We start from the raw sequence: 82037 nt of genomic DNA on the forward strand, positions 1-82037 counted from the left end.
AAGGCTGGTTCAGCTCATGCACCAAGCCGGCTGACATCTGGCCGAGAGCCGCCAGCTTGCCGGAGTGAACCAGTTCATCCTGCGCGGCCCGTAGTTCGGCGGTGCGTTCCTGCACGCGGGTCTCGAGCATGTCGTTCGCCGCCTGCAACGCCGCCTGGTTGGCCAGGCGCTGCTTGATCTCTCTGCGACGCTGCATCACCAGACCGAGCGCCAGCAAGGCAACGATGGAGGCAAGACCCGACAGTGCACCGATGATGAGCGCGGTTTCCCGTGTCGGCGCCTCGTCGTCGAGCAAGACAAGCTTCCAGGCACCGCGATTGATTGGAAGCTCGCTGACAGTATAAGCAGTGCCGCTTTCGGTGGTGATGCGTGCAGCGCCGCCTGCGGACTGAGTGACGACCTTCCATCCGAGCGGTGTCAGAGGGTGGTCTGCGTAAGGTTTGGACCGGGCAATGTCTTCGCGCATTTCACGCGACAGCGGCGCCATCGCGCGATAGCGCCACTCGTCGCGGGAGGCGAGTATCGTGACGCGGCGCTCGTCGACGAGCAGGATGTCGCCCGCAACATCGCGCCACCCGCGCTCGAACGGATCAAGATTGACCTTGACCGCCGCAATGCCCTTCGTCACGCCGCCGTCCTTAAGGGCATAGGAGAGATAGTACCCGGCACGCGCACTGGTGATACCAACACCGAAGAACGCCCCCCGGCCGCTGGCGAGAGCCTCGCTCACATAGGGTCGATAAGACAGATTTCGGCCGACCGGTGTGCCCGGGTCCTCGAAATCGGCCGCGGCCAACGCTTCGCCGGAGACGCTGAGGACGTAGAGGTTGTCGGCCCCGGCGAGCAGATTGATCGACTTCAGGTACAGACTGACCGATTGCTGCAGCGCGGCATCGGCAGGATCGTCGAATAACCTGAACACGCTCGGAGACGTCACGAGCAACGACGGCAGATATTCGAACCTGGAGAGATGACCGTCGAGCCTTGCCGCTTCAACAGCAAGCCGCTGCTGGGCAGCACCGTGCAAATGATCCAGTCCGCGCTGGAACGCCACGGCATAACCTAGCCATGAAGCGGCAGCGATCAGGGCAAGGGCAGCCGTTCCACGAACAAGCCAACGCAGGGTTCCCGATACCACCAAAGGAGCTTCGGGCCTCCGCTTCGTGTTCACCAGGGATAGAAGCTCCGTCATCGTGAGAACCAGGACAAACCGGGGAGCGCCGACCACCGCAGACGACCACTCACGCATAATCCAACTCTATGGTCTTGCCCCGGAATACGCGATAGGAAAAGCCGGTATAGGCGACGATGACCGGCAGCGTGACGCAAACCCCGATCAAGATGACTTTGAGCGAATCCGGGCTGCTGGCGGCCTCCCAGACCGTGAGCCTGTCGATCACCACGAAGGGATAGATGCTGTAGCTGAGGCCGAGGAAGCTCAGCAGGAAGACGAGGACAAGCAAGGCAAACGGCAACCAGCACAGCGCGTCGCGCACGGCCGGCGAGTTGAGCAGGAGGCGCACCGTCAGCAGCGCGATGCCCGACGTGATCGGGATCGACGCCACCGCAATGATCGCCGGCAGGGTGAACCATCGCTCGCGAACGGACTCGCTGATCCACGGTGTCGCCGTCGAAATCAGGATGAGACCCAGGACCATCGGCGGCCAGGCGATCTTGCTCCACTCGATCGCCTTGTCCTGAAGCGGGCCGCCCGTCTTCATCACTAGCCATGTGGCGCCGAGCAGCGCGTAGGCCATTGGCAGCGCCAGCGCAATGGCGCCGGCAAAGATCGGAAAATTCCAGCCCTCGCCGAAACCGCTGATATAGCGACCGAGCATCCAGCCCTGACACACGGACGCGAGCATTGAGCCTGCGATGAACAGGCGGTCCCACATCGCCTTCCGGCTGGCCTTGGCCTTGACCCGGAAGTCGAAGGCAGCACCGCGCAGGATCAGACCGACCAGCATCAGCGTCGTCGGCAAGTAAAGTTCCGAGAGCACCAACCCGTGCGCCTTGGGGAAGGCAACCAGGAGAAGACCGACACCCAGCACCAGCCAGGTCTCGTTGGCATCCCAGAACGGGCCGATGGACGCGACCATAGTATCGCGCTCCTCAGGCGTCGCCCGATGCATCAGCATCCCGACCCCGAGATCGTATCCATCGCTGACGACGTAAACGAGCAGCGAGACGCCCATCAAGCCGATGAAGATCAGCGGAAGCAGTTCGTCGAACGACATCGAAGTCATGCGAACTCTCCCCGGCCCTGATATTGCTGGCCCGCTGAAGGACTCACCGTTGTGATTGCGTTCAGCTTCTTGTCGGCGGTCTCCGACATGTATTTGAGCACCCCGACATAGGCCAAGAGCAGTGCCAGATAGACCACAACATAGATCGCGAGCGTCAGGGCGATGCTCGATGACGGGACACGCGAGGCGACGTCGCTGGTCCGAATCAGGCCGGCAACGATAAACGGCTGGCGTCCGATCTCGGTGACATACCATCCGGCAATGGTCGCAACCCAGCCGGCAAAGGTCATCCCCGCAAATAGCCAGAGGACCGGCCGCGGCATTTTCGCGAAATCCCACCCGTCGCGCCAATGCCGCCACAGGCCAAACCAGCTGACCAGCAGCATCAGGACTCCCATTCCCACCATGATCCGGAAGCACCAGAACACCGCAAATACCGGCGGGTGGGCTGAAGGAAACTCGTTCAAGCCCTTGAGCTCGCCTTCCGTGTCATGCCGCAGGATCAGGCTGGCGAGCTTCGGCACCGCCAGCTCGAAACGGTTGGTTCTGGCCGCATCGTCCGGGATCGCGAACAGCAGCAGCGGCGCGCCGCGCGTCGTTTCCCAGATGCCTTCCATCGCCGCGATCTTCTGCGGCTGATGCTTGAGCGTATTGAGCCCGTGAAAGTCACCCGCCACCATCTGTGCCGGCGCCACCAGCGCGGCGAAAACGAGCCCGGCGCGCAGCACGCGTGATGCGCTGGTTGTCGCGACTCCCTTCAGGAGCTGCCAGGCACTGATCCCGATCAGCAGGAACGCGCAGGTCAGCGCAGATGCCAGCACCATATGAACCAGACGATACGGAAAGGATGGATTGAAGATGATCTCCAGCCAGCTCCGCGCATGAAACTGGCCATCGACGATTTCGTATCCCGCCGGCGTCTGCATCCACGAATTGAGCGCAAGGATCCAGAATGCGCTCATCAGCGTGCCGAACGCGACGAGGAAGGTCGCGCCCAGGTGAACCATCTCGCCAACCCTGCGATGGCCGAACAGCATGACGCCAAGAAATCCCGCTTCCAGAAAGAACGCCGTCAGCACTTCATAACTGAGCAGCGGACCGGCGATATTGCCGACGCGCTCCATGTAACCCGGCCAATTCGTGCCAAACTGGAAGCTCATGGTGACGCCGCTCACCACCCCGAGCGCAAATGTCAGGGCAAACACCTTGGTCCACAGGCGGTAGGCGCGAAGCCAGTCGAGCTTCTGCTGCGCGTCCTTCGCCCGCAGATGCTTCATCCTGAAGAACAGCAGCACCCAGCCGAGCGCAATCGAGATCGACGGAAACAGGATATGGAACGTGATGTTGGCGGCGAACTGTATGCGCGCAAGGAACACGGCATCCATGAACATTCCTCCCGCTTCACGCGGACCCCCGCGCCCGAATCAATTGCGCATCAATGAAGCTTCACATGCGGCTCGGTGCGCCGAGTGATCAGCCGCGCCAGCGTGTCGAGCGCAACCTTCACCGAGCCGTGCAGCGCGTGTTCGTGCATCTTGTAGAGCGATAGGTACATCATCCTTGCGAAGATGCCCGCGAAAACGAGATTACCGCCCACCAGCGCGCCCATCATCGAACCGACCGTGCTGAACTCGCCGAGCGACACCAGGGAGCCGAAGTCCCTGTATTTGTAATCCTTGATCGGCTCGCCGCGCAGATAGCGCGGAATCTGGGAATAAAGATGCGAGGCCTGCTGGTGAGCCGCCTGCGCGCGGGGCGGCACGGTGCCGCGCTCGCCCCATGAACAGGCGGAGCAGTCGCCAATGGCAAAGATGGCGTCGTCGTGCGTTGTCTGCAGCGTCGGCCGGACCGCGAGCTGATTGATGCGGTTGGTCTCGAGGCCGGCGATGTCCTTCAAGACATCAGGCGCCTTGACGCCCGCCGCCCAGACGATCAGTTCGGCGGGAATGGTGCGCCCGTCGGTCAGGCTCACATAGTCGCAGCCAACTTCCGAGACCTTGGCGCCAACAAGCACATCGACGCCCAGCCTGCCGAGCAGCTTCTCCGTTTCCTTCGACACCCGTTCGGGCAGTGCGGGAAGCACGCGATCGGCGGCTTCGATCAGCGTGATCCTGATGTCCTTCTGGGGATCGACCTGGTCGAGGCCGTACGCCACCACTTCACGCGTCGTCCGGTGCAGTTCGGCCGCGAGTTCGACGCCGGTCGCGCCCGCGCCGATGATCGCGACTTTCAACTGGTGCGCACCCAGCGGCACCGACTGGGCATGGGCGCGAATGCAGGCATTGACCATGCGTTCGTGGAACCGCCGCGCGTCCGCCTGCGATTCAAGCTTGATCGCGTGGCTGACGACGCCCGGAGTGCCAAAATCGTTGTTCTGGCTTCCGATGGCGATGACAAGGACGTCATAGTCAAAGGTCCGCTTCGGCGTGACTTCGCGGCCTTCGGCGTCGAAATACGCCGCCACCTGCACCTGTCGGCGGTCCCGATCGATCCCGATCATGTCGCCGATGCGGTAGCGAAAGCCATGCCAATAGGACTGCGCGAGGTAGTCGACCTCGTGAGCCGAGATATCCATGCTGCCGGCGGCGATTTCATGCAGCTTCGGCTTCCACACATGCGTGCGGTTGCGCTCGATCAGCGTGATATCGAGCTTGCCCTTGCGCCCATACTTGTCACCAAGGCGCGTCGCAAGCTCCAGCCCGCCGGCTCCGCCTCCGACGATCACGATCCGGGATTTTCCCGATTGCGGCTTACCCATGCTGGCCTCGATCGATCGGGTTCGTCCTCTGGGTCAGGCTCGATCGGAGACCGCGTCTGCGACCGCGACCGCCGCCATGTTCACGATACGCCGCACCGTGGAGGACGGCGTGAGAATGTGGGCAGGCTTGGCCGCTCCGAGCAGGATACCGCCCACCGTCAGTCCCTGGCCCGCCGCCATTCTGAGCAGATTGTAGGAGATGTTGGCGGCGTCGAGATTCGGCATCACCAGGACGTTCGCCGGTCCCTCGAATCCGGAATCGGGAAACTCGTGGTGGAGCACGGATGGCGACAGCGCGGCGTCACCACGCATCTCGCCCTCGACCGCCAGATCGGGAGCCCGCCCGCGAATGATCGCCCGTGCCTCCCGCATCTTGCCGGCTTCCGCATCAGCGGAGCTACCGAAGCTCGAGTGCGACAACAACGCCACCCGGGGCGTGATGCCGAACCGCCGCACCTCCGCCGCCGCCAGCAAGGCGATGTCGGCGACCTGTTCGGCGGTCGGATTGAGGTGGCAATGAGTGTCGCAAATGAACAGCTGATGCTGCGGCAGAATCAACATCTGCATCACCGCGAGCGTCCGCGCATCGTCGCGGGTGCCGATCACGTTGCGAATGGCGGCCAGATGGTCCGATGTCCTGCCGATGACGCCGCACAGCATCGCGTCGCCGACGCCTCTTGCGAGCAGCAGCGAAGCCAGTACGGACGCATTGCTTCGGGTCTCCGAGAGCGCCAGGCCCGCCGATACGCCATCGCGCTTTCTGCGCGAATGGTACACTTCAGCGCATTTGGAATAGATCTCCGCGTCATGGGGATCGATGATGTCGCAGTCCGTGCCCGGCCTCAGCCGGAGGCCAAACGCCTCGATCCGCTGTTCGATCGTCGACGGCCGGCCGATCAGCAGGGGCCTTGCAATCCTCTCGTCAACGACCACCTGCGCAGCGCGCAGCACGCGCTCATCCTCGCCTTCCGCCAGAAGCAGGGATTTTCCGCTTCCCTTCGCCACCGAGAAGACAGGCTGCATCGCGTTGCCGGATTGATAGACGAACCGGCTGAGCTGTTGGCGATAGGCTTCCATGTTCGCGATCGGACGCCTCGCGACGCCGCTGTCGGCCGCGGCCCTGGCTACGGCCGGCGCGACGACCTCGATGAGGCGCGGATCGAGCGGTTTGGGAATGAGATAATCCCGCCCGAAGCGGAGCTTTTCCCCCTTGTACGCGGCGGCCACCACCTCGGGCACTTCCGACATCGCCAGATCAGCCAGGGCCCGGACGGTTGCCAGCTTCATTTCTTCGTTGATCGTGGTCGCTCCGCAATCGAGAGCGCCCCTGAAGATGAACGGAAAGCACAGCACATTGTTGATCTGGTTCGGATAGTCCGAGCGTCCAGTCCCGATGATCGCATCGGGACGGGCCGCCAGCGCGTCTTCCGGCATGATCTCCGGGATCGGGTTGGCCATGGCGAAGATCAGGGGATCCCGCGCCATCTTCTTGACCATGTCGGTCGTCAGCACATTACCGGCCGACAGGCCAAGAAAGATATCTGCGTCCCGAATGATGTCGTCCAGTTTTCGCGCGTCGGTTCTCACTGCATAGCGCGCCTTGTTGTCATCCATGCCCTCGGTGCGGCCCGCATAGACGACGCCTTTTGCGTCGGTCACGATAATGCGGTCATGCCGCAGGCCGAGGCTGACGATAAGATCAAGACATGCCAGCGCCGCTGCGCCGGCGCCGGAGCAGACGAGCTTCACCTCCGCAATGTCCTTCTTGACGAGCTTCAGGCCGTTGAGGATTGCCGCCGCGGCGATGATCGCGGTCCCGTGCTGGTCATCGTGAAAGACCGGAATCTTCATTCGCTCGCGGAGCTTCCGTTCGATGTAGAAGCACTCCGGCGCCTTGATATCTTCCAGATTGATGCCGCCGAAGGTCGGCTCCATCCTGGCAATGGTCTCGATCAGCGCATCGGGGTCTTCTTCGGCCAGCTCGATGTCGAACACGTCAATGCCAGCGAACTTCTTGAACAAGCAGGCCTTGCCTTCCATGACCGGCTTGCCCGCGAGCGCGCCGATATTGCCAAGGCCGAGCACGGCCGTGCCGTTGGTGACGACAGCCACGAGATTGCTGCGCGCGGTCAGTTCATCGGCCTGCAACGGGTCCTTGGCGATAACCAGGCAAGGCTCCGCCACGCCGGGTGAGTACGCCAGCGACAGATCACGTTGCGTCGCCATCGCGGTGGTCGGCACCACGGAAATCTTTCCCGGCCTCGGCAGGCGATGATATTCGAGTGCGGCTTCCCTGAGATCCTGATCCATCGTATTCCCCGATTTGACGCTTCGGCCCGAGGGACAATGCGCCCCTCATTTGCTTTCTTGTGCTCGACAACTTCAGGCGCTTCCGCCGCGGCCGCGCAGCGCCGCCATTCCTGGGCCCCTGTCGGTCTCGTTTACTGTCTTGCTGTCGGACATTTCGTCTCCTTCAATTGGTGACTATTGCCTGCCCTCCGCGGCCACGATTGGCGCGGGTCGGCCGTCGGCATCCAGTGCAACGAACGTAAAGATGCCTTCCGTCACTTTGACGCGCTCGCCCAGCCGCTTGCGCAATGCCCAGGCCTCCAGGCGGATTGCGACCGAGGTCCGCCCAACACGCTCGGGCGCCGCGTAGACACACAGGACGTCACCGACATGAACCGGCTTGATGAAATGCATCGCCTCGATCGCAACCGTTGCGACGCGGCTTTGCGCACGCTGCCCGGCATGAATGCCGCCGGCGATGTCCATCTGTGACAACACCCAGCCGCCGAAGATATCGCCGCTCGGATTCGCATCCGCGGGCATGGCGAGCGTCCGTGTCGTGAGGTCCCCTCGTGGCTGGATAGTCATCACTGTCGATCAGTCCATATGCTGGCCGCCATTGGCCGATATCGTCGATCCCGTTATGAAGCCGGCATCGTCCGATGCCAGGAACACGACGGCTCGCGCGATCTCGTGCGGTTCGCCCAGGCGGCCGACCGGGATCTGAGGCAGAATGTTCTTGGCTACGACCTCCGGGTTGATCGCCTTGACCATCTCGGTGGCGATATAGCCCGGGCAGATCGTATTGACGGTGATGCCAGAGCGGGCGCCCTCCTGGGCCAGCGCCTTGACGAAGCCGATGTCTCCCGCCTTGGCCGCCGAATAATTGACCTGGCCCATCTGGCCTTTCTGGCCGTTGATCGAGGAGATGCAGATCACGCGACCGAACTTGCGCTCGCGCATGCCTTCCCACACCGGCCGCGTCATGTTGAACAGCGAATTCAGGTTGGTGTTGATGACGCCGTACCATTGCTCCGGCGTCATCTTGTGGAACATTCCGTCCTTGGTGATCCCGGCGTTGTTGACCAGCACCTCCACCGACCCCAGTTCGGCCTCGACCTGCTTCAGGCCCGCGACGCAGGCGTCGTAATTCGACACGTCCCATTTGTAGACGTTGATGCCCGTTTCCCTCTTAAACCTCGCCGCCGCTTCGTCATTGCCGGCGTAACTTGCCGCCACCTTGTAGCCCGCCGCCTTGAGCCCAATCGAAATCGCCTCACCTATGCCGCGCGTTCCGCCGGTAACCACTGCAACCCTGGACATGATTCCCCTCCTGATCCTGATCGGTTCATGTTGTATTCGCCGGCTCTTGCGAGCCTCGATCCTTCGCGGACGACTGATGCCGTCCGCGTTCGCATTTTTCGGAGCCGGTAAAGCCGGCTGCTTGTCTAGCGCTCGACCGTCAGGGCGACCCCCATGCCGCCGCCAATGCACAGCGTCGCAAGGCCCCTCCTGGCGTGCCGCTTCTGCATCTCGAACAGCAGCGTTGTCAGAACCCGCGCACCGGATGCCCCGATGGGATGACCGATGGCGATAGCGCCGCCGTTCACGTTGACGATCGACGGGTCCCAACCCATGTCCTTGTTGACGGCTATCGCCTGCGCCGCGAAGGCTTCATTGGCCTCGACGAGATCGAGATCCTCAACCTTCCAGCCGGCTTTCTCGAGCGCCTTGCGCGAAGCCGGGATCGGCCCCGACCCCATCACCGCCGGATCGACGCCCGCGGTCGCCCAGGAGACGATTCTCGCAAGCGGCCTGAGCCCGCGCTTCTTGGCTTCGTCCGCGCTCATCAGCACCAGCGCAGCCGCACCATCGTTCAGGCCGGAAGCGTTGCCGGCGGTCACCGAGCCTTCCTTGTTGAAGGCGGGCTTCAACTTGGCAAGCGCGTCCAGCGTCGTGCCGGCGCGGATGTACTCGTCCTGATCGACCACGACGTCGCCTTTTCGGGTCTTGACGGTGACGGGAACGATCTCGTCCTTGAACCTGCCGCCCTTCTGCGCATCCTCGGCCTTGTTCTGCGAACTGGTGGCGAAAGCGTCCTGCTCTTGCCGGGTGATCTGCCACTTGGTGGCGATGTTCTCCGCCGTCACTCCCATGTGGTAGCCGTGGAACGCATCCAGCAAACCGTCTTTCAGCATGGAATCGACGAACTTGACGTCGCCCATCTTGGTGCCATTGCGCATGTGCGACAAATGCGGCGCCATCGACATCGACTCCATGCCTCCGGCGACGATGACCTTCGCGTCACCGTTGGCAATCTGCTGCAGTCCGAGTGCAACCGATCGCAGGCCCGAACCGCAAAGCTGGTTCATGCCCCACGCCGTCTTCTCCTGCGGAATGCCCGCCGCCATGGCGGCCTGCCGCGCCGGATTCTGCCCCTCTCCGCCGGAGAGCACCTGGCCCAGGATGACCTCGTCGACGTCACCGGGCGGGACCTTGGCGCGCTCGAGCGCCCCCTTGATCGCCACCGCGCCAAGCTCGTGGGCGGTCAGCGATCCGAATGCCCCGTTGAAAGAGCCAACCGGCGTTCGCGCGGCAGACACGATTACCACTTCAGTCATGATCAACTCCTGTTTAACGTTCCGCCTCAACCTCTACCGTTCTCATCATCAAGCGACGACTGGCCGAGGCGCACCTGCCTCGATCTCGTCATCTGCAATCTTCACGGACTCCGGATCGTCGGCTTCGACGTCGCTCTCCTGGTTCAAACGCCGATGGAGCATTCTCTCATCGAGCGCTCCCTCCCATTTGGCCACAACGACTGTGGCAACGCCGTTTCCTATGAGGTTGGTGAGCGCGCGCGCCTCCGACATGAAGCGGTCGATGCCAAGGATCAAGGCGATGCTCGCGACCGGAATCGTTCCGACGGATGCAAGAGTTGCGGCCAGAACGATGAAGCCGGACCCCGTCACACCGGCTGCGCCCTTGGATGTAAGGAGCAGGACGCCAATGATGCCGAGCTCTTGCCAGATCGACAAGGGGGTATTGGTCGCCTGCGCCAGGAAGATCGCGGCCATTGTCAGGTAAATACAGGTGCCGTCGAGATTGAACGAATAGCCGGTCGGAATGACCAAACCGACGACCGACTTTTCGCAGCCAAGATTCTCAGTCTTGGCGATCATGCGCGGCAACACCGATTCGGACGATGAGGTGCCAAGCACGATCAGAAGTTCTTCCTTGATGTAACGGATGAACTTGAAGATCGAGAATCCGCTAAGGGCAGCGACGGATCCGAGCACGACGAAGACGAACAACAAGCATGTTACGTAGAACGCCAACATGAAGTTTGCCAGCGAGACCAGGGTCGCCACGCCATACTTGCCGATCGTGAAAGCCATTGCACCGAACGCTCCGATCGGGGCAACTTTCATGATGTAGCCGACGATTTTGAAGTACACGTGGCTCACGACATCAATCAGCCGCAGCACGCCCTCTCCGTGCTGACCGAGAGCCTGCAACCCGAATGCAAACAGGATCGCGAAGAACAACACCTGCAAGATTTCGCCGTTGGCAAAAGCGCCGACGACCGTCGACGGGATGATGTCCATCAGAAACTGGACCGTGCCCTGCTCCTTCGCCTTTGCGGTAAAGGCCGCGATGGATTTCGTGTCAACGGTCGACGGATCGACGTTCATGCCGACGCCAGGCTTCCACAAATTGATTACTAAGAGTCCGATGATCAGGGCAGCCGTCGTTAGTACTTCGAAATAGATCAATGCCTTCAAACCAACGCGTCCGACCTTCTTCATGTCGCGCATGCTGGCAATGCCGTGCACAACCGTGAAGAAGATGATCGGGGCGATGATCATCTTGATGCACTTGATGAACGCGTCGCCAAGCGGCTTCATCTGCTCGCCGAGCTGAGGATGAAAATGGCCCAGCAATATGCCGGCTGTGATTGCAGCCAAGACCTGCACATAGAGGTGCTGATACCACTTTACGGATCGGTGACCGTCTGTCGTTGCCGTTACTGTTGCCATGTCTTGTGTTCCTTCTAGAAGCTGTTTCTCAGTCCGAATGCGCAACCCCGGGCGTAACCCTGCTGCGATACCAACTGACGGCGCCGCCATGTAAGGGAATGAAGTTGTTGCGCGTGATGTTCGAGGGGATTGTTTCCGCCGCCGCCGGGTGAGATTCGATCAGACGCTCGTTGTTGGCGAACACCGTGTCGACGATTGCTGTGACCAGATCGTCCGGCAGATCCTTGCGCGCAACGGCAAAATTGAACAGGCCGACGGTGTCGTAGCGGCGCCGCAGGGTGGGATACGTACCAGCGGCGACGACGGATGCGGAGAGTTCCGGCATGGCGAGGCGCAGTGTTGCGATCTCCTGCCGCGTGAGCGGGATGTAACGCACCTTCGCCTTTCGCTCGATATCGATGAGGAATGGAGCCGGTACGCCGGCGCCGACGGCGAGAGCATCGATGCTTCGCGCTACCGACTTCTCCGCCAGCACCGCCCAATCGCCGGAAACCAGAGTCGCCTCGATCTTCAGCGCCTTGAGGAATTCGGGAAAGTAGGCGGCGGTGGTACCGCCCTCGGGCCCGACGCCGATACGCTTGCCAGCGAAATCGGCAAGAGATTGAACAGGCGAGTCACCGAGCACCTGAAACTGAAACGGGGTATCATACATCGCAAACATGACGCGCATGTTCCGGTGTGGCCGCCCGCCGGTCCAGGCAGCGCTGGCGTTCCACGCTTGCAACGCCACGCCTTGTGTGACGAAGGCCAGCTGAATTTCACCGCTCTCGAGCAGCTTGATATTGTCAATCGGGCCGCCAGTCGGCCGCGCCACCACCGGAATGCCGAGTTCTCGCGTAAGCAGGCGAGCCAGCCCTTCGCCATAGACGTAGTAAGTGCCGCCTTCGGACGCGGTGCCGAGACTGAGCACCTGGGGCCAATGCGCCTCCGCCGCAGCCGCCAACCTAGACGGCAGCAGAACAAATGCGAGAAGCATCAGAATTCGCCACGTTCCTGAAACCATGACGGTCTCCCTTGTTCTTCAGCGTCACTTCTTCTGCGGCGGAAGATCCGTGCAGTGGCCCTCGAATACCTCGGCCGCCATCCCGATCGACTCGCCAAGCGTCGGATGCGGGTGAATCGTCTTGCCGATATCGGCAGGCTCGCAGCCCATTTCGATCGCAAGGCAGATCTCGCTGATGAGATCGCCGGCATGCGTGCCGACGATGCCGCCGCCGATGACGCGGTGCGTCGTCGTGTCGAACAGGAGCTTGGTGAAACCCTCGTCGCGGCCGTTGGCGATGGCGCGGCCGGAGGCCGCCCAGGGAAATACCGACTTGCCGAACTTGATCCCCTCGGCCTTGCACTGATCCTCGGTCTTGCCGGCCCAGGCAACTTCGGGGTCGGTGTAGGCAACGGATGGAATCTGCCGAGCGTCGAAGTATGACTTTTCGCCATGCGCGGCTTCCGCCGCTACATGGCCTTCATGCACGGCCTTGTGCGCCAGCATCGGCTGGCCGACGATGTCTCCGATCGCGAAGATGTGCGGCACGTTGGTGCGCATCTGCTTGTCGACGTCGATGAAACCTCGCTCGCTCACCGCGATTCCGGCCTTTTCGGCGCCGATCTTCTTGCCATTCGGGCTGCGGCCGACCGACACCAGAACGAGGTCGTAGACCTGCGGCCCGGCAGGCGCCTGCTCGCCCTCGAAGCTCACCTCGATCCCGGCCTCGGTTGCTTTCGCGCCCGCCGTCCTGGTCTTCAGCATGACTTTCTCGAAGCGGCCCGCGTTCGCCTTCGCCCAGACCTTGACCAAATCGCGGTCGGCTCCCTGCATCAGACCGTCGAGCATCTCGACGACATCCATTCGCGCCCCCAGCGTCGAATAGACCGTCGCCATTTCGAGCCCGATGATGCCCCCGCCGATCACCAGCATGCGCTTGGGGATCGACTTCAGCTGCAGCGCGCCGGTTGAATCGACGATGCGCGAGTCCTCGGGCAGAAATGGCAGCTTCACGGCCTGGCTGCCGGCGGCGATAACGGCGTTGGCGAACTTGACTGTTTTCTTGCCGCCCGCCGCGACGACTTCGAGATGGTGCTGATCGAGAAAGGCGCCGACGCCGGTCACGACTTCAACCTTGCGAGCCTTCGCCATGCCGGCAAGGCCGCCCGTCAGTTTCCTGATCACACCGTCCTTGAACGCGCGCAGCTTGCCAAGTTCGATCTGCGGCGCTCCGAAGGAAATGCCATGATCGGGAAGATGCCCGACCTCGTCGATCACTGACGCCGTATGCAGCAGCGCCTTGCTCGGAATACAGCCGACATTGAGACACACGCCGCCGAGCGTATCGTAACGCTCGACCAGCACCGTCTTCATGCCGAGATCGGCCGCGCGGAAGGCCGCCGAGTAACCGCCGGGACCGGCGCCCAGCACCACCATATCGCATTCGATATCAGCCTTGCCGGCATAGGATGCCGCGGCAGGCGCCACTGCCGGCGGCGCGGCCGCAGCCGGCTGCGATGCGGACGCGGACGCGAGCGCAGCAGCCCCCGCTGTGGCTTCCAGCATGAGAATGGTCGATCCTTCGCTTACCTTGTCGTCGACCTTGACCCGGATCTCCTTGACGATTCCGGCATGCGAGGACGGAATCTCCATCGACGCCTTGTCGGACTCGACCATGATAAGACTGGTGTCGACCGCGACGGTCTCGCCAGGCTTCACCATGACCTCGATCACGGCAACGTCCTTGAAATCACCGATGTCAGGAACTTTCACTTCGATCTGCTGAGTCATGCTGCTTCCCCCGATCTCAGAACAGCACGCGCCGCAAATCGGCGAGCACGTTAGCGAAATGGACATTGAAGCGGGCGGCCGCCGCGCCGTCGATGACACGGTGATCCCAAGAGAGCGACAGTGGCAGCGTCAGCCGCCAGTTGCCCGACTTGCCGTCTGACGAGTGCTGCTTCCAGTACCCCTTGCAGACGCCCATGATCGCAACTTCGGGTGCATTGATGATCGGCGTGAAGTAGATGCCGCCGATGCCGCCGAGCGAGGAGATCGAGAAGGTGCCGCCCTGCATCTGGTCGGGCTTGATCTTGCCCTCGCGGGCGAGCTTGGCGAGTGCATTCATCTCCTTGGCGATCTCCGGCACCGATTTCTTGTCGGCATCGCGGATCACCGGCACCATCAAGCCGTTCGGCGTGTCCGCGGCAAAGCCGATGTGCCAGTAGTTCTTGTAGACGAGCGTATCGCCATCGAGGCTGGCATTGAACTCCGGAAATTTCTGCAGCGTCGCGACGGCAGCCTTCACCATGAACGGCAGCAGCGAGAGCTTGACGCCGCTCTTCTCCAGCTCCTTGTTCATCTTGCCCCGGAACTGCTCGAGATCGGTAATGTCAGCCTCGTCGTGGGTCGTTACGTGCGGGATGACGACCCAGTTGCGATGAAGATTGGCGGCGGAAATCTTCTTGATGCGGCCGATCTCCTTGCGCTCGACCGGGCCATACTTGGCGAAATCGACTTTGGGCCAGGGCAGAAGGTCAATGCCGCCGACGCCGCCTCCACTTGCGGCCGCGGCCTGCGGCTTGGCTGGCGCCGCCCCGCCCTTGATGAAAGCCGCTACGTCCTCGCGCAGGATGCGGCCATGCTTGCCGGTGCCCTTGATCTTGCCGAGATCGGCACCCATTTCGCGCGCCAGCTTGCGCACGGCAGGACCGGCATAAGCGAGCGCAAAGGCTGCTTCGTCAGAGGCACCGGCCACCGCCGGTCCAGCGGCGGTGGCCGGCGAGGACACAGGCATCGGCGTGGGAGGCCCGCCGGCCTGCGCAGACGAATCCCCGGTGACAAGCGACAGGATGATCGAACCTTCGCTGACCTTGTCGCCGGTTTTCAGCTTGATTTCGCGCACCGTGCCCGAGAGCGGCGCTGGCACTTCCATCGTCGCCTTGTCCGATTCCAGCGCGATCAGGGGATCCTCCGCCTTCACACTGTCGCCGGGTTTCACAAAGATCTCGATGACCGGGACGTCCTTGAAGTCGCCGATGTCCGGGACGCGAACCTCGGCAACGCCCGCAGGCGCACTGACGGGTGACGGTGGCGCGCTGACAACAGGGCGCGCTTCGGCCTGTTCGGCGCCGGCAGCATCGAACTGCACGATCACAACGCCTTCGCTCACCTTGTCCCCGAGCTTGACGACCACCGACTTCACCACGCCGTCTCGCGGCGACGGCACCTCCATGGTCGCCTTGTCGGACTCCAGCGCGACCAGCGGATCCTCGGCCTTCACCTTGTCGCCCGGCTTGACGAATACCTCGATGACCGGGACGTTCTTGAAGTCACCGATGTCGGGAACCCTGATGTCGATCAGACCACTCATCGCTCTGTCCTCGGCTCCGCTGGCTCACACGGTCCAGGGCGCAGCACGCCCGGCGTCGATTTTGTATTTGGCGATGGCTTCGGCCACGACTGCCGGCCTGATCGCTCCGTCGTCGGCGAGCGCCTTGAGCGCAGCGAGGGTGACGTAGTGCCGGTCGACCTCGAAGAATTTTCGCAGCTTCACGCGATAGTCGCTGCGGCCAAAGCCGTCCGTGCCGAGCACGACGTATCGGCGCCCGGCCGCCTGCACATACTCCCGGATCTGATCGGGGTAGTTGCGCATGTAGTCGGTGGAGGCCACGACCGGCCCGGAGTGTCCCTCGAGCTGCGTTTCCACCCAGCTCTTGCGGCGCGGCTCGGTTGGATGCAGTAGGTTCCAGCGCTCCGACGCCATGCCGTCACGGCGCAGTTCGTTGAAGCTGGTCGCGCTCCAGACGTCGGCGGTGACGCCGAAATCCGCCTTGAGCAAATCGGCGGCCGCGACCACCTCGCGCAGGATCGTTCCCGAGCCGACAAGCTGGACGCGAAGGCCCTTCTTCGGCGTCTCGCCTCCGCTCTTCAGGAGATAGAGCCCCTTGAGGATTCCCTCCTCCGCCCCCTTGCCGGCATCGGCGAGCGAGGGATGCGGGTAGTTCTCGTTCATCAGCGTGATGTAGTAGTAGACATCGTCCTGCGCCTCGTACATGCGGCGCATGCCCTCGCGGACGATCGTCACGACCTCATAGGCAAAGGTCGGATCGTAGGAGATGCAGTTCGGGATCGTGCCGGCGAGGACGTGGCTGTGGCCGTCCTCGTGCTGCAGCCCTTCGCCGTTGAGCGTGGTGCGCCCGGCGGTACCGCCGAGCAGGAACCCGCGGGCACGCATGTCGCCGGCGAGCCAGGCGAGATCGCCGACGCGCTGCAGTCCGAACATCGAATAATAGATATAGAACGGAATCATCGGCACGTTGTTCGTGCTGTAGGACGTCGCGGCGACGATCCAGCTCGACATGGCGCCGCCTTCGTTGATGCCTTCCTGCAGAACCTGCCCGCTCTTGTCCTCGCGGTAGTACATCAGCTGATCGGCGTCCTGCGGCCGGTAGAGCTGGCCGACCGACGAATAGATGCCGAGCTGGCGGAACATGCCTTCCATTCCGAAGGTGCGTGATTCATCGGGAACGATCGGCACGATGTGCTTGCCAATCGCCTTGTCGCGAACGAGGGTGCCGAGCATCTGCACGAACGCCATCGTGGTCGAAATTTCGCGGTCGCCGGTAGCATCGAGCAGCCGCTGGAATGTCGACAAGGGTGGAATTTGCACGGACGCGGACTTGCGTCGGCGCTGCGGCAGGCTGCCGCCGAGCTTCTCGCGCTGTGCGCGGAAATATTTCATCTCGGGGCTGTCCTCCGGCAGACGGAGGAAAGGAACCTTCGCCAATTCCTCGTCGGCGACCGGCACCTGGAAGCGGTCGCGAAATCCGCGTAGCGCGTCCTGCGTCATCTTCTTGGCCTGATGCGCGATCATCTGGCCTTCGCCGGATTCGCCCATGCCGTACCCCTTGACGGTCTTGGGCAGGATCACGGTCGGCTGGCCTTTGTGGTTCACCGCCGCTGCATAGGCCGCAAAGACCTTTTCCGGATCGTGGCCGCCGCGCGCGAGCTTCCAGATCTCATCGTCGCTCATGTCGGCGACGAGTTGCTTCAATTCGTCGTACTTGCCGAAGAAGTGCTCGCGAATATAGGCGCCGCTCTTGCTCTTGAAATCCTGGTACTCGCCGTCAACGCACTCCTCCATGCGCTTTAGCAGCAAGCCGCTCTTGTCCTTTTCGAGCAGGCGATCCCAGCCCGAGCCCCACAGCACTTTGATGACGTTCCAGCCGGCACCGCGGAAAACGCTTTCCAGCTCCTGAACGATCTTGCCGTTGCCGCGGACGGGCCCATCGAGCCGCTGCAGGTTGCAGTTGATGACAAAGATCAGATTGTCGAGGTTTTCCCGACCGGCGAGCGAAATCGCGCCGAGCGACTCTGGCTCGTCCGTCTCGCCATCGCCCATGAAAGCCCAGACCTTGCGATTGGACGTTTCAGCGAGCTTGTGGTTCTCGAGATATTTCAGAAACCGCGCCTGATAGATCGCCAACAGAGGCCCAAGTCCCATCGACACGGTCGGGAATTGCCAGAAGTCTGGCATCAGCCAGGGGTGCGGATAGCTCGACAAGCCCTTGCCGCCGGTCTCCTGCCTGAAGCCGAGAAGCTGCTCCTCGCTGAGGCGACCCTCGAGAAAGGCACGCGCGTAGATGCCGGGCGAACAGTGTCCCTGCACGAAGATCAGATCGCCGCCATGGGTGTCCGTCGGTGCGTGCCAGAAATGGCCGAAGCCGATGTCGTAGAGCGTGGCGGCGGACTGGAAGCTCGCGATGTGGCCGCCGAGTTCCGAACTCTCCTTGTTGGCGCGCAGCACGATTGCCAGCGCATTCCAGCGGATGATTGAGCGCAGTCTGTGTTCGATGGCGCGGTCGCCCGGCAGGGCCGGCTGCTGTTCCACCGGGATCGTGTTGCAATAAGGCGTCGTCAATGTCTGCTGAATGCCAAGGCCGCCGCTGCGCGCGGCGCCGATCACCGCATTGACGACGTACTCGGCCCGCTCGTTGCCGCGGTGGCTGCGGACTGCCCACAAGGCATCGAGCCACTCCCGGGTTTCCTGCGGATCCAGATCATGCGCTTCCGCCACTGTCATTATTCTCTCCCTTGCATGCCAAGCCGAACTCAGGCGTCATTGGTCATCGCGCTCCGCCGTCGGGCGGAGCACGCCATGCCACGCAGGCGATATCGCCTGTCGCTCTAGGTGAAAGATTGAGTGCTGGCTGGCATCTGGACGTCCCCTCGTGTTGCTTGTTTAATCTTTTGCGGATTACTTAAGCAGCATTCGTGCCAGACCTCGGAAGGGTCGGTCGCTCGAGCACATATCGTTCATTTTACTCAGGTTTGTCGGGCACCTCATCGCGGCCGCCGGCATGTTGCGTCCGACTTTGTCCGGAGCTTCAGAAAACTGTCCGGAGGTTCCGCCCGAAAGATCGGATCGGCCAACATGCGGCGCCCCAACCCGAGTCGCGCGTTGTTGACATTCCGCTTCGAAGAGAAAGGTCCAAGGCGCCATGCCGCCGGCGCAAGGATGTAGAGTCGAAGTGACATCCGAGCTGACTAACTTCGCCCGGATAGCGAATGTCCGCGACCGACGCGCTCTTGCATTTTCATCGCGTGCGTCAGCGCGAGCGCGCTTCTGCAGTTTCACGACGATGAATTCTCTGCGCCGTCATGTTCGTCTCTCGCACATCACGAGGTTGACCAAATGACCGTCATGCTCAATCCCTCGACAACGATCCGCGCGCGAAGATGCTGACCGGCGCGCCGCGTCACCCCGAGAAGGTAAACCGCCCCCGACACGCCGACGCGGCTGGGCGCGCGGGAATCATCGTGCGGACTGGTATCGCAACCGATAGTTCAACAAGCGTATTTTTCCGCGATCTTGTCGCCAATCGAAAGCTCTTCAGCCTCCATGATTTTCAAACCGGTCTCGGTTATTTTGAGTTCAAATTTTGTCTTTTGACCTTGGGGCCGGCGAATATCCGCCCGCATGGTCGCCTCCACCGTGCCCGGCGATGAACATGGCGACGGCCGATCGGCAATAGGATTCGATTTCCTTGTCGTCCTCTGCTCTCGCCTGATCGAAGCGCGCGATCATCACGAGATCGGATCCTTTGAAAAGCGCGGCAAACAAACGGGCGGACCGGTGAGGATCCGGCACGTTCAGAAGCGACTTCGCGTGCAACTGACGCAACAGGGCCTCGATCTGGCGGATGACATGGGCGGGACCGGCCTCGAAATGGAGCTTGCTTAGCGTCGTTTGATTGGTCTTGTCGGCCATGACCATGGCTTCGACACCGCGGACGTCCGGTCTGAGCAGCGTGCGAAGCAGCAATGATCCCACCGCCATGAGCTGATCTTCGACCGAACCGTCGTCGCCTTCAAGAAGGACCTGTGGTGCAAACAAAAACTGGCAGCCGGCCGCGATGGCCGCGCCGAACAGCGCCTCCTTGTTCTCGAAGTGCCTGTAGATGCTGAGCTTGGATATCTTCGCGCGCCGGGCGACCTGGTCCAATGTCGTCGCTTGAAAACCCAATTCTACAAAGAGTTCGCGCGCGGCGTCGACGATCGTTTGGCCAAGCGCCTCGTTGGCGGGCCGGCCGCGCCGGCCCTGGCTGTTTTTGGTCACGACAATTCCAGTACTTGACAGTATCCTAATTGTTGAATTACGATACCACGAAGTATCTGAAATGTGCAAGCCAATGGGTAGGTTTCAACCTGTCCTCCAAGCGGAGCCCATCACCATGGATGACGTCATCATCATCGGCGGCAGCTTTGCCGGTCTCGCCGGCGCCCTGCAGCTCGGCCGTGCCCGTCGCAAGGTCACCGTTCTCGATACCGGCCTACCGCGCAACCGCTTCGCTGGCCACTCGCATGGCCTGCTCGGCCACGATCACAAGCCGCCGCTGGACATCCTGACCGAGGCGCGGCAGCAGCTGGCGCGTTATCCCACGATCAAGCTGGTCAGTGCCCGGGCCGAAAGTGTCTCCGGCGCCATCGACGATTTCAACGTCCTCACTTTCGATGGCGAAAGCTTTGGGGCGCGTCGTCTGATCCTGAGCTATGGCATCACCGATCAGATGCCTGATGTTCCGGGCTTTGCCGAAGGCTGGGGCACGTCCATCGTGCCTTGCCCCTATTGCGATGGCTTTGAAGTCGCCGGCCAGCATTGGGGCCTCGTCTGGTCCGGCCCGCAATCGCACAATCAGGTCAGGCTGTTCCGCGATTGGACCGACAAGTTGACGCTCTTCGCCGATGGTCACGATATTCCGCCCGATATCCGGGCCGATCTGGCGCGCCGCAACATACCCGTCGTCGATGGCCGGGTCACTGGGATCGCCCAACGCGGGGCCCATAACGCCACCGTCAGGCTCGATACCGGCCCCGATGTCGCGGTCGACATCCTGTTCGCGCATCCGCGCAACAAGCCGTCCGCAAGCCTGCATGAATCACTGGGCCTCGCCACGGTCAAAACACCCCTCGGCATCATCCTCAAGGTCGACGAGCGCCGCGAAACCAGCATGCCCGGCATCTACGCCGCCGGCGACCTCGCCAATCCCATCACGCCGCCATCGGTCACCCTGGCATCATCGCACGGCGCGATGGCGGGTATCTTCGCCCAGCAGTCGATGGTCGTTTGAGAGCACAGATTGGAGATGAGCATGGCCGTCGAACCGGACAGCGCGGGTGTGCGCTTCCCTCCGCCCTTCGTCTATCTGGGAGCGCTGCTGTTGGGGCTGGCGGCGGAGCGGTTCGTCACCCTGCGCTCTTTCGGCATCGACTGGCGGTTGCTGGTCGCGACGGGCGCGCTGCTGTTCGTTGCCGGCGCGGCGATGATGCTTGCGGCGGCGGGGCTGTTCCGGCGGCTGGGTACCAACGTTCCGCCGTCGCAGCCAACGACCCTCATCGCAACGACCGGCCCTTATCGTTGGACCCGCAATCCCATGTATCTCGGCATGGCGCTTATCTATGCCGGCCTTGCGATCGGCTTCGACGGGCCGATCGCCTTCGCCTTGCTCCCGTTGGTGCTGATCGCGATCCAGACGCAGGTGATCGCCCGCGAGGAGCGCTATCTCGAAACAAAGTTCGGCGACGACTACCGCCGCTACAAGGCCGAGGTTCGCCGCTGGCTCTGACTATTGCGCCGCTGCCGTCTGCGTGGCCGCCCGTCAGCCAGCTTTCCCAACAGATCGCCGTCGTTACCCGGAGCAGCTTTCAGTATCTGGAAAGTATCCATCCGTCTTGCAGAGCCGTCGGCTATCCAACAACGGGGTGCATCAATGGTCTACAGTCTAATTGTCAAAAAAGAGATCCGCAGGAGCTTCGATCATGTCAACAACCAGCGTTGGGATGATGCTGCAAAGGGCCTAACGCCAAACGCGTATCACTGGGTTGCCGGAGATCATGCGTTGGGGGGTGAGCGACATGGAAAGCAATCGGTGAAGCAGTGGTTCGAGCGCATGGGCCGTGTTTTCCCGAAGCTGCACATAGATATTGAGCAGGTCGAGGTGACGGGTTGGCCATGGAGTACCACAGTGTTCGTCAAGTGGCGGGCCAACGCGAGGCTACTTGACGGCCAAAGCTCGTATGTGAACAGGGGCGTCCACGTCTTCAAGTTGCGATGGGGCAAGGTTTATTCGATTGAGGAATACTTCGACTCGCAGGCTGCAGAACGAAGCCTCGCTATCCAAGCTCGTGCCGGTTTGGATGAAGCTGCGGCTGGACCAATCGTGAGCTAACGCGGATCATTCGTGTGATGCCGCCATCAGCTTATCAGGTCGCCGACTGGAATGGCCAAAGCGGGGAGCGCTGGGTTTGCGTCGCTGGCGCGCACCCGTTTCGCACCAGAACGACTTCGCCGAAACACAGCAAACACGATCGAAATCGAACGAAAATGCAGCAAAATCAATAAATCCGAACCGCTGATTTTTGTGCACTATCGCCGTGATCCCTGCCGATCATTTCGCTCGCCACGCTCTCCTGCATCAGGACGAGGCGAGGCGCGCCCAATGTGCTATCCTCCGCGCCGGAACCAGCACCGGAGACAACCCATGCCGACCAGCGTCAAGCAAATGCTCGAAGCCGCCAACGCGGCGGTGCCCAAGATCACGTCGGACGAGGCCGCCGAGATGATCCGAAGCGGTAACACGCTGGTCGTTGACGTTCGCGACGCGCCGGAGGTCGCCGCCAGCGGCAAGATCGCAGGCGCCGTGAATGTCTCGCGCGGGATGCTGGAGTTTCGCGCGGATCCGGAGCTGCCCTCCCACGACAAGGCGTTCGACAAGGGCAAGACCGTCATTCTTTACTGCGCGTCCGGCGGCCGATCGGCGCTGGCAGGCAAGTTGCTGAAGGATCTGGGCTACGACAAGGTCTACAACCTCGGCGGCTTCAAGGACTGGACGGGCGCCGTCGAGAAATAGCGAAGCAAGAGACAGAGTTCCGGATCGTTGGGGCGGCCCGCTTCGGCCTGCCGATCGGCGCTTCATCCCGGCTGCAACAATCAGCCCTCGTTCGTGTTGTCCCAGATGACACAGCGAGGCGCGCCATGACCAAGATGACCGGCAAGGAAACCGAACTGACACCTGACGACTTCCCGCTCGAAGCCGACAAGGACAAGCTCAGGACTCACAAGGGCGAGCCGGTGGCCTCGGCCGAGTCGGACAAGATCGCCGATGAACTGGCCGAACGGCTCAACGAGCAGGCGCACCGGGAGGAGCAGGACCGCTGGTCGGCGTGAAGCGCCGGCGCGGTTGGATCAGGCGGAACGCGGCGTGGAGCCGGGCTGCGCGCCTGGCTCATTCAGCAGCCTGCCGGTGGTGCTGTTGACGAAATGCAACGACATGCAGGCCGGACACCTCACGGGCACATAGCTGTCCGCCGGCCCGGCCCCTTCGGGCCGTTCGTCATCGAACCGATGCTGGACGTTCGTGCCGGTGCGCGGGCACCTGAAGAGGATCTGGCGCTGCATGCTTCTCTCATGCTCCGAAATCCCCGCCGGCGAAATTGCGGACGATCCCTTACGGGCCTTTCCCAGGTTTGCGATGGGTCAAGGCGAACCGCCTGCCCGCCGCTATGCTGTGTCTGGCATCGGGCGCGCTATCCGGTGCCGAACGAAGCGGAGCCCGGACTCCTAGGCACTCCGGGCGCCGCTTCGAAGACAGGGTGCAAGCGACCGCGCTCAGGGAGCCCGGCTCCGCAAGGAGAGGCTTCGCCGGCAGGTTCGATGGAACGAAGGCCGGTACCGCGGGTTGGATGGCCCAGCCGTTGGAGGCCCAGCCCTGGCCAGACCATGCAATCGGCCTCGGTGCCCCCCTGGAAACTCTCCTCGGAAGCCGGGGCTGATTGACTTCGCCCGGCCGGCCAAACCCGCCGCCGGCAACAGGCCACCATCGGGACCGCCTCGACCAGGAGAGCAGCCATGATGTCCGCCAAGCTCGACGATCTCTCTGCGGCCGTGCGCTATGCGCTCGAGACGACGCGCGCGACCATGGTCTGCCCTTTCCACGACGAGGTGATCATCCGCGTCGGCGACGACGCCGCCGAGAGCCATGCTTACGAACGCGCCAAGCGAATCCTGAAGAGCGACGGGACGCCGTTCGAGGCAGACGCCCTCAGGGACGAAATCGGCCAGCAACTCGCGGGCGCCGCGGACGGTCGATGCCCGAAATGCGATCGGGCCGAGCCGGCCGGCTAAAGCGCGCCGCGCTGCCTCCGCCGTTCAGGAAGCCGCTCGCCTGGAGGCGCTCTTGCTTGGCCGGGAGGACACGAGGCTCCGCGGCCGCCCGATCAGATATCCCTGCATCTCGTCGCAGCCTTCCTGCATCAGCAGCGACATCTGTTTCTCCGTCTCGATGCCTTCGGCAAGGACCGGCACCCCGAGCCCGTGGGCGAGGCCGATCACGGCCCGGACGATGGCGAGCGAGCGATCGCTCTGGCCGAGCGAGGCGACAAAGGAGCGGTCGATCTTGATGCGGTCCAGTGGAAACGCTTCGAGATATGACAGCGACGAGTACCCCGTTCCGAAATCGTCGAGGGCGATCAGGATGCCGAGCGCCTTGAGCGACTGCATTGTCCGCTTGGCGCGCGGCATGTCCTCGATCAGGACGCCTTCGGTGATCTCGAGCTCGAGGCGCGCGGCCGGAAGCCCGCTGTCGCGCAGCGACCGGCGGACCTGCCGGTCGAGGTTTTCCCGGCGGAACTGGGCTGCCGAGACGTTGACGGCCACCCGCAGCGGCTGATCCCATGACGCCGCTTCCCTGCACGCCTCCTTCAGGACCCAATCATCGATCTGCGCGATGGAGCCGCTTCGCTCCGCGATCGGAATGAACTCGCCCGGCGGGATGATCCCGCGCACCGGATGCCGCCAGCGCACCAGTGCCTCGTAGGCCATCACCGTGCCATCGCGATACTGCTGCGGCTGGTACTCCAGATAGAGTTCGCCCCGCTCCACCGCGGCCAGCAAATCGTGCTCCAGCTCACGGCGATCGCGCAATTGCTGGTCCATCGCGCTGGTGAACAGACGAATGGCTCCCCTGCCCTCATGCTTGGCGCGATAGAGGGCAGCATCCGCGTTCGCTAGCAGTGCAACGGAATCGCCGGCATCTCTCGGATACAGCGCGACGCCGACGCAGAGATCGATCTTCAGGGCATGGCCGTCGACCTCGATCGGCTGCTCGAACTGGGCCCGCATCCTGGTGGCGAGCAGCTCCGCGGTTGCCGGCAGCGGCGCTTGATCGATGATGCCGATGAATTCGTCGCCGCCGACGCGCGCCACGTAGGATCCTTGCGAAACCTCCTGCAGGCGTCTTGCGGCCTCGCGCAGCACGGCGTCGCCGACGGCGTGACCGAAGCGGTCGTTGATCGCCTTGAAATGGTCGAGATCGATGCAGAGCACGGCGAAGGCGCTACCGGTGATCTCGGCGCGATCGATCGCGGCGGAGAGATGCTGGCCCAAGGCGGCCCTGTTGGGCAGCTCCGTGAGCGCGTCGTGACCGGCGAGATAGCTCACCCTCTGCTGTGCCCTGTTCCGTTCCGTCACGTCGAAGCCGACGCAGACATGGGCGGACCGCCCGTCATAGACCAGCGGCCGGGATTCGATCACGACCTCGATCACCTCGCCGTCGGCCGTCCTGTGCAACTCGCAGTCGCATTCGGCTGCCGCCTGTTGCTCCGCATAGGCGAGCTGATGCTCGGACATGGCGAGGAGATCCTGGCGGGAATAGCCGTAATGCCTGCACATCGCACCATTTACGGCGATGAGCCGACGCGTCTTCGCATCGACCACCCACATCGGAAGCGGGTTCTCTTCAAAGAGGAGGCGGAAGGAGGCTTCGCGGCGCTTGAGGTCGGTGATGTCGATCCGGACCCCGATGCTTCCTCCGTCGCTGGTGTGTCTTTCCTCGACGCGAACCCAGCGGTCACCCGCCAGATGCTGCTCGTGCGAGTGTTGGGGCAGCGCATGGTGGGCGAGGCGCTCGGTGAGCCACTCCTCCTCCCGCCCCGCGGCGTCCGGATATTGTCCCCCGGCCAATCCGGTTCGAAGAATGGTTTCGAACGGCGTGCCGGCGGCAAGTGCGTCCCGGCTGGCCGCGTAGAACTCGGCGTATTGACGATTCCAGAGAACGAGATGGTCGTGCTTGTCGAAGACGGCAAGTCCTTCGGGAACCACATCGAGCGCTTCGGTCAGATGGGTGTGCGCGGCGCGCGCGGCAGCTTCGGCCTGCTCGGCCGCGCTCTTGGCTTCCGCCAGCGCCCTCTCGGTGCGATGGCGCTCCGTGATGTCCTCGTGGGTTGCGACCCAGCCCTTATCCCCCATCGGGCGATGCCGGATCCGCACGATCCGCCCGTTGGTGAGCTCCACGGTCGTATCCGAGTTCTCGGCGCTCACCGGAGCGCTGTTGCGCCAGGCCAGATAATCCTGCTTCGACATCTTCGGGGCGCTGCCGGCCGAATAGCGGAGATCGACGATCTCGTTCAGCTTCATGCCCGGCCGGACCAGTTTCGGGTCGAGATCGTAGACCTCGAGATACTGCCGGTTGCAGACGATCAGGCGCTGATCGGCATCGAAGAAGCAGAGCCCCTGGGACATGTTGTTGAGCGCCCTGTCGAAGCGCTCCGCGAACGCGGTCGCGGTCTGCTCTGCGGCCCGGGCGCGATCGCCTTCCTCGGACAGCCGTCCGTGGGTCTCGACCAGCTTCACGAAGGAGCGGAAATTGGTGTTGATCATCCGGGCGAGCAGGACGAGCAGCGCCAGCAGATTGATCCCGACCGAGACCAGCATCCCATCGCCGGACAGCAGCAGGAGCGTCGCGATCGGTGCGCCGGCAATCAGCATCGTCAGCCGCGACGACGGCGGGAAGCTGCCGAGGCAGTAGGCAGTCCCGACGCAGCCCATGAAGAGCAGCAGGGAGACCGACACACGCAGACCGGGATCGACCACCATGAACAGCGCCAGGATCCAGATCACGAAGCTGGAGCTGAGCAACGCAGTGGCGAGACGCACCCTTACGAGCTCTCGGTAGGCCTCCTCGGCGGTGAAATCGACCTTCTTCAGCCGGAGCCACTGGGCCAGCCGAAACAGACAGGCCGCCAGGAGAGCGGCCGGCAAGGCAAATCGCAGCCATGCCGAGACCGTGCTCGGAAGAAGCAGCCCAACGCTGATACTGTTGACCAGAAGCGCGGCATAGAGAACCGGCACCTGCTTGCGGAGCACGCGGAACTGCTCGACGAGCAACGAGCGGCCGAGCGGATCGGTCGTATCGCCCACGGAGAAAGAAGCACGAAGTCGCGCGAAGAAGCCCATCAATGTCGCCCCAACCATGCGAAGGCTAGGGCAGAGACGCGAAGGACCCGTAAAGGCGCTTGGTGTCTTCGACCTTAACGCCGCTGCTGCAATTATCGGAGGAATGGGAATCGCCGCAGTTCCCAACCGGGAACAGGCCGAGCTTGGTCCTGATCATTGCTCTGGCACTCGCCATCGGCCGGTGTGGGCGGCGATGCAGCGCGGCCGCTGTTCGAAGTTACGTCTCTCTGGGTCGAGCGCTATTCACTTCAATATTGCGTTCCGCGTCGCGCGAAGAATGTCGTCCGACAGCTTGGGATCGTTCACCGCGCGGGCGAGCACGAGAGCGCCGACCAGGGCGGCGGTCGCTACGATCGCCTGGTCGTCGCGCTGCCGCGGCTTCAAACCGGACGGCAGGCGGCTGCTCAGCAGCGCGATCACGCCCCGCAAGCCGGCGGTGAAACGCTCCTTCACGCCGCTGCTTTGGCGTGACACCTCACACGCCAGCGCCGCAAAGGGGCAACCGCTGGCCGGAGCGTCGCGATGCGCCGGCGAGAGGTATTCCGACACGTAGTCGTCAAGGGCGAAGCCCTCGGACAATTCCTTCCCCTTGGCGCTGATCGCATGGGCGACCGCTTCCTCGACCAGCCGCTCCTTGGAGCCGAACTGACTGTACAGGCTGCCGTGAGTCATCCCGGCCGCCTCGGCGAGAGCGTCGACACCGACGCCGGCGATGCCGCGCTCCCGCATCAAGCGGGAGGCGGCATTGAGAATGCGCTCGCGGTTCTGGGCGGCCTGTTCCTTCGAAACGCGCATCAGACTGGTCCTCGGGCACCGGGCCCTTGACAATTATCATTACGGTCGTCATGTATATCATTAGTTACGATCGTAATCAAAACATTTCACAGCCCGTGGCCGCGTCGGAGACCCAGCCCATGAACAAGATGAAACCCCAGGTCGCGCTCGTGACCGGCGCCTCGTCCGGGATCGGCGAAGCCACGGCGGCGCGGCTCGCGCAGGCCGGCTACAAGGTCTACGGCACCAGCAGACGGGGGGCACAGATCCGCAACCAAGCGTTCGAGATGCTGGCCCTCGACGTCACCCGCGACGAGTCGGTGGAAGCCGCCGTCAGCGAGCTGATGCGGCGCGAGGGCGGCATCCACCTGCTGGTGAACAATGCCGGTTTCGGCGTCGCTCCTGCCGGCGCGGAAGAGAGCTCGATCGAGCAGGCCCGTGCGATCTTCGAGACGAACTTCTTCGGACTGGTCCGGATGACGCGCGCCGTCGTGCCGCACATGCGCCAGCAGGGCCATGGCCGAATCGTCAACATCGGCTCGGTGCTTGGTTTTCTGCCGATGCCTTATGGCGCGCTCTATGCCGCGACCAAGCACGCGGTGGCCGGCTATTCGGAATCGCTCGACCATGAGCTGCGCACGAGGGGCATCCGGGTCTCGGTCGTCGAGCCCGCCTACACCAAGACGCCGTTCGATGCGAACTTCATGGAGCCCGACGCCAAGCTCGACGCCTATCACGAGGCGCGCTCCGGCGTGACCAGGCGGGTGAACGAGGTGATGGCGACGGCCGAACAGCCCGGCGTCGTGGCCGAGACCGTGCTGGAGGCGGCGAGCGCCGCGCGGCCAAAACTCCGATACGCAGCCGGCAAGCTGGCGAAGCGCCTGCGATTGCTTCGCCGATTTGCGCCTGCGAGCCTGGTGGATGCCGGGCTTCGAAAAGACCTGCGGCTCGATATGCCGGCAGCAGCGCCCATCCGCACCGCCCGCGCCTTCTGACGGCGACAACCGGCATGGGCAGCCCGCTGCTCCTGCGACCGCGAAGGGCCGAGAGGAAAACATGAAAGCTCTGATCTTCAAGCGTTACGGCAGGCCCGATCAGGTGGAGCTGGCCGACATCGCCCGGCCGAAGCCCGCACCGAACGAAATTCTGGTCGAGGTTCACGCCGCGGGCCTGAACCCGATCGACAACATGATCCCGAAGGGAACGTTCAAGCCCATCCTCAAGTTCGATCTGCCGGCCACGCTCGGCAGTGACCTGGCAGGCGTGGTCGTCGAGGTGGGAAGCCGCGTGACCCGCTTCAAGCCGGGTGACGCCGTCTTCGCCAGCATCTTCGACCTCGGCACCGGCGCACTCGCCGAGTTCGCGCGCGTGCCGGAGAATGCCGCAGCGCTCAAGCCGGCAAACCTCGACTTCGTGCAGGCGGCCTCGATCCCGATGGTCGGCTTGACGTCCTGGCAGGCGCTCAAGGAGAGGATCGGCCTCACGCCGGGGCAGAAGGTGTTCATCCCCGCGGGCGCCGGCGGCATTGGTACTTTTGCGATCCAGCTCGCGAAACATCTCGGAGCGAAAGTCGGGACGACGACCAGCACCGGAAATGTCGACCTGGTGCGCAGCCTCGGAGCTGACGAGGTGATCGACTACAAGACACAGCAATTCGAGGACGTGCTGCGCGGTTACGACGCCGTGCTTGGGACGGTCAGGGGCGATGCGATCGAGAGGTCGCTTCGAATTCTGAAGCCGGGCAGCAGGATTGCCTCGCTCGTTGGTCCGCCGGACGCCGCGTTCGCGCGCGGACGGGGCATGAACATCTTCATGGTGCTGCTGTTCGGCTTGCTGAGCTGGAAGATCATTCGCCGGGCCCGCTTGGCTGGCGCGACATATTCGTTCCTGTTCGTGCATCCCGACGGCGGGCAGCTCGCCGAGATCGGCGCGCTTCTCGCAGCCGAGCGCATCCGGCCGGTGATCGACAAGGTGTTTCCGTTCGACCAGGCAAAACAGGCGCTTGCCTATCTCGAACAGGGACGAGCCAAGGGAAAGGTCGTGGTGCAGATGAGGTGACGGCGGCGGCCCTCACCCCTCGACCCGCCACAGCCTCCACCGTTCCGGCACGCCCTTGAGCCGGTGCACGCCGTGATCCTTCAGGCTGATCGCAGACTGCGTCTTCATCAGCTCCCTGATCGCGCTCGACACCAGCACCTCGCCGGGGCGCGCCTTCGCCGCGACGCGGGTGCAGATGTGAAAGGCAAGGCCGACCATCTCGCCGCCGCTGATGGTGTATTCGCCGGCGTGCAAGCCGATCCGGATCTCGAGGCCCAGCGTGCGCATGGCCTTCTGAATAGCGGTCGCGCACGCGATGCCGGCGTCCGGTTTCCTGAACGTGGCCAGCACGCCGTCGCCCGTCGTCACGACTTCCTTGCCGCCGCACGTCTTCAGCTCCTTGCGGACAGCGGCGTAATAGTGGCCCATGATCTTGGTCCAGCGCGCATCGCCGAGCTTGGCGGCTTTTGCGGTGGAGCCGACGATGTCGACGATCAGGATCGTGGCCAGCGCTTGCTTGAGCTCGGCGCTGCGTTCGGCTGATCGGCGCCGGGGCGCGATCGGCCCAGTCAGCGGTTCGTAGCGATGATTGCGGCGCCGGGCGATCGCGGCCTTTGTGTAGTCCTGGGCGCGCTGCGCCGTGCCGCAGCGTATGGTCTTCTCCTGCGGCACCCGCGCCCAGTAGACCCTTCGCCCATCGCCGGCGCCATGAACCTCCACGGCGCCCCACTTCAGGAAGACCGCCGAACCAACCCGCCGGACACACCACGCCTTCGACGTGTACCCGGATACGTTCGACTGATGGACTCCGATGCGAAGAAATTTGGGCATGTGTGCAGCTGATCACAGGACCATGGGCTGGCCGCGGCGAAGCGTAGTTGCACATTCCCGCGTTTGCAACAGACGGGCCTCGGTTCGGAAGCTCGCCTTCGGCCGCGGCTTCCATCGCCCGGCAATGCCGCCTCAGCCGTGATACGCAAACAGCTCGATCGGATCGCTGAAGCCGCGCACCTCGTGCTTGCCGACGTGCTCCAGCTCGAACTTCGGCTGCACCAGCTCGGCAAAGTCGCGCGACAGCAGCACCTTCCGTCCCAATTGCTTGGTCAGCGCTTCGAGGCGCGAGGCCATGTTGACGGCGGGGCCGATCACCGTGAAGTCGAGCCGGCTGGCCGATCCGATATTGCCGTACATGACGTCGCCGACATGGACGCCGATGCCGTAGTTCAGCGGCGCGCGGCCGGTCGCGTTGTTCCGCTCGTTCAGGGCGGCCATGGCCAGACGGGCTTCGGTGACGGCATGGAGCAGGTTTGCGCAGGCGTTGGGATCTTGAAGCGGAAAGATGGCGAGCAGGCCGTCGCCGATGAATTTCAGGATCTCGCCGCCGTGCCGCGCGATCGGCTCCGACATTGCGTCGAAATAATCGTTGAGCAGATCAATAACGTCGTCGCGCGGCCAGTTGTCGGAAATCTTGGTGAAATCCCTGAGGTCGCAGATCATGATCGCGGCGCGCACCGTCGTGCCGGTGCCGCGCCGGGTGGCGCCGGCCAGGATGAGTTCGCCGGCATGGGAGCCGACATAGGTCTCCAGCAGGGTGCGCGCCAGGCGGTTCTTGATACGGATCTCGCTGACCAGCGCCAGCACCGGCAGGAGCTTCTTGAGGGCGGCGATATGCGCCGGGTCGAAACCGCCGGGCCGGTCGGTCGCGAAGGTGACGATGTGGCGCTTGCCGAGCGTGTGGTACAGCGGCCAGGCGATGTAGTCGGTGAGTCCCTTGGCGCGCATCTCGTCATAGAGGGCGTGCTTGCGGCCGAGAGAGGGATCCTGCTCGAGCCTCTCGCGCAGCTCGGTGGCGCCGTCATGGATCTCGTGGGCGGCGCTGCCGATATATTCGGACCGCTCGCGAACTTCATAGTCGACCAGCGCAATCTCAGCCTCGCGGCTCCCGTCGGACCACATCATGCGGGCCCCGAGCCACTGCGGATGATTGATCAACACGTGGAGCGTCGCCCGCTTGACGGGAATGCCGGCCTGCTGGAGGCGGATGCACATCTGCGCGAAAATGTCGTCGATGAAGCGCTCGTCGCGCGTGCCGTTGGTCAGCCAGTCGACGACACCGTCGGCTTGCGTGGGGGCATTGTCGGTCGGTGCGTTCATATCCTGCCCCTACAGCTGTGGCCTGCATCAGGGCAGATATCGTGCCCCGGCTTCGCCGCGTCAACCTGGCCAGTTGCATGGATTGTGCGCACCGGGCTGTCGGGCCGATGCCGCCTAGCCGAGAAGCCGGACCGAGCCCAGCACCGCCAGCCCCGACACCAGCGCGAGCTGCGAGACCGCGGCGAGCTCCACCTTCAGCGTGTCTTCGTGCGAAAGTGAAAATTCCTCACCATCGAGGCGAATGCGGCAATCGCCGCGCGCGGCGTAAAGCAGATGCGTGCCGGCGGCGAGCTGCCGCGTGCCGGGCTCCATGAGAGCCACGAGCTCGATCTCCGCCGCACCGCGCCGGGCCATAAGGTTCACGACCTCGACCGGGCCTTCTTCGAGCGCGGTCACGATCGCCATCTCGCCGGTGAAGCGCACCGTCGTAAAAGGTACACGCTCGTCGAACTCCTGCGTCGGCGACTTCAGCACCAGCCCGCGCCCATTGACGACCATCTGCAGCCGATCGATGCCGGGCATATGCGAGAACGGGCCGGGTGCCACGATCGGCGTGCTGGCAAAGCGCCACAGCAGGCTGCTCCAATCCCTCGCCGCCGCGTCGGCGCGCCAGGCGCCCGCAATGTCGGTAAAGATGCCGCCGCCGTTCTTCCAGGGCGAGCGGGTGTAGTCTTCGGGTCTAAGCAATGTCGTCTTCATGGGAGAGTCTCGGTGCGATGAAGGGACGGAGCGTGTTCGGGCGCGTCGAGCAGCGGCTCGGCCTCCTTGCGCACCAAGTCCAGATGCGTGAAGAGCGAGACGTGGCTGCCGTCGGGGAGTGCCAGCAGCTTCGCCTGCGGAATGGCCCGGCAGACGTTCTCGGCATGCGCGAACGGTACGACATTGTCGGCGCGTCCGTGCACGACCAGAGTGGGCGCCGAGATCGATCCCGCGGGCAAGCGTTCCAGCGCGGCAAACTGCGCGATGTCGTTGACGGTTCCCGGCAGCCGGGCGGACAGATGCTCGAACACACTCGACTGCAAGGCACGCAACAGCGGACCGGCCTCGGGATGGCGAAGGGCGCGTTCGCGCATGGCCTCATCGGGAATGGCGCGGCGGGCACCGGCCTGCGGATTCCGTTCAGCCCGCCACTTCAGCAAGCGAGGCAGTCCGGGAAGGCGCGCAAGGTGGCGCATCAGGCGCAGGCGCGCTTCTACCTCCGGCGGCGTTTGCAATTGTCCGGTGCAGGCCGAGACCAGCACGAGCGAGCGGCAGCGCGAGGGGTGCCGTGCGGCGAATTGCAGCGCCGAGGGACCGCCGGCGGAAACCGCGACCACCGCCGCGTTCGCAATCCCGAGCGCGTCGAGCAGCGCTTCATAGACATCAGCCTGTTCGTCGGGCGAGGCGCCTAGCGCAAGGCGCGAGCCGAGATAGCCCGGGCGGGATACGGCCACCACCCGCTTGTCTCTGAGCGTCATGGCGAGGGCGCGCGCCAGCAGCCACGACTGGTCGTGGCCGCCCATGCCGCCATGGATGGCCAGGACGGCCGTGCCCTCGCCCGCGATTGCGCATTGGACTGTCCCGCGGGAGGTCTGCACCCAAACCGGAGCAGGCCCGGCGAGAGGCAATACGTCAGGACTTGCGGTCATGGCGCAGCCTCCGGCCGGCCGGATGCGTTGGCTTTGAGATGTCGCAGGAGCGCGGCCGCCTCCATCGGAGGCCGACGCTCGATCCTGCGATAGGCTCGCCCATCGGCGGTGCGGGAAACCAGGCCGTGATCGCATAGCGCGCGACGGAGCAAGGCATCGTCGGCAAAAGCGTGCTGACGATTCAACAGCGTCTTCACGTCCGCCTCAGCCAGACTGCACCGCGGCGGGAAGCCGGCCCACAACACCCAGAGGCTCAGCTGCTGCAAATTGTGACGGGCCGGCCAACGCAGCAGCCTGCCGTGATCGTCGAAATGGCGCGCCGCGCGCTGCACGCGTTTCAGATCGACTGCATCGGCTCGGGGCGCGGGACTGCCGCGGTCGTCCACGGGTTTGCCGACCGCACCTGCCCGGAAGTGCTGGTAGTTCTTATGTCCCGTCGCACGCGCAAGAATGTTGAGCAGCTCGACGTGCCCGGGTGGCGACGTCCGCTCCAGAAGCTGGGCGCGCACGGATTTCGCGAGCGCGGAGATGTCGCCCGCAACAAAGGCAATGGGAGTTCTGGCCATGACCAATCCTCAAAGTGCCGATCCGGATAGGATTGTCGGAGGTCACCGGCTTACGACGCGGCACGAGGTTTGGTGTCGGTGCGATTGAGCCTTGCAGGTTTAGCTTCCCTCGCGGGACGGTGACGCCTGGGTGAACTGCAGACCCACGCAATCCTTACTATAGACACCCGGCGGGCTCAAGAGCCTGATGTGAGGTGCGGATGGTGTGATTGAAGCGCCAGCGTCATGGATTCCGACGCCGCTATTTCGTCGCCAATGTCGCCACGGCCCGCCAGGCGGCACCGGGCGCGGCCGATGCGAGCTGCCGGCAGCGGTCGCGCATCAGCTCGGCGGGACGATCGTGGCGGCGCCGTTTCAACACGGCCTCGAAATCGGCCAGCGCATCGGTGAACCGCCGCGCGCGATAGGCGGCAAGGCCGCGCTCGTAATCCGCGATCCAGCCGATCGCCCCGCCGTCGACGGCCTCTTCGTCCACCATCCCGATCAATTCGTGGACCAACAGTCCCTCCTCCCGGCCGTAGACCGCGATGCTGTCGATCTCGCGCGTGATGACGGCGCCGCGCGCCAGACGCGCGGTCGTCTCGCCGATCAGGATCTGCGTGCCATAGGATTTGTTGGCGCCTTCGAGCCGGCTGGCGACGTTCACGGCATCGCCGATCACGGTGTAGTTCAGCCGCAGCTCCGAGCCGATATTGCCGACCAGCATGCGACCCGAATTGATGCCGATCCGGATCTCGAGCGGCTGGCCGAGATCATCGACCAGACCGGACTCTTCCACCGCCTTGCGGCAGGCGAGCGCCGCACGGCAGCATCGCGCGGCGTGATCGCCTTGCGGCTGCGGCGCACCCCAGAACGCCATCACCGCGTCGCCGATGAACTTGTCGATCGTCCCGCCGTTGGCGACGATGATCTCCGAGGTGACGTCGAGATAGCGCGACAGCAGCGGCACCACACGGTCGCCCAGCCGCTCCGACAGCCCGGTGAAGCCGGCAATGTCGATGAACATCACGCTGAGCTCCTGGACATTGCCGCCGGGCCTCGCCTCGACGCCCTGACGCAGCAGGCCGCGGACCAGATCGGCCGGGATGAACTTGCGGAAGGCGGACAAACCGGCCGCCATCTCCGCGATCGCGCTGGACAGGCTCGCGATCTCCTTGAGCCGCGACGGATGGCGGCGGACCTGCTCCAGCGCAAAAGCTTCGACATGGCGGAGCTCGCCGGCGACGCGTGACAGCGGCGCAGCGATGACTGAGCGCGCCAGCATCGCGGAGGCCAGCGCCGCGAGCACGGCGCCGATGGCAAGGCCGAGGATCAGGCGGTGCAACGTCGTCTCCACCGGGCCGAGGAATTCCGCCTCCGGAATCACGGTGGCGAGCGACCAGCCGGGAAACGGCAGCGGCGTCAGCGCAACCTCATAGGCCGCGCCGGCCGACATGAGCCGGCTCCGCCACGCCTCCTTGCGGCCGGCCTCCCCCGCCTTGTCGAGCGCTGCGCGCGCCAGCGGCAGCAGCGTCGTGTCGCCGCGCGCCGGATGGAGCTCGTCGGCCTCCTTGTCCGGTGCCGCGACCAGTTCGCCGCTGCCATCGACGATGAAGGCAGTCCCCGTGCGCCCGACCTCGAGCTGCGACAGGAAGCGCGCGAGCCTCGTGTATTCGATGATGACGGACAGAACGCCTTGCCGCTCCTGATAGACGTCGATCGGCCCCGCGAATGCGATCGACGGCCGCTCGCCGGTCGCGTGGTCCATCACCCTGAACCATTGCGGTTCGTCCGCGTCGAGCCCGGCCCTGAACCAGGCCTGATCGGCGACGCGGAATGAGGTCGGCTCGAAGCGGCGATTGGCGAATTCGATGTCGCCGGGAACCACGTCATATTCATCGACGCGGCGCTGGCCCGGATGATCGGTCAGCGAGATCTCCATCATCTCCAGGCGACGATCGCCGAGCTTGTGCGCGGCGAAGAAGGAGCCGTCGGGCCAGCCGAAGGCGACCCAGGAGATCGTCGCCTGCGACTGCAATTGCGAGAGAAACACGAACTCGCGCTTGTCGGCCTCGCGGGTGTCGAGCACGTTCTGCAGGAACAGGGTGCGGATCGCGGTGTGCGCGGCGCGCGCCTCGTCGACGATGGCCGAGACCTCCTTGCGCACCGCCGCCACAATCTGCTCGTTGATGGTCGAGGCGAGCTGCCGGCTGGTCGCCTCCGCCGTGCGCCACCAGAGCAGGCTGGAGAGCGCGGCCGTCAGCAGGATCGCCGTCAGGACCAGCGCGGACACCGCGAGGCGAATGCTGACCGTCAGCCCTGCGATCGCACGAAGCCGTCGTTCGTGATCAACCTTCATCGCGTCTTCCTGCCGGTCCATTCGAGCCACTGACATTGCTCTACGCCGCCAGCGCGCGTCCGTTACGTCTGGCAGGAACGAGCCCCCGCCGCCAATGCGCGGCGGCTACCGTGTCGATAGACCCTAGGCATTGGCTTTGAGCCGAGGCTTGCCCGCAAATACCGGCCCAAGCGCACCGCGCGGTGCGCCCGATCCAATCGGTCTCACGGGTTTGTGAGCAGCCGGCAAGTAACCCCGGCTGCGCGCGCAGCGAAGGAGACCATGCGCGCATTGCCTGCCAGGCGATGCCATCTCGAACAGGAGAATCTCGATGTCTGCCAAGCATGCCGTCACCTCGCTCGTCCTCGCCGGCGCCATATCCACCGCGCTCGCGACCCTCGCCGCCGCCGGCCCGCTGACCAAGGCCGAGGGCGATGCGGCCGTCGCCGCCAAGAAGGAGAAGTGCTTCGGCGTCGCGCTGAAGGGCCAGAACGATTGTGCGGCGGGACCGGGCACGACCTGCCAGGGCACCTCGACCGTCGACTACCAGGGCAACGCCTGGAAATTCGTGCAGGGCGGCACCTGCACCAGCATCGAGCTGCCGGGCGGCAAGAAGGGCTCGCTGAAGCCGGTGTAACGGCCGGCGCGATATCGCCAGCAGGCTCGAACGGAGCAGCACGATGAGCACGGTGACCAAGTCGACCGGACCTGCGGCCGTGCCGCTCCGTTTCGCGACGCCCATCGGCGGCGTTGCCGGGACGAGCTTCAAGCCGGAGCATCTTTCGGCCATCCTCGCGGCCGGGCCTCGGCGTGGCTTCTTCGAGGTCCACGCCGAGAACTACATGGGCGACGGCGGTCCGCCGCATCGCGCGCTGGAGGCAATCCGCCGCGACCATTCCCTATCCCTGCATGGGGTCTGCATGTCGATCGGCGGGCCGCGGCCGCTCGACAAGGCGCATCTTGCGCGCTTCCGCGGCCTGGTCGCGCGCTATCAGCCGGCACTGGTGTCCGAGCATCTGGCATGGTCGACCCATGAGACCAGCTTCTTCAACGATCTCTTGCCGCTGCCCTATACCGAAGCGGCGCTTGCTTGCGTCTGCGACCACATCGACCAGGTGCAGGAGGCAATCCGCCGTCCGCTGCTGCTGGAAAACCCCTCGACCTACGTCGCCTTCCGCGAATCCTCGATGCGCGAGACCGAGTTCATTCGCGCAATTGCAGAGCGCACCGGCTGCGGGCTGCTGCTCGACGTCAACAATGTGTTCGTCTCCGCCGCCAATCACGGCTTTTCGGCGCTCGACTATCTCGCGGACTTCCCGCTGTCACGCGTTCAGGAAATTCATCTTGCCGGCCATGCCGAGCAGGCCGACGACGAAGGCGATCTGCTGTTGATCGACAGCCACGACGGCCCGGTGGCGGATGCCGTCTGGAAGCTCTACGAGATCGTCATCCAGCGCCGCGGCGCGGTGCCGACGCTGATCGAATGGGACAGCAGGATTCCGGACTGGCCGGTGCTGCAGGCGGAAGCCGCTGCCGCACAGGTGATCCTCGACCGTCATCAGTCCGCAGAGATGGCAGGAGAGCGTCATGCGGCCTGAGCCCGGCTTGTCCTTTGCCACTTCGTTCGCGCAGGCGCTGCTGGATCCCGCGCGCGAAACGCCTGAGATCGTGACCGGCCCGAACGGAAAGGCCGCCAGCCGGCGCTACGATGTCTACCGCAACAATGTCACCGTCAGCCTGATCGAGGCGCTGGCCGCGGTCTATCCGGCGGTGCAGCGCATCACCGGCGCCGAGTTCTTCCGCGCCATGGCGCGCTTCCATGTGCGCAGCCATCCGCCGACCTCGCCGCTGCTGTTCGAGTATGGCCGCGAGCTTCCCGGGTTCATCGAAACCTATGAGCATGCGCAGGCGATGCCCTGGCTTGCCGATGTCGCCCGCATCGAACGGGCCTGGCTCGATGCCTATCATGCGGGCGACGCCGCGCCGCTGTCCCCGGCCCGGCTGTCCGCGATTGCCCCGGAGCGTCTGGCGGACGCCGTCTTCATCCCACATCCGGCGATGCGGATCGTTCGTTCGCGGTACGCTGCGGTGACGATCTTCGCCGCCAATCGCGACGGCGCACCGGTCGAGCGCATCGATGCGTCCAGGCCGGAGGACGCGCTGATCACACGGCCCGAATTCGACGTCGCGGTGCGGCATCTTCCCGCCGGCGGCGCCGTCTTTGCTGCATGCCTCGCATCCGGCCAGCCGCTCGGCGAAGCTGCCACGACAGCCCTGGATGCTTCGCCCGGCTTCGACATCGCCTCGAACATTGCCGGCCTGATCGAGGCCGGTGCATTCACCTCGCTTGCTGCTGGAGACGCATGATGATCACGGACCAACGCATGGCGACCGACGGCGGCCTGCCGTCGCCCTGGCTGCTCGTCGACAAGGCCAATCAGCTGGTGCAGGCGATCGCCGTCCCCTCGCTGGTCCTGCTCGTGCTGCGCCTCGCGCTCGCGGTGCCGTTCTGGCGCTCAGGTCTGCTCAAATGGGACGGCTTCCTCAGGCTCAACGACACCGCCGTGACGCTGTTCAGCGACGAGTTCATGCTGCACCTGCCGGGCGGGCCTTACCACTTTCCTGCGCCGACTGTGATGGCATTCCTGTCGGGCTCCGGCGAGATCATGTTTCCGATCCTCCTCGTGCTCGGACTGGGCACGCGGTTCGCAGGGCTTGGGCTGCTGTTCATGACTGTCATCGTCGAGCTCACGGTGCCCGACGGCTGGCCCATCCACCTCACCTGGGCCGCCATGGCGCTCGCCCTCATGGCCTATGGACCCGGACACATCTCGCTCGATCACCTCATCTGTCGCGCGCGATCGCACGTGCGGTAGGCCCCCTTCTTTTGCGTCCGCAAGCACGCCGTCATCCTGAGGTGCGCGCCCTTGCGCGCCTCGAAGGATGGGCCGCGGGCGCCTGTAGCCCATCCTTCGAGGCTCACCTCGCGATGCTCTCGCATCGCAAGGTAAGCACCTCAGGATGACGGTTGTGGGTGTGGTCAGCAGTAGTCCGGATGGAGCGCTTCACATCCCGCTCAGGCCGCTATCCACCGCGAGCGTTTGCGCGGTGACATAGACGCTTTCGTCGGACAGGAAGAACAGCACGGCGTAGGCAACCTCCCACGCCGTGGCCTGGCGGCCGAACGGGATGTGGCCCTTGCCGCGATTGGGGCGGCCGGCGCCGGCTTCGCGGCCGTTCGGGGTGTCGACGAGGCCGGGATAGACCAGGTTGGCGCGGATGCCGCGGCGCGCGCCGAGATGGGCGATGTTGCGCATCAGGCCGCCGAGTGCGGCTTTCGACGAATCATACACCGCCATTTGCGATCCGGCCTTCAGCGCGGCGATCGAGGAGATGAAGACGATGGCGCCGCCGTCGTCGAGTTTCGGCAACGCGGCGCGGCAGCACAGCATGGGGCCGCGAACATTGACGTCGTAGATCCTGTTCCACTCTTCCGGGCTGACGTTATCGAGGCCGGTCTTGCCGAAGGTGCCGATGTTCAGCACCATGCCGTCGAGGCCGCCCATGGCGCGATGCGCCTCCTCGATCATGCTGACAACATCGGTCTCGCGCGTGACGTCGGCGACAATGGCGAAGGCCTCGCCGCCTTCGTCGGTGATGCGCTTGACGGTCTGCTGCGCGGAGGCGTGGTTGAGATCGGCGACCGCGACCTTCGCGCCCTCGCGCGCACACAGAATGCTCATGGCGCGTCCGTTGCCGATCGGATCGGTCACGGCATCGAACACGCGCTGGCCGCCGCCGACGATGAGGATATGGCGGCCTTTCAGTCGCGCCCTGCCCGGCGCTTCACCCAGCGATTCCGCGCTCGGCGGACGGACGTAGCGCTCCGGTTTGCTCTCGGTCTCCGCCATCGCCAGCCGCCTTATGTCTTGCCGCCGTCATAGACCTTCATGCCGGCGGCGGGATCGAGATCGGTTTCGGTCGCTTCCGTGAGGCGCGCCATCATCATGTAGAAGCCGAGCGCGACGATGGACTCCACGATCTCCTGATCGCTGAAATGGCGACGCATGGCAGCGAAAGTCGCCGCGGCAACGCGAACGTTTTCGACCACCTCGCGGCCGAAGTTCAGCAGCGCGCGCTCGGCCTCGCTCAAGGCCTCAGCATCGTAGTCGCCGCGCTCGACCGCATCGACCTGGGCCTGCGTGCAGCCGACGCCGAGCGCGATCGGCACGTGCTGGCGCCACTCATAGGCGCCGCCCTCTAGCTGCGCGGCCTGGAGGATCAGAAGCTCGCGGTTGACGGAAGATAGCTTCTGCTTGTGCAGGATCGAGTTGCCGAGCCGCATCGCCGGAATCATGTTGGCCTCGGCGTGGGCCATCATGCGGAAGATGTTGAGCTTGACCGGCATGCGGTCGAACGAGGCGCGGATGTCGCCGCTGGTCGTCTCCGGATCAATCAGAGGCAGCCTTGCCACGGTTCTCTCCCTTTGGCTTTCTTTTCTTGTTGTCGGTCTCGCCGCCCGCCGCGATCAGCGACAGGAAGAAGGCGAGATAGCGGTCGATCGCTTCAAGCACCTTCGCCCGCGGCGAAGGTGCTGCGCCCATCACGTAATGCTCGAGACGGATGTAGATCAGGCCCGCCGCGAACAGCCGGGCGGTCTCGCGCGGATCCGGCGTCGACACCAGGCCGGCCAGCGCGAAGCCGCGGAAATAATCCGTCATCAGGCTCTGCTCGCGCGCGTAGAAATGGTCGGCGAATTTGGCGCGGATGCCGGGGACGCGGTTGCGCTCGGCGGTGATGACCTTCTGGAACTGGTGCTCGCGCGGATCGGACCATTGCTCGACGAGGTCGAGCGCAAACTGGCGGCAGAACGCGGCAGGCTGGCGCGCGAGCTGCTTGTAGCGCGGCTCTTCCAGCCGGCTCGCCGAACTCGCCGGACCGTGCTCGGCCACGATCGCCTCCAGGATCGCTGCCTTGCCGGGAAAATGGTTGTAGAGGCTGCTCTCGCGGATGCCGACGCGGCGCGCCAGCTCGCGCATCGAGGCTCCGCCATAGCCGCTCTGCGCGAACAGGTTGAGCGCTTCGGTGAGGATGCGCTCGCGCGTCGTGGGTGCGGCCGCAGCGGTGGAGGTATGGACAACCATGGCGGCTTGACTAACGAACGATCGTTCGTTAGTCAACCGTACGAACGATCGTTCGTCTTCATGTCATAGGCGGCGATCGTCGACCGCGATGCAGCAACAATGCACGCGGGTGGCATTCAACTCCGTTCGATAAGCGGAGAGCAATCGGGAGACAACGCCATGGCACGCCTCGCCCGCCTCTTGCCCGCGCGGCAAGCCATCATGACGCTTCGCCTCGTCACATCGTCACTGCTGATCCTGTCTGCGGCAGCGCCCGCATCTGCCGAGGATCCGGCCGCCTACCCCACCCACAAGATCAAGATGCTGCTGCCCTATGCGGCCGGCGGCGGCGGTGACGTGGTCGGCCGGCTGCTTGCGGACAGGATGGGCAAGACGCTCGGACAGAGCATCTATATCGAGAACCACACCGGTGCGGCCGGCACGCTCGGCACGCAGATGGTCGCGACATCTCCGAACGACGGCTACACCATCACCGTCGGCGGCATGACCACGCATGTGCTGGCCCCCGCGATCTATCCAAAGCTGCCCTACGATCCGATCAAGGATTTCACCACCATCGGCCGCGTCGGCACCTCCTCGATCATGCTGGTCGCGACCAGGAATTTCGCCGCCAATGACATCAAGGGCCTGGTCGCGCTGGCCAAGAAGGGCGAGCCGGTCCAGTACGGCAGTTGGGGTGTCGGCTCGACCGGGCAGTTCTGTGCCGAAATTCTGATGCAGCAGACCGGCATCAAGATGGATCACGTGCCGTTCAACGGCATCGAGAAACTGGCCGGCGACCTGCTCGGCGGCCACATCTCGCTGGCGACGCTCGATGTCGCGACCGCGACGCCGCTGGTGAAGGACGGCTCGATCAAGGCGCTGGCCGCGTGCGGCGAGCGTTCGCCGAGCCTGCCTGACGTCGCCAGCTACAAGGAGCAGGGCGTGCCGTTCGACCGCAACCTGTCCTGGGCGATGTATGCGCCGGCCGGCCTTGCCGAACCGATCGCGAAGAAGCTGTCGGCGGCGCTGAAGGAGGCGCTTGGCGATGATCTGGTGAAGGGGAAGCTGCTCGCACTGGGCATCACGCCGCAATTCGTGCCCGGCGAGGAGCAGCGCGACATCAACGCCCGCGACATCGCAGCCTGGAAGCAGGTTGCCAAGGACGCCGGCATCGAGGTCAAGTGAACAGGAACGTCGCAGGCAGCTCGCATGCGGCCATCCTTCGAGACGCCCGCCTGCGGCGGGCCCTCAGGATGAGGTCCCCTCGTGACAAGCAGAGAACAGGAGCGCGGGCATGAGCCACATCTTCGGCGCGGTGCGCCAGAACGGATATGTGGTGCGGGACATCCACGCCGCGATGAGGCACTGGATCGAGGTGATGGGTGTCGGCCCCTGGTACTACATGGACCGCGTCAGAACCGACTGGTTTCGCCATCGCGGCCGGGACTCTGCCGTCGAGATGAGCATTGCGCTGGCCAATTCGGGCGACCTCCAGATCGAGCTGATCCAGCAGCGCAACGAGGCGCCGTCGCTGTACAAGGAGTTTCTGGACGCCGGCCACGAGGGCCTGCAGCACATGTCCTACTGGAGCCACGACTACCAGGCGCTCTACGACAAGGCGCTCGGGCTCGGTTACAGGATCGGCCATGAAGGCCAGATCGGCGGCGAACGGGGACGCTTTGCCTATTTCGACACGCAGGCCCATCCCGGCACGGTGATCGAGATCTCCGACATCAGCGGCACCAAGGGCCCGTTCTTCGAGAAGGTTCGGCAGGCCGCACTGAATTGGGACGGCGCGCGGCCGATCCGCGAGGTCGGCGGCGGAAGATCGTAAGGCGCGATGACCGACCTTGCCGATGTTCGCTGAGAGCGCAACGCCGTGCTGAACCGGTCTATTTCACATCCTTACCGGCGCATCCGTGGTAAGGGTGGGCCTCACGTCCGAACCTTCAGCGAGGCAGGCATGTCCGACACTGACAAGGTTTTCGCCGGCTCCATCCCAAAACTCTACGATGAGCATCTCGTCCCGATGATCTTCGCCGGTTACGCCGACGACATCGCAAGACGCATCGCCGCGCTCTCGCCATCCGCGCTGCTCGAGATCGCGGCCGGCACCGGCGCCGTGACGCGCGCCGTGGCGGCGGCGTTGCCGGGCCGCGTCCGCTACGTTGCGACCGACCTCAACGAGCCGATGCTCGCGGTCGCGGCGCAGCGTCAGGCGGGCGATGACCGCATCACCTGGCGCCAGGCGGATGCGTTGGCGCTTCCGTTCGGCAACGCCGAGTTCGACGTGGTCTGCTGCCAGTTCGGCGCCATGTTCTTTCCGGACCGCGTCAAGGGTTACTCAGAGGCAAAGCGCGTCCTGAAGCCCGGCGGCACGTTTCTCTTCAATGTCTGGGACCGCATCGAGGAGAACGTGTTCGCCGATGACGCAACGACCGCCCTGAGCAAGCTGTTTCCCGACGATCCGCCCCGCTTCATGGCGCGGACACCGCACGGCTATTTCGACCAGGCGATCATACGGGCCGATCTCGCACGCGCAGGTTTCGACAACGTCTCGATCGAAACACTGGCAGCCACCAGCCGCGCACCGTCGCCCGACCTCGTGGCGTTCGCCTATTGCCAGGGTACGCCGCTGCGCGGCGAAATCGAGGCGAGAAGCGGCGGCAATCTTCAGGCCGCGACGGACGCTGTCGCCGCTGCGATCCGCGCGCGCCATGGGTCCGGACCGGTCGAAGCCAAGATCCAGGCCCTGGTGATCACGGCGCGGCCATAAGCCTGCGCCGCAGGCAAGCCCGGCTTCCTTACCAAAAGCCGCGCTGCATCGGCTGCGCCGGCTGATAATACTGATATTGGCTGCGCCGGCGCGGATTGGCCTGCTGGACGTACGGATCGCGCTGCTGGAAGAAGAAGCCGAAGCCGTTGTCCCAGCCGTCGTCGCTCGCGATCATGGCAGGCGCGGTCGGCTTGCGGGTGATGAAGCCGCCCTGCGGCTCATTGCTGAGCACCGCGACGAACTCGGTGCGGTAATTGGTCTCGCTGCTCAGCGGCTCGTCCGAGACGACGATCGAGGAGCGCGGCAATGCCGTCGGCCCGATGCGATCCCACACGTCCTGCGGGATGGTGATGCGATCGAGAGCATTGCGGGCCTCGTCGCCGTTCTCGATCGTGACCACGCTCCAGCGCAGGCCCGCATCGGTTTTCGCCATCGCCGTGAAGATATGCGTGCCGAGCGGCTGCTCGGGATTGCGGATCGTGACGGGGGCCTCGATGCTGGTGTCGAACACCTCACCGCCGCCGTCTGGCGCCGGCTTGTGGGTGTTTCGCCGCACGTAGAGCTTCTGCGTGGCGCGGCTGATATAGACCGAGACCGGTTCGCCCGCGAGCTTCGCGTCGGTCGCGGCCTTGACGGCCTCGGCCTTTCTGGCCGCCGCGACCTTCGCGGCTTCCTTCGTCACCGCCACGGCATCGCGCTTCGGCTGCGCGGCGGCCTTGGCGGTATCGAGCTGCGTCGCCGCGTCGGCAGCCTTCGCTACCGCCTTCTGCTTCAGCTCCTCGGCCTTGGCGCGGGCCTGATCGGTCTTGGCGTTCGCGAGCGTCTTGTCGGCGAAGGCGAGTTCGGCATCCGCGCGGGCCTTCTGCTGTTCCAGCTTGCGCAGCGCGGCGGGGAGCGAGGCAGCTTCCTTCGCGGCGACGGAAGCAGCCTTCTTGGCCTCGTCGGCAGCCCTTGTCGCCTCCTCCGCCTCGACGGAGAGCTTGTCGGCCCGGCGGGGCGCTGCCGCGATGGCCTCCGGCTTCGGCACGAACAGCGAGGGATGAGAGATCTCAGTCGGGACCGTGTCGTGCGGCGAGATGATCACCCGCATCCCGATATAGGTCTTGTCGAACAGGTTCTCGGCGAAGCCGAACGGCATGCGAACGCAGCCGTGCGAGGCGGCATAGCCGGGCAGCGGTCCGCCATGCAGCGCGATGCCGTTCCAGGTGATGCGCTGCATGTTGGGCATCCAGGCATCGTCGTACATGGTCGAGCGGTGGTCCTTGTCCTTCTCGAGGATGGCGAAGACGCCGGCGGGCGTCTCGCGTCCCGTGGTGCCTGTCGAGACCGGCGCGCGCAGGATCCAGCCGTCCGCGTCGTAGAAGGTGACCTGCTGGCTCTTGATCGAGACGATCGCCATGATCGGGTCGCCGGCCTGCCGCGGCGCCACCGCCTCGGCCGCCTGGCGCGCCTGCTTAGCGGCTCCGGCCGGGCTCAGAGCAGCAAATGCCATCATCGCCGCCAGGGTCGCAATGCCGGGGCCCCAACGCCGCATTGCCGAGGTGGATTGCGCCGTCGTCAGTCGGTCTCTCATGCCACTCCCCGGTCGAAATGCCAGTCCGCGCTCATGTCGATTACGTGTCAGATTGCGATCTTTGGATTAAGAAATCACAGCCGCCATACGTTCCGTCTGTGGCGATATTCGGCCCGCTTCGGCAACCAATCTCTCATATACGACGGCTTGCGCAGGCGGAAGGGTGGCTCGCGCCCGAGGCTGGCGGTCTGTCACTGCGGCGAAATGTCCGCCCTGGAGGGTCGGATCCGCGGGTTCTTGTCCTCGCTGCGGAAATGGACGCGATGCGGCAAGAACGGCCCATATCCTTTGAACCGACAGGCTTTTGATCGAGAAAGGTGGCTAAACGCCCAGCATCTTTCGGCCGAACCCCGGCCATAAACGCAACCGCGGTGCGCGGAGATTCACGCCTTCAACGGCGTCGGCGAGGCGGTTGAGGTCAAGGCAGCTTCGCCAAAGGAAACGAGTTGCAGCCGCTCCTCGTCCCACAAGTTCAGCCGCACGGTCCGCAAGCTCTGGAGCAGCGTAATCCGTCCGACGCCGGCGAGCTGTGGATGGTCCCGCAACACCTCCGGCAGGCGATAGCAGGGAATTCGACTGCACAAATGATGGATGTGGTGGACGCCGATATTTGCCGTAAACCATCGCAAGACAGCCGGCAATTGGTAGTGCGAGCTGCCGTGCAGCGCGGCATCGTGAAAATTCCAATTCTCGTCATGGGACCAGTAGGCGTGCTCGAACTGGTGCTGGACGTAGAACAGCCAGACACCGATCGACGCCGCCAGAACGACGATCGGCAGGTGTACCAGCAGGAATGGCCCATAGCCGACCAGCTGAATCATCGCGGCGACGAGAATCGCGATCGCGGCGTTCGTGCCCATCGTACTCAGCCAGGGGGTCCAGCCGCCGCGCATCAGCCCGATCGGCAATCGATGCTTCAGGATGAACAAATAGGCGGGACCGACGCCAAACATCACGATGGGATGCCGATACAATCGGTATAGCACCCGACGCCATCGCGGCTGGTCGCGAAACTCGCGCACGGTCAACGTATCGATGTCGCCCAAGCCTCGGTGATCGAGATTGCCGGAGTTCGCATGATGGCCGGCATGGTTATGCCGCCAATAATCGTATGGTGTCAGCGTCACCACCCCGATGGCTCGGCCGACCCAATCGTTCGCAGCCCGGCCGCGGAAGAATGAGCCATGTCCGCAATCATGCTGGATCATGAACAGACGGACCAGCAAGCCCGCCGCGGGCACCTCGAGCAGCACAGCGAACCAATAGCCTTGGTCAAGAGCGGCCCAGATCAGAGCCCAGATGACGCAGAGCGGAATTGCCGTGATCGCCAGTTCGAGAACACCGCGCGCACTGTCCGGCTCGCGATAGCGGGCGAGCAACTGCGCCGTTGCGCGAATCTCCGGCATTCCCTGGGTCATTTCCGGTCTGCTCCCGACGTCCGCCGAAGAAATGCTGCGATCGCCCCGGACGCCTTCGGCAGCAATTCTGAGGTCGTGCCCCCGACGCGCGCATACTGATCCGTGCCTTAATCTTCTGCTGAGCAATATTGCTCACACCGGCACTGCTTCCCGCCGAATTTGCGCGCCGGCAAGGCGCACCCGACCGAGATCGGAAACGTGAGATCGGACCCATTCGCCGTCCGGTAATTCCGACAATGTGAGCAATATTGAACAGAGGCTGACAGACGAGCGCGGCATGCTCACCGCTCGCGGCCGGCGAATCGGCTGTCATCGGCGGCGGCTTCAGGCCCAGCGTACCCCGCGATATGAGGAGTAACTTCATATGTCCGAGGTCTATGGTCGCCCAGAACCGACGTTGATTCCGATACCAAGACCACTCTGCCCGACCTGCCGGAGCCGCATGATGCTGACTCACGTCGGGGCAAGTCGCGACGGCCCCAATCTGCGCATCTTCGAGTGCTCCAAGTGCGGGAATGTCCAAAGATCCATGGACGATCCGATGAGATCAGCCGAATAGCAGCTGAAGGAGCGCACGCAAGGAAGCGGCCCCAGCACGGGGGTGCGAACCAGGGCCGCCATTCATCAGATATGATGAGTGGGCATCACATCCGGTCGCCATCACCAAGTCACCCCGACGACGTTCGTTCCAGGCATATTCGCACGGCAGGCGCCTGCCAGCGCTTGCGCCAAACGCCGCCCCCGCAAGATTGGCCTAACGTGTCCGGCGAGGGCCTGCTAGACTGAAGCTCTCTCCATCAGGTTATCGAAACAGCCGCATCGAAGAAGACCTGATCGACCAGTTGTTCAATTCGAGCGAGAAGCGGCTTGCGCGTCTTCTGCTGGTGCTGGCGAATTTCGGCACGGATGGCGCCACTCAGCCCATGTCCGTGCAGATGAGCCAGGAGACACTCGCAGAGATGATCGGGACGACCCGATCCCGCGTCAGCTTTTTCATGAACAAATTTCGCAAGCTCGGCTTTATCACTTACAACGGCAAGATCGAGGTCCACAGTTCCCTCCTCAACGCGGTCTTGTACGACAAGCCTGAGATCGCGAGGGACAACTGAGACAGTTGGAGGCAAGCGCGCCTCGAGCCCGTCTCCTGCAACGATCGAAGGTACCCCATGAAAAAGCCGACCATGCAAGTCGAAGAGATCGAGCCGAGAACGATTCAAAGGGCTGACGTAGCACCGACCGATGGCTTCTCACTTATCGTCGATGGCCACTTCAAGACCCGTTATGAAAGCGAAACGGCAGCCCGAGCAGCCGGCGCCGAGCTGCTCGACAGGTTCCCGATGCTGCAGATCCTGATCTACGATGCTGCGACCAGGGTGCGGTCGCCGCTGCAATAGATTTTTGGGTTGACTGGCTCCGCATCGGGCATCGCCTGCCGCTGCGCGAAGTATTCGTAAAAACCGCGGGACTGCACGATCACCCTTTCTTGGGACGATCGGACGGGGTGTCGGAGATGATCCGGCGCAGGCGTATTGCTTCCACAAAAGTTGCGGATGGCTGCCTTTGCGGTGCAGGACGATTATCGGGCTCCTCGGGTTCCGGCGATTCCTGGACGGAGAGCAGCGCTTCGCTGTCGCGGTCCAGGCGCTTGTCAGAGCCCGACGCGTCGAGCGTATGGCCGACCAGCTCGCCCGAGAGGCGGTAGATATTGTTGCCCCGAAGGTCGTAAACTTTCTTGCCGGTGAGGTCGAAAATCGATGCGCCGTCCAGAACGCCGGCGCGGATTCCCCTGTTATTGAATATGTATCCGCTCGCCACACATCTCTCCTATTGACGCGCCTTTGGAGGACCGCGACCGACGATGCGGCGCAGCCCGGCGAGAGCGTTACAGCACTCCCAGTCACCGATCGATTGCCGATAAGGGGCGATGATAAAGCCAGCATGGACCGCCGGGTTCAGAGTTGCTGGTCAATATTGCTCGCTCGCGCAAAGTTCCCATCCACCTGGAACTCGGCCGCCTGGGGCACGAATCCGGGCTAGACTCCCAGGGCCCTCCGGTTGAACGTCCGCAGGAAACGCAGCGAGAGCGTCCGGACATTGGCGACGTTGAGGAGCCAGCCAGTCGCGACATAAGCAAGGCCGCCGGCGAGGCTGACAATGACGAGCGCCACGAGACCCGTGCCACCCGCTTGCGATCGCGCCAGCAGGATCGCCGCCGCCATCAAGGCTGCGGAGACCGCAATGCCGGCGAGACGGCCGAGGTCGAACGGGACCGGGTGGGCGCGGTGCATCAGGACGATTGCAACGAGCAAACCGATCGCCTCGGTCGCGAGCGTCGCCAGCGCAGCGCCGTAGATGCCGTAGCCGGCGACCAGCACGACCATCAACACCACGCTGACGACCAAGGTGAGGAAGGACTGCGCCGCCAGCATGAAGGGACGCTCGGCGAGCTGGAAGCTGATCTGCACGTAGAACTGATTGGCGATCCCGAAGAAGCGGGCGAGCACCAGGGTCGGCAGCAGTGCCGACACGCCGGCACGGAAGTCGACGCCGACGAGGGTGCCGGCAACCTGGTCCGCCGCAAGCGCGAGCCAGACCGCAACGGGCGTGACCACGACGAGCAGGAGCTCGAGGCTTTCGGTCAAGCGCTCCCGCGTCGTCTCCTTGTTGTTCTCGGACAAAGACCGGAACACCAGCGGCACGGTGGCAGCGGCAACGCTGGATGCGATCATGACCATGAACTGGCGCGGCAGGTCGGCCGCGACGCCGAAGATGCCGGCGGCATCCTTGCCGAGCAGGTAAGCGACGATGAGCCGGTCGCAGGCCGAATAGACCGCAACGGACAATCCGGCCAGCGTCAGCGGCAGGCCGTAGCGGGCCAGCTGCATGAACTGGCTGCGCTGGAAGCGTGCGATCCTGGTGCGGTCGCCGACCAGGTTCAATATGATCCCGGTCAGCGAGCCCAGGCCGAACGCGGCCAGCAGCCCCAATCCGCCCCAGCCGAGCCAGATGGCAAGCAGACCGAATCCGACGCTCGCCACGCTGCGCACGATCGAGATCGCGGCGAAGCGGTAGGGACGCAATTTGGCGCGCTCGAACTCCTGACCGACATCGACGGCATTGGCCATGATCGCGACGAACATGCTGGCGAGCAGCAGCTCGACACCGACGTCGTTGCGGACCAAGAAGACCAAGGGGGTCGTGGCGCAGAGTACGGCAGCGGTGAGGGCGAAGGCGACCATCGCCGTGCCGCGAAAATCCACCTCTGCCGACATCGCCTGATAGCGCGACACCGACAGCTTGATCCAGGCGAAGAAGATCGCGCCCAGAATGCCGGCGAGGCTGATGCCGACGACATAGACGCCGTACTGCGCCGGGCTGAGGAGCCGCGTATAGGCCGTGACGGCGAAGAAGCCCACCGCCGCGGGCAGGATGTAGGCGATCAGATAAATCGAGAAATGGCGGTTCAGCATGTGAGCACGGGACCGGCAGCTTTCTTGCGAATGTGACGGCCGTTAATCAATGGGACCTTGGCGAGGCGAACTAACTGCGCCGCAGCATCGCTGAAGATTGTCACATAAGTCTGCAGATCGGGCGGCAAATGAAGCCTTGAAGCCGCTTTCGCGCGTTAGCGTTAAATTTGGCCTTCCTTGAACGGCAAGGCGCGATCATGCGAGGAAACCATGACCGGCAGACGGCAGGAGTTAACCCAACAAGGCAAAACCCCGGCGTCGCAAGTCCCCGCTTGATACGATGGCTGTGTTGGCTCGAAAAGGACTGCCGTGACCCGGCTCGACAGACGCGAATTTCTCCTCGGCAGCGCCGCAACCCTTGCGGCGGGCGCAACGGCATCCGCGGCCCCGGCGTCGAAGCTTGCGCAGCGCCGCCCCGGCTTTGGCGCGGCCGCCACGCTCTGGGATTTGCAGGCCGATCCCAGGCTCGGCGAAGCCATCAGCACCTATTGCACGCAGGTGGTGCCGGTGCTCGAGCTGAAATGGCCGATGTTGCGGCCGAACGCCCACACGTTCAATTTCGAGCGCGCCGACGCGATCCTGGATTTCGCTAGGGATAACGACCTGACGATGCGCGGCCACGCGCTCGCCTGGTATCACGACATTCCGGACTGGACCAAGCAGATCAAGGATACCCGCGGCGTCGAGCGCGCCTATGTCGACCACATCGGCACCGTCGTCTCCTACTACAAGGACAAGCTGACGTCGTGGGACGTCGTCAACGAGCCGATCCCGGACAACCCCCGCAGTCCGAAGGACCGGCGCGACACGTTCTGGACGCAGCATCTGGGTCAAGGCTGGATTCCGCTGGCCTTCCGCACCGCCGCCGCGGCCGATCCCTTGGTCAAGCTCGCGATCAACGAATATGACATCGAATCGGCCAAGGATTCGTTCATTGCCAAGCGCGCCGCCTATCGCAACCTGATCATGGACCTGCTTGACCGGGGCGTGCCGCTGCACGCCGTGGGCTTGCAATCGCATCTGCATGCCGAGCTCGAGATCGACACCCATGGGCTCGCCGAATTCGTCACCGAGCTGCGCTCGTGGGGGCTGGATGTGCTCGTCACCGAGCTCGACGTCGACGACCAGAAGCTGGCGGGAAGTCCTGCGCAGCGCGACGCCATCGTCGCCAAGCGCGTCGACGATCTCCTCACCGCGATCTCGACCAGCGGCCCGGTGCGCTCAATCCTGACCTGGGGACTTTCGGATCGCTACAGCTGGATCAACGGCACCTTCGCCCGCGCCGACAAGCAGCCGAACCGCCCGCTGCCGCTCGACGGGGAGTTCAAGCCGAAGCCGTTCCTGGACGTGATCAGCAAGTTTACGAAGGACGCCTGAGGATTACCTCTCCCCGTCGGGGAGAGGTTGAACCGAGACCAACAGCTTGGCGGCCGTGATCTCAGCGCGTCTTCGGCACGACGAAAGCGGCCGCATCGTCGATGTGGTCCGGCGCAAGGCTCGGAGCCCGGCGATCGCGCGACGAGAGGCGGAACACGTCGCGGATGTCCTCGACCGAGGTCGAGGAATAGGATTGGATGCAGAGCGCGACCTGCTCGGGCGAAGCGGCGCGCATCATCGCTTCGATGGCGGGACGGTCGAGCGGCGTGTCGTCCCAATGCGAGACCGCGATGCTGGCTTCGGTGACCCGGTGCGTGGCCAGATGCGCGGGCGAGTTCGCGACGAAATGGCCGTACATGAGATATTCCGAGAACTTCTTCTTCCGGCACAGCGCCAGCACCCAGTTCAGCCCCGTCGCCGACTTGATGGCGGCAGTCATGGCGCGCGCGGTGTCCTTGTCCCAGACCAGCGCGTTGCCGACATAATCGTCGGCGGGGAAGGAGCGGCCCTTGATGCCGAGGAGCTGATCGACGGTACGCAGCCACAGCCCATGCAGCGGGTGGTCGGCGCCGATGTCCTTCGGCGTGACGAACAGCGGCGTCTTCTCGGCGCCGGCATATTGGCCAACGTCGAATTCGCGGAAGAACAGATTGTCGGAGTCCAGGATGCAGACGCGCTGCTCGGGCGCGTTGAGAACGCCGGCGATCTTCAGGATCTGCTGGATGTGCCAGCCGTGCACCGGCGACGACAGCAGCGACAGCCAGACGCGCCGCTTGCTGATGAACTGAAGCGCTGGCGGCAGTGCGAACAGCCATTTCGGCAAGTAGCGCGAGGCCGGAACGATGACCCGCTTGTCGGACGCGAAGCGCGCGAAAAGCGGCACGTCCTCATCGTTAACGAGAACATAATGCCGCTTGTATCCCGTCAGCCAGGTGTCGATGCTCTCGCTGAGCAGCGAAAATCGTTCGATATCCTTGGCGTAGCTGGCAGTCAGCAGGGCAACGGAATGCATGGAGCGCGCTCAAATGGCATCAGGCCGCACTCATAGCCGCACCGGGAGACGGGGGAAACTCACAAACGGAATCAAGGTAAAATGAAACGACTCGTTAGCCATCGACGGCAGCCCTCGCTGGCAGGGCGGCCCGAGCCGCACAACACGGATGACCACGGGTTCACCCGCCAAAGCTGTGAATGGCCAAGTTGCGGCTTGATTATTTGACGTCGCCGCGCAAGATGTCCCTGCGTTTTGATTTGGACGATTTATTTCGACGGGGGATTGTTATGGGCTTCAGCAGATTTGCCGGGGGTACCTCTTGAGCGACAGGTACCGCAAAGGTCGCCCGAAGTTGCCGGGCACCGAGAAGAAGTAGAATTCGTCGGCCGGGACGCCCTGAGATCTTCAGGCTTCACTTTTCGGAGGGGCTGCTCGCGTGTCGAGTTGGGGTCTCGCACAAGCTTGCGCCTGTAAACCGGCCTGCAAATCGACAAGAATTCGCCCGGGTGGACCGCTACAGGCGGCTGCGTGGTTGATTCTTGCTCAGTTGTTTCTTCCGTCGGGACGGGGAATTTGCCCGCTGCCTGACGCAAAAGGCCCAATTGATGGCGGACGACAGAATTGAACTCTTTGTCGGACTGATCGAGTCCATTGACGCGCCGGGCGCGGTCGAGACGTGCCGACGGCTGCTCTCGGTCGACGAGCGGATCCGGGCCGATCGCTTCATGTTCGAGCGGCATCGACGGCAGTATATTTTCGCGCACGCCATGCTGCGCCTGGCGCTGTCGCAGGTCGCCACAAACGTCGCGCCGTCCGACTGGTCGTTCGGGGCCGGCCGTTACGGGCGGCCGTTTGTCGCAGCACCCGCGACCTCGACCGCGCTGCATTTCAGCCTGTCTCATGCCGACGGCTGCGTCGCCTGCGTTGTGTCGCGGCATGAGACCGTCGGCGTCGACGTCGAAACCGTGTCGCGACGCGTGGCGCCGCTGTCCACCGCGCTTCGCTTCTTTGCGCCGGAGGAGGTCGAAACGCTGCGCGGATTGCCCGAGCCCGCAGCGATCGAGCGCTTCTTCGACTATTGGACGCTCAAGGAGGCCTATCTGAAGGCCAGGGGCTTTGGGCTCAATCTGCCGCTCGACGCCTTCGCGATGCAGGTGTCGCGCGAGGCCATCGAGATCAGCTTCAAGCCCGATATCGCCGACGATCCCGACGGCTGGCACTTCTCGCTGAGCTCGCCGTCGCCTTCGCATCGCCTCGCGATCGCCGACGGCTCCGGCGCGTACGGCGGACTCCCCATCAGCCGCAATGCCTGGCCGCTGAAGCAAGCGGCTGAATGACGCCTTCCGCGGTTGGCCCGTCGTCCCAGCGAACGGTGCCGGTCGAGCCCGCGGAGACTCTCCTCACCCGGAATCTGCCGACGCAAATTCCGGCCTCTCCCCGCAAGCGGCAGGCAATCGCATATGACCCTTTGCGAGACCTGAGCACGCGCCTCGCCCTTCGAGACGACCGCTTCGCGGTCTCCTCAGGATGAGGCTAAGCAGCATTGGTGCTTGCTGAAACTTGTGCCGCGCACTCGGTCCTCATCCTGAGGGCCCGCCAACGGCGGGCGTCTCGAAGGATGGCCACAGGCGAGATCGGTCCCATATGCTATAGCCCCTGCCGCAAGCGGGGAGAGGCAAGGAGACCTCACCTTGCCTCCTCGAAACCGGCCAGCACCGAGGTCAGGTTCGCGCCCAGAATATCCGAGAGATAACCGCCTTCCTGGACGAACACGGTCGGCAGGCCCATCCTGGCGATGGCCTGGCCGATGCGGCGGAAGCCGGGCGTGGTGACGGACAGTCCCTTCAGCGGATCGTGTTCGGAGGCATCGAGACCGAGCGCGATGACGAGCGCGCCGGGGGCAAAGGATTCGATCGCCTTGCGTGCGAGCTCCATCGCCTGCATGTAGCCGTCATCGCCGGTGCCGATCGGAAGCGGGATGTTGAGATTGGTGCCGAGGCCCGGACCTTCGCCCCGCTCGTGCGCATAGCCCCACACATAGGGATAATACGCGATGGGGTCGGCGTGGATCGACACCGTGTAGACGTCCGGCCGTGCGTAAAAAATGCCCTGCGTGCCGTTGCCGTGATGGACGTCGACGTCGAGGATGACGACGCGTTCGTGCTTCTGCCGCAGATGGCCTGCTGCAATCGCGCTGTTGTTGAGGAAGCAGAAGCCGCCGGCCATGTCGCGATAGGCGTGGTGTCCGGGCGGACGGCACAGCGCATAGACCGCATCCTCGCCGTCCATCACCATCTGCGCGGCCGTGACCGCAACGTCGGTTGCGGCACAGGCCGCGGCCCAGGTGCCCGGACCGATCGGCGCCGCGGTGTCGGCGGTGTGCCAGCCGAGCTTGCCGACGATGTGGGTCGGATAGGTCGCGGCATGCCGCACCGGGTGGATGTTACCGATCATCTCCGGGCCGGAATCGCCAAGCGCGGTCCAGGCGTCCCAGGCCTCGCTCAGGAACGACAGATATTCCGGGCTGTGAATGCGCGCGCGAGGCCCCTGCCCGAACTTGGTCGGCTCGACCAGCTGATGCTTGCCGTCCTTCAACCCTTTGAGCAGGCGGTCGGCGCGCTCCGGCTGCTCGGTGGTGCGCTTGACGACGCCGCGAACCAGGAAGAATTGCGGATCGTGGCTGCGGTGCAGTTCGGTATGGACGGCTTTCACTCAAGCACTCCGTGGTCGTTTTGAAGATGCCACAGATGTCTTGATCGCTGCGGCCGCAGGATGCAAGCAAGAAGAATGCCGCAACCTGTCGCGTGAACGAGCGAGGTGCGCTCCCTCTCCAGCTTGCGGGAGAGGGTTGGGGAGAGGGTGCATCCGCAATGGGGCGATCCCTAAAAGGAGAAAGCCCTCACCCGGCGCGCGGGACGATGCTTCGCATCGCCCGGACGCGCCGACCTCTCCCGCAAGCGGGAGAGGTGAACCACCCACGGCAACCGTTTCAACCCAAAGCCATGGCTCAGCAGCGCCCGCGCTGGAGGCAGTGCTCGCGGCCCTGCTGGTCGGTGCGGAAGGACTCGATGAAGCCGCCCTGACGCTGGGTGACGAAGACGGTCTTGCCGTCGCTGCCGCCGAAGGCGAGGTTGGTCGGCTCCTTGGCCTTGAGTGCGATCTCGCGCTCGACCGCGCCATTGGGCTTCATCAGCGCGACGGTGCCCTTGAGGATGCGCGCGACATAGAGACGGCCGGAAACGTCGGTGCGCAAGCCATCGACGGTGTCGGGCTGGAATGTCTTGACCAGCTTTGCCGCCGTCAGCTCGGTGCCGTTGATGGCATAGGACCAGATCTGACCGTTGCTGGATTCGCCGACATAGAGCGTCTTGCCGTCAGGGCTGAGATCGATGCCGTTGGTAGTGCCCATCGCGCGCGGTGACGCCATCACCTGTCCCTGCACCGTGCCGTCGGCGGCCTTCGCAATCCGCCAGATGTGGCCTTCCCTGCCCTTCCAGTTCGGATCGCTCGCATAGATCGTGCCGTCGTGGGCGATCGTGATGTCGTTGGGCTGGTTCATCTCGTCGGAATGAAACCAGATGGCCGGCGCGGTCGTCCCCTTCGGGATCGCAAAGATGTTGTGCTTCTTGTAGTCGGCGATGAACATGGTGCCGCTGCGATCGAAGCGGATGGCGTTGCCGACACTGCCCTCGGGCAGTGCCGTGAACGGCTGCGACGCCGCACCGCCCGCAGGCAGCCTGCCGATGGTGCCGGGCTTGCCGAGATTGACCACGAACAGATTGCCGTCGAGGTCCGCTGCAGGGCCCTCGATGCCGAAGGTGTATTCGCCGGCGGGCGTCACCTGCGCGCTTTCGAACAGCTTCGTCTCCGCTTGCGCGGAAGCCGTCGCAACGACGACGAGGACGCTACTGCACAGGCACCAGAAATTCCTGCCGGATGTGATAGCCATCGCCGTCGGTGCACTCGCCGTTCAGGTAGGGATCGGCCGGCCGGAAGAATCGGCTGAAGCCGGGTTTGTCTACAGCGCTGCTTTGTGTCACGACAACGACCTTCCCGGCCGGTATTTCGCCGCATTCCTTGCCGGTTTTGCCAAAGAACTTGCGCTGCGGTGGGCCGGGCTTGATCCGCATCCGTGTGCCCGGAACCATTTTCGCAACAAGCAGGTCCATGGTGTCGAGCAGGCGCGCATAACCGGGTTCGGTCTTCGGCAGGCTCTCGCCGCCCGGCGGCATCAGCTTCTCCGCGCCGATGCCGCGCAGGCGCGTGCGCAGCCTGCCGGAAGAGGGATCGCCCGGATAGATCCAGCCGTCCTGCGCGAGCATGAAGCGGAGCACTGCGCCGTCCTTCTCAGCCTCCGATTGAGCCGGCTTCAAACCGAAATCCGAATGACAACCGACGCAGTGCCGCTCGACGAGGCCTTTGCGCAGCGTGGTCAGCCGGACGTTGTTCTGCGCGTCCCGGGCGACGAAGGCCGCAAGCTGGTCGATCATCGCCTCGCTGCGGGTGTCGCACGGCAGCGGTGGCGGCGGATCGCCCGCGGCACGGTCGATGCGGATCACGCTCCGGTTCTTGTCCTCGACCAGCCAGACCGCGCCATCCTCCGCGACCGTCATGCCGACCGGCGCGCCTTGCGGCCGCGCGCCGTTGACGCGGTGCCAGCCCGCGATCAGCTCGTCAAACGGCGCGGCGGCCACCTCGCCGGCCTCGGTCTGAAAGCTGCGCGTCGGCTCGGCCGCACAACTGACGTGATAGCGCACCGGGGCTGCGCTTGGCTTGGGGAAACCGTGGTCGTCGACGTCGTAGACGAGCAGGCGGCTGCCGGTCGGGCGATAGCCGTGCAGGCCGACCAGCAGCTTGCCCTCCAGCTCCGGAAACTTGGCGCCGTGATAATACAGCATCGCGAGCGGCGCACCGTGCGGCGGCAGCAGCGTGAACGGCGGCTTGTAGAGCGCGCCTGCCGTGCAAAACGATTTGTAGGCCCCGGATTGCAGCACGCTTCTGAATTCGGGACTCGGCGTCGAAAGGTCGTAGCAATAGGGCCAGCCATAGTGCCCGCCCTGCAGAATCGCGTTGATCTCCTCGTTCGGCTTGAAGATATCGGGCAGGTCGCGGCTGTTCTCGCCCTGCAGGAAGGCGTAGCCGGCATCAGGAAAATTCGGATGCAACGCCAGCGCCATCGAGTTGCGCAGGCCGCGCGCATAGACGCTGTGCGGCGGATCGGGATCGCCGGGCTTCAGCGCCGGGAAGACGCCGCCCGCGGGCGGCGCGAACAGCCAGATCGAGGCCATGGCGGCAGTGCCCTCGGCCGCCGCGCAAGGCTTTGTGATCGGAGCCGGCGTGATGCAGTCGTCGCTGTGCGAGCCGACATTGACGAACAGCCGCCCGTTCCTGTCGAAGACGAACTGCTTGAGCGGATGCGCACTTTCCTCGAGCCTGGTGCCGTCGGGCAATTTGATCCGGCGGCCGGGCATGTGACGGATGATGGTTTCGACCGTGCCGCGCGGATTGTCGGCGAGCGGATCGAACCGGAAGATCGTCTCGGCGGTCGAGGCGTAGAGCTTCTTGTCCGGACCGATCGCGAGGCCGAAGGGATATTCGATTCCCGCGAGAAGCTCCTTGAGCCGCCCGCCCTGCGGCGCGCGCGGATCGAGCAGCAGCAACCGTCCGTCGCTGTGGCCCCAGCCGCCCATGTCTGCCACCACGAACAGGTCGCGGTCCGGAACCTGGACGATCGACCGCGGAAACTTGAGGCGGTCTTCTTCGCTGGCGACGAGCCCGGCGCAAAATCCGGCCTTCATGTCGATCTGGATTCTGGGGAAAGCGAGATCGCCGTTGCCGCAGGTGTCCGCGCCGATCGCATAGCCGCTCCGGCGGAGCGGCTGCGATGACGCCACCGAGCCGAGCCCAAGCAAGGCCGCCAAGACTCCCGCCAAGACGCCCACCAAGACCGCCGCATATGCGCGCAGCCTTCGGCGTTCGCGCCTAGATGTGAAATAGCTCACGGTGGGCTCCCCAGACTTCCCGCGAAAAGCTGTTCCATGCCGCGGAAATGCCGTCCAGTTCAACATCACCCGCCTGTGATTAAACCTGTTCCGACCTTGGGACCGACCAATATCCGTAAATTCCCTTACCGGGTTCGACCCGAATGTTTCGCGAAGGCTTCGGGTGGTATTGCTTTGCCATCCAAATTGCTCCGCCAGGAGGCGCATATGGTCCAGGTCTATTTTCACTGCTCCAATACCGAGGGCACGCTGATCGACCGCTACGGCGCCGCCGTCTCCAATCTCACCGAGGCGCGCGACCGCGCTTCCCAGATCATGCGGTCGATGATCCAGACGCCGAGCAACGAAGACTGGCGCGACTGGGTGATCCATGTCAGCGACGACGACGGCGAGGAGATTTTCGACCTCCCCTTCACCGCCATGCTCGGCAAGCCGCATTGAGGTGATGCCATGTTGATCGCCTCCCTGAGCCTGCTCCGCGAGCCCCTGAGCTTCGTTGCCGCCAAATGGCAGACGCTGGTCAGGGTCGCCGGTGACCCCTACCGCCCCGAGCTTCACTATATGCGCGGGCCTGGCCCGAAATGGCGCGCCAAGTATCAGGCCAGCCGGCGGAACCGCGGCCTCTGAGCGGGCCCTGCTTGCCGACCAACAGTCTCTCCACTCGTCATGCCCGGGCTCGTCCCGGGCATCCACGTTTTGGGCCACTCCGAAGAACGTGGATGGCCGGGACGAGCCCGGCCATGACGGCGTAGTGAGAAGCGTGCCCCTGCCCTACCTCCCCGTAAACCTCGCCTTGCGCTTCTCGACGAAGGCATTGCGACCTTCGACGGCGTCGGCGCTCTTGCGGATCACCGCCTGGAGCTCGATCTCGCGGCGGAATTGCGCCTCGTAGGTCACGTGCTCGCTCTCCTCGACGAGCAGGCGGGTCGCGACCAAAGCGCGCGTCGGGCCCTCGGCGAGCCGGTGCGCCAAAGCAAGCGCCTCGTCCATCAGCTTCGCGTCGTCGACGACCTGCCGCACCAGGCCGATCTCCTGGGCACGCTCTGCCGTCAGCGGCTCGTTCAGCAACATCAGCTCGAGCGCGCGCTGCCGGCCGATCAGCCGCGGCAGCAGCCAGGTCGAGCCGAGATCCGGCACCAGCGCGATGCGGCTGAACACCTGGATGAAGCTCGCCGACCGCGCCGCGACGATGATGTCGCCGGCCATGGCGAGGCTGAAGCCGCCGCCGGCGGCTACTCCGTTCACGGCGACGATGACGGGCACGCGGCACTCGCGTAGCGCCTTGAAGGCCGGCCAGTAGAAACGCATGACGCCGGCCGCGATGTCTTCGCCGAGCGCCTCCGACGCCTTCAGATTCTGTCCCGAGCAGAAGCCACGTCCCGCACCGGTCAGGATCAGGGCTCGAATACCCTCGTCCTGCGACATCTCGCCGATGGCGGCGGCGAGCGCGCCGAGCAGATCCGGCGTCATCGCATTCAGGCTCGCCGGCTCGTCGAGCGTCAGGATTCCGACGGCGCCATCCCGCGCCCGTTTCACACCAGCCATGTCGCGCCTCCCTTTGGATGTTCTCGTTGGTCGCAATGTGCCATTGTCCGCCGGCTTCGCCAATCGCGAAGCAAGTCAACGCAACGAAGCCAGCACAGAACATCAAGACGACATCATGCCTCATCAGTTCAGCCTCAACCAAACCGTCCGCAAACCGGCAGTCACGTCCAAGGGCGGCATCGTCGCTTCGCAATCGCGGCGAGCGGCCGAAGTCGGGGCGCAGGTGCTGGCGGCGGGCGGCGACTGCGTTGACGCGGTCGTGGCAACGACCATGGCGTTGAACGTGCTGGAGCCCTGGAACAGCGGCATCGGCGGCGGCGGTGCGATGGTGCTCTACCGCGCCAAGGAAAATCGCTATGAGGTGATCGACTACGGCATGTGCGCGCCGCAGAGCCTGCGCGTCACCGACTATCCGCTCAGCGGCGTAGGCGCTGCGTCCGATCTCTTCCCCTGGCCGCGGGTGAAGGACGATCGCAACATCCACGGCCCCGGCTCGATCGCCGTGCCCGGCGTCGTCGCCGGGATGGAAGAAGCACATCGCCGCTACGCCAGGATGCCGTGGAAGGATCTGGTCGCGCCGGCAGCCAGGCTCGCCGGCGAAGGCCTGCTGGTCGATTGGTGGACCACGGTGACGATCTCGGGCTCGGCCGCCGATCTCAGGCGATATCCCGCCAGCGCGGCGGCGTTCCTGAAGGACGGCCTGCCACCGAGCGCGCCATGGGGCATCAAGGCCGAGACGCGGCTGCCGCAGGACTCGCTGAAAGCGACGCTGTCGCATCTCGCCGAGGCCGGGCCGCGCGACTTCTATCGGGGCGATCTCGCCAGGAGCATCGCCTCCGACATCAAGGCCGACGGCGGTTCGCTGTCGGTCGAGGACCTCGTTGCCTTCCGCGCGCATTTGCGCGAACCGCTGGCGATCCCGTATCGCGGCGGCAAGGTGTATGCGACGCCCGAGCTCACGGCCGGGCCCACCATGGCGCACGCGCTGCGCCTGTTGCAGCAGAGCCTGACGCCCGCAGGCGCGCCGGACGCGGCCGCCTATGTCGAATATGCACTCGCGCTGCAGGCGGCCTTCCGCGAGCGGCTCAAGGACATGGGCGATGCCGATGGCAAGCGCTCGCTCGGTGCCGAATATCTGGCGCCGGCCTGCACCACGCATTTCTCCGTGGTCGACCGCCACGGCAACATCGCCGCGGTGACGCAGACGCTGCTCTCTTCCTTTGGCTCGCGGTATGTGACGCCGCACACCGGCATCGCCATGAACAACGGCATCATGTGGTTCGACCCGACGCCGGGCACCACCAACTCGCTCGCGCCCGGCAAACGCTGCCTCTGCAACTACACGCCCGTCATCGCCGAGACCAAGGACGGCAATCGCCTCGCCGTCGGCGCCTCCGGCGGCCGCCGCATCCTGCCGTCGGTGCTGCAGCTCGTGTCGTTCGCGATGGATTACGGCATGGATCTCGACGCCGCCATCCATCAGCCGCGCATCGACGCCAGCGAAGGCGCGGTGGTGATCGGCGATGCTCGTTTGCCCGCGGACGTGCGCAAGACGTTGGCCGCGCGCTTCGACTATGAAGAGACCCGCGTGCAGACGCTACCGCAGAAATTCGCCTGCCCGAGCGTGGTGATGCGCGAGGGCGACACGAATTTCGGCGCGGTCGAGATCTTTCAGCCCTGGGCCGACGCGGTTGCGGAAGCCTGAGCGCTGGGGATCGCTGCGCGATTCTGCCAGCGCGCGTTGAGTTCTCGCGCGATTACGCATCCAGGCGAGCATCACGACTCCTCCACATTCGTAGGGAACTTGGCTGCGTACGGTTCGTTCGCTCAACGGACAAAGGCGCTCACCCCAGTGGAGGACATGATGAAGAAACTTGCGCTCGCCGCGTCGCTGATCATCGCGGCCGGCTTTACATTGACAGGCCCTGCACTGGCCAAGGGCGGCCATGGAGGCGGTCATGGCCATGGCCATGGCCACAAGATGGGCCATCATCACCATGGCAAGTCGTTCGGATGGTACCATGGTCGCAAGGTCGGCTGGCGCGGTTATGGCTGCCCGCCCGGCCTGTGGAAGCAAGGCCGCTGCTGAGGCCCGATCTGCCAATCATGTAAGGCGTCGCTCCTCACAGGGCGGCGCCTTTTTCAGATGCCGAGTCGGTCCCGCACCCGGCCGGCGATGACGGCGGTCGTCACGCCGAGCGGCCAGAACGCGTGCAGCGGGATCGGCTTGATGCCGGTGATGGGCATGTCGATTTCGGCCTCGGCGCCGCCGATCAGACGGCGCGCGAGCTGAGCGCCCATCGCGGTCGCAAGCGCAACGCCGCGGCCGTTGCAGCCGAGCGAGATCAGGATGCTCTCCGCGGGCTCGTGCACATGCGGATAATGATCCGCGGTAATCGCCAGCCGGCTGTTCCAGCCGTGGGTCCAGGCGACGCCCTTGAGCCGCGGCCATAGCCGCTCCGCGTATCGCATGAGGTAAGCGACATCATTGGGCGACTTGATCCAGCGCATCGGGCCGCGGCCGCCCATCAGCAGGCGGTTCTGCTGGTCGATACGGTAATAGACCGTGATGTGGCCGCTCTCGTAGAGAACCGGACGCGTCGGCATGATGGAGCGTGCGACCTCGTCGGACAGCGGCGCGGTGGCGGCGATCGACGAGAACACCGGCACGATGGTGCGGCGGAGCGCCGGCCAGAGATCGTCGGTGAAACCGTTGGTGGCGAGCAGCACCTTGTCGGCATGAACCACTGCGCGCGGCGTCTCGATGCGCCAGCGCGAGCCGTCCCGGCGCAGCGACAGCGCGGGCGTCTCGCCATGCACCTTTGCGCCGGCCGAGATCGCGGCCTGCGCAAGGCCGCGGGCATAGCTGAGCGGATGCAGATCGCCGCCGCGCGTGTCCAGCATGGCGCCGACGTAGCGGTCGGTGCCGGTCATCGCGCGGAGCTGCTCTCGGTTCAGATATTTGACCGGCATGCCGCGGCGGATGCATTGCTGTGCCGTCTTCTCGATCGCGGCAGTACTGGCCTCATGATAGGCCGCGCGCAGCGTGCCGTTCTGCCGTGCCTCACACGGGATCTGGTAGCGGCGGATCAGATCATGCGTGAAGTTGGTGGTGCCGTAGGCGAACTCGATCATGCGGCGGCCGAGTTCAGGGCCGAAATCGGCCTCGATCTGATCGGGGTCGTGCTTCAATCCGGGGTTGGTGTGACCGCCGTTGTTGCCGGACGCGCCCCAGCCCGGCTCCTGCGCCTCCAGCACCAGCGCTTCGACACCCTGCTCGGCCAGATGCAATGCGGTGGACAGGCCGGTGTAGCCGCCGCCGATGATTGCGACCGAGATCGACTTGTCGACGTCGAGCGGCGGAGTGGCCACCGGCGCGACGGCGGTGTCGGCATAGAGCGAGGGCGGCAAAGGCAGGCGCGTCATGGCGAAGACCGGTCAGAGCGGATGCAGCACGCGGCGCAGGAAATCCTGCGTCCGCGGATGCTGGGGTTGATTGAGGACGGTCTTGGCTGCCCCTTGCTCGACGATGACGCCGCCGTCGATGAACAGCACACGGTCGGCGACGTCGCGGGCAAAGCCCATCTCGTGGGTGACGACGACCATGGTCATGCCGTCGTCGGCGAGCTTGCGCATCACGCCGAGCACGTCGCCGACCAGTTCGGGATCGAGCGCCGAGGTCGGCTCGTCGAACAGGATGGCCTTGGGCTGCATCGCCAGCGCCCGCGCGATCGCGACGCGCTGCTGCTGGCCGCCGGAGAGCTGCGGCGGATGCGCATCGGCCTTCTCGGCGAGGCCGACCTGCGCGAGCAGCGCGCGGCCGCGCTCCAGCGCCTGCGCCCGCGGCTCCTTCTTCACGAAGAGCGGCCCTTCGATCACGTTCTCCAGCGCCGTGCGATGCGGGAACAGGTTGAAGCGCTGGAACACCATCGAGACCTGGGTGCGGATGTTCACGATCGACGGCGCGTCGCGGTCGACCTTCAGGCCCTCGACGCTGATGTCGCCGCGGTCGTAGCTTTCCAGCCCGTTGATGCAGCGCAGGATGGTGGACTTGCCGGAGCCGGAGGGACCGACGATGCAGACCACCTCGCCCTTCGCGACCGAGGCCGTGATGCCCTTGAGCACCTCGACCTTGCCGAAGCTCTTGTGGACGTCGCTCAGCTCGATCATCGCTTGCCGGCCCGCTTCTCGAAGTGTCGGACCAGCAGGATCAGCGGAATGCTCATGGTGAGATACATCAGCGCCACCAGCGTGAACACGCTGGTGTTCTTGAAGGTCGAGGACGCGATCAGCTTGCCCTGCAGCGCAAGCTCGGCGACCGTGATGGTGGACGCTTGCGAAGAGTCCTTCAGCATCATGATCATGACATTGCCGTAGGGCGGCAGCACGATACGCACGGCCTGCGGCAGCACCACGCGGCGCATGGTGAGCCACCAGCCCATGCCGATGGATTGCGCCGCCTCGATCTGGCCCTTGTCGATCGCCTCGATGCCGGCGCGGAAATTTTCCGCCTGGTAGGCCGAATAGGCAATGCCGAGCCCGAGGATCGCGGCCTGCAGGGCCGACAGCGTGACGCCGAGATCAGGCATCACGAAGTAGAGGTAGAACAGCAGCACGATGATCGGGATGCCCCGGATCACGTTGATCAGACTGGCGCTGAGCATCGACAGCGCCTTGATGCCGGAGACCCGCATCATCGCCCAGAGCAGGCCGAGCACCGTCGAGAGCAGCAGCGAGCCGATCGTGACGACGATCGTCAGCGCGACGCCATTCATCAGGATCGGGAAGAACTCGGCGGCGTCGTGCCAGAAGCCTTTCATCGCGCAGCCTTCATCGATCCGTCGCTAACGATCAGCCCTGTGCCTTCAGGCCCCATTTATCCAGGATCTTCGCGATGGTGCCGTTGGCCTTCAGCTTGGCCAGCGAGGCGTTGATCTTGCCGAGCAGCGCGGCTTCGCCTTTGCGTACGCCGATGCCGACCGAGCCGACCGTGACGGGCTTGTAGCCCTCGACGAGGCGCACCTCGGGGAAGCCGCCCTGCTTCAGATTGTAGGCAAGGATCGGATAATCGGCGTAGCCGGCCTTGAGGCGCCCAGTGTTCACGTCGCGCAGGATGTCCGGAATGGTGTCGTAGGCTTTCACCTCGGTGAACAGGCCCGTCTTCTTCAGTGCGTCGACGAAGGCGGTGCCGACCTGGGCGCCGACGGTCTCGCCCTTGAGGTCCTCCTGCGTGGCATAGGCCTTGGTGTCGGTCTTCGGCACCACGAGGCCCTCGCCGTAGCTGTAGATCGGGTCGGAGAAGTCGACGACCTCCTTGCGCGGCGGCGTGATGAACATCGCGGCCGCAATGATGTCGATCTTGCTCGAGGTCAGCGACGGGATCAGGGCCGAGAACTGCATCGGCTCGATCTGCACGTTGAAGCCGGCATCCTTGCCGACCTCGGTGATGAGATCGACCATGATGCCCTGGATGGTGTTGGTCTTGGTGTCGAGGAAAGTGAAGGGAATGCCCGTCGGGGTCGAGCCGACCTTCAGCACCTGCTGCGCCGAGGCCGGCAACGCGGTTGCAATTGCGAGTGCCGCGACCGCGGCCAGACCAAAACGCTTCATCGCATCCCCCTTTGGGCCCGGCCGGCGGCGGCGCTCGCGCATGTCGTGATCAGACGTTGCCTTGATCAGACGTTGCGGGCCACGCCGTTTCGGCCTATTTTCACCAATATGAAAATTTGGTCACACTTTCGCGGATGATGCAAGCGGTTTTCATGCACATGAAGGAAGCGGTTTGACGTGAGCGGTGGCAAAAGAATGCGCAGACCGGCCGCCGCAAAGCCGGCGAAGCGGGTGAAATCCAAAGCCGTGACCAAACCGGCCGAGCCCGCGATGGACGTCGCGGTCGGTCGCCGCATCCGGGATCTCAGGCGCGTCAGGCAGTTCTCGCTGGAGACGGTCGCGGCGCGCACCGAGCTGTCGATCGGCTTTCTCAGCCAGATCGAGCGCGGGCTGTCGTCGCCGTCGCTGCGCGTGCTGGCGACGCTCGCCGACGTGCTCGGCGTCGGCATCGCCGCATTATTCGGCGCCAGCCCGAGCGCCGACGGCACTTCCGACCAGGTGGTGACGCGCGGGCTGCAGCGCCCGGAGCTGAAGCTCTGGCGCACCGGCGTGTCCAAGCAGCTGCTCAGCCCGGCGAGCAGCGACAACAGGCTCAACCTGTTCCTGGTGCATCTGGAACCCGGCGGCTCCACCGGCGACGAGCTCTACACCCATGACGGCGAGGAAGCCGGCCTCGTGCTCGAAGGCGAGATGCTGCTCACGGTGGACAGCGAGACCTGGTCGCTGAAGACCGGCGACAGCTTTCGCTTTGCCAGCCGAAGGCCGCATCGGTTTTCCAATCCGGCGAATGATGCAAAGGCCGTGGTGCTGTGGGTGAATTGCGTGACGGGGGTGTAAGCTTCGCTGCTACCGCGCACACTCTCTCGACCCGTCATCCTGAGGCGCGAGTGGCGCGATGCAATCGCATCGCGCAGCGAGCCTCGAAGGATGCACGGCCCGGATGCAGCCGGGCCGTCGCCCTCCGAGGGCCGCTGAAGAAGCGGCCACCTCAGGGTGACGGTGATAGATAAAGGGCGAGCCGTCTCAACACCCGTCATTGCGAGCGAAGCGAAGCAATCTTCTTGACGTGGAGACAGTCTGGATTGCTTCGTCGCTTCGCTCCTCGCGATGACGCGGGGAGCAGAGTCTTACCCAAAGCGGTGATTGTACCTATCCACCGTCAGCGCACTGACGTCGATATCCGGCTTCTTGCCCGACAGCATGTCGGCGAGCACGCGGCCCGAGCCGCAGGACATGGTCCAGCCCAGCGTGCCGTGGCCGGTGTTGAGATGGAGATTGGCGTACCCGGTCGGGCCGATCACGGGCGGGCCGTCCGGCGTCATCGGGCGCAGGCCGCTCCAGAACGTCGCTTTAGCGAGATCGCCGCCGCGCGGGAACAGATCGGTCAGCGAATGATCGAGCGTGGCACGGCGTGCATCATAGAGCTTGTCCGAATAGCCGGAGATTTCCGCGGTGCCGCCGACGCGGATGCGATTGCCGAGCCGCGTGATCGCCACCTTGTAGCTTTCGTCCATCACGGTCGATTCCGGCGCGCCGGAGGCGTCCTTGATCGGCACCGTGATCGAATAGCCCTTCACCGGATAGACCGGCAGCGAAATGCCGAGTGGGGCAGCGAGCCGCGACGACCAGCTGCCGAGCGCGAGCACGTAGGCGTCGGCCTGCAGCAGGCCGGCGCTGGTCGAAACGCCGCTGACGCGCGCGCCATCGGTGACGATGCGGTCGATCGAGGTGTTGAACATGAAGCGCACGCCGAGCGCCTGGGCGTGCTTGGCCAGCGCCTGCGTGAACATGTGGCAATCGCCGGTCTCGTCCTGCGGCAGGCGAAGCCCGCCGACGAACTTCTCCTTCACGCCGCCGAGCGCCGGCTCGACCGCGATGCAGCCCTCGCGGCTCAGCACCTCGAAGGGCACGCCATATTGCTTGAGCACGGCGATGTCCTCGGCGGTGCCGTCGAGCTGGGCCTGGTAGCGGAACAGCTGCAGCGTGCCTTGCGAGCGCTCGTCATATTGAATGCCGATGTCGCGGCGCAGGTCGCGCAGGGAATCGCGGCTGTATTCCGCGATCGGAATCATCCGGCTCTTGTTGACCGCGTAGCGCGCGCTGGTGCAGTTGCGCAGCATCTTGAGCAGCCAGACCCACATCACGGGATCGAGCTTCGGCCGGATCACCAGCGGGCCGTGCTTCATCAGCAGCCACTTGACCGCCTTCACCGGCACGCCGGGGCCGGCCCAGGGCGAGGAATAGCCGGGCGAGACCTCGCCGGCATTGGCAAAGGAGGTCTCCAGCGCCGGCTCGGGTTGACGGTCGACGACCGTCACTTCGTGGCCGGCACGTGCGAGGTAGTAGGCAGAGGTGACACCGATGACACCGCTGCCGAGGATCAGAACTTTCACGCTTGGTCAAACTCCCGCGGCATCACGCTCGCCGCTGCAAGGACACAACTCGCAACGGCGAGAGCAATTATCAGGCCACCTTCTTGATGGCGTCGCCGAGGATCGAGACCATCTGGTCGATATGGCTCTTCTCGACGATGAGCGGAGGCGACATCGCGAAGCTGTCGCCGCTCATGCGCAGGTAAAGGCCGGTGTTGAAGCAGTCGACCATGACGTCGTAGCCGCGCGCGCCGACGACACCGTCGCGCGGCGCCAGCTCGACCGCGCCCATCAAGCCGCAATTGCGGATGTCGACGACGTTCGGCAGGCCCTTGAGCGAATGCAGCGCATCGCGCCAATATTCGGCGATCGACGCACCGCGCGTCAGCAGCCCCTCGTCCTTGTAGATGTCGAGCGTCGCGATGCCCGCGGCGCAGGCGGTCGGATGCGCCGAATAGGTGTAGCCGTGGAACAGCTCCATCTGGTTCTCGGGGCCGACCATCAGTCCGTCATGCACCTTGCGGCTCGCAAACACCGCGCCGCAGGGAATCGTGCCGTTGGTGATGCCCTTGGCCGTCGTCATCAGGTCCGGCGTGACGCCGAAGAAATTGGCGGCGAACGGCGTGCCGAGGCGGCCGAAGCCGGTGATGACCTCGTCGAAGATCAGCAGGATGCCGTGCTTGTCGCAGATCTCGCGCAGGCGCTGCAGATAGCCCTTCGGCGGCGGCAGCACCGCGGTCGAACCCGGCACCGGCTCGACGATGACGGCGGCGATGGTCTCGGCGCCATGCAGGGCGACCAGACGCTCGAGATCGTCGGCGAGCTCGGCGCCATGCTCCGGCTGATCCTTGGCGAAGGCGTTGCGGCCGAGGTCGTGGGTATGGCGGATGTGGTCGACGCCCGGCAGCAGGGTGGTAAAGGCGCGGCGGTTGGCGACCATGCCGCCGACCGAGGTGCCGCCGAAGCCGACGCCGTGATAGCCGCGCTCGCGGCCGATCAGGCGGGTGCGGCTGGCCTGGCCGGTGGCGCGGTGATAGGCAAGCGCGATCTTCAGCGCGGTGTCGACCGACTCGGAGCCGGAATTGGTGAAGAAGACGCGGTCGAGGCCCTTCGGCGCGATCTCGGCGAGCCGCTCGGCGAAGTCGAACGCCAGCGGATGGCCCATCTGGAACGACGGCGCGAAGTCCAGCGTCATCAGCTGGCGTTCGACCGCGGCGGCGATCTGCTTGCGGCCGTGGCCGGCATTGACGCACCAGAGGCCGGCGGAGCCGTCGATCACCTTGCGGCCGTCGACGGTGGTGTAGTGCATGCCCTCGGCCGAGGAGAACAGGCGCGGCGCCTTCTTGAACTGCCGGTTGGCCGTGAACGGCATCCAGAACGAGTCGGTCTTGATAGTGTTCGGAATCTGATGAAGGGTCACGGCCGCGCTCCTGTGCTGACGTGCTAGCAGAGGCACGCTTTGAAATGCGCAACAAGTCCTTTTCTGTTGCGCCACAACCCATTGATTTGTCTGGGGCTGCAGGTCCATATTTGCGCGATCCGCAACACCTGCAACACGGGATCCGGGCCATGAGCGTCGACATCGGTGGACGGCTGCGATTCATCCGGGCGCGCCACAAGCTGTCGCAGCGCGAGCTGGCAAAGCGCGCCGGGGTCACCAACTCGACGATCTCGCTGATCGAATCCAATCAGATGAACCCCTCGGTCGGCGCCCTCAAGCGCATCCTCGACGGCATCCCGATGGGGCTCGCCGAGTTCTTCGCACTGGAGCCGGAGTCCAGGCGCAAGATCTTCTACCGCGCCGAAGAGCTCACCGAGGTCGGCAAGAAGCCGATCTCCTACCGTCAGATCGGCGACAATCTGTTCGGCCGCACTCTGCAGATCCTCAAGGAACGTTACGAGCCCGGCAGCGACACCGGCCGCGTCCACCTCGTCCATGAGGGCGAGGAAGGCGGCATCGTGATCTCGGGCAAGCTCGAAGTCACCGTCGAGGACGAGCGCCGCATTCTCAACCCGGGCGATGCCTATTATTTCGAGAGCCGCCGGCCGCACCGGTTCCGCTGCGTCGGCGGCAAGCCGTGCGAGGTGATCTCGGCCTGCACGCCGCCGACGTTCTGAAGCGCCATCAGCCGCATCCGGGAGGATACGGGGCCCCGCCTTTTCTGAAGCAGATTGAGCCAGCTCAATTTCCGCGGGCTCAACCGCTCTATATTCGGAAACGTAGCCGAGCAGCCTGGCGCAAAGGTGCTGAGGTTATGGCCCCGGACTCCTGGGCTCTCCGGGGCCGCTTCGTAGACGGAGCTCGCGCATGAAGACCACCCTCGCCAATGCCGAAGCCGCACTCCACGACGTGCTGAGCGACGCCGACCAGCTCCACTCGCGAGAGCTGCGCGCGGCTCTCGAGAAGTACGTCGCGGCGCTACGAGAGCAGATCAAGACCCTCCGCAAGATGCTGAACTGACACCCGGCGGGGCGAGGAGACCTCGCCTCGCCTGCCGCCTCAGCGTGGCGTCAGCAGTTCCTCGATCCGGATCGGAAACTTGCGGACACGGACGCCGGTCGCATGCCAGACCGCGTTGGCGACCGCGCCGGCGCTGCCGGTGATGCCGATCTCGCCGACGCCCTTGATGCCGAGCGCGTTGACGTGCGGATCGTGCTCCTCGACCGTGATCACGTCGAGGGGCGGCACGTCGGCATTCACGGGAACGTGGTACTCGCCGAGATTGGCATTCATGATGCGGCCGGTACGGCGATCGGTAATCGCCTCCTCGTGCAGCGCGAACGACAGGCCCCAGATCATGCCGCCGAACAGCTGGCTCTGCACCATGCGCGGATTGACGATCCGCCCGGCGGCAAACGCCCCGACCATGCGGCTGACACGGACCTGGGCGAGCTCGGGATCGACCTTCACCTCCGCGAACACCGCGCCATGGGCATGCATGGCATATTCCTCCATCGCGGCAGGATTCGGCGCTCCCGTGCCGCGGGCCTCGACCTCAGCGACGCCGGCGCGCGCCAGGATTTCGGCGTAGCTCTCGCCGCGGCTCTCGTCGTCGCGCCGGACCAGCCTTCCTTCGCGCGCGATCACGCCGGCATTGCCGGCGCCGAACAGCGGCGAGCGCTCGTCACCGGTGGCGAGATCGGCGAGCTTGGCGATCACGGCCGCGCCGGCGCTGTGGATCGCAGCACCGGCCGTGGCCGTATGCGCGGAACCGCCGGCGATGCCGGCATCGGGCAAGTCGGATGTCCCCGCCTTGAACTCGACCCGCGCGATATCGAGGCCGACGGCATCAGCCGCGATCTGGGCCAGCGCGGTCCAGGCGCCCTGCCCCATGTCGTGCGCACCGATCTCCATCACGCCCGAGCCGTCGCGCCGGATCGCCGCGCGGGCTTCCGCCTGGAACATCAGCGCCGGGAAGGTCGCCGTGCCCATGCCCCAGCCGACCAGAAGGCCGGCATCGTCGCGCATCTGCCGCGGCTGCAGCGAACGCTTGGCCCAGCCGAAGCGCGCTGCGCCCTGCTCATAACAGGCCAGTAGCGCCTTTGAAGAAAACGGCTTGCCGCTGATCGGCTCGACCTCGGCGTAGTTCTTCAGGCGGAAAGCCAGCGGATCCATGCCGCAGGCCCAGGCCATCTCGTCGATCGCGCTCTCCAGCGCAATCGAGCCTGTCGCCTCGCCGGGCGCCCGCATGAACAGCGGCGTTCCCGTGTGGACACGTACGGCGTCATGCGAGGTGCGGATCGCGGGTGCCGCATAGAGCGTATGCGAGGCATCGGCCGCGGGCTCGTAGAAATCGTCGAACGTGCTCGACACGGTCCGCGCATGGTGATCGAGCGCGGTCAGACGTCCCTCGCCGTCGGCGCCGAGGCGTAGGCGCTGACGCGTCGGCGCACGGTGGCCGACCGGGCCGTACATCTGCTCACGACGCAGCACCAGCTTGACCGGCCTGCCGACCAGCTTCGCCGCCATGATGCCGAGCACCGACGGCCCCCCCATCAGCCCCTTCGAGCCGAAGCCGCCGCCGAGGAAGGGACTGCGGATATGGATCTTGTCGTGCGCGATGCCGAACAGTTCGGCGATGCGCGCCAGCGACAGCTTCAGACCCTGGGTCGGCATGTCCACCGATAGGCTGTCGCCATCCCAGCTTGCGACGATCCCATGCGGCTCCATCGCGTTGTGATATTGCGGCGGCGTCTCGTATGTCGCGTCGATCCGCTTCTCGGCCGCGGCAAGGCCAGCCTCGACATCGCCGCGGTGAATTTCGGTGGGATTGCCGACGCCGACGACCGGCGGCACGAAGCTCTCGCCGGCGTCGAGCCCCACCAGCGGCGGCAGGGTTTCGTAGCGCGGCGCCAGCAGCACCGCGCCTTCCGTCGCCGCCTCCAGCGTTTCCGCGATCACGACCGCGATGGGCTGGTTGGCATAACGGACTTCGTTGCTGTGCAACGCCTCCATCCGGAACACGAACGGATTGGTCTTGATCTCCGGATCGATCGCAAGCTGCGGCCTGTGCTCCGGCGTCATGACATCGACGACGCCGGGATGGCGCTTGGCGGCGGCGACATCGAGCGAGATCACACGGCCATGGGAAATGCCGGCGACGGCCGTCACCGCATAGAGCATGCCGGGCGGATGATTGTCGGCGGCATAGGTCGCCTGCCCCGTGACCTTGAGGACGCCGTCACGGCGGGTCAGCGGTTGGCCGATGTTCGAACCGTGCCTGATATGGGCGGGTGCGCTGGTGAGGTTGAGCTCAGGCATGAATGGCTCCGGACGTCGAGGCAAAGGGAGACGCCGGCAGCGCCGGCAGGCGCGCGGGCGTACCGGCGGCGGCGAGGGTCAGCGCGCGCACGACGATGCGGCGCGCGAGCTCGATCTTGAAGGCATTGTCGCCGGACGGCTTCGCGTCGGTCAGCGCACGCCGGGCGGCCTCCTGGAACACATCTGCCGCGGGCGCGACGCCCCTCAGCACGTCCTCCGCGGCGCGGGCCCGCCATGGCTTTGCGGCAACGCCGCCGAGCGCGAGCCGGGCTTCGGCGATCTTGCCGTTCTCGATCCGCAACGCGGCGGCGGCCGAGACGACTGCGAAGGCGTAGGAGGTGCGCTCGCGGACCTTGAGGTAGCGCGCGTGCGCCGCAAACGCGTGCGCCGCCGGCGGCAGGCGCACCGCGACGATGAGGTCGCCGGGCTCAAGCGCGGATTCGCGCGCGGGCGTGTCGCCGGGCAGACGATGCAGCTCGTCGAGCGCGATCTCGCGACGGCCGCCCCTGCCCTCGATCTCGACCATGGCATCGAGCGCGACCAGCGGCACGCAGAAGTCGGATGGATGCGTGGCGATGCAATTCTCGCTCCAGCCGAGCACGGCGTGGGTGCGGTTCTCGCCCTCGAGGGCATCGCATCCGCTGCCGGCCTCGCGCTTGTTGCAGCGGCTGGCGGTGTCGTAGAAATACGCGCAGCGCGTTCGTTGCAACAGATTGCCGCCGACGGTCGCGGCATTGCGCAATTGCGCCGAGGCGCCGGAGAGCAGCGCCTCGGCGACGGCCGGATAGGACTTTGCAAAGGCCGGGTCATGCGCGAGATCGGCATTGCTCACCAGCGCTCCGATGCGCAACGAACCGTCGGCGAGAGTCTCGATGGCATCGAGCCCGTCGAGATGGGTGACGTCGACCAGGCGATCCGGACGGCTGACGCCGCCTTTCATCAGATCGAGCAGATTGGTGCCGGCGGCGAGATAGGCGGCGCCGGACTGGGCTGCGGCGGCGACGGCCTCGGCGACCGTGGCGGGCCTGATGTACTCGAACGGTTTCATGCCGAGCGCCTCTGGTTGGATTGGTCCATCTGTCCTTGCGCATCGAGCACGGCATCGACGATGCCGGCATAGGCGCCGCAGCGGCAGAGATTGCCGCTCATGCATTCGCGGATGCGCTCGGGATCGTTGCCGGCCTGCGCTTCCTGCATCATGCCGATCGCGCTCATGATCTGGCCGGGCGTGCAGAAGCCGCATTGAAAGCCGTCATGGGCGATGAAGGCGGCCTGCACCGGGTGCAGCTGGTCGCCGCGCGCAACGCCCTCGATGGTGAGGATGTCGGCGCCGTCATGGCTGACGGCGAGCGCGAGACAGGAATTGATGCGCTTGCCGTCGACCAGGATGGTGCAGGCGCCGCACTGGCCGCGATCGCATCCCTTCTTGGTTCCGGTGAGATGGAGGCGCTCACGCAGGAGATCGAGCAGCGTGACGCGCGGATCGTCGAGGACGAAGTCGCGCCGCGCACCGTTCACGGTGAGGCTGATGGAGTGGTTCATACAAGGCTCCGATCAGATTTGGACATGAGTCATCGCGCAGCGCGCCACCGCCGTGGCTGCCGTCGATATGCGTCGGCCAGGCGGAAGCCGGCCAACAGCTAGGCGAAGATACGGAGGCACCCTCCGTTTAACAAGGCCCGCCCGGAAATATTTGGAATTCGTCAAAAGCCCGTGCGCCACCAACGCGATGAGCCCTGCGGAGGTCCGGCGAGGGTTCAATCTAACCAATTCGTGATCTACATTGCGCGCTATGGACGACCACACCGACCAGATTCGGAAGCCCCGCGCCGATGCCGTGCGCAACCGCGAGCGCGTGCTCGAAGCGGCCAAGGCCGTGTTCAATGCGGGCGGCCCCGAGGCCAGCCTGGAAGCCGTCGCCAAACGCGCCGGCGTCGGCATCGGCACGCTCTATCGGCATTTTCCGACGCGCGAGGCATTGTTCGAGGCGGTGTATCGCCGTGAGGTCGAGCAACTCAGCGAGCTGGCCGAGCAACTGAAGAACGCCAAGGACCCGGTCGATGCGCTCAGGCGCTGGTTGCGGTCCAACGTCGAATTCGTCGCCACCAAGAAAGGCATGTCGGCCGCGCTGGCGCTGACCTTCCAGAGCTCGTCGGAGCTCGCGGCGTTTTCGATGGACCGGCTGACCAAGGCGATCGGCTCGCTGCTCGACCGCGCCGTCACGGCCGGCGAGATGCGCGGCGACATCAGCCCGGAGGATTTGCTCAGAGCCTTGATCGGGATGTGCTACATGCACGACCAGCCCGGCTGGCAATCCTCGGTGCTGCGCATGCTCGACGTGTTCGTCGATGGCTTACGCGTGCAGCCCAGTGCCAAGACCAAGGCGCGCGCGGCCAAGCCGGCGAAGCCGGCCGCAAAGCGGAAACGATAGTCGAACGGAAAATGCGAGATCCGGCTGTTCGCTGCTGACGGCGAAAAGTCGCCCTAAGTCGCGAAACCAGGGCCAGCCTTCGCCGAACTCATCCGCGAGCGGATCAGGAGCAGCACGACGATGCCGATGTTGAGCGCGTTCCAGGCCACGCCGTTGGCGAACGCCGCGGCATAGGAGCCTGTGGCATCGAAGATGACGCCCGACACCCAGCCGCCGAAGGACATGCCGAACACCGAGGCGAAGATCACGATGCCGACGCGCGTCGCCGCCTCGCTCGCCGGCATCGCCTCGCGCACGATGATGGCGTAGCTCGGCACGATGCCGCCCTGGAACAGGCCGAACATCGCGGAGATGAGATAGAGCGAGGCGAGGCTGTCGAAGAACAGATAGAACACCAGCGCAAATCCCTGCGCCAGCGATCCCACCAGCAGCGTGTGGATGCCGCCGATCTTGTCGGCGAGATAGCCGGAGCCGATCCGGCTGACGATGCCGCAGCCCATCATCAAGGACAGCATCTCGGCGCCGCGCGCCACGCCATAGCCGAGATCGCCGCAATAGGCGACGATGTGCACCTGCGGCATCGCCATGGCGACGCAGCAGGAGATGCTGGCGATCGATAGCAGCACGGTCAGCGTGTTGGTCGACAGCTTGAGATCGACGCGGGGCGGCGGCGCATTGGCATGGTCGCGGACATGCTCGTCGCCCATCTGCGCGCGCAGGACGAGGACCAGAAGCGCCATCGTGCTGGCGCAGACGATGCCGATGCCGATATGGGTGTAGCGCCAGCCGATCGTCTCGGTGCCCCAGCTCACGATCGGCGGCCACATCGTTCCCGCGACATAATTGCCGCTGGCGACGATGGTCACGGCAAGGCCGCGATAGCGCTCGAACCAATGCGAGGCTTCCGCCATCAGCGGCGCGAAGGTCGCCGAGGTGCCGAGGCCGATCAGGAAATAGGCGGCGACGAACTGCCAGAGCTGGGTCGACAGGCCCGCGAGTACATTGGCGATGCCGAGAAAGGCGATGCTGATCGCCATCGCGAGCACGATGCCGAACCGGTCGGTGATCTTGCCGGCGATCACCCCGCCGAGCCCGAAACCGAACATCATCAGCGTGAAGGCCAGCGACACGGCGCCGCGCGTGGCCCCGAATTCGGCCTGCACCACGGGAATCACGACCACGACGGCCCACATGCCGACGGCGCCGATCGAGCCGATGACGAGCGCAAGCACGAGGCGCACCCAGGCCTGACGCGAATCAGGCGTGAAGGAGGCCGGTTTCTGTCCTGGATGATTTGGCGCAAGCACGGCGGGACCATGTTCGCTGAGCGCTTTACGGTCAAGCATCGTGGCGCGATATTGGGCATGCGCGGTGCACTGCGGTAACAAGGTGCTTGGCGGCTGCTCCGTTTGCGATTAACTTGCAATCGGCGCAGGCGCCATCGCCGCGCGGGAACCTGACGACGCAATGTTGCTGCGATTGAGACGATCGGTACGGATCAAGGTGGGGCGCCTCCTGGCCCTCGCCTATCTGTTCTGCGTGCTCGCGCCGGCAGCGGGCCTCGCCTGGAGCAACGGCCCGGCGCCCTGCCTCGATGAGGCCGTGCCGGCGCATCATCAGATGCCTGCCGGCCACGGACATGATGCCACCTCGCATCAGCACGCCGGACCGCACTCGCATCACCAGACCGCCGAACGGGATACCCCGGCGCCGCATCATCATGGCGGCAAGGGAACGGTCGGCCCGTGCTGCGCGATGATGTGCGTGAGCGCGCTGCCGGCCGATCTGCCCAGCGTCGCCATGCCGCCTCTGCCCGTCACCGCCTGTGCGCCGGAGATCGTGGCCAGCCTGCACAGCGCGGCGCCGCCCCAGCACTACCGCCCTCCCATCGCCTGATCTGACGCGACGATTTCGGGCTGTTGCGCGCTCTCCGCGCGCGCGGGCCTGTGGTCCTTCAGATCAGGGATGAATCATGCTGACGCTTTCCGGGGCGGAGTCCGCCGCAACATCTGCGGTGCGTGGACGACACTTTCGATTCTATTGGCCGCCGCTGGCCCTGGTTGCGCTGGCGCTGTCCGGCTGCATGCCGGCCACCACGCAGGTCGCGGCCGCCGATCCTGCCGATCCGGCGGCGAAGGTCGCGCCGGTCGGCTATCGCTCGACCATCGCGCCCTACACCAGCCTGCGGCCGGCCACGCCCGCGCCATGGCGCGATCGCAATGGCGCCGTCACGCCGCAACCGAAGCAGGACCGGTAGGAGCGCGCCATGACATGCCATCTTGCGCGAGGCTTGCTCATCCTCACCGCGTTCAGCGTCTCCGGCTGCGCCGCGTTCTCGCCCGACAGCGGCATGAGCGCCGTCTCTGAGCTGACCAGCCGGACCATCGACAAGGACGTCGCCTTCGTGCGAACGGCCGACGGCGCCGGCGCGGTCGAGGCGCGCGTTCGCCAATTGCTGGCGCGCACGCTGAGCGCCGAGAGCGCGGTACAGATCGCGCTGCTCAACAACAAGGGACTGCAAGCCGCCTATAACGAGCTTGCATTGGCCGAGACCGATCTGGTCGAGCAGAGCCTGCCGCCCAATCCCGTGTTCTCGATCTCGCGCATCACAGGCAATGGCGCCAGCGAGATCGAACGCCAGGTGGTCGGCGACATCCTCGCGCTCGCCACCCTGCCGTTCCGCTCCGACATCGCCCGCGAGCGTTTTCGTCAGGCCCAATTGCGCGCGGCGCTGGCGACGCTGCGGCTCGCCGCCGACGTCCGCCGCGCCTATTGGCGCGCCGTCGCCGACAACGAGATGGTGGTGCTGCTGACCGACGCCAAGGCGACGGCGGAATCGACCGCACAGCTCGCCGTCAAGCTCGGCGAGACCGGCTCCCTCAACAAGCTCGACCAGGCCCGCGAGCAGGTGTTTTACGCGGAGACCACGGCCGACCTCGCCACCGCGCGACAGACCGCGGCGAGCGCTCGCGAACGGCTGGCACGTTTGATGGGGCTGTGGGACGGCGGCCTCGACTTCCGCCTGCCGAACGCGTTGCCGCCGCTGCCGCGCCGGCCGCTGACCTTGCCTTCGATCGAGGCCGACGCGGTCGCCCATCGCATCGACCTGCAGATCGCGCGGCTGGAGCTGGTGGCACTGGCCAAGGCCATGAACCTCACGGAGGCGACGCGCTTCGTGACCCTGCTCGACCTCGCCGGCATCTCACGGCGTACCCAGGATCCGGAAGGGCCAGCATTCCGCGAGCGCGGCTTCGACGTCCAGTTCCAGATCCCGATCTTCGACGGCGGCGAGGTGCGGGTGCGGCAGGCGACGGAGACCTACAATCTCGCCTTCAACCGCCTGACCGAGCGCGCCGTCAACGTGCGCTCGGAAGCGCGCGATGCTTATCGCGTCTATCGCTCGACCTACGACATCGCCAGCCACTACCAGCGCGAGATCATCCCCTTGCGCAAGATCATCACCGAGGAGATGCAGCTGCGCTTCTCCAGCATGCAGGTCGACATCTTCGCGCTGCTGACCGAGGCGCGGCAGCGCCTCGCCTCGCTGCGCGGCGCGATCGACGCCAGGCAGAGATTCTTCCTCGCCCAGGCCGACTTGCAGACCGCCGTCAACGGCGGCGGCGCGCCGGCCGCCGGCAGCGACAATCCAACCACCATCGCCGCGGCAGCGCCTGCCGATGCCGGCGGCCATTGACATGGAGACCGTGATGTTTTCCCGCCGAGGATTTTTGGGGACCGCCGCGCTCGTCGGCGCATCCGCGGTTCAAGGCCGCGTGCAGGCCGCCTCGATTCCGGAAGCCCCGCACATGGACAAGGTGGTGATGCAGCCGCCGCTCCATCCCGTCAGCGGACCCGATTATCGCCCCGTGGTGACGCTGAACGGCTGGTCGCTGCCGTTCCGCATGAACGGCGACTGGAAGGAATTCCATCTCGTCGCCGAGCCCGTGGTGCGCGAGTTCGCCGAGGGCATGAAGGTGAACCTGTGGGGCTACAACGGCCAGTCGCCCGGACCGACGATCGAGGCGGTCGAAGGCGACAAGCTCCGCATCTTCGTCACCAACCGCTTGCCCGAATACACCACCGTGCACTGGCACGGCATGATCATTCCGAGCGGCATGGACGGCGTCGGCGGATTGACCCAGCCGCACATCCAGCCCGGCAAGACCTTCGTCTACGAGTTCGAGATGAGGAAGAGCGGCACCTTCATGTACCACCCGCATTCCGACGAGATGGTGCAGATGGCGATGGGCATGATGGGCATGGTCGTCGTGCATCCGCGCGATCAAAACTTCCGGCCGGTCGACCGCGACTTCGTCTTCGTGATGAGCACCTATCGCGTCGATCCCGGCACCTATCTGCCCCACGTCAACGAGATGACCGACTTCAACATGTGGACCTGGAATGCGCGGGTGTTTCCCGGCATCGATCCGCTGGCGGTCCGGCTCGGCGACAAGGTGCGTGTGCGCATCGGCAATCTCAGCATGACCAACCATCCGATCCATCTGCACGGCCACAGCTTTGCGGTGACCTGCACCGACGGCGGCTGGATTCCGGAGAGCGCGCAATATCCGGAGACGACGACCGACGTGCCGGTCGGTGCCGTCAGGGTGTTCGACGTGCTCGCCGACAATCCCGGCGACTGGGCGTTCCACTGTCACAAGTCGCATCACACCATGAACGCGATGGGGCACGACGTGCGCAACCTGATCGGCGTGTCACGCAAGGATCTCGCCAAGGCGGTCGGCAAGCTCGCGCCCGACGGCATGGCGATGGGCTCGACCGGCATGGCGATGGGCAACATGGAGATGCCGGCGCCCGACAACACGCTGCCGATGATGACCGGCACCGGCCAGTTCGGCCCGATCGAGATGGGCGGCATGTTCACGGTGATGAAGATCCGCGAGGACCTCGCGCGCGACGATTATCGCGATCCGGGTCCCTACCAATTCCCGAAGGGCACCGTCGCCTACGAGGTCGCGGCGCCGGCCGCGGAGCCGGCACGGCAGCAGCGCGGCAGCCCACCGATGAAGCACAAGATGTGAGAGCGTTTCGATGAACCATAAACTGGAGATGACGATGAAGACGATCAAGCTTGGCCTCGCGCTGGTTGCGCTGTCGACCGCGCCGGCCTTTGCGCACGACAAGCACTCTCACGCGACTTTCTCGGCCGGCGAGCCCGGCGACCCCAAGAAGCCCGCGCGCACCATCGAGATCCTGCTCAACGAGATGGACTACGCACCCGCCCGGATCGAGGTCAAGCGCGGCGAGCAGATCCGCTTCGTGCTGCGCAATGTCGGCAAGGAGGACCACGAATTCCTGCTCGCCACCACCAAGGAGAATCTCGCGCATGCGGCGGAGATGAAGAAGCATCCGCATATGGAGCACGACGAACCCAACGGGGTCAGGCTCGCGCCGCAAAAGACGGCCGAGATCCTCTGGAAATTCAGCAAGCCCGGCACGTTCGAATATTCGTGCCTCATTCCCGACCACCGCGATTACGGCATGGTCGGCCACGTCACCGTCAAGTAACGCGAAGGGAGTCTGCCATGAACCGCATCATCCGTATCTCCGCCGCGCTGGCGCTGACATTGAGCGTTGCCAACGGAGCTCTGGCGGCCGAGGCGGCCTCGATCAGCGGCGAGGTCAAGAAAATCGACGAGGGCGCCGGCAAGATCACGCTCAAGCACGGTCCGGCGAAGAGCCTCGGCATGGAGGACCCCATGACCATGGTCTATCGCGTCAAGGATCCCGCCATGCTCAAGCAGGTGAAGGTCGGCGACAAGGTGACCTTCGAGGCCGAGGAGGCGGCCTCGGGGTACACGGTGACGAAGATGCAAAAGGCGAAGTAGCCCTTCCTGTCATTCCGGGACGCGCCGCTCGGCGCGAGCCCGGAATCCATTCATCGACCAACTCCGCCGCCCGATGGATTCCGGGTTCGGCTCTGCGAGCCGCCCCGGAATGACGGCCTGAGGCCCCGAAACACCCCGCCCCCGCCC

General features: G+C 64.8%; 77 protein-coding genes and 1 pseudogene (1 of these 78 only partly in view). 33 read left to right on the forward strand and 45 right to left on the reverse strand.

Annotated elements, in window-relative coordinates:
• The 14 genes from AC066S_RS12255 to AC066S_RS12320 form a co-directional block, all read right to left on the reverse strand.
• Nucleotides 1–1192, reverse strand: the 5' portion of a protein-coding gene (locus AC066S_RS12255) for a sensor histidine kinase (RefSeq protein WP_478269778.1). 650 nt of this gene lie to the left of the window's left edge; only the first 1192 of its 1842 coding nucleotides appear in the window; its start codon is at nt 1190–1192; its stop codon lies off the left edge, out of view.
• 49 nt (nt 1193–1241) lie between these two features.
• Nucleotides 1242–2246 carry a cytochrome d ubiquinol oxidase subunit II gene (locus tag AC066S_RS12260; protein ID WP_478269779.1) on the reverse strand — a complete coding sequence of 335 codons (1005 nt, stop codon included), beginning with the start codon at nt 2244–2246 and terminating at the stop codon, nt 1242–1244.
• Entirely contained in the window at nt 2243–3631 is a 1389-nt protein-coding gene (locus AC066S_RS12265) for a cytochrome ubiquinol oxidase subunit I (RefSeq protein WP_478269780.1), read from the reverse strand. The genes AC066S_RS12260 and AC066S_RS12265 overlap by 4 nt, the downstream gene beginning before the upstream one ends.
• A 50-nt stretch (nt 3632–3681) precedes the next feature.
• A complete protein-coding gene (locus tag AC066S_RS12270; RefSeq protein ID WP_478269781.1) occupies nt 3682–5004 on the reverse strand; it encodes an NAD(P)/FAD-dependent oxidoreductase in 1323 nt (440 codons plus the stop codon).
• A 33-nt stretch (nt 5005–5037) separates the two neighbouring features.
• Nucleotides 5038–7314: an NADP-dependent malic enzyme gene (locus AC066S_RS12275; protein WP_478269782.1), complete on the reverse strand. Its 2277-nt coding sequence runs from the start codon at nt 7312–7314 to the stop codon at nt 5038–5040.
• Nucleotides 7315–7488: 174 nt separating this feature from the next.
• A complete protein-coding gene (locus AC066S_RS12280; protein WP_126260037.1) occupies nt 7489–7836 on the reverse strand; it encodes an acyl-CoA thioesterase in 348 nt (115 codons plus the stop codon).
• A gap of 54 nt (nt 7837–7890) precedes the next feature.
• Entirely contained in the window at nt 7891–8616 is a 726-nt protein-coding gene (phbB, locus tag AC066S_RS12285) for an acetoacetyl-CoA reductase (protein WP_135170408.1), read from the reverse strand.
• A 125-nt stretch (nt 8617–8741) separates the two neighbouring features.
• Nucleotides 8742–9914 (reverse strand): acetyl-CoA C-acetyltransferase, encoded by a 1173-nt coding sequence (locus AC066S_RS12290; RefSeq protein ID WP_478269783.1) that lies wholly within the window; start codon nt 9912–9914, stop codon nt 8742–8744.
• A 48-nt stretch (nt 9915–9962) separates the two neighbouring features.
• Nucleotides 9963–11333: a dicarboxylate/amino acid:cation symporter gene (locus tag AC066S_RS12295; protein ID WP_126260043.1), complete on the reverse strand. Its 1371-nt coding sequence runs from the start codon at nt 11331–11333 to the stop codon at nt 9963–9965.
• Between the two features lie 28 nt (nt 11334–11361).
• A complete protein-coding gene (locus AC066S_RS12300) occupies nt 11362–12336 on the reverse strand; it encodes a TAXI family TRAP transporter solute-binding subunit (RefSeq protein WP_478269784.1) in 975 nt (324 codons plus the stop codon).
• 24 nt (nt 12337–12360) lie between these two features.
• Nucleotides 12361–14106 (reverse strand): dihydrolipoyl dehydrogenase, encoded by a 1746-nt coding sequence (gene lpdA, locus AC066S_RS12305; protein WP_478269785.1) that lies wholly within the window; start codon nt 14104–14106, stop codon nt 12361–12363.
• Between the two features lie 16 nt (nt 14107–14122).
• Complete coding sequence (locus AC066S_RS12310; RefSeq protein ID WP_478269786.1) at nt 14123–15688, reverse strand: dihydrolipoyllysine-residue acetyltransferase; 1566 nt, start codon at nt 15686–15688, stop codon at nt 14123–14125.
• 24 nt (nt 15689–15712) lie between these two features.
• Nucleotides 15713–18400 (reverse strand): pyruvate dehydrogenase (acetyl-transferring), homodimeric type, encoded by a 2688-nt coding sequence (gene aceE / locus AC066S_RS12315; RefSeq protein ID WP_478269787.1) that lies wholly within the window; start codon nt 18398–18400, stop codon nt 15713–15715.
• 852 nt (nt 18401–19252) lie between these two features.
• On the reverse strand, nt 19253–19936 hold the full coding sequence (locus tag AC066S_RS12320) for a TetR/AcrR family transcriptional regulator (protein WP_478269788.1): 684 nt from the start codon (nt 19934–19936) through the stop codon (nt 19253–19255).
• Nucleotides 19937–20051: 115 nt separating this feature from the next.
• Here AC066S_RS12320 and AC066S_RS12325 point away from each other — a divergent pair, with 115 nt between their 5' ends.
• The 5 genes from AC066S_RS12325 to AC066S_RS12345 all read left to right on the forward strand — a co-directional run bounded on the left by AC066S_RS12325 (nt 20052) and on the right by AC066S_RS12345 (nt 23044).
• Nucleotides 20052–20948 (forward strand): NAD(P)/FAD-dependent oxidoreductase, encoded by an 897-nt coding sequence (locus AC066S_RS12325; RefSeq protein ID WP_478269789.1) that lies wholly within the window; start codon nt 20052–20054, stop codon nt 20946–20948.
• 21 nt (nt 20949–20969) lie between these two features.
• Complete coding sequence (locus AC066S_RS12330; RefSeq protein ID WP_478269790.1) at nt 20970–21443, forward strand: methyltransferase family protein; 474 nt, start codon at nt 20970–20972, stop codon at nt 21441–21443.
• 144 nt (nt 21444–21587) lie between these two features.
• The gene (locus tag AC066S_RS12335; RefSeq protein ID WP_126260058.1) at nt 21588–22046 is read left to right on the forward strand and encodes a nuclear transport factor 2 family protein; all 459 of its coding nucleotides are present in this window, start codon (nt 21588–21590) and stop codon (nt 22044–22046) included.
• Nucleotides 22047–22358: 312 nt separating this feature from the next.
• Complete coding sequence (locus AC066S_RS12340) at nt 22359–22727, forward strand: rhodanese-like domain-containing protein (protein WP_135170400.1); 369 nt, start codon at nt 22359–22361, stop codon at nt 22725–22727.
• Between the two features lie 134 nt (nt 22728–22861).
• Complete coding sequence (locus AC066S_RS12345) at nt 22862–23044, forward strand: hypothetical protein (RefSeq protein ID WP_126260154.1); 183 nt, start codon at nt 22862–22864, stop codon at nt 23042–23044.
• A gap of 18 nt (nt 23045–23062) precedes the next feature.
• On the opposite strand, the gene AC066S_RS12350 is transcribed toward AC066S_RS12345, so the two are convergent.
• On the reverse strand, nt 23063–23275 hold the full coding sequence (locus tag AC066S_RS12350) for a hypothetical protein (protein ID WP_126260062.1): 213 nt from the start codon (nt 23273–23275) through the stop codon (nt 23063–23065).
• Nucleotides 23276–23725: 450 nt separating this feature from the next.
• Here AC066S_RS12350 and AC066S_RS12355 point away from each other — a divergent pair, with 450 nt between their 5' ends.
• Nucleotides 23726–24001 carry a hypothetical protein gene (locus AC066S_RS12355; RefSeq protein WP_478269791.1) on the forward strand — a complete coding sequence of 92 codons (276 nt, stop codon included), beginning with the start codon at nt 23726–23728 and terminating at the stop codon, nt 23999–24001.
• A 24-nt stretch (nt 24002–24025) separates the two neighbouring features.
• Here the strand turns inward: AC066S_RS12355 and AC066S_RS12360 are convergent, their stop codons facing one another.
• Nucleotides 24026–27073 carry an EAL domain-containing protein gene (locus AC066S_RS12360; protein WP_478269792.1) on the reverse strand — a complete coding sequence of 1016 codons (3048 nt, stop codon included), beginning with the start codon at nt 27071–27073 and terminating at the stop codon, nt 24026–24028.
• Between the two features lie 279 nt (nt 27074–27352).
• Entirely contained in the window at nt 27353–27904 is a 552-nt protein-coding gene (locus tag AC066S_RS12365) for a TetR/AcrR family transcriptional regulator (protein WP_126260066.1), read from the reverse strand.
• A gap of 119 nt (nt 27905–28023) precedes the next feature.
• Here AC066S_RS12365 and AC066S_RS12370 point away from each other — a divergent pair, with 119 nt between their 5' ends.
• Complete coding sequence (locus AC066S_RS12370) at nt 28024–28878, forward strand: oxidoreductase (protein WP_478269793.1); 855 nt, start codon at nt 28024–28026, stop codon at nt 28876–28878.
• A 61-nt stretch (nt 28879–28939) separates the two neighbouring features.
• Nucleotides 28940–29941 (forward strand): NADP-dependent oxidoreductase, encoded by a 1002-nt coding sequence (locus tag AC066S_RS12375; protein ID WP_478269794.1) that lies wholly within the window; start codon nt 28940–28942, stop codon nt 29939–29941.
• A gap of 12 nt (nt 29942–29953) precedes the next feature.
• Here AC066S_RS12375 and AC066S_RS12380 read toward each other — a convergent pair whose 3' ends face one another.
• From AC066S_RS12380 to AC066S_RS12405, 6 genes are all read right to left on the reverse strand, one after another.
• Nucleotides 29954–30751: an adenylate/guanylate cyclase domain-containing protein gene (locus AC066S_RS12380; protein WP_126260072.1), complete on the reverse strand. Its 798-nt coding sequence runs from the start codon at nt 30749–30751 to the stop codon at nt 29954–29956.
• A 132-nt stretch (nt 30752–30883) separates the two neighbouring features.
• On the reverse strand, nt 30884–32074 hold the full coding sequence (locus tag AC066S_RS12385; RefSeq protein ID WP_478269795.1) for an adenylate/guanylate cyclase domain-containing protein: 1191 nt from the start codon (nt 32072–32074) through the stop codon (nt 30884–30886).
• A gap of 114 nt (nt 32075–32188) precedes the next feature.
• Entirely contained in the window at nt 32189–32773 is a 585-nt protein-coding gene (locus AC066S_RS12390; protein WP_478269796.1) for a HutD/Ves family protein, read from the reverse strand.
• The gene (locus AC066S_RS12395) at nt 32770–33702 is read right to left on the reverse strand and encodes an alpha/beta fold hydrolase (RefSeq protein WP_478269797.1); all 933 of its coding nucleotides are present in this window, start codon (nt 33700–33702) and stop codon (nt 32770–32772) included. Before AC066S_RS12395 ends, AC066S_RS12390 begins: the two co-directional genes overlap by 4 nt.
• On the reverse strand, nt 33699–34268 hold the full coding sequence (locus tag AC066S_RS12400; RefSeq protein WP_126260081.1) for a DUF2087 domain-containing protein: 570 nt from the start codon (nt 34266–34268) through the stop codon (nt 33699–33701). The genes AC066S_RS12395 and AC066S_RS12400 overlap by 4 nt, the downstream gene beginning before the upstream one ends.
• A gap of 241 nt (nt 34269–34509) precedes the next feature.
• A complete protein-coding gene (locus AC066S_RS12405) occupies nt 34510–36606 on the reverse strand; it encodes an adenylate/guanylate cyclase domain-containing protein (protein ID WP_478269798.1) in 2097 nt (698 codons plus the stop codon).
• A gap of 310 nt (nt 36607–36916) precedes the next feature.
• Here AC066S_RS12405 and AC066S_RS12410 point away from each other — a divergent pair, with 310 nt between their 5' ends.
• From AC066S_RS12410 to AC066S_RS12425, 4 genes are read left to right on the forward strand one after another with little or no spacing between them, the layout of a single operon-like run.
• Complete coding sequence (locus tag AC066S_RS12410) at nt 36917–37222, forward strand: BufA1 family periplasmic bufferin-type metallophore (protein WP_126260085.1); 306 nt, start codon at nt 36917–36919, stop codon at nt 37220–37222.
• A gap of 43 nt (nt 37223–37265) precedes the next feature.
• Nucleotides 37266–38183: an MNIO family bufferin maturase gene (gene bufB / locus AC066S_RS12415; protein ID WP_135170392.1), complete on the forward strand. Its 918-nt coding sequence runs from the start codon at nt 37266–37268 to the stop codon at nt 38181–38183.
• Nucleotides 38173–38952 (forward strand): HvfC/BufC N-terminal domain-containing protein, encoded by a 780-nt coding sequence (locus AC066S_RS12420; RefSeq protein WP_478269799.1) that lies wholly within the window; start codon nt 38173–38175, stop codon nt 38950–38952. The genes bufB and AC066S_RS12420 overlap by 11 nt, the downstream gene beginning before the upstream one ends.
• A complete protein-coding gene (locus AC066S_RS12425) occupies nt 38952–39461 on the forward strand; it encodes a DoxX family protein (RefSeq protein ID WP_478269800.1) in 510 nt (169 codons plus the stop codon). Before AC066S_RS12420 ends, AC066S_RS12425 begins: the two co-directional genes overlap by 1 nt.
• A 189-nt stretch (nt 39462–39650) precedes the next feature.
• On the opposite strand, the gene AC066S_RS12430 is transcribed toward AC066S_RS12425, so the two are convergent.
• From AC066S_RS12430 to AC066S_RS12440, 3 genes are read right to left on the reverse strand one after another with little or no spacing between them, the layout of a single operon-like run.
• The gene (locus AC066S_RS12430; RefSeq protein WP_478269801.1) at nt 39651–40496 is read right to left on the reverse strand and encodes an SDR family NAD(P)-dependent oxidoreductase; all 846 of its coding nucleotides are present in this window, start codon (nt 40494–40496) and stop codon (nt 39651–39653) included.
• Between the two features lie 11 nt (nt 40497–40507).
• Nucleotides 40508–41059 (reverse strand): carboxymuconolactone decarboxylase family protein, encoded by a 552-nt coding sequence (locus AC066S_RS12435; protein WP_478269802.1) that lies wholly within the window; start codon nt 41057–41059, stop codon nt 40508–40510.
• Nucleotides 41037–41729 (reverse strand): TetR/AcrR family transcriptional regulator, encoded by a 693-nt coding sequence (locus AC066S_RS12440; protein ID WP_126260097.1) that lies wholly within the window; start codon nt 41727–41729, stop codon nt 41037–41039. Before AC066S_RS12440 ends, AC066S_RS12435 begins: the two co-directional genes overlap by 23 nt.
• A gap of 201 nt (nt 41730–41930) precedes the next feature.
• On the opposite strand from AC066S_RS12440, the gene AC066S_RS12445 reads away from it, so the two are divergent.
• The 3 genes from AC066S_RS12445 (at nt 41931) to AC066S_RS12455 (ending at nt 44487) form a co-directional block, all read left to right on the forward strand.
• Entirely contained in the window at nt 41931–42896 is a 966-nt protein-coding gene (locus AC066S_RS12445; RefSeq protein ID WP_478269832.1) for a Bug family tripartite tricarboxylate transporter substrate binding protein, read from the forward strand.
• Between the two features lie 109 nt (nt 42897–43005).
• The gene (locus AC066S_RS12450; protein ID WP_478269803.1) at nt 43006–43545 is read left to right on the forward strand and encodes a VOC family protein; all 540 of its coding nucleotides are present in this window, start codon (nt 43006–43008) and stop codon (nt 43543–43545) included.
• 129 nt (nt 43546–43674) lie between these two features.
• Entirely contained in the window at nt 43675–44487 is an 813-nt protein-coding gene (locus AC066S_RS12455; protein ID WP_478269804.1) for a class I SAM-dependent methyltransferase, read from the forward strand.
• Between the two features lie 28 nt (nt 44488–44515).
• Here the strand turns inward: AC066S_RS12455 and AC066S_RS12460 are convergent, their stop codons facing one another.
• Nucleotides 44516–46060, reverse strand: coding sequence for a L,D-transpeptidase (locus AC066S_RS12460; RefSeq protein WP_126260101.1), 1545 nt, complete (start codon nt 46058–46060; stop codon nt 44516–44518).
• Between the two features lie 383 nt (nt 46061–46443).
• Complete coding sequence (locus AC066S_RS12465) at nt 46444–47478, reverse strand: fatty acid desaturase (RefSeq protein ID WP_135170383.1); 1035 nt, start codon at nt 47476–47478, stop codon at nt 46444–46446.
• 806 nt (nt 47479–48284) lie between these two features.
• On the opposite strand from AC066S_RS12465, the pseudogene AC066S_RS12470 reads away from it, so the two are divergent.
• Together AC066S_RS12470 and AC066S_RS12475 are read left to right on the forward strand one after the other, a co-directional pair.
• Nucleotides 48285–48587, forward strand: a pseudogene (locus AC066S_RS12470) (helix-turn-helix domain-containing protein); the annotation flags it as partial.
• Nucleotides 48588–48644: 57 nt separating this feature from the next.
• The gene (locus tag AC066S_RS12475; RefSeq protein ID WP_126260103.1) at nt 48645–48872 is read left to right on the forward strand and encodes a hypothetical protein; all 228 of its coding nucleotides are present in this window, start codon (nt 48645–48647) and stop codon (nt 48870–48872) included.
• 79 nt (nt 48873–48951) lie between these two features.
• On the opposite strand, the gene AC066S_RS12480 is transcribed toward AC066S_RS12475, so the two are convergent.
• Both AC066S_RS12480 and AC066S_RS12485 read right to left on the reverse strand, forming a co-directional pair.
• Nucleotides 48952–49293, reverse strand: a complete 342-nt coding sequence (locus AC066S_RS12480) for a hypothetical protein (RefSeq protein ID WP_126260104.1) — start codon at nt 49291–49293, stop codon at nt 48952–48954.
• A 218-nt stretch (nt 49294–49511) separates the two neighbouring features.
• Nucleotides 49512–50948 carry an oligosaccharide flippase family protein gene (locus tag AC066S_RS12485; RefSeq protein ID WP_135170382.1) on the reverse strand — a complete coding sequence of 479 codons (1437 nt, stop codon included), beginning with the start codon at nt 50946–50948 and terminating at the stop codon, nt 49512–49514.
• A 309-nt stretch (nt 50949–51257) separates the two neighbouring features.
• Between AC066S_RS12485 and AC066S_RS12490 the strand changes: the two genes are divergently transcribed.
• Nucleotides 51258–52325, forward strand: a complete 1068-nt coding sequence (locus tag AC066S_RS12490) for an endo-1,4-beta-xylanase (protein WP_126260106.1) — start codon at nt 51258–51260, stop codon at nt 52323–52325.
• Nucleotides 52326–52386: 61 nt separating this feature from the next.
• Here AC066S_RS12490 and AC066S_RS12495 read toward each other — a convergent pair whose 3' ends face one another.
• Nucleotides 52387–53337 (reverse strand): DUF6492 family protein, encoded by a 951-nt coding sequence (locus tag AC066S_RS12495; RefSeq protein WP_478269805.1) that lies wholly within the window; start codon nt 53335–53337, stop codon nt 52387–52389.
• A 587-nt stretch (nt 53338–53924) separates the two neighbouring features.
• Here AC066S_RS12495 and AC066S_RS12500 point away from each other — a divergent pair.
• The gene (locus AC066S_RS12500) at nt 53925–54656 is read left to right on the forward strand and encodes a 4'-phosphopantetheinyl transferase family protein (protein ID WP_478269806.1); all 732 of its coding nucleotides are present in this window, start codon (nt 53925–53927) and stop codon (nt 54654–54656) included.
• Between the two features lie 349 nt (nt 54657–55005).
• Here AC066S_RS12500 and AC066S_RS12505 read toward each other — a convergent pair whose 3' ends face one another.
• The 3 genes from AC066S_RS12505 to AC066S_RS12515 form a co-directional block, all read right to left on the reverse strand.
• On the reverse strand, nt 55006–56031 hold the full coding sequence (locus tag AC066S_RS12505) for a histone deacetylase family protein (protein WP_478269807.1): 1026 nt from the start codon (nt 56029–56031) through the stop codon (nt 55006–55008).
• Nucleotides 56032–56326: 295 nt separating this feature from the next.
• A complete protein-coding gene (locus AC066S_RS12510) occupies nt 56327–57268 on the reverse strand; it encodes an SMP-30/gluconolactonase/LRE family protein (RefSeq protein WP_135170378.1) in 942 nt (313 codons plus the stop codon).
• Nucleotides 57225–59261: a PQQ-dependent sugar dehydrogenase gene (locus AC066S_RS12515; RefSeq protein ID WP_478269808.1), complete on the reverse strand. Its 2037-nt coding sequence runs from the start codon at nt 59259–59261 to the stop codon at nt 57225–57227. Before AC066S_RS12515 ends, AC066S_RS12510 begins: the two co-directional genes overlap by 44 nt.
• Nucleotides 59262–59528: 267 nt before the next feature.
• Here AC066S_RS12515 and AC066S_RS12520 point away from each other — a divergent pair, with 267 nt between their 5' ends.
• Both AC066S_RS12520 and AC066S_RS12525 read left to right on the forward strand, forming a co-directional pair.
• A complete protein-coding gene (locus AC066S_RS12520; protein ID WP_135170376.1) occupies nt 59529–59762 on the forward strand; it encodes a DUF6894 family protein in 234 nt (77 codons plus the stop codon).
• 9 nt (nt 59763–59771) lie between these two features.
• Nucleotides 59772–59948: a hypothetical protein gene (locus AC066S_RS12525; protein ID WP_478269809.1), complete on the forward strand. Its 177-nt coding sequence runs from the start codon at nt 59772–59774 to the stop codon at nt 59946–59948.
• Nucleotides 59949–60092: 144 nt separating this feature from the next.
• On the opposite strand, the gene AC066S_RS12530 is transcribed toward AC066S_RS12525, so the two are convergent.
• The gene (locus AC066S_RS12530) at nt 60093–60866 is read right to left on the reverse strand and encodes an enoyl-CoA hydratase-related protein (RefSeq protein ID WP_478269810.1); all 774 of its coding nucleotides are present in this window, start codon (nt 60864–60866) and stop codon (nt 60093–60095) included.
• Nucleotides 60867–60981: 115 nt separating this feature from the next.
• On the opposite strand from AC066S_RS12530, the gene AC066S_RS12535 reads away from it, so the two are divergent.
• Nucleotides 60982–62571: a gamma-glutamyltransferase family protein gene (locus tag AC066S_RS12535; RefSeq protein WP_478269811.1), complete on the forward strand. Its 1590-nt coding sequence runs from the start codon at nt 60982–60984 to the stop codon at nt 62569–62571.
• Nucleotides 62572–62730: 159 nt separating this feature from the next.
• Entirely contained in the window at nt 62731–62955 is a 225-nt protein-coding gene (locus tag AC066S_RS12540; protein WP_245481478.1) for a hypothetical protein, read from the forward strand.
• A 53-nt stretch (nt 62956–63008) separates the two neighbouring features.
• On the opposite strand, the gene AC066S_RS12545 is transcribed toward AC066S_RS12540, so the two are convergent.
• Genes AC066S_RS12545 through AC066S_RS12560 form a run of 4 tightly spaced genes read right to left on the reverse strand, consistent with a single transcriptional unit; the run spans nt 63009 to nt 66476 of the window.
• Nucleotides 63009–64292, reverse strand: coding sequence for an NAD(P)/FAD-dependent oxidoreductase (locus tag AC066S_RS12545; protein WP_478269812.1), 1284 nt, complete (start codon nt 64290–64292; stop codon nt 63009–63011).
• A 12-nt stretch (nt 64293–64304) separates the two neighbouring features.
• Nucleotides 64305–65036: an amino acid ABC transporter ATP-binding protein gene (locus AC066S_RS12550; RefSeq protein WP_135165067.1), complete on the reverse strand. Its 732-nt coding sequence runs from the start codon at nt 65034–65036 to the stop codon at nt 64305–64307.
• Nucleotides 65033–65686, reverse strand: a complete 654-nt coding sequence (locus AC066S_RS12555; RefSeq protein WP_126260118.1) for an amino acid ABC transporter permease — start codon at nt 65684–65686, stop codon at nt 65033–65035. Before AC066S_RS12555 ends, AC066S_RS12550 begins: the two co-directional genes overlap by 4 nt.
• Before the next feature lie 31 nt (nt 65687–65717).
• A complete protein-coding gene (locus tag AC066S_RS12560) occupies nt 65718–66476 on the reverse strand; it encodes an ABC transporter substrate-binding protein (RefSeq protein WP_135170370.1) in 759 nt (252 codons plus the stop codon).
• A 195-nt stretch (nt 66477–66671) separates the two neighbouring features.
• On the opposite strand from AC066S_RS12560, the gene AC066S_RS12565 reads away from it, so the two are divergent.
• Complete coding sequence (locus AC066S_RS12565; protein WP_478269813.1) at nt 66672–67313, forward strand: helix-turn-helix domain-containing protein; 642 nt, start codon at nt 66672–66674, stop codon at nt 67311–67313.
• A 290-nt stretch (nt 67314–67603) separates the two neighbouring features.
• Here the strand turns inward: AC066S_RS12565 and AC066S_RS12570 are convergent, their stop codons facing one another.
• Both AC066S_RS12570 and aptA read right to left on the reverse strand, forming a co-directional pair.
• Nucleotides 67604–68869: a D-amino acid dehydrogenase gene (locus AC066S_RS12570; protein ID WP_478269814.1), complete on the reverse strand. Its 1266-nt coding sequence runs from the start codon at nt 68867–68869 to the stop codon at nt 67604–67606.
• Between the two features lie 70 nt (nt 68870–68939).
• The gene (gene aptA / locus AC066S_RS12575) at nt 68940–70268 is read right to left on the reverse strand and encodes an omega-aminotransferase AptA (protein ID WP_164718887.1); all 1329 of its coding nucleotides are present in this window, start codon (nt 70266–70268) and stop codon (nt 68940–68942) included.
• A 149-nt stretch (nt 70269–70417) separates the two neighbouring features.
• Between aptA and AC066S_RS12580 the strand changes: the two genes are divergently transcribed.
• Both AC066S_RS12580 and AC066S_RS12585 read left to right on the forward strand, forming a co-directional pair.
• Complete coding sequence (locus tag AC066S_RS12580) at nt 70418–70966, forward strand: cupin domain-containing protein (RefSeq protein ID WP_126260123.1); 549 nt, start codon at nt 70418–70420, stop codon at nt 70964–70966.
• Between the two features lie 190 nt (nt 70967–71156).
• Nucleotides 71157–71309 (forward strand): hypothetical protein, encoded by a 153-nt coding sequence (locus tag AC066S_RS12585; protein WP_478269815.1) that lies wholly within the window; start codon nt 71157–71159, stop codon nt 71307–71309.
• Between the two features lie 39 nt (nt 71310–71348).
• Here the strand turns inward: AC066S_RS12585 and AC066S_RS12590 are convergent, their stop codons facing one another.
• Genes AC066S_RS12590 through AC066S_RS12600 form a run of 3 tightly spaced genes read right to left on the reverse strand, consistent with a single transcriptional unit; the run spans nt 71349 to nt 75152 of the window.
• Nucleotides 71349–73610 (reverse strand): xanthine dehydrogenase family protein molybdopterin-binding subunit, encoded by a 2262-nt coding sequence (locus AC066S_RS12590; RefSeq protein ID WP_478269816.1) that lies wholly within the window; start codon nt 73608–73610, stop codon nt 71349–71351.
• Entirely contained in the window at nt 73603–74658 is a 1056-nt protein-coding gene (locus AC066S_RS12595; protein WP_478269817.1) for an FAD binding domain-containing protein, read from the reverse strand. The genes AC066S_RS12590 and AC066S_RS12595 overlap by 8 nt, the downstream gene beginning before the upstream one ends.
• Nucleotides 74655–75152 (reverse strand): (2Fe-2S)-binding protein, encoded by a 498-nt coding sequence (locus AC066S_RS12600; protein WP_478269818.1) that lies wholly within the window; start codon nt 75150–75152, stop codon nt 74655–74657. The genes AC066S_RS12595 and AC066S_RS12600 overlap by 4 nt, the downstream gene beginning before the upstream one ends.
• 250 nt (nt 75153–75402) lie before the next feature.
• On the opposite strand from AC066S_RS12600, the gene AC066S_RS12605 reads away from it, so the two are divergent.
• Nucleotides 75403–76041, forward strand: coding sequence for a TetR/AcrR family transcriptional regulator (locus AC066S_RS12605; RefSeq protein WP_478269819.1), 639 nt, complete (start codon nt 75403–75405; stop codon nt 76039–76041).
• A gap of 53 nt (nt 76042–76094) precedes the next feature.
• On the opposite strand, the gene AC066S_RS12610 is transcribed toward AC066S_RS12605, so the two are convergent.
• A complete protein-coding gene (locus tag AC066S_RS12610) occupies nt 76095–77387 on the reverse strand; it encodes an MFS transporter (protein WP_478269820.1) in 1293 nt (430 codons plus the stop codon).
• A 157-nt stretch (nt 77388–77544) separates the two neighbouring features.
• Between AC066S_RS12610 and AC066S_RS12615 the strand changes: the two genes are divergently transcribed.
• The 6 genes from AC066S_RS12615 (at nt 77545) to AC066S_RS12640 (ending at nt 81890) form a co-directional block, all read left to right on the forward strand.
• On the forward strand, nt 77545–77937 hold the full coding sequence (locus AC066S_RS12615; protein WP_478269821.1) for a hypothetical protein: 393 nt from the start codon (nt 77545–77547) through the stop codon (nt 77935–77937).
• Between the two features lie 76 nt (nt 77938–78013).
• Complete coding sequence (locus AC066S_RS12620; protein ID WP_478269822.1) at nt 78014–78298, forward strand: hypothetical protein; 285 nt, start codon at nt 78014–78016, stop codon at nt 78296–78298.
• A gap of 9 nt (nt 78299–78307) precedes the next feature.
• Nucleotides 78308–79735, forward strand: a complete 1428-nt coding sequence (locus tag AC066S_RS12625) for a TolC family protein (RefSeq protein WP_478269823.1) — start codon at nt 78308–78310, stop codon at nt 79733–79735.
• A gap of 13 nt (nt 79736–79748) precedes the next feature.
• Nucleotides 79749–81083 (forward strand): copper oxidase, encoded by a 1335-nt coding sequence (locus AC066S_RS12630; protein WP_126260132.1) that lies wholly within the window; start codon nt 79749–79751, stop codon nt 81081–81083.
• Between the two features lie 10 nt (nt 81084–81093).
• Nucleotides 81094–81570: a cupredoxin domain-containing protein gene (locus AC066S_RS12635; RefSeq protein ID WP_430644588.1), complete on the forward strand. Its 477-nt coding sequence runs from the start codon at nt 81094–81096 to the stop codon at nt 81568–81570.
• Between the two features lie 17 nt (nt 81571–81587).
• Nucleotides 81588–81890, forward strand: coding sequence for a copper-binding protein (locus AC066S_RS12640; RefSeq protein WP_478269824.1), 303 nt, complete (start codon nt 81588–81590; stop codon nt 81888–81890).
• The last annotated feature ends 147 nt before the right edge of the window (nt 81891–82037 follow it).

Source organism: Bradyrhizobium sp. CFUWI (assembly GCF_056429085.1).

Bases quoted from the DNA above. Each gene is read 5' to 3' on its own strand.
- AC066S_RS12335 (WP_126260058.1), top strand. From the start codon at position 21,588: ATGGTCTACAGTCTAATTGTCAAAAAAGAGATCCGCAGGAGCTTCGAT.
- AC066S_RS12400 (WP_126260081.1), bottom strand. From the start codon at position 34,268: ATGGCCAGAACTCCCATTGCCTTTGTTGCGGGCGACATCTCCGCGCTC.
- AC066S_RS12545 (WP_478269812.1), bottom strand. From the start codon at position 64,292: ATGACGCGCCTGCCTTTGCCGCCCTCGCTCTATGCCGACACCGCCGTC.
- AC066S_RS12290 (WP_478269783.1), bottom strand. From the start codon at position 9,914: ATGACTGAAGTGGTAATCGTGTCTGCCGCGCGAACGCCGGTTGGCTCT.
- AC066S_RS12310 (WP_478269786.1), bottom strand. From the start codon at position 15,688: ATGAGTGGTCTGATCGACATCAGGGTTCCCGACATCGGTGACTTCAAG.
- AC066S_RS12385 (WP_478269795.1), bottom strand. From the start codon at position 32,074: ATGAACGCACCGACCGACAATGCCCCCACGCAAGCCGACGGTGTCGTC.
- AC066S_RS12595 (WP_478269817.1), bottom strand. From the start codon at position 74,658: ATGAAACCGTTCGAGTACATCAGGCCCGCCACGGTCGCCGAGGCCGTC.
- AC066S_RS12535 (WP_478269811.1), top strand. From the start codon at position 60,982: ATGCCTCATCAGTTCAGCCTCAACCAAACCGTCCGCAAACCGGCAGTC.
- AC066S_RS12440 (WP_126260097.1), bottom strand. From the start codon at position 41,729: ATGGTTGTCCATACCTCCACCGCTGCGGCCGCACCCACGACGCGCGAG.
- AC066S_RS12340 (WP_135170400.1), top strand. From the start codon at position 22,359: ATGCCGACCAGCGTCAAGCAAATGCTCGAAGCCGCCAACGCGGCGGTG.
- bufB (WP_135170392.1), top strand. From the start codon at position 37,266: ATGAGCACGGTGACCAAGTCGACCGGACCTGCGGCCGTGCCGCTCCGT.
- AC066S_RS12370 (WP_478269793.1), top strand. From the start codon at position 28,024: ATGAACAAGATGAAACCCCAGGTCGCGCTCGTGACCGGCGCCTCGTCC.
- AC066S_RS12395 (WP_478269797.1), bottom strand. From the start codon at position 33,702: ATGACCGCAAGTCCTGACGTATTGCCTCTCGCCGGGCCTGCTCCGGTT.
- AC066S_RS12380 (WP_126260072.1), bottom strand. From the start codon at position 30,751: ATGCCCAAATTTCTTCGCATCGGAGTCCATCAGTCGAACGTATCCGGG.
- AC066S_RS12465 (WP_135170383.1), bottom strand. From the start codon at position 47,478: ATGACCCAGGGAATGCCGGAGATTCGCGCAACGGCGCAGTTGCTCGCC.
- phbB (WP_135170408.1), bottom strand. From the start codon at position 8,616: ATGTCCAGGGTTGCAGTGGTTACCGGCGGAACGCGCGGCATAGGTGAG.
- AC066S_RS12375 (WP_478269794.1), top strand. From the start codon at position 28,940: ATGAAAGCTCTGATCTTCAAGCGTTACGGCAGGCCCGATCAGGTGGAG.
- AC066S_RS12460 (WP_126260101.1), bottom strand. From the start codon at position 46,060: ATGAGAGACCGACTGACGACGGCGCAATCCACCTCGGCAATGCGGCGT.
- lpdA (WP_478269785.1), bottom strand. From the start codon at position 14,106: ATGACTCAGCAGATCGAAGTGAAAGTTCCTGACATCGGTGATTTCAAG.
- AC066S_RS12430 (WP_478269801.1), bottom strand. From the start codon at position 40,496: ATGGCGGAGACCGAGAGCAAACCGGAGCGCTACGTCCGTCCGCCGAGC.
- AC066S_RS12520 (WP_135170376.1), top strand. From the start codon at position 59,529: ATGGTCCAGGTCTATTTTCACTGCTCCAATACCGAGGGCACGCTGATC.
- AC066S_RS12590 (WP_478269816.1), bottom strand. From the start codon at position 73,610: ATGCCTGAGCTCAACCTCACCAGCGCACCCGCCCATATCAGGCACGGT.
- AC066S_RS12410 (WP_126260085.1), top strand. From the start codon at position 36,917: ATGTCTGCCAAGCATGCCGTCACCTCGCTCGTCCTCGCCGGCGCCATA.
- AC066S_RS12345 (WP_126260154.1), top strand. From the start codon at position 22,862: ATGACCGGCAAGGAAACCGAACTGACACCTGACGACTTCCCGCTCGAA.
- AC066S_RS12620 (WP_478269822.1), top strand. From the start codon at position 78,014: ATGCTGACGCTTTCCGGGGCGGAGTCCGCCGCAACATCTGCGGTGCGT.
- AC066S_RS12390 (WP_478269796.1), bottom strand. From the start codon at position 32,773: ATGAAGACGACATTGCTTAGACCCGAAGACTACACCCGCTCGCCCTGG.
- AC066S_RS12600 (WP_478269818.1), bottom strand. From the start codon at position 75,152: ATGAACCACTCCATCAGCCTCACCGTGAACGGTGCGCGGCGCGACTTC.
- AC066S_RS12325 (WP_478269789.1), top strand. From the start codon at position 20,052: ATGGATGACGTCATCATCATCGGCGGCAGCTTTGCCGGTCTCGCCGGC.
- AC066S_RS12485 (WP_135170382.1), bottom strand. From the start codon at position 50,948: ATGCTGAACCGCCATTTCTCGATTTATCTGATCGCCTACATCCTGCCC.
- AC066S_RS12625 (WP_478269823.1), top strand. From the start codon at position 78,308: ATGACATGCCATCTTGCGCGAGGCTTGCTCATCCTCACCGCGTTCAGC.
- AC066S_RS12640 (WP_478269824.1), top strand. From the start codon at position 81,588: ATGAACCGCATCATCCGTATCTCCGCCGCGCTGGCGCTGACATTGAGC.
- AC066S_RS12365 (WP_126260066.1), bottom strand. From the start codon at position 27,904: ATGCGCGTTTCGAAGGAACAGGCCGCCCAGAACCGCGAGCGCATTCTC.
- AC066S_RS12630 (WP_126260132.1), top strand. From the start codon at position 79,749: ATGTTTTCCCGCCGAGGATTTTTGGGGACCGCCGCGCTCGTCGGCGCA.
- AC066S_RS12455 (WP_478269804.1), top strand. From the start codon at position 43,675: ATGTCCGACACTGACAAGGTTTTCGCCGGCTCCATCCCAAAACTCTAC.
- AC066S_RS12405 (WP_478269798.1), bottom strand. From the start codon at position 36,606: ATGAAGGTTGATCACGAACGACGGCTTCGTGCGATCGCAGGGCTGACG.
- AC066S_RS12350 (WP_126260062.1), bottom strand. From the start codon at position 23,275: ATGCAGCGCCAGATCCTCTTCAGGTGCCCGCGCACCGGCACGAACGTC.
- AC066S_RS12300 (WP_478269784.1), bottom strand. From the start codon at position 12,336: ATGGTTTCAGGAACGTGGCGAATTCTGATGCTTCTCGCATTTGTTCTG.
- AC066S_RS12580 (WP_126260123.1), top strand. From the start codon at position 70,418: ATGAGCGTCGACATCGGTGGACGGCTGCGATTCATCCGGGCGCGCCAC.
- AC066S_RS12540 (WP_245481478.1), top strand. From the start codon at position 62,731: ATGAAGAAACTTGCGCTCGCCGCGTCGCTGATCATCGCGGCCGGCTTT.
- AC066S_RS12280 (WP_126260037.1), bottom strand. From the start codon at position 7,836: ATGCCCGCGGATGCGAATCCGAGCGGCGATATCTTCGGCGGCTGGGTG.
- AC066S_RS12585 (WP_478269815.1), top strand. From the start codon at position 71,157: ATGAAGACCACCCTCGCCAATGCCGAAGCCGCACTCCACGACGTGCTG.
- aceE (WP_478269787.1), bottom strand. From the start codon at position 18,400: ATGACAGTGGCGGAAGCGCATGATCTGGATCCGCAGGAAACCCGGGAG.
- AC066S_RS12260 (WP_478269779.1), bottom strand. From the start codon at position 2,246: ATGACTTCGATGTCGTTCGACGAACTGCTTCCGCTGATCTTCATCGGC.
- AC066S_RS12635 (WP_430644588.1), top strand. From the start codon at position 81,094: ATGAACCATAAACTGGAGATGACGATGAAGACGATCAAGCTTGGCCTC.
- AC066S_RS12525 (WP_478269809.1), top strand. From the start codon at position 59,772: ATGTTGATCGCCTCCCTGAGCCTGCTCCGCGAGCCCCTGAGCTTCGTT.
- AC066S_RS12445 (WP_478269832.1), top strand. From the start codon at position 41,931: ATGACGCTTCGCCTCGTCACATCGTCACTGCTGATCCTGTCTGCGGCA.
- AC066S_RS12605 (WP_478269819.1), top strand. From the start codon at position 75,403: ATGGACGACCACACCGACCAGATTCGGAAGCCCCGCGCCGATGCCGTG.
- AC066S_RS12530 (WP_478269810.1), bottom strand. From the start codon at position 60,866: ATGGCTGGTGTGAAACGGGCGCGGGATGGCGCCGTCGGAATCCTGACG.
- AC066S_RS12560 (WP_135170370.1), bottom strand. From the start codon at position 66,476: ATGAAGCGTTTTGGTCTGGCCGCGGTCGCGGCACTCGCAATTGCAACC.
- AC066S_RS12295 (WP_126260043.1), bottom strand. From the start codon at position 11,333: ATGGCAACAGTAACGGCAACGACAGACGGTCACCGATCCGTAAAGTGG.
- AC066S_RS12355 (WP_478269791.1), top strand. From the start codon at position 23,726: ATGATGTCCGCCAAGCTCGACGATCTCTCTGCGGCCGTGCGCTATGCG.
- AC066S_RS12265 (WP_478269780.1), bottom strand. From the start codon at position 3,631: ATGGATGCCGTGTTCCTTGCGCGCATACAGTTCGCCGCCAACATCACG.
- AC066S_RS12450 (WP_478269803.1), top strand. From the start codon at position 43,006: ATGAGCCACATCTTCGGCGCGGTGCGCCAGAACGGATATGTGGTGCGG.
- AC066S_RS12500 (WP_478269806.1), top strand. From the start codon at position 53,925: ATGGCGGACGACAGAATTGAACTCTTTGTCGGACTGATCGAGTCCATT.
- AC066S_RS12420 (WP_478269799.1), top strand. From the start codon at position 38,173: ATGCGGCCTGAGCCCGGCTTGTCCTTTGCCACTTCGTTCGCGCAGGCG.
- AC066S_RS12610 (WP_478269820.1), bottom strand. From the start codon at position 77,387: ATGCTTGACCGTAAAGCGCTCAGCGAACATGGTCCCGCCGTGCTTGCG.
- AC066S_RS12330 (WP_478269790.1), top strand. From the start codon at position 20,970: ATGGCCGTCGAACCGGACAGCGCGGGTGTGCGCTTCCCTCCGCCCTTC.
- AC066S_RS12550 (WP_135165067.1), bottom strand. From the start codon at position 65,036: ATGATCGAGCTGAGCGACGTCCACAAGAGCTTCGGCAAGGTCGAGGTG.
- AC066S_RS12425 (WP_478269800.1), top strand. From the start codon at position 38,952: ATGATCACGGACCAACGCATGGCGACCGACGGCGGCCTGCCGTCGCCC.
- AC066S_RS12565 (WP_478269813.1), top strand. From the start codon at position 66,672: ATGCGCAGACCGGCCGCCGCAAAGCCGGCGAAGCGGGTGAAATCCAAA.
- AC066S_RS12475 (WP_126260103.1), top strand. From the start codon at position 48,645: ATGAAAAAGCCGACCATGCAAGTCGAAGAGATCGAGCCGAGAACGATT.
- AC066S_RS12510 (WP_135170378.1), bottom strand. From the start codon at position 57,268: ATGGCTATCACATCCGGCAGGAATTTCTGGTGCCTGTGCAGTAGCGTC.
- AC066S_RS12270 (WP_478269781.1), bottom strand. From the start codon at position 5,004: ATGGGTAAGCCGCAATCGGGAAAATCCCGGATCGTGATCGTCGGAGGC.
- AC066S_RS12495 (WP_478269805.1), bottom strand. From the start codon at position 53,337: ATGCATTCCGTTGCCCTGCTGACTGCCAGCTACGCCAAGGATATCGAA.
- AC066S_RS12275 (WP_478269782.1), bottom strand. From the start codon at position 7,314: ATGGATCAGGATCTCAGGGAAGCCGCACTCGAATATCATCGCCTGCCG.
- AC066S_RS12555 (WP_126260118.1), bottom strand. From the start codon at position 65,686: ATGAAAGGCTTCTGGCACGACGCCGCCGAGTTCTTCCCGATCCTGATG.